Origin of the sequence: Streptomyces sp. NPDC006463 (assembly GCF_042870715.1) — a bacterium.
In the GTDB taxonomy this organism is placed as follows: Bacteria; Actinomycetota; Actinomycetes; order Streptomycetales; family Streptomycetaceae; genus Streptomyces.
Map to the genome: position 1 here is coordinate 318,956 of NZ_JBIAHP010000002.1, position 112,713 is coordinate 431,668.

The 112,713-nt window shown below is 71.8% G+C and carries 104 protein-coding genes and 2 riboswitches (2 of these 106 only partly in view); of the genes, 44 read left to right on the top strand and 60 right to left on the bottom strand.

The features are described from left to right. The 4 genes from ACFYOB_RS05245 to rsmH all read right to left on the bottom strand — a co-directional run. Positions 1-151, bottom strand: partial view of a UDP-N-acetylmuramoyl-L-alanyl-D-glutamate--2,6-diaminopimelate ligase gene (locus tag ACFYOB_RS05245; RefSeq protein ID WP_388554739.1) — the beginning only. The gene continues 1,544 nt to the left of window position 1, outside the view; the window shows 151 of its 1,695 coding nt (coding positions 1-151); it begins with the start codon at positions 149-151; its stop codon lies off the left edge, out of view. Positions 152-197: 46 nt separating this feature from the next. Continuing rightward, positions 198-2,219, bottom strand: coding sequence for a peptidoglycan D,D-transpeptidase FtsI family protein (locus tag ACFYOB_RS05250; RefSeq protein WP_388554743.1), 2,022 nt, complete (start codon positions 2,217-2,219; stop codon positions 198-200). A gap of 159 nt (positions 2,220-2,378) precedes the next feature. Beyond that, entirely contained in the window at positions 2,379-2,885 is a 507-nt protein-coding gene (locus ACFYOB_RS05255; RefSeq protein WP_388554746.1) for a hypothetical protein, read from the bottom strand. After that, positions 2,882-3,811 (bottom strand): 16S rRNA (cytosine(1402)-N(4))-methyltransferase RsmH, encoded by a 930-nt coding sequence (rsmH, locus tag ACFYOB_RS05260; RefSeq protein WP_388555577.1) that lies wholly within the window; start codon positions 3,809-3,811, stop codon positions 2,882-2,884. Before rsmH ends, ACFYOB_RS05255 begins: the two co-directional genes overlap by 4 nt. A 341-nt stretch (positions 3,812-4,152) precedes the next feature. Between rsmH and ACFYOB_RS05265 the strand changes: the two genes are divergently transcribed. From ACFYOB_RS05265 to ACFYOB_RS05280, 4 genes are all read left to right on the top strand, one after another. After that, positions 4,153-4,704 carry a beta-class carbonic anhydrase gene (locus ACFYOB_RS05265; RefSeq protein WP_388554749.1) on the top strand — a complete coding sequence of 184 codons (552 nt, stop codon included), beginning with the start codon at positions 4,153-4,155 and terminating at the stop codon, positions 4,702-4,704. A 137-nt stretch (positions 4,705-4,841) separates the two neighbouring features. After that, positions 4,842-5,852: an AAA family ATPase gene (locus ACFYOB_RS05270; protein ID WP_376682048.1), complete on the top strand. Its 1,011-nt coding sequence runs from the start codon at positions 4,842-4,844 to the stop codon at positions 5,850-5,852. Further along, a complete protein-coding gene (locus ACFYOB_RS05275) occupies positions 5,852-7,207 on the top strand; it encodes a DUF58 domain-containing protein (protein ID WP_388554753.1) in 1,356 nt (451 codons plus the stop codon). The genes ACFYOB_RS05270 and ACFYOB_RS05275 overlap by 1 nt, the downstream gene beginning before the upstream one ends. Then, positions 7,204-9,621 (top strand): transglutaminaseTgpA domain-containing protein, encoded by a 2,418-nt coding sequence (locus ACFYOB_RS05280; RefSeq protein ID WP_388554756.1) that lies wholly within the window; start codon positions 7,204-7,206, stop codon positions 9,619-9,621. The genes ACFYOB_RS05275 and ACFYOB_RS05280 overlap by 4 nt, the downstream gene beginning before the upstream one ends. A 332-nt stretch (positions 9,622-9,953) precedes the next feature. Here ACFYOB_RS05280 and ACFYOB_RS05285 read toward each other — a convergent pair whose 3' ends face one another. From ACFYOB_RS05285 to ACFYOB_RS05295, 3 genes are read right to left on the bottom strand one after another with little or no spacing between them, the layout of a single operon-like run. After that, complete coding sequence (locus ACFYOB_RS05285) at positions 9,954-10,583, bottom strand: TetR/AcrR family transcriptional regulator (RefSeq protein ID WP_328925244.1); 630 nt, start codon at positions 10,581-10,583, stop codon at positions 9,954-9,956. Between the two features lie 29 nt (positions 10,584-10,612). Continuing rightward, complete coding sequence (locus ACFYOB_RS05290) at positions 10,613-12,706, bottom strand: YhgE/Pip family protein (protein WP_388554759.1); 2,094 nt, start codon at positions 12,704-12,706, stop codon at positions 10,613-10,615. Then, positions 12,678-13,511 (bottom strand): ATP-binding cassette domain-containing protein, encoded by an 834-nt coding sequence (locus ACFYOB_RS05295; protein WP_388554761.1) that lies wholly within the window; start codon positions 13,509-13,511, stop codon positions 12,678-12,680. The genes ACFYOB_RS05290 and ACFYOB_RS05295 overlap by 29 nt, the downstream gene beginning before the upstream one ends. A 171-nt stretch (positions 13,512-13,682) precedes the next feature. Between ACFYOB_RS05295 and ACFYOB_RS05300 the strand changes: the two genes are divergently transcribed. The 5 genes from ACFYOB_RS05300 (at position 13,683) to ACFYOB_RS05320 (ending at position 17,947) form a co-directional block, all read left to right on the top strand. Next, complete coding sequence (locus ACFYOB_RS05300) at positions 13,683-14,177, top strand: SAV_6107 family HEPN domain-containing protein (protein WP_388554764.1); 495 nt, start codon at positions 13,683-13,685, stop codon at positions 14,175-14,177. 88 nt (positions 14,178-14,265) lie between these two features. Then, a complete protein-coding gene (locus ACFYOB_RS05305; RefSeq protein ID WP_388554767.1) occupies positions 14,266-15,024 on the top strand; it encodes a class I SAM-dependent methyltransferase in 759 nt (252 codons plus the stop codon). Between the two features lie 266 nt (positions 15,025-15,290). Continuing rightward, positions 15,291-15,692 carry a DUF3040 domain-containing protein gene (locus ACFYOB_RS05310; protein WP_328925249.1) on the top strand — a complete coding sequence of 134 codons (402 nt, stop codon included), beginning with the start codon at positions 15,291-15,293 and terminating at the stop codon, positions 15,690-15,692. A 121-nt stretch (positions 15,693-15,813) separates the two neighbouring features. Next, on the top strand, positions 15,814-16,440 hold the full coding sequence (locus ACFYOB_RS05315) for a DUF4126 domain-containing protein (protein ID WP_388554770.1): 627 nt from the start codon (positions 15,814-15,816) through the stop codon (positions 16,438-16,440). 79 nt (positions 16,441-16,519) lie between these two features. Beyond that, on the top strand, positions 16,520-17,947 hold the full coding sequence (locus tag ACFYOB_RS05320; protein ID WP_388554772.1) for a phytoene desaturase family protein: 1,428 nt from the start codon (positions 16,520-16,522) through the stop codon (positions 17,945-17,947). Positions 17,948-17,960: 13 nt separating this feature from the next. Here the strand turns inward: ACFYOB_RS05320 and ACFYOB_RS05325 are convergent, their stop codons facing one another. The 5 genes from ACFYOB_RS05325 to ACFYOB_RS05345 form a co-directional block, all read right to left on the bottom strand. Further along, on the bottom strand, positions 17,961-18,845 hold the full coding sequence (locus tag ACFYOB_RS05325) for a hypothetical protein (protein ID WP_388554774.1): 885 nt from the start codon (positions 18,843-18,845) through the stop codon (positions 17,961-17,963). A 51-nt stretch (positions 18,846-18,896) separates the two neighbouring features. Then, complete coding sequence (metF, locus tag ACFYOB_RS05330) at positions 18,897-19,811, bottom strand: methylenetetrahydrofolate reductase [NAD(P)H] (protein ID WP_388554776.1); 915 nt, start codon at positions 19,809-19,811, stop codon at positions 18,897-18,899. Between the two features lie 102 nt (positions 19,812-19,913). Next, on the bottom strand, positions 19,914-20,549 hold the full coding sequence (thiE, locus tag ACFYOB_RS05335; RefSeq protein ID WP_388554778.1) for a thiamine phosphate synthase: 636 nt from the start codon (positions 20,547-20,549) through the stop codon (positions 19,914-19,916). A 78-nt stretch (positions 20,550-20,627) separates the two neighbouring features. Next, the gene (locus tag ACFYOB_RS05340; protein WP_328925255.1) at positions 20,628-20,993 is read right to left on the bottom strand and encodes an Rv2175c family DNA-binding protein; all 366 of its coding nucleotides are present in this window, start codon (positions 20,991-20,993) and stop codon (positions 20,628-20,630) included. Between the two features lie 66 nt (positions 20,994-21,059). Then, positions 21,060-22,280: an NAD(P)/FAD-dependent oxidoreductase gene (locus ACFYOB_RS05345; protein WP_388554780.1), complete on the bottom strand. Its 1,221-nt coding sequence runs from the start codon at positions 22,278-22,280 to the stop codon at positions 21,060-21,062. A gap of 81 nt (positions 22,281-22,361) precedes the next feature. Beyond that, a riboswitch (TPP riboswitch) is annotated at positions 22,362-22,474 on the top strand. Between ACFYOB_RS05345 and thiO the strand changes: the two genes are divergently transcribed. The 6 genes from thiO to ACFYOB_RS05375 all read left to right on the top strand — a co-directional run bounded on the left by thiO (position 22,472) and on the right by ACFYOB_RS05375 (position 28,384). Further along, a complete protein-coding gene (gene thiO / locus ACFYOB_RS05350) occupies positions 22,472-23,668 on the top strand; it encodes a glycine oxidase ThiO (RefSeq protein WP_388554782.1) in 1,197 nt (398 codons plus the stop codon). (Overlaps the previous riboswitch by 3 nt.) After that, the gene (gene thiS / locus ACFYOB_RS05355; RefSeq protein ID WP_328925258.1) at positions 23,665-23,865 is read left to right on the top strand and encodes a sulfur carrier protein ThiS; all 201 of its coding nucleotides are present in this window, start codon (positions 23,665-23,667) and stop codon (positions 23,863-23,865) included. Before thiO ends, thiS begins: the two co-directional genes overlap by 4 nt. Before the next feature lie 5 nt (positions 23,866-23,870). Further along, on the top strand, positions 23,871-24,665 hold the full coding sequence (locus tag ACFYOB_RS05360; RefSeq protein WP_388554785.1) for a thiazole synthase: 795 nt from the start codon (positions 23,871-23,873) through the stop codon (positions 24,663-24,665). A gap of 315 nt (positions 24,666-24,980) precedes the next feature. Further along, the gene (gene pknB / locus ACFYOB_RS05365) at positions 24,981-26,885 is read left to right on the top strand and encodes a Stk1 family PASTA domain-containing Ser/Thr kinase (RefSeq protein ID WP_388554787.1); all 1,905 of its coding nucleotides are present in this window, start codon (positions 24,981-24,983) and stop codon (positions 26,883-26,885) included. Between the two features lie 22 nt (positions 26,886-26,907). Continuing rightward, the gene (locus ACFYOB_RS05370; protein WP_388555580.1) at positions 26,908-27,786 is read left to right on the top strand and encodes a deoxyribonuclease IV; all 879 of its coding nucleotides are present in this window, start codon (positions 26,908-26,910) and stop codon (positions 27,784-27,786) included. 76 nt (positions 27,787-27,862) lie between these two features. Further along, positions 27,863-28,384: a DUF4396 domain-containing protein gene (locus tag ACFYOB_RS05375; RefSeq protein ID WP_388554789.1), complete on the top strand. Its 522-nt coding sequence runs from the start codon at positions 27,863-27,865 to the stop codon at positions 28,382-28,384. Positions 28,385-28,408: 24 nt separating this feature from the next. Here the strand turns inward: ACFYOB_RS05375 and ACFYOB_RS05380 are convergent, their stop codons facing one another. Further along, a complete protein-coding gene (locus tag ACFYOB_RS05380; protein ID WP_388554792.1) occupies positions 28,409-29,041 on the bottom strand; it encodes a sulfite oxidase-like oxidoreductase in 633 nt (210 codons plus the stop codon). Between the two features lie 173 nt (positions 29,042-29,214). Between ACFYOB_RS05380 and bfr the strand changes: the two genes are divergently transcribed. After that, positions 29,215-29,694, top strand: coding sequence for a bacterioferritin (gene bfr, locus ACFYOB_RS05385; RefSeq protein ID WP_388554795.1), 480 nt, complete (start codon positions 29,215-29,217; stop codon positions 29,692-29,694). Between the two features lie 2 nt (positions 29,695-29,696). Here the strand turns inward: bfr and ACFYOB_RS05390 are convergent, their stop codons facing one another. Both ACFYOB_RS05390 and ACFYOB_RS05395 read right to left on the bottom strand, forming a co-directional pair. Next, positions 29,697-29,990 (bottom strand): bacterioferritin-associated ferredoxin, encoded by a 294-nt coding sequence (locus ACFYOB_RS05390; RefSeq protein ID WP_388554797.1) that lies wholly within the window; start codon positions 29,988-29,990, stop codon positions 29,697-29,699. A gap of 117 nt (positions 29,991-30,107) precedes the next feature. Next, positions 30,108-31,472 (bottom strand): class II 3-deoxy-7-phosphoheptulonate synthase, encoded by a 1,365-nt coding sequence (locus ACFYOB_RS05395; protein ID WP_388554799.1) that lies wholly within the window; start codon positions 31,470-31,472, stop codon positions 30,108-30,110. A 290-nt stretch (positions 31,473-31,762) separates the two neighbouring features. On the opposite strand from ACFYOB_RS05395, the gene ACFYOB_RS05400 reads away from it, so the two are divergent. Continuing rightward, on the top strand, positions 31,763-33,646 hold the full coding sequence (locus ACFYOB_RS05400) for an anthranilate synthase family protein (protein WP_388554801.1): 1,884 nt from the start codon (positions 31,763-31,765) through the stop codon (positions 33,644-33,646). A 55-nt stretch (positions 33,647-33,701) separates the two neighbouring features. On the opposite strand, the gene ACFYOB_RS05405 is transcribed toward ACFYOB_RS05400, so the two are convergent. From ACFYOB_RS05405 to ACFYOB_RS05425, 5 genes are all read right to left on the bottom strand, one after another. After that, entirely contained in the window at positions 33,702-33,899 is a 198-nt protein-coding gene (locus ACFYOB_RS05405; protein WP_388554803.1) for a hypothetical protein, read from the bottom strand. A gap of 70 nt (positions 33,900-33,969) precedes the next feature. Continuing rightward, positions 33,970-34,998 carry a 6-phosphofructokinase gene (locus ACFYOB_RS05410; RefSeq protein WP_388554805.1) on the bottom strand — a complete coding sequence of 343 codons (1,029 nt, stop codon included), beginning with the start codon at positions 34,996-34,998 and terminating at the stop codon, positions 33,970-33,972. Between the two features lie 155 nt (positions 34,999-35,153). Further along, positions 35,154-35,798 carry a response regulator gene (locus ACFYOB_RS05415; RefSeq protein ID WP_388555583.1) on the bottom strand — a complete coding sequence of 215 codons (645 nt, stop codon included), beginning with the start codon at positions 35,796-35,798 and terminating at the stop codon, positions 35,154-35,156. Positions 35,799-35,821: 23 nt separating this feature from the next. Beyond that, on the bottom strand, positions 35,822-37,033 hold the full coding sequence (gene macS / locus ACFYOB_RS05420; protein WP_388554807.1) for a MacS family sensor histidine kinase: 1,212 nt from the start codon (positions 37,031-37,033) through the stop codon (positions 35,822-35,824). Between the two features lie 31 nt (positions 37,034-37,064). Beyond that, positions 37,065-37,832 (bottom strand): lysophospholipid acyltransferase family protein, encoded by a 768-nt coding sequence (locus ACFYOB_RS05425; protein WP_388555586.1) that lies wholly within the window; start codon positions 37,830-37,832, stop codon positions 37,065-37,067. 170 nt (positions 37,833-38,002) lie between these two features. On the opposite strand from ACFYOB_RS05425, the gene ACFYOB_RS05430 reads away from it, so the two are divergent. Continuing rightward, the gene (locus ACFYOB_RS05430) at positions 38,003-38,782 is read left to right on the top strand and encodes an alpha/beta hydrolase (RefSeq protein WP_388554809.1); all 780 of its coding nucleotides are present in this window, start codon (positions 38,003-38,005) and stop codon (positions 38,780-38,782) included. Then, on the top strand, positions 38,775-39,353 hold the full coding sequence (locus ACFYOB_RS05435; protein WP_388554812.1) for a hypothetical protein: 579 nt from the start codon (positions 38,775-38,777) through the stop codon (positions 39,351-39,353). Before ACFYOB_RS05430 ends, ACFYOB_RS05435 begins: the two co-directional genes overlap by 8 nt. Before the next feature lie 126 nt (positions 39,354-39,479). Here ACFYOB_RS05435 and ACFYOB_RS05440 read toward each other — a convergent pair whose 3' ends face one another. The 6 genes from ACFYOB_RS05440 to ACFYOB_RS05465 form a co-directional block, all read right to left on the bottom strand. After that, positions 39,480-40,241 carry an endonuclease/exonuclease/phosphatase family protein gene (locus ACFYOB_RS05440; protein WP_388554814.1) on the bottom strand — a complete coding sequence of 254 codons (762 nt, stop codon included), beginning with the start codon at positions 40,239-40,241 and terminating at the stop codon, positions 39,480-39,482. Positions 40,242-40,320: 79 nt separating this feature from the next. Further along, positions 40,321-41,262 (bottom strand): ROK family glucokinase, encoded by a 942-nt coding sequence (locus ACFYOB_RS05445; protein ID WP_328925274.1) that lies wholly within the window; start codon positions 41,260-41,262, stop codon positions 40,321-40,323. 61 nt (positions 41,263-41,323) lie between these two features. Further along, a complete protein-coding gene (locus ACFYOB_RS05450) occupies positions 41,324-41,785 on the bottom strand; it encodes a DUF5304 domain-containing protein (RefSeq protein ID WP_388554817.1) in 462 nt (153 codons plus the stop codon). 111 nt (positions 41,786-41,896) lie between these two features. After that, positions 41,897-43,096, bottom strand: coding sequence for an ArsA-related P-loop ATPase (locus tag ACFYOB_RS05455; RefSeq protein ID WP_388554820.1), 1,200 nt, complete (start codon positions 43,094-43,096; stop codon positions 41,897-41,899). 5 nt (positions 43,097-43,101) lie between these two features. Continuing rightward, a complete protein-coding gene (locus ACFYOB_RS05460; RefSeq protein WP_388554823.1) occupies positions 43,102-43,545 on the bottom strand; it encodes an SRPBCC family protein in 444 nt (147 codons plus the stop codon). A gap of 81 nt (positions 43,546-43,626) precedes the next feature. Continuing rightward, complete coding sequence (locus ACFYOB_RS05465; protein ID WP_388554826.1) at positions 43,627-44,442, bottom strand: metallophosphoesterase; 816 nt, start codon at positions 44,440-44,442, stop codon at positions 43,627-43,629. Positions 44,443-44,672: 230 nt separating this feature from the next. Here ACFYOB_RS05465 and ACFYOB_RS05470 point away from each other — a divergent pair, with 230 nt between their 5' ends. Beyond that, the gene (locus ACFYOB_RS05470) at positions 44,673-46,469 is read left to right on the top strand and encodes an AMP-dependent synthetase/ligase (RefSeq protein WP_388554829.1); all 1,797 of its coding nucleotides are present in this window, start codon (positions 44,673-44,675) and stop codon (positions 46,467-46,469) included. Positions 46,470-46,505: 36 nt separating this feature from the next. Here the strand turns inward: ACFYOB_RS05470 and ACFYOB_RS05475 are convergent, their stop codons facing one another. The 7 genes from ACFYOB_RS05475 to ACFYOB_RS05505 form a co-directional block, all read right to left on the bottom strand. Beyond that, positions 46,506-48,122 carry a GMC oxidoreductase gene (locus tag ACFYOB_RS05475; protein ID WP_388554832.1) on the bottom strand — a complete coding sequence of 539 codons (1,617 nt, stop codon included), beginning with the start codon at positions 48,120-48,122 and terminating at the stop codon, positions 46,506-46,508. Positions 48,123-48,232: 110 nt separating this feature from the next. Continuing rightward, complete coding sequence (locus ACFYOB_RS05480; RefSeq protein ID WP_388554835.1) at positions 48,233-49,375, bottom strand: glycosyltransferase family 4 protein; 1,143 nt, start codon at positions 49,373-49,375, stop codon at positions 48,233-48,235. A 24-nt stretch (positions 49,376-49,399) separates the two neighbouring features. Beyond that, complete coding sequence (locus tag ACFYOB_RS05485) at positions 49,400-50,509, bottom strand: hypothetical protein (protein ID WP_388554838.1); 1,110 nt, start codon at positions 50,507-50,509, stop codon at positions 49,400-49,402. Between the two features lie 25 nt (positions 50,510-50,534). Then, positions 50,535-51,578 carry an NlpC/P60 family protein gene (locus ACFYOB_RS05490; protein WP_388554841.1) on the bottom strand — a complete coding sequence of 348 codons (1,044 nt, stop codon included), beginning with the start codon at positions 51,576-51,578 and terminating at the stop codon, positions 50,535-50,537. Positions 51,579-51,799: 221 nt separating this feature from the next. Further along, the gene (locus ACFYOB_RS05495; protein WP_388554843.1) at positions 51,800-52,828 is read right to left on the bottom strand and encodes an NlpC/P60 family protein; all 1,029 of its coding nucleotides are present in this window, start codon (positions 52,826-52,828) and stop codon (positions 51,800-51,802) included. Positions 52,829-53,080: 252 nt separating this feature from the next. Beyond that, positions 53,081-54,445 carry an NYN domain-containing protein gene (locus ACFYOB_RS05500; protein WP_388555589.1) on the bottom strand — a complete coding sequence of 455 codons (1,365 nt, stop codon included), beginning with the start codon at positions 54,443-54,445 and terminating at the stop codon, positions 53,081-53,083. 40 nt (positions 54,446-54,485) lie between these two features. Continuing rightward, positions 54,486-54,725 carry a hypothetical protein gene (locus tag ACFYOB_RS05505; protein WP_053676058.1) on the bottom strand — a complete coding sequence of 80 codons (240 nt, stop codon included), beginning with the start codon at positions 54,723-54,725 and terminating at the stop codon, positions 54,486-54,488. Between the two features lie 134 nt (positions 54,726-54,859). Here ACFYOB_RS05505 and ACFYOB_RS05510 point away from each other — a divergent pair, with 134 nt between their 5' ends. After that, complete coding sequence (locus ACFYOB_RS05510; RefSeq protein ID WP_388554846.1) at positions 54,860-55,594, top strand: rhomboid family intramembrane serine protease; 735 nt, start codon at positions 54,860-54,862, stop codon at positions 55,592-55,594. Next, positions 55,591-55,872 carry an Lrp/AsnC family transcriptional regulator gene (locus ACFYOB_RS05515; protein WP_008738815.1) on the top strand — a complete coding sequence of 94 codons (282 nt, stop codon included), beginning with the start codon at positions 55,591-55,593 and terminating at the stop codon, positions 55,870-55,872. Before ACFYOB_RS05510 ends, ACFYOB_RS05515 begins: the two co-directional genes overlap by 4 nt. A gap of 273 nt (positions 55,873-56,145) precedes the next feature. On the opposite strand, the gene ACFYOB_RS05520 is transcribed toward ACFYOB_RS05515, so the two are convergent. From ACFYOB_RS05520 to ACFYOB_RS05550, 7 genes are all read right to left on the bottom strand, one after another. After that, complete coding sequence (locus ACFYOB_RS05520; RefSeq protein ID WP_388554849.1) at positions 56,146-56,703, bottom strand: ferredoxin; 558 nt, start codon at positions 56,701-56,703, stop codon at positions 56,146-56,148. Positions 56,704-56,716: 13 nt separating this feature from the next. Beyond that, complete coding sequence (locus ACFYOB_RS05525) at positions 56,717-58,141, bottom strand: aminotransferase class V-fold PLP-dependent enzyme (protein WP_388554851.1); 1,425 nt, start codon at positions 58,139-58,141, stop codon at positions 56,717-56,719. Positions 58,142-58,382: 241 nt separating this feature from the next. Further along, positions 58,383-58,499, bottom strand: a riboswitch (SAM riboswitch). 89 nt (positions 58,500-58,588) lie between these two features. Further along, entirely contained in the window at positions 58,589-59,653 is a 1,065-nt protein-coding gene (gene trpD / locus ACFYOB_RS05530; protein ID WP_388554853.1) for an anthranilate phosphoribosyltransferase, read from the bottom strand. A gap of 173 nt (positions 59,654-59,826) precedes the next feature. Beyond that, the gene (locus ACFYOB_RS05535; RefSeq protein WP_388554856.1) at positions 59,827-61,458 is read right to left on the bottom strand and encodes a cytochrome bc complex cytochrome b subunit; all 1,632 of its coding nucleotides are present in this window, start codon (positions 61,456-61,458) and stop codon (positions 59,827-59,829) included. Beyond that, positions 61,455-62,513, bottom strand: a complete 1,059-nt coding sequence (locus ACFYOB_RS05540; RefSeq protein WP_388554858.1) for a Rieske 2Fe-2S domain-containing protein — start codon at positions 62,511-62,513, stop codon at positions 61,455-61,457. Before ACFYOB_RS05540 ends, ACFYOB_RS05535 begins: the two co-directional genes overlap by 4 nt. Continuing rightward, on the bottom strand, positions 62,510-63,319 hold the full coding sequence (locus tag ACFYOB_RS05545) for a c-type cytochrome (protein WP_388554860.1): 810 nt from the start codon (positions 63,317-63,319) through the stop codon (positions 62,510-62,512). The genes ACFYOB_RS05540 and ACFYOB_RS05545 overlap by 4 nt, the downstream gene beginning before the upstream one ends. 76 nt (positions 63,320-63,395) lie before the next feature. Further along, positions 63,396-64,016 (bottom strand): heme-copper oxidase subunit III, encoded by a 621-nt coding sequence (locus ACFYOB_RS05550; protein WP_376681161.1) that lies wholly within the window; start codon positions 64,014-64,016, stop codon positions 63,396-63,398. Positions 64,017-64,215: 199 nt separating this feature from the next. On the opposite strand from ACFYOB_RS05550, the gene ACFYOB_RS05555 reads away from it, so the two are divergent. Continuing rightward, on the top strand, positions 64,216-64,620 hold the full coding sequence (locus tag ACFYOB_RS05555; protein WP_388554863.1) for a hypothetical protein: 405 nt from the start codon (positions 64,216-64,218) through the stop codon (positions 64,618-64,620). A gap of 95 nt (positions 64,621-64,715) precedes the next feature. Here ACFYOB_RS05555 and ACFYOB_RS05560 read toward each other — a convergent pair whose 3' ends face one another. From ACFYOB_RS05560 to coxB, 4 genes are all read right to left on the bottom strand, one after another. Continuing rightward, entirely contained in the window at positions 64,716-65,960 is a 1,245-nt protein-coding gene (locus tag ACFYOB_RS05560; RefSeq protein WP_388554866.1) for an Ig-like domain-containing protein, read from the bottom strand. Positions 65,961-66,094: 134 nt separating this feature from the next. Next, on the bottom strand, positions 66,095-66,493 hold the full coding sequence (locus ACFYOB_RS05565; protein WP_328925293.1) for a cytochrome c oxidase subunit 4: 399 nt from the start codon (positions 66,491-66,493) through the stop codon (positions 66,095-66,097). After that, positions 66,490-68,220 (bottom strand): cytochrome c oxidase subunit I, encoded by a 1,731-nt coding sequence (ctaD, locus tag ACFYOB_RS05570; protein ID WP_388554870.1) that lies wholly within the window; start codon positions 68,218-68,220, stop codon positions 66,490-66,492. Before ctaD ends, ACFYOB_RS05565 begins: the two co-directional genes overlap by 4 nt. Next, entirely contained in the window at positions 68,217-69,188 is a 972-nt protein-coding gene (gene coxB / locus ACFYOB_RS05575; protein WP_388554873.1) for a cytochrome c oxidase subunit II, read from the bottom strand. Before coxB ends, ctaD begins: the two co-directional genes overlap by 4 nt. 363 nt (positions 69,189-69,551) lie before the next feature. On the opposite strand from coxB, the gene ACFYOB_RS05580 reads away from it, so the two are divergent. Then, positions 69,552-70,931 (top strand): cysteine desulfurase/sulfurtransferase TusA family protein, encoded by a 1,380-nt coding sequence (locus tag ACFYOB_RS05580; protein WP_388554876.1) that lies wholly within the window; start codon positions 69,552-69,554, stop codon positions 70,929-70,931. 126 nt (positions 70,932-71,057) lie between these two features. On the opposite strand, the gene ACFYOB_RS05585 is transcribed toward ACFYOB_RS05580, so the two are convergent. Next, positions 71,058-72,035, bottom strand: a complete 978-nt coding sequence (locus ACFYOB_RS05585; protein ID WP_388554878.1) for a carbohydrate kinase family protein — start codon at positions 72,033-72,035, stop codon at positions 71,058-71,060. 132 nt (positions 72,036-72,167) lie between these two features. On the opposite strand from ACFYOB_RS05585, the gene ACFYOB_RS05590 reads away from it, so the two are divergent. Then, positions 72,168-72,407, top strand: a complete 240-nt coding sequence (locus ACFYOB_RS05590; protein ID WP_388554881.1) for a hypothetical protein — start codon at positions 72,168-72,170, stop codon at positions 72,405-72,407. Between the two features lie 83 nt (positions 72,408-72,490). Further along, positions 72,491-73,918, top strand: a complete 1,428-nt coding sequence (locus ACFYOB_RS05595) for a hypothetical protein (protein ID WP_388554884.1) — start codon at positions 72,491-72,493, stop codon at positions 73,916-73,918. Positions 73,919-73,996: 78 nt separating this feature from the next. Here the strand turns inward: ACFYOB_RS05595 and erpA are convergent, their stop codons facing one another. Beyond that, positions 73,997-74,353 (bottom strand): iron-sulfur cluster insertion protein ErpA, encoded by a 357-nt coding sequence (erpA, locus tag ACFYOB_RS05600; RefSeq protein WP_030010511.1) that lies wholly within the window; start codon positions 74,351-74,353, stop codon positions 73,997-73,999. A gap of 293 nt (positions 74,354-74,646) precedes the next feature. Here erpA and nadA point away from each other — a divergent pair, with 293 nt between their 5' ends. Further along, positions 74,647-75,834, top strand: a complete 1,188-nt coding sequence (gene nadA / locus ACFYOB_RS05605; RefSeq protein ID WP_388554887.1) for a quinolinate synthase NadA — start codon at positions 74,647-74,649, stop codon at positions 75,832-75,834. Between the two features lie 118 nt (positions 75,835-75,952). Here nadA and ACFYOB_RS05610 read toward each other — a convergent pair whose 3' ends face one another. The 3 genes from ACFYOB_RS05610 to cobS form a co-directional block, all read right to left on the bottom strand. Then, entirely contained in the window at positions 75,953-79,096 is a 3,144-nt protein-coding gene (locus tag ACFYOB_RS05610) for an efflux RND transporter permease subunit (protein WP_388554890.1), read from the bottom strand. A gap of 166 nt (positions 79,097-79,262) precedes the next feature. After that, a complete protein-coding gene (locus ACFYOB_RS05615) occupies positions 79,263-80,000 on the bottom strand; it encodes a response regulator (RefSeq protein ID WP_388554892.1) in 738 nt (245 codons plus the stop codon). Between the two features lie 37 nt (positions 80,001-80,037). Continuing rightward, on the bottom strand, positions 80,038-80,859 hold the full coding sequence (cobS, locus tag ACFYOB_RS05620; protein WP_388554894.1) for an adenosylcobinamide-GDP ribazoletransferase: 822 nt from the start codon (positions 80,857-80,859) through the stop codon (positions 80,038-80,040). Between the two features lie 70 nt (positions 80,860-80,929). On the opposite strand from cobS, the gene ACFYOB_RS05625 reads away from it, so the two are divergent. Continuing rightward, entirely contained in the window at positions 80,930-81,703 is a 774-nt protein-coding gene (locus ACFYOB_RS05625) for a hypothetical protein (RefSeq protein WP_388554896.1), read from the top strand. 84 nt (positions 81,704-81,787) lie between these two features. Here ACFYOB_RS05625 and ACFYOB_RS05630 read toward each other — a convergent pair whose 3' ends face one another. After that, positions 81,788-82,066 carry a hypothetical protein gene (locus ACFYOB_RS05630; protein WP_388554899.1) on the bottom strand — a complete coding sequence of 93 codons (279 nt, stop codon included), beginning with the start codon at positions 82,064-82,066 and terminating at the stop codon, positions 81,788-81,790. Positions 82,067-82,079: 13 nt separating this feature from the next. Then, entirely contained in the window at positions 82,080-82,871 is a 792-nt protein-coding gene (locus ACFYOB_RS05635) for a PspA/IM30 family protein (RefSeq protein WP_388554901.1), read from the bottom strand. 281 nt (positions 82,872-83,152) lie between these two features. On the opposite strand from ACFYOB_RS05635, the gene ACFYOB_RS05640 reads away from it, so the two are divergent. Together ACFYOB_RS05640 and ACFYOB_RS05645 are read left to right on the top strand one after the other, a co-directional pair. Next, complete coding sequence (locus ACFYOB_RS05640; protein ID WP_388554903.1) at positions 83,153-83,761, top strand: DUF3043 domain-containing protein; 609 nt, start codon at positions 83,153-83,155, stop codon at positions 83,759-83,761. 134 nt (positions 83,762-83,895) lie between these two features. Beyond that, the gene (locus ACFYOB_RS05645) at positions 83,896-84,603 is read left to right on the top strand and encodes a class I SAM-dependent methyltransferase (RefSeq protein ID WP_388554906.1); all 708 of its coding nucleotides are present in this window, start codon (positions 83,896-83,898) and stop codon (positions 84,601-84,603) included. A gap of 46 nt (positions 84,604-84,649) precedes the next feature. Here ACFYOB_RS05645 and ACFYOB_RS05650 read toward each other — a convergent pair whose 3' ends face one another. Next, entirely contained in the window at positions 84,650-84,862 is a 213-nt protein-coding gene (locus ACFYOB_RS05650; protein ID WP_388554909.1) for a hypothetical protein, read from the bottom strand. A 103-nt stretch (positions 84,863-84,965) separates the two neighbouring features. On the opposite strand from ACFYOB_RS05650, the gene ACFYOB_RS05655 reads away from it, so the two are divergent. The 6 genes from ACFYOB_RS05655 (at position 84,966) to ACFYOB_RS05680 (ending at position 92,179) form a co-directional block, all read left to right on the top strand. Continuing rightward, positions 84,966-86,180, top strand: a complete 1,215-nt coding sequence (locus ACFYOB_RS05655; protein WP_388554912.1) for a bifunctional adenosylcobinamide kinase/adenosylcobinamide-phosphate guanylyltransferase — start codon at positions 84,966-84,968, stop codon at positions 86,178-86,180. Between the two features lie 4 nt (positions 86,181-86,184). Then, positions 86,185-87,081, top strand: a complete 897-nt coding sequence (locus ACFYOB_RS05660; protein WP_388554915.1) for a DMT family transporter — start codon at positions 86,185-86,187, stop codon at positions 87,079-87,081. Between the two features lie 33 nt (positions 87,082-87,114). Continuing rightward, positions 87,115-88,179, top strand: coding sequence for a nicotinate-nucleotide--dimethylbenzimidazole phosphoribosyltransferase (gene cobT / locus ACFYOB_RS05665; protein WP_388554919.1), 1,065 nt, complete (start codon positions 87,115-87,117; stop codon positions 88,177-88,179). Positions 88,180-88,262: 83 nt separating this feature from the next. Then, positions 88,263-90,158 carry a phosphatidylglycerol lysyltransferase domain-containing protein gene (locus tag ACFYOB_RS05670; RefSeq protein ID WP_388554922.1) on the top strand — a complete coding sequence of 632 codons (1,896 nt, stop codon included), beginning with the start codon at positions 88,263-88,265 and terminating at the stop codon, positions 90,156-90,158. Positions 90,159-90,178: 20 nt separating this feature from the next. Continuing rightward, positions 90,179-90,901, top strand: a complete 723-nt coding sequence (locus tag ACFYOB_RS05675) for a hypothetical protein (protein ID WP_388555592.1) — start codon at positions 90,179-90,181, stop codon at positions 90,899-90,901. Positions 90,902-90,949: 48 nt separating this feature from the next. Continuing rightward, on the top strand, positions 90,950-92,179 hold the full coding sequence (locus ACFYOB_RS05680) for a sensor histidine kinase (protein ID WP_388554925.1): 1,230 nt from the start codon (positions 90,950-90,952) through the stop codon (positions 92,177-92,179). A 15-nt stretch (positions 92,180-92,194) separates the two neighbouring features. Here ACFYOB_RS05680 and ACFYOB_RS05685 read toward each other — a convergent pair whose 3' ends face one another. The 5 genes from ACFYOB_RS05685 to ACFYOB_RS05705 all read right to left on the bottom strand — a co-directional run bounded on the left by ACFYOB_RS05685 (position 92,195) and on the right by ACFYOB_RS05705 (position 98,887). Further along, entirely contained in the window at positions 92,195-93,016 is an 822-nt protein-coding gene (locus ACFYOB_RS05685) for an endo alpha-1,4 polygalactosaminidase (protein WP_388554928.1), read from the bottom strand. Then, complete coding sequence (locus ACFYOB_RS05690) at positions 93,013-93,663, bottom strand: spherulation-specific family 4 protein (protein WP_388555595.1); 651 nt, start codon at positions 93,661-93,663, stop codon at positions 93,013-93,015. Before ACFYOB_RS05690 ends, ACFYOB_RS05685 begins: the two co-directional genes overlap by 4 nt. Before the next feature lie 26 nt (positions 93,664-93,689). Then, the gene (locus ACFYOB_RS05695) at positions 93,690-95,216 is read right to left on the bottom strand and encodes a hypothetical protein (protein WP_388554930.1); all 1,527 of its coding nucleotides are present in this window, start codon (positions 95,214-95,216) and stop codon (positions 93,690-93,692) included. Next, positions 95,213-96,754: a GT4 family glycosyltransferase PelF gene (gene pelF, locus ACFYOB_RS05700; protein WP_388554932.1), complete on the bottom strand. Its 1,542-nt coding sequence runs from the start codon at positions 96,752-96,754 to the stop codon at positions 95,213-95,215. Before pelF ends, ACFYOB_RS05695 begins: the two co-directional genes overlap by 4 nt. Before the next feature lie 105 nt (positions 96,755-96,859). Beyond that, positions 96,860-98,887 carry a hypothetical protein gene (locus ACFYOB_RS05705; protein ID WP_388554934.1) on the bottom strand — a complete coding sequence of 676 codons (2,028 nt, stop codon included), beginning with the start codon at positions 98,885-98,887 and terminating at the stop codon, positions 96,860-96,862. 346 nt (positions 98,888-99,233) lie between these two features. On the opposite strand from ACFYOB_RS05705, the gene ACFYOB_RS05710 reads away from it, so the two are divergent. From ACFYOB_RS05710 to ACFYOB_RS05735, 6 genes are all read left to right on the top strand, one after another. Further along, the gene (locus ACFYOB_RS05710; RefSeq protein ID WP_388554937.1) at positions 99,234-100,769 is read left to right on the top strand and encodes a leucyl aminopeptidase; all 1,536 of its coding nucleotides are present in this window, start codon (positions 99,234-99,236) and stop codon (positions 100,767-100,769) included. 286 nt (positions 100,770-101,055) lie between these two features. Continuing rightward, positions 101,056-102,444, top strand: coding sequence for a dihydrolipoyl dehydrogenase (gene lpdA, locus ACFYOB_RS05715; protein ID WP_328925317.1), 1,389 nt, complete (start codon positions 101,056-101,058; stop codon positions 102,442-102,444). Positions 102,445-102,498: 54 nt separating this feature from the next. Further along, entirely contained in the window at positions 102,499-104,274 is a 1,776-nt protein-coding gene (gene sucB / locus ACFYOB_RS05720) for a 2-oxoglutarate dehydrogenase, E2 component, dihydrolipoamide succinyltransferase (protein WP_388554940.1), read from the top strand. Positions 104,275-104,407: 133 nt separating this feature from the next. Next, a complete protein-coding gene (locus ACFYOB_RS05725; protein WP_328930247.1) occupies positions 104,408-105,031 on the top strand; it encodes a GntR family transcriptional regulator in 624 nt (207 codons plus the stop codon). A 231-nt stretch (positions 105,032-105,262) separates the two neighbouring features. Continuing rightward, positions 105,263-107,947, top strand: coding sequence for a pyruvate dehydrogenase (acetyl-transferring), homodimeric type (gene aceE, locus ACFYOB_RS05730; protein WP_388554943.1), 2,685 nt, complete (start codon positions 105,263-105,265; stop codon positions 107,945-107,947). Between the two features lie 110 nt (positions 107,948-108,057). After that, positions 108,058-108,579 (top strand): DUF4240 domain-containing protein, encoded by a 522-nt coding sequence (locus tag ACFYOB_RS05735; protein ID WP_388554945.1) that lies wholly within the window; start codon positions 108,058-108,060, stop codon positions 108,577-108,579. A gap of 49 nt (positions 108,580-108,628) precedes the next feature. On the opposite strand, the gene ACFYOB_RS05740 is transcribed toward ACFYOB_RS05735, so the two are convergent. After that, positions 108,629-109,399, bottom strand: a complete 771-nt coding sequence (locus ACFYOB_RS05740) for an SDR family NAD(P)-dependent oxidoreductase (protein WP_388554948.1) — start codon at positions 109,397-109,399, stop codon at positions 108,629-108,631. A gap of 87 nt (positions 109,400-109,486) precedes the next feature. Here ACFYOB_RS05740 and ACFYOB_RS05745 point away from each other — a divergent pair, with 87 nt between their 5' ends. Further along, positions 109,487-110,140: a TetR family transcriptional regulator gene (locus tag ACFYOB_RS05745; protein ID WP_388554951.1), complete on the top strand. Its 654-nt coding sequence runs from the start codon at positions 109,487-109,489 to the stop codon at positions 110,138-110,140. A gap of 58 nt (positions 110,141-110,198) precedes the next feature. On the opposite strand, the gene ACFYOB_RS05750 is transcribed toward ACFYOB_RS05745, so the two are convergent. Together ACFYOB_RS05750 and glnA are read right to left on the bottom strand one after the other, a co-directional pair. Next, positions 110,199-110,726, bottom strand: a complete 528-nt coding sequence (locus ACFYOB_RS05750) for a hypothetical protein (RefSeq protein WP_388554954.1) — start codon at positions 110,724-110,726, stop codon at positions 110,199-110,201. Positions 110,727-110,867: 141 nt separating this feature from the next. Next, positions 110,868-112,277 (bottom strand): type I glutamate--ammonia ligase, encoded by a 1,410-nt coding sequence (glnA, locus tag ACFYOB_RS05755; protein WP_319725644.1) that lies wholly within the window; start codon positions 112,275-112,277, stop codon positions 110,868-110,870. Positions 112,278-112,462: 185 nt separating this feature from the next. On the opposite strand from glnA, the gene ACFYOB_RS05760 reads away from it, so the two are divergent. Continuing rightward, on the top strand, positions 112,463-112,713 hold the 5' portion of the coding sequence (locus ACFYOB_RS05760; RefSeq protein ID WP_388554957.1) for an RDD family protein. 217 nt of this gene lie beyond the right edge of the window; the window shows 251 of its 468 coding nt (coding positions 1-251); the start codon lies at positions 112,463-112,465; its stop codon lies off the right edge, out of view.

The window sequence follows — 112,713 nt, forward strand, 5'->3', positions numbered from 1 at the left end:
CTGCCGGGGCGTCTTTCTGGGCGGTTCTGGGCTGATCAGCGTGGGGCACGGCGGTGAGCGTACCGGGCGCGGCGGGCCGCCCGCGAAGTGAGGGCCCGGCCTCGGTGCCGGTGGCCGTTCGGTTCCCGGATTTCGGGGTGATCGTTGTCACTGTGATGGTGCCTCACGCGTTTCTGGCGGGCAGGCCGGTCTGTGGGTCACTGACCGGGCTGCGGACTGGGCTGCGTACTCGGCTGCGGGGCGGCCGGCTGGGCGGCCTGCGGGCCGGATTCGTAGGTGACGGGAAGCCCGGCGGGGGCGGTCCCGGTGGGGGCGATCTGGAGGGTCTTCAGGGCGAACTCCATGACCTTCTTGTAGATCGGGCCGCAGATCTGGCCGCCGAAGTAGCTGCCCTTCGTGGGGTTCTGGATGGCGCAGTAGACGGTGATGCGCGGGTTGTCGGCGGGCGCGAACCCGGCGAAGGAGGCCGTGTAGCCCTTGTAGCGGCCGGTGGCCGGATCCACCCGGTTGGAGGTACCTGTCTTGCCGCCGACGCGGTAGCCGGGGATGCGGGCCTTGGTGCCGGTGCCCTCCTGGTCGTCGACCACGGACTCCAGCATCTCGGCGAGGGTCCTGGCGGTCTCCTGGCTGACCACGCGGCTGCGTTCGGGTGCCGGGGCCGGGGTGAAGCGGCCGTCGGGGCCCTTGGAGCCGCGGACCAGGGTGGGTTCGATGCGGACCCCGCCGTTGGCGATGGTCGAGTACACGGAGGCCGCCTGCATGGCGTTGAGGGACAGGCCCTGGCCGAAAGGAATCGTGTACTGCTGGGAGGTGGACCAGGCCTCGGGCCTGGCGAGGATGCCGCGGGACTCGCCCGGGTACTTCAGGCCGGTGGGCTGTCCGATGCCGAACTTGGTCAGGTAGGAGTGCAGGACCCTGTTGGCCTCGGGCTGGGTGGAACCGAGCTGGCCGGTGGCCAGGATGGTGCCGATGTTGGAGGACTTGGCGAGGACCCCGTTGAGGGTCAGGTACCAGGTCGGGTGGTCGATGTCGTCCTTGAACAGCCGGTCGCCCCGGTGCAGCCGGTTGGGGACCTCGACGTGGGTCTCCGGGGTGGCCTTCTTCTCCTCCAGTACGGCGGCCATCGACATCACCTTGGCGGTGGAGCCGGGCTCGTACACGTCCTGGAGTGCGGCGTTGCCCATGGCGGCGGAGCGGGCCCGGGTCAGGTCGTTGGGGTCGAAGCCGGGGGCGTTGGCCATGGCCAGCACCTCGCCGGTGCGGGTGTCCTGGACGATGACGTAGCCGCGGTCGGCCTCGGACTTCTGGACCTGCTCGGTGATGGCGCTCTGCGCCGCCCACTGGATGTCGCGGTCGATGGTCAGCTCGATGTCCTCGCCGGGCACGGCGGGCTTCTCGCTGGACCCGGCGGTGGGTACCCGGCGGCCGCCGGACTGGGCGTAGGTGACCTCGCCGTCCTTGCCGGACAGCTTCTTGTCGAGGGAGGACTCCAGACCGCCGGCGCCCTTGCCCTCGGCGTTGACGTAGCCCAGTATCCCGGCGGCCAGGTCGCCGCCCGGGTACACGCGCTTGCTGCTGTCCTCGTTGAACACGCCGGCGAGGACGTTGGCGCCGGGGCCGTTGTTCTTCTTGTCGGCCGCCGCCTTCTCCGCGAAGACCCGCTTGAGGTCCTTGATCTGGTTCCAGACCTGGGGGGTCTGGCGCTGGGCGAGGACGACGTACCGGGTGTTCCTGGTCTTCAGCCGCCCGGTGAGCTCCTTGGCGTCCTTGCCGAGGATGGGGGCGAGGAGGGCCGCGGCCTGCTCGGGGGCGTCGGGGGCCTTGCTGTCCTGCGGGGTGAACATCTTCGGGTCGGCGGTGATGTCGTACGCGTCGACGCTGGTGGCCAGGGCCACGCCCTTGCGGTCGGTGATCTCCCCGCGCTCGGCGGCCAGCTTGACGCTGGTGTAGCGGTTCTTGGAGGCCTCGGCGGAGAAGGCGGAGGCGTCGACGGCCTGGACCTGGAGCAGGCGCACGACGAAGGCGAGCATGACGAGGGTCAGGCCGACGCCGACGAGGCGCAGCCGGGGGCGGGGGCTGCCGAGCCTGATGGTGTGGGGCCGTCTGGGCGTCGCGGGCCGCCGGGTCGCCGGGCGCGAGGCCGCCGGGCGGGCCGTGGCTCCGCCGCGGGGCCTCCCCGGCCCGGGCACCCGCCGCCGCGGCGGCTCCTGCGGGCTCATGCGCCCGCCGCCGTCGGCCGCACCGCGTTCGAGGGCCGGGTCCGGGCACGGCCCGGGTGGGGGTCCCTCCCGGACGGAGTCTGGGGGAGGGGGAAGGGCGGGGTGGGGGAAAGCCCCGCGGGGCTGCGCAACGGCACCGCGGCCATCGGCGTCACGACGTCACCTGCCTGGGTTGGGGTTGGGCTGCTGCGAAGGCTGGGATTGGGGGGCGCCCCCAGGGCTCGCCGTGGCCGAAGGAGTGGCCGAGGGCGGCGGTTCGGCCGCCTCCGCGGTGCCGGCGACCTTGCCGTCCGGGCCGATGAAGACCGGGCTGCCGCCCGGGACCAGGCCCAGCTCCTGTGCCCGCCGCTGCAGCGCTTCGGGGGCCGAGTAGCCGTCCACGTCGCGCTGCAGCGCCTGCTCCTCGTCCGTGAGGGCGGTCGTCTCCTTCTTCAGCTTGCTGAGCTGGAAGGAGCCCTCGTTCAGGGCCGAGTTCAGCAGCAGCAGGCTGATCAGGCCGCCGGCGAGCAGCGCCACGACCAGCAGGACGAACGGCATCCTCGCCGCCTGCCCGCCGGACCCCGGCCGGGCTGGGCGGGACGGGCGTACGGGGCGGCCGCCGAGTGCCCGGCCGAGGCGGGCCGCCTGCCCGCGGGTCAGCGTGGCGACCTTCCCGGCCTTGGTCACAGCCGCGCCTCCCGGATGCGTTCGACCCCGCGGAACCTCGCCGGGGCGGCCCGCCGGTTCTCGGCGATCTCCTCCTCGGTGGGCAGCTCCGCGCCGCGTGTCAGCAGCTTCAGCTTCGGCTGGTACTTCTCCGGGACCACCGGCAGCCCGGGCGGGGCAGTGGAGGCCGCGCCCGCCGCGAAGACCTGCTTCACGAGGCGGTCCTCCAGCGAGTGGTACGAGAGCACCGCGATCCGGCCGCCGACCGCGATCCGGTCCACGGCCGCCGGAATGGCCTTCTCCAGCCCCGACAGCTCGCCGTTGACCTCGATCCGCAGTGCCTGGAAGGTCCGCTTGGCGGGGTTGCCGCCGGTCCGCTTGGCGGCCTGCGGCAGGGAGTCGCGGATCAGTTCGACCAGGCGGGAGCTGTTGGTGAAGGGCTCCTTCTCCCGCTCCCGGACGATCGCGGACACGATGCGCTTGGCCTGCTTCTCCTCGCCGTACTGGCGCAGGATCCGGACGAGCTCGCCCGGCGCGTAGGTGTTGAGCACCTCGGCGGCGCTGATCCCCGTCGTCTGGTCCATGCGCATGTCCAGCGGCGCGTCCTGCGCGTACGCGAACCCGCGGTCGGCCTCGTCCAGCTGCATGGAGGAGACGCCCAGGTCGAAGAGGATGCCCTGGACGGCCGGGAGCCGCAGTCCGTCGAGGACCTCGGCGAGGTCGGCGTAGATCGCGTGGACGAGGGTGGCCCGGTCGCCGAAGGGCGCGAGGCGCTCGCCGGAGAGCCGCAGGGCCTCCTTGTCGCGGTCGAGGCCGATGAGGCGGACCTCGGGGAACCGGGTCAGCAGGGCCTCGCTGTGGCCGCCGAGGCCGAGGGTGCAGTCGACGACGACGGCCCCCGGCCTCTCCAGCGCCGGGGCCAACAGGTCCAGGCACCGCTGGAGCATCACCGGGACATGTCGGGACTCGCTAGTCAAAGCGCCCTCTCAGATAACGGCGCGGTCGGCATACGCCGCGCCGCGCACGCGGAGTGTTACCAAGGGGCCGGGCGGCCGGTGAGGGCCGGGCTCCGGCCGGTTCGCGTCACTTTAGTGCAACGGTCGCCGCGGTCAACGAATCGCCTCGCGCGCCGTGCCCGTCTCTCCCTGTGAACCGGCAAAAGCCGCGAATCACCCGGACGGCCGCCCTCGTCTCACCTCTGTGGGTTAGCTCACAACAAGGCTGGTTGACCTTCTTTGTCCCTCCTCACTCAATGCCCGCGCAAGCTGTGACCACTAACGTCGTATGCATGAAGACTTCCGCATCCCTGCCCGCCGACTCCGCGCCCCAGGCTTCCGGCGTCCGTTCCGTCACCGACCGGCTGGTCGAGGCGAACCGGCGGTACGCCACGGATTTCACCGATCCCGGCATGGACGCCCACCCCGTCCTCCAGGTCGCCGTCGTGGCCTGCATGGACGCCCGCCTCGACCTGCACAAGGCCCTCGGTCTTGAGCTCGGCGACTGCCACACCATCCGCAACGCGGGCGGCGTGGTCACCGACGACACCATCCGCTCGCTCACCATCAGCCAGCGGGCGCTGGGCACCCGCGCGGTGATACTCATCCACCACACCGGCTGCGGCCTCGAAAGCCTGACCGAGGACTTCCGGCACGAGCTGGAGGACGAGGTCGGCCAGCGCCCCGCCTGGGCCGTGGAGGCCTTCCGCGACGTCGACCAGGACGTCCGCCAGTCCATGCAGCGGGTCCGGACGAACCCCTTCCTGCCCCACCGGGACGATGTGCGAGGCTTCGTCTTCGATGTGCACACCGGTCTCCTGCGGGAGATCGATCCCAGCTCTTGAGTGACACAAGGCCGTAACGCCGTCAACAATGCGGGGAGACACCCCCCGGGAACCTCCGGACCCGGTGTCCGTGTTTTCGGGGTGGGCCGGTCATGCGCCAAGGGCGTCGGCCCCGGAATTGGGCCGAGGAGAATTAGGTGACGACGTATGACGACCGAGCGAGCCTCGCGGATCTGACCAGCACGGCGGAGCGGGTGCGCCAGTCGGTCGAGAGCGTGATCGAGGGCAAGCCCGAGGTCGTACGCCTCGCGCTGACCGTGCTGCTCGCCGAGGGGCACCTGCTGATCGAGGACGTCCCCGGCGTCGGCAAGACCATGCTCGCCAAGACGCTCGCCAAGTCCATCGACTGCTCGGTACAGCGCATCCAGTTCACTCCGGACCTGCTGCCCTCCGACATCACCGGCGTCAGCATCTACGACCAGCAGCGCCGCGAGTTCGAGTTCAAGCCGGGCGCGATCTTCGCGCAGATCGTCATCGGCGACGAGATCAACCGCGCCTCGCCGAAGACCCAGTCCGCGCTGCTGGAGTCGATGGAGGAGCGCCAGGTCACCATCGACGGCACGACGTACACGCTGCCCAGCCCCTTCATGGTCGTCGCCACCCAGAACCCCGTGGAGATGGAGGGCACCTACCCGCTGCCCGAGGCCCAGCGGGACCGCTTCATGGCCCGGGTCTCCGTCGGCTACCCCGGCCCCGAGGCCGAGCTCCAGATGCTCGACGTGCACGGCGGGCTCTCCCCGCTCGACGACCTCACGGCCGTCGCGCACGCCCACGAGATCGTCAAGCTCATAGAGGCCGTCCGCGAGGTGTACGTGGCCGAGCCCGTCAAGCGTTACGTCGTCGACCTGGTGTCCGCCACCCGCAGCCACCCGGACCTGCGCCTGGGCGCCTCGCCCCGGGCCACCCTGCACCTGCTGCGCGCCGTGAAGGCCTCCGCCGCGCTGGCCGGCCGCGACTACGTCCTGCCCGACGACGTCCAGGCGCTGGCCGGACCGGTCCTCGCGCACCGTCTGCTGCCCACCGCCCAGGCCCAGCTGAACCGGCGCACCGCCGAGCAGGTCGTCGGCGAGATCCTGCAGCGCACCCCCGTCCCCGCGGCGCACGCCCGCGGCGAGATGCCGCCCGGCGCCGGCATCCGGGGCTTCTGATGAGCGCCGGTGCCCCGCGCGGCGCCGGCGGGCTGCGGACGTCGCTGTCCGGTCTGACGACCCGCGGCCGGTCCTTCCTGGCCGCCGGGGTCGCCGCCGCGGCGTGCGCGTACGTCCTGGGCCAGGGCGAGCTGCTCCGGGTCGGCCTGCTGCTCGCCGTACTGCCGCTGATCTGCGTCTACGCCCTGCACCGCACCCGTCACCGGGTCACCGGCAGCCGTCGGCTCACCCCGGGGCGGGTCCCCGCGGGCGCCGAGGCGCGGGTGCAGCTGCGCATGGACAACGTCTCCCGGCTGCCCACCGGCCTCCTGATGCTCCAGGACCGCGTGCCGTACGTCCTCGGCCCGCGCCCCCGGTTCGTGCTGGACCGGGTCGAGCCGGGCGGGCGCCGCGAGGTGTCCTACCGGGTCCGCTCCGACCTCCGCGGCCGCTACCCGCTGGGCCCGCTCCAGCTGCGGCTGACCGACCCCTTCGGGCTGGTCGAGCTGACCCGCTCCTTCAGCACCTACGACACCCTCACCGTCATCCCGCGCACCGAGCCGCTGCCGCCGGTGCGCCTGACCGGCGAGTCCTCCGGCTACGGCGACGGCAGCCGCCGCTCGCTGGCCCTGGCCGGCGACGACGACGTCATCCCGCGCACCTACCGGCGCGGCGACGACCTGCGCCGGGTCCACTGGCGCTCCACGGCCCGCTACGGCGAGCTGATGGTCCGCCGCGAGGAGCAGCCGCAGCGCAGCCGGGCCACCGTCCTGCTGGACACCCGGCGGATCGCCTTCGACGGCGCCGGTCCCGACTCCGCCTTCGAGTGGGCCGTCTCGGGGGCCGCGTCGGCCCTGGTGCACCTCCTGGAGCAGGGCTTCTCGGTCCGGCTGCTCACGGACACCGGCGACTCGGTGCCCGGTGAGGGCGGCGGTGGCTTCTCCTCCGGACGGGACGAGTCCGCGGAGGCCGCCGGGCTGATGATGGACACCCTCGCGGTGGTCGGGCACTCGGACGGTGCCGGGCTCTCCCGGGCCTACGACGCGGTGCGCGGCGGCGGTGGCGGCTTCGGCGGAGCCGGCGGTGACGGGCTCCTCATCGCCTTCTTCGGCGACCTGGACGACGTACAGACGGAGCTGGCGGCCAAGATGCGCCAGCGTGCCTCGGGTGCGGTGGCCTTCGTACTGGACTGCGCGACCTGGGGCGGGCAGCCCGCGCCGGGGCTGGCCGTGCCTCCTGTGGAGGAGCGGCTGCGCAGGCTCCGCGACGCGGGCTGGACCGCGCTGGCCGCCCCGCCCGGGGTGGCCTTCGCCGACCTGTGGCGGCACGCCGGGACCGCCGCGTTCACCACGGGAACCTCCGGAGGCCGGGCATGAGCGGGCGGGCGAGAGTGACGCTGTTCGCGGCGCTGGCGACGCTGCTCACCTCCTGGTCGCTGGTTCCGCTGGTCGAAACGGCGGGCTGGCTGCTCCAGGCGGCGCTGCTGCTGGGCGTGCAGTGCGCCGTGGGTGCCGGGGCCCGGCGGGTGCCGCTGGCGCGGTCGCTGACCGTGTCCGCGCAGCTGCTGGTGTCGCTGCTGCTGCTCGCGATCCTCTTCGGCGGCAAGGGCGCGTCCACCGGGACCGGGCCGATGGCCTACCTGGTGACGGACTTCGGCGCGCTGTTCCAGCAGGGTGTGCGGGACGTGAGCACGTTCGCGATACCGGCCCCGCTGACGGACGGCATCCGGCTGCTGCTGGTGACCGGGGTGCTGCTGATCGGGCTGCTGGTGGACGTGCTGGCGGTGACCGTACGGACGGCCGCCGCGGCGGGGCTGCCGCTGCTCGCGCTGTACTCGGTGGCCGCGGGCCTGTCGGGCGGCGGGGACGCCTCCTGGATCTCCTTCCTGCTGGCGGGCTGCGGGTACCTGATGCTGCTGCTGGCCGAGGGCCGTGACCGGCTCGCCCAGTGGGGCCGGGTCTTCGGCGGCGGCGCGCGCGACCGGACCACGGCCGCCTCCGGCCTGGGGGCCGGTGCGGGCGGCCAGGTGACGGCTCCGGTACGGACCGGCCGGCGGATCGGCGCGGTGGCCCTGGGCCTGGCGCTGGTGGTGCCGGCGGCGCTGCCCGCGCTCGGCGGCGGGATGCTGGGCGCGGCGGGCGACGGCGACGGGCCGGGCAGCGGGGCGGGCGGGACGATCTCGGCGGTGAACCCGCTGGTCTCCCTGCAGAGCAGCCTGAACGCGCCGGACAACCGGGTGGTGCTGAAGTACCGGACCGACAGCCCGCAGCAGAGCGATCAGTACCTGCGGATCCTGGCCCTGGACGAGTTCAACGGGGTCAAGTGGGAGGCCTCCGGGCGGACCCTGACCGATGTTCCGGAGCGGATGCCGAATCCGCCCGGGCTCGGCGAGAAGGTCCTGCAGTCCGCGACCGAGGTGCGGACCAGTATTTCTGCGGCGGACAGCTACACCCAGCGCTACCTGCCCATGCCGTACCCGGCGACCTCCGTGGACATCGGCGGGAAGTGGCGGTTCGAGCCGGCCGGCCGGACCCTGGTCGGGGACCAGCTGGGCAAGGACAGGTTCCAGAACGTCCAGGGCGCGATGTACACGGTGCGCAGCCTGCTGCTGAAGCCGACGGCGCAGCAGCTGCAGAAGGCCCCGGCGCCGGACCCGGTCATCCGGGCCGAGTACACGAAGCTTCCGGACAACCTGCCGGCGGTGGTCGCCGACACGGCCCGCTCGGTGACGCAGGGGGCGAAGGACGATTACACGCGGGCGGTGAAGCTCCAGGACTTCTTCGCCGTGAACGGCGGATTCCGCTACAACACGAGGACGGCATCGGGCACGGGTCCGCAGGCGGTCGCCCGCTTCCTGGCCGACAAGGAGGGCTTCTGCATCCACTTCGCGTTCTCGATGGCGGCCATGTCCCGGTCGCTGGGTATCCCGGCACGGGTGGCGGTGGGCTTCACCCCGGGTGAGGCGCAGTCGGACGGCAGCGTCAACGTGTCCATGCGGGACGCGCACGCCTGGCCGGAGCTGTACTTCGAGGGTGTGGGCTGGACGCGGTTCGAGCCGACGCCCCGGTCGGGCATCACGGTGCCGGACTACTCCAGGCCGCAGGTGCCGACGGCCCAGCCGTCCGCGCCGGCGCCGCTGCCCTCGACGAGTGCGGTGGCACCGTCCGCAGCCCCGTCGAAGTCGGACGACTGCCCGCCGGAGGCGAGGAAGCTCGGCGAGTGCGGTGCGGCCGCGCCGACGCCGAGCGCGTCCGGTGGCGGCGGGCCGTCGGTGACGGCCGTACTGGGCTGGACGGCGGGCGTGGTGGCGCTGCTCGGCCTGCCGCTGCTGCCCCTGCTGTGGCGGAGCCGGCTGCGGGCCCGCCGGCTGGGTACCGGCGAAGTACCGGCGGCCTGGCGGGAGCTGGGTGACGCCGCGTGGGACGTGGGCGTGGTCCCGGACGAGGCCCTGTCGCCGCGCCGGGCGGCGGGCCGCGTCGTGGAGCTCGGCCGTCTGGAGCCGCAGGCCGCGGGCGCGGTCCAGCGGGTCGCGGGTGCGCTGGAGCGGGTCCTGTACGCGCCGCCGGGCACAGAGGTCTCGTATCCGGGGCTCGCGGACGACGTCCTGCTGGCCCGTGCGGGCCTGCTGGCCGGCGTCGGCCGGCCCGCCCGGCTGCGGGCGCTGCTGCTGCCGCGCTCGGCGGCCCGGGTCGGCTGGGCCCTGACCCGGCGCTGGTCGGCGCTGGCCTCGTCGGTCTCCGCCCGCCTGGCCGCACTGCGGCTGCGCCTGCCGCTACGCGGCCGAGGCTGACGGGGCGGGGCCCCGCCGCAGGCACACGGCCGGGGCCCGACACGCGCGAACGCGCGAACGCGGCGAGGCTCGATCCCCCCGAGCCCCGCCGCGTCCGCGTACCGCGTCACGGAGGAGGTACCCGGTCCGCTCCGCAGCCCCGTGCCGGCGGTGCGGACCGGGCCTCCTGTCCGTTGCCCCCAGTCTGGCGTCCGCGCAGGTGGGAACCCATCCGCGCGCGTACTCATCTCCGTGCCTAGGTACGGATACTCAGTCGCCGCTGCGGGCCCCACCAGTTGTACGGGCTGCGCCGCCCCGGCGGCACCGCCGACTGGGGGGTCGGCCGCCCGGCTTCAGCGGTTTCCGCTGACCCGGCCCCGCAGCAGCAGGGACAGCGCCGAGTGCACGTCGTCGAGGGACCGCTCGCTCTGGAAGGACTGCCAGTCCAGGGCCGCCACCAGCACCATTCCGACCATCGCGGCGGCGGTCAGCGGCACGTCGATCTCCGCGCTCAGCTCCCCCCGCTCGACGCCCTCCCGCAGCACGGTCTCCACCACGGCCACCGCCTCCTGCCGGACGACCATCAGCGTGGACTGCCACGCCCGGTTGGTCCGCCACAGCTCGGCGACGTAGAGCTGGGTGAAGGCCGGGTACCGGTCGATGAAGACGAGACCGGCCCGGATCATCGCGTCGAGCGCCTCCACGCGACTGCCGCCCCGCGCCTCGGTCTCCTCCGCCGCCGTCCGCAGCGAGGCGGTCAGCAGCCCGACCCCGTGCCGCAGCAGCTCCTCGAAGAGCTCGTTCTTGCTGGCGAAGTTGTAGTAGACGGTGCCCTTCGCGACGCCCGCGCGCTCGGCGATCTCCTCGACCGTGGTCGCGGAGAACCCCTGCTCGGCGATGAGGGTCACGGCCGCCTCGTAGAGCTTCTGGCGGGTGGCCTGGCGGCGGCCGCCGCTGGTGCCCGTCCCGGGCTTGTGTTCCATGGCGCTGATTCTCACAGGTCAACGGGTCCTTACAGACTCAGTTCCGGGTGGAGCCGGTCCATCGTCCACACCTGCTTGCCGCGGGCGGCCAGCGCGGTGAGGGCGAGGGCGCCCGCGGTGAAGGCCACCAGGACCGCGCAGCCCCGCCAGACGGAGGTCAGGTCGCCGCCCGTGATGAGGTGGCGCAGGCTCTCGACGACGTACGACATCGGCAGGTACGGGTGGATGGCGTTGAAGAAGCCCGGGCTGGTCTGCACGGGGTACGTGCCGCCCGCCGAGGTGAGCTGGAGCATCAGGACGGCGAGGACCAGGATCCGCCCGGCGGCGCCGAACTTGGCGTTGAGCCACTGGACGATCGCCGCGAAGCAGCCGGTGACCAGCAGCAGGAAGCCGATGGTGCGGGCCGGGTGGGCCATCTGCAGGCCGAGGCCCGGGGCCCAGTGGAGGACGGCCATGAGCAGGCCGACCTGCGCGACGCCGATCCCCGCCACGGGCAGCCAGCCCGCGAGGGCGATCCGCCAGGGCGAGGCGCCCGCTGCCAGGGCCCGCTTGTTGAGCGGGGCGATGAGCATGTAGGCGACCATCGCGCCGACCCAGAGGGAGAGCGGGATGAAGTAAGGGGCGAAGCCGGTGCCGTAGTTGGGCGCCTTGTGCAGGGACTGGTTGGCGAGCCGGACCGGGTCGGCCATGACCTCGGTACGGGCGTCGCGCTGCTGCTGGTCGTAGTCGGGGATCTGGCCGGCGCCCTTGTGGAGGCCGTCGGCGAGGTCTCGGTTGCCGTCGACCAGCTTGTACATGCCGCCGTCGAGGGTGTGGGCGCCGTCACCGAGCTTGCCGACGCCCTCGTTGATGGCGCCGGAGCCTTCGGTGGCGGTGCCGAGGCCGGTGTGCAGCTGGGCCATGCCGGTGGCGACCTGGTGGGCGCCGGTGTTGAGGGCGTTGACCTGGGCGACGGCCGCGTCGAGGTCGGAGGCGAGGCCGGGGGCCCTGTCGACGAGCTTGCGGGCCTTGTTCTCCAGGTCGGTCAGCTGGGTGCGGAGCTTGGCGACGTCGCCGTTGGCGTTCTTGACGAGGGTGCTGACGTCGCCGGTGAGTTCGGCGGCCTCGGCGGCGTCGTCCTTGACCTTCTTCAGGTCGGGGCAGGAGGCCAGGTGCGGCTCCTTGCCCGGGGTGACGCAGTGCTTGGTGTAGTACGCGTCCGCGCCGGTGGAGGCCTTCTTGGCGGCGGAGGCGGCGGCCGGGGCCTTGTCGGCGAAGGTGTCGAGGTGGTTCTTGACCACCTTGGCGGTGTCGGCCACCAGCTCGGCGGTGTCCGCCAGGTTCTTGGGGTCCTGGACGAACGGGCGGGCCTTGTCGGCGGCGCCGTTGACCTTGTCGGCGAGCCGCTGGGTACCGTTCGCGACGTCCTTGGAGCCGGTTTCCAGCTTCGCCGCGCCCGAGTTGAGCTTCTTCAGGCCGCTGTTGAGCTCGCCGGTCTTCTCCTCGGCCGTGTCGAGGCCGTCGGCGAGTTCCTTGGCGCCCTGCTGGGCCTTGCCCGCGCCGTCCTTGAGCTTGTCGGCGCCGTCGGCGGCCTCGGCGGTCTTGTCGTGCAGGTCGGAGAAGCTGACGAAGATCTTGTCGAGGAATCCGCGCGAGGCGTTGGTGGACGCCGCCGAGCGGACCTCGGAGAAGACGGTGCGCGAGATCGAGCCGACGATGTAGTTGTTGGCGTCGTTGGTGCGCACCTGGAGGGCCCCGGTGGTGGGGTCCTCGCCGGAGCTGGAGGCGATCTTCTCGCTGAAGTCGGCAGGCATGGTGAGGGACAGGTAGTACGTCCCGTTCTCCAGCCCCTTCGCGGCCTCCTCGGCACTGACCTCGCGCCAGTCGAAGGTCTTGCTGTCATGGAGCTTCTTGGTGATCGCGCCGCCCGCGTCGAGGCGCTCGCCGCCCACGGTCGTGCCCTTGTCGGCGTTGACGAGCGCGACGGGCACCTTGTCGAGGCGGCTGTACGGGTCCCAGAAGGACCAGAGGTACAGGGCTCCGTAGAGCAGCGGCAGCAGGAGCAGCGCCACGAGAGCGGCCCGGGGCAGCTTCCCCCGTCCGAACCGCTTCAGCTCAAGCGCGGCCAGCTTCGGCGAGCGCATCGTCCGCCCCCTTCGTTTCTTCGGTGTCGTTCTCGGTGTCGTTCTCGGTGTCCGCGTCCGGGGCCGCGTCCGGGGCCGGGGCTGCGCCCGCGTCCGGCGCGGCCGGTTCCTGCGGGCCGGTCCGCACGACGACGGCGTCGTCGGGGGCCTCGCTGCACACCGCGAGGACGGTGGTCCCGGCGGCGGCGATCGAGCGCAGCAGCGCCCAGGCCTCCGTGCGCTCGGTGTCGGAGAGCTTCAGGTCGAGGTCGTCCAGGGCCAGCAGCCGCGGCGAGCCCAGCAGCGCGATGGCCACGGACAGCCGTACGGACTCCAGGCGTTCCAGGTCCCGTACGGAAGTGCGCGGCCCCTTGGGCAGCGTGGCGAGGTCCAGCCCGGCGGCGTCCAGGGCGGCCTCGATCCGGGCCCGGGCGTCGGCCCGGCGCTCGGCCGGGGAACGCAGCAGGGCGCGGACCGGGCCGTCGTAGTGGCGGTGGAGCAGGGCGCCCTCGCGCAGCTGTTCGGCGACGGTGAGGGCCTGGTCGAGGTCGGTGACCCCGGCGACCGGGCCGAGGGCGGCGATCCGGCGGACGGCCGTCATGTGCTTCGGCAGCCGGTGGCCGCCGACCTCGGCGTGGCCCGCGGTGGGCTTCATCCGTCCGGTGAGGGCCAGGAGCAGACAGGTCCGGCCGGTGCCGGAGGGGCCTTCGACCGCGATGAGCGAGCCGGGCGCCGCGTCGATACCGACTCCGCGGAAGGCCCAGCCGCGCGGGCCCTTGAGTCCGAAGTCCTCGGCTTTGACGGCCGCGCCGTGCGGGCTGTCCACGCCGTCCTCCTTCTTTTGAACTGACCAGTCAGTTCAAAAACTACCACCTTCCTGCCCACCGGGTGCGCAGTCGGCGGCAGTTGTCCCGGGAATGACCGAAAAGCCGCAGGTCAGGGTGATTGTCAGTGGCGCCCGTCACGATGGTTGGAACGCATCGACAGGAGGTTCGTCATGGCCACACCGTCCCCGTCCCCTGTCCACCCCGTCCTGCGGCGATCGACAGCTCCCCCGGCCGCCGTCGACCTGCTCGCCAAGGCCCGCGCCGGCCTGGCCGAGGCCGCCCGGCTGACCCGGCCCCACGAGCGGTACGCCACCGCCCACCTCGCCGCGCTGCGCACCGCCGCGGCCGTGCTCGCCGCGCGCGGGCGGCCCGAGCCGGTCCACCCGCGGCGGCGGCCGCGGATCCGCAGCGCGTGGGAGGTGCTGCCGGAGATAGCGCCGGAGCTGACCGAGTGGAGCGCGCTCTTCGCCTCCGGCGCCGCCCGCCGGGCCCGGGCCGAGGCGGGCATAGCGGACGCGGCGACCGGCCGGGACGCGGACGATCTGGTGCGCGCCGTCGCGATGTTCCTGCGCCTGGTGGAGCGGATGCTCGCGATCCAGCCACCGCAGCAGACGCTGCCGCAGGCCGCGGCGATCCCGCGTCCGGAGCGTCCGGACGCGGGATGAGCTGCCCGGCGGCGGGAGGCAATAGGGTGGGGCGGGGTGGGGCACTGACCGCTCCGCCATCCCAAGCCGCGCCGAGGAGCCATCAGCCGTGTCGGACACTTCCCGCCCCCGCGCCTCCCTTCGCACCGCAGTGGTGTGGGAGGTCCTCAAGGAGGCGCTCGACCGCCGGGTGAAGGCGACCGCGCGGGATGTGCTGGACGTGCTGGACACCGGTGGCGGCACCGGCAAGTTCGCCGTGCCGGTGGCCCGCCTGGGCCACCGGGTCACCGTCGTCGACCCCAGCCCGAACGCGCTGTTCGGGCTGGAGCGCCGGGTGGCGGAGGCCGGCGTCGCCGACCTGGTGCGCGGCGTACAGGGCGACGCCCAGGGCCTGTTGGAAGTCGTCGAGCGGGGCGCGTACGACGCGGTGCTCTGCCACGGCGTGCTGGAGTACGTGGACGACCCGGCCGAGGGCGTGGCCAACGCGGTGGCGGCGCTACGCCCCGGCGGCACGCTCAGCCTGCTGGCCGCCGGCCTCGGCGGGGCCGTGCTCGCGCGGGCCCTGGCCGGGCACTTCACGGAGGCCCGTACCGCCCTCACCGACCCGGCCGGGCGCTGGGGTTCCGGCGACCCGGTGCCGCGCCGCTTCACCGCCGAGCAGCTCTCCGAGCTGGTCGGCGGGGCCGGGCTCGCGGTCGGCGCCGTACACGGCGTGCGGATCTTCGCCGACCTCGTCCCGGGGGTCCTGGTGGACACCGAGCCGGGCGCGGTGGAGGCGCTGCTGCGTCTGGAGGAGGCCGCCGCGGAGCTGCCCGCCTTCCACGCCGTGGCCACTCAGCTGCACGTGCTGGGCGAGAAGCAGTCCTGATCTGCGATCTTCCGTGCACGGAGTTTCCACACACCCTCCGAACCTGCGGTCGGCCCCGTATGATCGGGGCAGTGACCGGCATGGTGGACGGGCCATTGGGGAATGAACGCCTCAATAACCGCCCCCGCGGCGGTACGGGTTTTCGGGCTGTGGGCCTTATTCACAGCCCGGCATAGTGGGCGGGTATCACGGGGGCGATTCCCCGCCTATCCTGAAGGGGACCCCTGGTCGCTACCCCCCGCGACCGACGGATGAGGAGGACTCCCGTGCCGCTCTCGGAGCACGAGCAGCGAATGCTCGAGCAGATGGAGCGAGCGCTGTACGCCGAAGATCCCAAGTTCGCGACAGCGCTTGAGGGCAGCGGACTGCGCACGTACACCCGGCGACGGGTCTACCAGGCAGTCGTAGGCATTCTGGTGGGCATCGCGCTCCTCATGACCGGTGTGATCGTGCCGAACGTACTGTGGATCAGCGTGGTGGGTTTCCTCGTCATGCTGGGCTGTACGGTCCTCGTGGTCACCGGTTGGCGCAAGGCACCCAAGCCTGGCGAACAGCCCGTCTCCGGAAGTGCAGGCGGTTCGGCCCGTGGCCGCAACCGGCAGCGTCGGTCGATGATGACCCGCATCGAGGAACGGTGGCAGCGCCGCCGTGACGAACAGGGGCAGTAGCCCCACGACATCGTGAGTGAGGGGACGGCCGTGCGCGGTCGTCCCCTCACTGTTGTGCTCTGTTGCGCGCCTGTTGCGCATTCCGACCGTCCCGTCACCCTTTCTGCGGCATCATGATCAGGTGAGTGTGCTCCCCCTGGTCTTCACCAGCGGCTGGGCCAGTGGGATCAACGCCTACGCCGTGGTCCTCCTGCTCGGCATCTTCGGCGCGACCGGCCTGTCCGACGAGGTCCCCGCGTCGCTGCAACGCACCGACGTGCTGATCGTCGCGGCGGTCCTGTTCCTCTGCGAGGCGGTCGCCGACAAGATCCCGTACGTGGACTCGGTGTGGGATTCCGTCCACACCGTGATCCGCCCGGTGGCCGGTGGCGTGGTCGGCGCGCTGCTGGCCGGCCAGAGCGGTTCGCTGTCCGACATCACCGCCGGCGTGATCGGCGGCTCCACCGCGCTGGCCAGTCATTTCGTCAAGGCCGGCACCCGGATGGCGATCAACACCTCGCCCGAGCCGCTCAGCAACGTCGCGATGAGCATGGCCGAGGACCTCGGAGTGGCCGCGATCATAACCTTCGCGATGTTCCACCCCGTGGCCGCGGCGGTCATCGCAGCCGTCCTGCTGGCCGCCGGGCTGGCCATACTGATCTTCCTCTGGACCCGGATCCGCCGTTTCCTGCGCCGCCGTGCCCAGCGCCGCGAGGAGAAGCGGCTGGCCACCGAGGCCCGCGAGGCCACCGGAGCGCCACCCCGCTGACCACCCGCCCCGCCACCCCGCCCGTCCCCCGGCGACCACCCCGCCGACCGCCGCCCGCGGCCTCGGTAGGCTCACCCGCATGGCACGAATTGCGGTGATCGGCGCCGGGATGGGCGCGATGGCGACGGCGGCCCGGCTGGCCGTGGCAGGGCACCAGGTGACGGTGTACGAGCGCGCGGCGACGTACGGGGGCGCGGTCGGCCGGTACGAGCGCGACGGCTTCGCCTTCGACACCGGGCCGGGCCTGCTGCACCTGCCCGCCGTCTACCGCGACCTCTTCGTGAAGACCGGCAAGCGGCCCCTGGAGACCTGCGTCGACATGGTCCAGGCCGACCCCGCCGTCCGGCACGTCCTCCCCCGTCACGACGTCGACGTCACCCTCCCCGGCGCCTCGCACGGCGGTGTCGCCGCCGCCCTCGACCAGGCCTTCGGCCAGGGCGCGGGCGAACGCTGGAACGCCGTGCTGGGCCGCGCCCGGGACGCCTGGGACGCCACCCGCCGCCCGCTGCTGGAGGAGCCCCTGCGCGACGGTGCCCGGCAGACGCTGGGCGGCGACCCGTATCCGGCCCTGCGGCGCAGCGGCCTGCTCCGCCGCCGCCCGCCCACCCTCGCCGAGGTGGCCGACCGCGAGTTGGGCGGCGGCCTCGGCGAGCTGCTGACCGGCCTGGTGGGCGCGTACGGGATCGACCCCGCCCGGGCCCCCGGATCGGCCGCCGTGCTGCCGTACATGGAGCAGACCTTCGGCAGCTGGTACGTCCGCGGCGGGATGCGGGCGCTGGCAACCGCCGTCCACGAGCGCTGCCGGGAACGGAAGGTGGAGTTCGTCTTCGGGGCGGAGGTCCGGGAGGTCCTCGCGCCGCAGGGCCGGGCCGCCGGTCTGCTGCTGGCCGACGGCACTGAGGTGGCCGCCGACTCCGTCGTCTGCGGGATCGACCCGCGGCTGCTGCCGGCCGCCTCCCTGCCGTGGCCGCCGGAGGCGGTTCCCGCCCGCGGGGAGGGCCTGCCCAGCCGGCTCACGCTCTTCCTCGCGCTGCGCGGCGCCCGCCCCGCACATGCCGTCCACCGCACCCTGGTGCACTCCTCGGGCCCGGTCGTCACCGTCCTGCGCCCCGACGACCCCACCACCCGCCCCGACGCGGACCACGAGGCCGTCACGGTCAGCGCCGTCCGCGGGCCCGGGAGCTCGGGGCCCCAGGAGCCCGAGGAGCTGCTGGAGCTCGCCGGGAAGGCCGTACCGGGGCTGCGGGAGCGGCTGCTGTGGCACGAGGCGCGCACCCCGGCCGACGTCGAGGCGGCGACCGGCGCGGTGGGCGGCGCGGTGCCCCCGCCCGCGCTCGCGGGGGCCGGGGGCCGGCTGCTGTACCCCGCCAACACCACGGCCGTGCCGGGGCTGTACCTGGCGGGCGGCTGGGCGCACCCGGGCGGCGGGCTGGCGCACGCCGGGATGACCGGGGCCCTGGTGGCCGGGCTGATCGTGGAGGGCGCGGAGTTCCGCGGCTCCCGGTGACCCGCCCGCCCGCTCAGTAGCGGTACTGCTCGTACTCGCCCTGCTGGGGGTACGGGTACTGCTGCGGCTGCGGCTGCGCGACCTGCTCCTCCGCCGGATACGGCTGGGCGGCCCCGTCGGTGGCCCGCTGCTGCGGGACCCAGACCCCGCCGGGCGGGGTGTCCATGGCGTACTGCTGCTGCCCGTAGTCGGGGTACTGGGTGTAGGCCGAGTAGTCGTAGGCGGGGGGCGGTCCGACACCGCCGCCGGTGCCGATGTACGGGTCCGAGTAGGCGGCGTAGACCTGCTGCTGATCGCCCGTCGGATAGCCGGCGGAGTAGTCGTACCCGCCGCCGCCCTGGTTCTGCTGGTCGTAGTACGCCGCGTACTGGTGGGCGTCCTGCTCGGCCGTGGTGAACGGCGAGGCGAAGCCCGCGTTCTGGTCCGCGCCGGGGGCGGGCGCGAAGCTCTGTATGCCGTAGGAGCCGGTGTCCTCGGGCATCGGCTGCGGGCTGTAGACCTCGTCGGCCTCGGCCTCGGCCGGGAACTGCCGCTCCTGCGCGGCCCCGTCGGCGTCCTCGTACTCCAGCGCGGTGACTTCGAGCGCCGGTTCCGGACGCGGACCGCCGGACCGGCGCCGCCGCGACTGCCGTACGGGTTCCCCGCCGCGGCGCAGCGCCCAGCCGGCCACGAAGCCCTTGCGGAAGGACAACGTCACCAGGGTCTGGCCCAGGGCGAACGCGGCCGCGCCGGCGCCGATGACAGGCACCGACGGCAGGAGCACCCCGGCGACCACGCCGAGGAAGCCGGCGAAGGCGAGCAGGCGCCAGCGGAGCCGGGCCTTGTTCTGCATCAGGACCTCGGCAAGCAGCCACAGCGCGACGAAGCCGAACGCGATGTAGAGGACCGTCATACCCATGCATGGCCCCTCTCGGTACGGCCGACCGCGTGGGAGACGGGGGCCAGCCGGTCAGGCCCGCTGGTGCAGGCCCAGATTCTCGTAGATCTCGAGAGTCGCCGTGGAATTGTTCAGCGTGATGAAGTGCAGCCCTGGGACACCCTCGGACAGCAGCCGCGCGCAGAACTCCGTGGCGAACTCGATGCCAATGGAGCGTACAGCGGCCGGGTCGTCCTTGACGGCGAGCATGCGCTCTTTCACAGCCTCGGGGAAGACCGCGTTGCTGAGTTGGGGCAGTCGGTCGAGCTGCTTGATGCCCACAACAGGCATGACCTCGGGGATGATCGGGGTCTCGCAGCCCGCCTTCTCGACGCTGTCGCGCAGCCGCAGATAATTCTCCGGGTGGAAGAACATCTGGGTGATCGCGTAGTCGGCGCCCGCGCGGCACTTGTCCACGAAGTGCCGGATGTCCGTGTCCCATTCCGTCGAACGCGGGTGCATCTCCGGGAAGGCCGCGACGCCGACGCAGAAGTCGCCGGACTCCTTGACCAGCCGGACCAGGTCGGCGGCGTAGTGCACGCCCTCGGGGTGCGGCACCCAGTCGCCCATCGGGTCGCCCGGCGGGTCTCCGCGCACGACGAGCATGTTCCGGATGCCCGCGTCGGCGAACTGCCCGATGACGTTGCGCAGCTCGGCCACCGAGTGGTCCACGGCGGTGAGGTGGGCGACGGGGGTCAGCGTGGTGTCCGAGGCGATCTGCTCGGTGGCCCGGACGGTGCCGCCGCGGGTCGAGCCGCCGGCTCCGTAGGTCACGGAGACGAAGCTCGGGGACACGGCTTCCACCCGGCGCAGCGCGTTCCAGAGGTTGCGTTCGCCCTTCTCGGTCTTCGGGGCCCAGAACTCGAAGGAGTACGAGCTCCCGGACGCGAGGAGGTCGCGGACCGTGTGCGCACGATCCGACCAGGTGGAAGCGGTACCAGAGGCCATACGGGCAGGTTAGACGGGGCCCGCCGGACACCGAAGCACTGTCCGCCTTTTGGACACGTTTTTGGACAGTCCGACAGACCCGGCCCGGGCGCTCTGGTCCTTCTAGCCGAGGCGGGCCCGGACGCGCTTGGCGAGGTCCGCGGCGGCCGCACCCGGGTCGGCGGCCTCGGTGAGGGCGCGGACGACCACGACGCGGGTGGCCCCGGCGTCCAGCACCTCGTCCAGATTCGCGCTGTCGATGCCGCCGATGGCGAACCAGGGCCGGTCCTGCTCCAGGGAGGCCGCGTACCGGACGAGTCCGAGGCCGGGGGCGAAGCGGCCGGGCTTGGTGGGGGTGGGCCAGCAGGGGCCGGTGCAGAAGTAGTCCACGCCGGGCTCGGCGACGGCCGCGTCGACCTCGGCCTCGGCGTGGCAGGAGCGGCCGATGAGCACCTGGTCGCCGAGGATGGCGCGGGCCGCGGGGACGGGGATGTCGCCCTGGCCGAGGTGCAGGACGTCGGAGCCGATGGCGTGCGCGACGTCGGCCCGGTCGTTCACGGCGAGGAGCTTGCCGTGGCGCCGTGCGGCCTCGGCGAAGACCTGCAGGTGTTCGAGTTCCTCCCCGGCCTCCATGCCCTTGTCGCGGAGCTGGACGATGTCCACGCCGCCGGACAGCACGGCGTCCAGGAACTCGGGGAGGTCGCCCTGGCGCTTCCGGGCGTCCGTGCAGAGGTAGAGCCGGGCGTCGGAAAGCTGCATGGGTGTACCCCCCGGGATGGATGCGGTGTACGGACCCCGCGGGGCCCGTACACCGCGGTGGAGCGGATGCGGATCAGGTCAGAGGGCGAGCGCCTGAGCGCGGCGCTTCACCTCCGTGCCGCGATTCTCGCTCAGCGCCTGCACGGGGGTGCCGGGCAGGGTCGGATCCTCGGTGAAGAGCCACTCAAGGATCTCCTCCTCGGTGAAGCGGTCGTCGCGCAGGACGGTCAGCAGACCGACCAGGCCCTTGACGACCTTGTCGCCGTCGATGAAGGGGGCCGGCACCTGCAGGGCGCGGTTCTCGCCCCGGCGTACGGCGATCAGCTGCCCTTCCTTGACCATCTGGCGGACCCGGGTCACCTCGATGTCGAGCATCTCCGCGATGTCGGGGAGGTACAGCCACGAGGGGACAAGGGCATCGATCTTTGCGTCAATCTCGGTCACGGGTACAAGCCTGCCATCTCGGGCTGACACCCGGTACCGGAGCGGCCCGTCCGTGGTCCGGCCCGGCTACACGGGGGTCGACTTCAGGGCGACCGCCGGATCGCGGACCTTGGCCGGGTCCACCGCGGCCCCCGTCTCGATGAGCCTGCGGCCCTGCGCCAGGTCGCGGGGGCGGCCCACGGCCAGCACCGCGACCAGGACGCCCTCGCGCAGCCAGCACACCGACCAGGTGGGGTCGGCCGGGTCGCCGCGCCAGAGCAGGGTGTCGGCCGTGCCGTGGTGGCCGGCGTACTGGACGAAGCGCCCGAACTGCTCCGACCAGAAGTACGGCACCGGGTCGTAGACCTGGGCGGGTTCCCCGGCCAGGATGTTCGCCGCGACCGTCCGCGGGCCCTGGAGCGCGTTGTCCCAGTGGTGCACGAGCAGCCGCGTCCCGTAGCGGGCCGACGGGAAGGAGGCGCAGTCGCCGACCGCGTACACCCCGGGCACGGAGGTGCGCAGGTACGCGTCGGCGGTGACCGAGCCGTCGGGGCCGAGGACCACGCCGCTCCCGGCCAGCCATCCGGTGGCGGGGCGGGCTCCGATGCCCACCACGACCGCGCCCGCCGGAAGGGTGCGCCCGTCCGCGAGCAGCACCCGGCCCTCCTCGATCCCGGCGACCTTCACGCCGGTGATCAGCCCGGCGCCGGCCTCCTCGTACCAGCGGGCCATCGGGGCGGCCACCTCCGACGGCAGCGCCCCCGCCAGGACCCGGTCCGCAGCCTCGACCACGGTCACCTCGCAGCCCGCCTCACGGGCCGCGGTGGCGAACTCCGCGCCGATCCAGCCCGCGCCGACGACCACCGCCCGGGGCGCCTCGGCCAGGACCGGGCGCAGCCGCGCCGCGTCGTCCAGCGTGCGCAGCAGGTGCACGCCGGGGACCCCCTCCGTCCCGGGCAGGGTCAGCGGCTGCGCGCCTGTGGCCAGCACGAGGACCTCGTACGGGACCGGTCCCGCCTCGGTGTCCAGCTCGCGCTCGGCGGCCCGCAGCCCGGTGACCTCCGTGCCGAGCCTGAGCTCGATGCCGAGCCCCTCGAAGTCCACGTCGAAGGCGGAGTCCTCGGCCTTGCCGAGCAGCACCGCCTTGGACAGCGGAGGCCGGTCGTAGGGCTGGTGGGGCTCGGCGCCCAGCAGGGTCACGGCTCCGGTGAAGCCCTGCTCGCGCAGGGCGACCGCGGTCTGCACGCCGGCCATTCCGGCGCCCACGATCACGACGCCGCTCGGGTTCTGCTCCGTCTGCTCACTCACCCGGCCACCCTAATCACCTGACGGGCCGCCAGGAATAGGTGTCGCCTTACCGGCTGTCCGCACCGGGGTTAGTCTGGCCACCGTACCTATCGCGGGAGTCCGGACGCACCGGGCTGAGAGGGAGGCTGGCCGGCCTCCGACCGTACGAACCTGATCCGGGTCATGCCGGCGAAGGGAGGGGCTGGACGCCCATGCACTCATCTCGAACGTCCCGACCATCTCGGACGTCCCGCAAGGGGTCCGACGTCCTCGTCATCGGGGGCGGGATCATCGGACTCGTCACCGCTTGGCGGGCGGCCCGGCGGGGCCTGCGCACCGTACTGGCCGACCCGGCCCCCGGCGGCGGCGCCGCCCAGGTCGCGGCCGGGATGCTCGCGCCCGTCACCGAGCTGCACTACGGCGAGGAGGCCCTGCTGGGCCTGGGTCTCGCCTCCGCCGCCCGCTATCCGGAGTTCGCCGCCGAGCTCGCCGACGCGAGCGGCGGCCTGGACATCGGCTACCGCGCCTGCGGCACGCTCGCCGTCGCCCTCGACGCCGACGACCGCCTCCACCTGCGGGAGCTGCACGCCCTGCAGCGCCGGTGCGGCCTGGAGTCGGAGTGGCTCACCGGCCGCGACTGCCGCCGGCTGGAGCCGATGCTGGCTCCGGGCGTCCGGGGCGGTCTGCGGGTGGACGGTGATCACCAGGTCGACCCGCGGCGGCTCGCGGCCGCCCTGCTGGCCGCCTGCGGGGGGGCCGGCGTGACCGTCCACCGGGCGGCGGCGGAGCAGCTGCTGGTCACCGCCGACCGGGCGGCCGGGGCGCTGCTCGACGACGGTACGGAGCTGCGCGCGGACCAGGTGGTGCTGGCGGCGGGCTCGCTGAGCGGCCGGCTGGCCGGCGTACCGCCGGAGCTGGTGGCCCCCGTACGGCCGGTGAAGGGTCAGGTGCTGCGCCTCGCGGTGCCCGCCGCCTACGCGCCGTTCCTGTCGCGGACCGTACGGGCGGTCGTGCGCGGCAGCCACGTCTACCTGGTCCCGCGCGAGAACGGCGAGCTCGTCGTCGGCGCCACCAGCGAGGAGCTCGGCTGGGACACCACGGTCACCGCGGGCGGGGTCTACGAACTCCTGCGCGACGCCCACGAACTGGTGCCCGGCATCACCGAACTCCCGCTCGTCGAGACCCGCGCGGGGCTGCGGCCGGGCTCCCCCGACAACGCCCCGATGCTCGGCCCGACCGACCTCCCGGGCCTGCACCTGGCCACCGGGCACTACCGCAACGGGGTGCTGCTGACCCCGCTCACCGGCGACGTGATGGCGCAGCTGCTGACCACCGGCGAACTGCCGCCGATCGCACGCCCCTTCACCCCCCGCCGGTTCTCCGCCGCACGTCAGGAGTCGCACGCATGACCATCTCCGTCAACGGCGAGCCGCGCGAGGTCGCGGCCGGCACCACGCTCGACGCGGTGGTCGCCACCCTGACCACGGCCCCCGCCGGAGTCGCCGCCGCGCTCAACGAGACCGTGGTCCCGCGCGGGCAGTGGCCGCTCACGCCGGTGGGCGAGGGCGACCGGGTCGAGATCCTCACCGCGGTCCAGGGAGGCTGAGGGGCATGGCTGACGACCTCTTCACACTGGGCGGCCGCGGTTTCTCCTCCCGCCTGATCATGGGTACGGGCGGCGCCCCGAGCCTGGACGTCCTGGAACGGGCCCTGGTCGCGTCCGGCACCGAACTCACCACGGTGGCCATGCGCCGCCTGGACCCGACGGTCCAGGGCTCGGTCCTGTCCGTGCTGGCGAAGCTGGACATCGCGGTCCTGCCGAACACCGCGGGCTGCTTCACGGCGGGCGAGGCCGTGCTGACGGCCCGGCTCGCCCGGGAGGCACTGGGCACCGACTGGATCAAGCTGGAGGTGGTCGCGGACGAGCGGACCCTCCTGCCCGACGGCGTCGAGCTGCTGGACGCCGCCGAGACCCTCGTGGACGAGGGCTTCACGGTCCTCCCGTACACGAACGACGATCCGGTGCTCGCCCGGAAGCTGGAGGACGTGGGCTGTGCGGCGATCATGCCGCTCGGGTCCCCGATCGGGTCGGGCATGGGGATCCGCAATCCGCACAACTTCGAACTGATCGCGGAGCGGGCGTCCGTCCCCGTCATCCTGGACGCGGGTGCCGGTACCGCGTCCGACGTCGCCCTGGCGATGGAGCTCGGCTGCGCGGCGGTGATGCTCGCGTCCGCGGTGACGCGGGCGCAGGAGCCCGTGCTGATGGCCGCCGCCATGCGGGACGCCGTGTCGGCGGGCCGCCTCGCGCACCGTGCGGGGCGCATCCCGCAGCGCCGCTTCGCGCACGCCTCGTCTCCTGCGGAGGGCCGCGCCACCCTCGACCCGGAACGCCCGGCGTTCTGACCTGCGGCGCCCCTGGGGCTCCGCCCCGGACCCGGGGGGGGGGGGGGGGCCCCCCCCCCCCCGCGCGCCCCCCCCCCCCCCCCCCCCCCCCCCCCCCCCCCCCCCCCCCCCCCCCCCCCCCCCGCGCCCCCCCCCCCCCCCCCTGCCGCGGGGTTGGTGTTGCGCCTGGGGCGGCGGGCGCCGCCGCTGGGCGGGGGGCGCCCCCCCCCGCCGGGCCCGGGGCCCCCCCCCCCCCCCCCGCCGGTCACGTCACAGCTGCGCTGCAAGCCGACCCACCCAGGGCTGGGGCAGCACACCGGCTCGTAGAATCGCGGCGTGGATACGACCCTGGATGACCCCCTCGTCGGGCGCGTGCTCGACGGCCGCTACCGCATAGACGCCCGTATCGCGGCCGGCGGCATGGCCACGGTCTACCGGGCCGTCGACACCCGCCTCGACCGCGTCCTGGCCCTGAAGGTGATGCACCCGGCCCTCGCGGCGGACGCCGCCTTCGTCGACCGGTTCATCCGGGAGGCGAAGTCCGTGGCCCGGCTCGCCCACCCCAATGTCGTCGCCGTCTTCGACCAGGGCACGGACGGGCCGTACGTCTACCTCGCCATGGAGTACGTCTCCGGCTGCACCCTGCGCGACGTGCTCCGCGAGCGCGGCGCCCTCCAGCCCAGGGCCGCCCTCGACATCCTGGAGCCCGTGCTCGCCGCCCTCGGCGCCGCCCACCGGGCCGGCTTCGTGCACCGCGACATGAAGCCCGAGAACGTCCTGATCGGCGACGACGGCCGGGTCAAGGTCGCCGACTTCGGGCTGGTCCGGTCAGTGGACTCGGTCACCAACACCACCGGGTCCGTCCTCGGCACCGTCTCCTACCTGGCCCCGGAGCAGATCGAGAACGGCGTCACCGACACACGCGTGGACGTCTACGCCTGCGGGGTCGTCCTCTACGAGATGCTCACCGGGTCCAAGCCCCACACCGGCGGCACCCCCGCCCAGGTGCTCTTCCAGCACCTCCACGAGGACGTGCCGCCGCCGTCGGCCACCGTCCCGGGGCTCCCCGTCGGTCTCGACGAACTCGTCGCGCACGCCGCCGCGCGCAATCCGGAGCTGCGCCCCTCCGACGCCGCCGCACTGCTCGGCCTCACCCGTGAGGCCCGTCTGCGGCTCAGCGACGCCGAGCTGGACGCCGCACCGCCGCAGGCCCGGGCCGCAGAGCGGTCGGCCGCCGAGGACCGCACCGGCGTGATCCCGCGCCCGGTGGGCGCGCAGCAGGCCGTGCACCACACCTCCCGGCTGGAGATGCCGCCTCCGCCGCCCCCGGCCCCGGACCGGGCTCCGCGCCGGCCGCGCCGCGGCACGCTCCTCACCGTCGTCGGCGTCCTGCTGGCCCTCGGCCTCGGCACGGGCGTCTGGTACATCAGCTCCGGCCAGTTCACCCAGGTGCCCAACCTCCTGGGCAAGACCGAGGAGCAGGCCAAGTCCCAGCTGTCCGCGGCCGGACTCGGCGTGAAGCGGATCGACCGGAAGTTCAGCGACGCCTTCGACCGCGGGACCGTGATGAACACCGATCCCGCCGGCGGCCGACGGATCCGCGGCAACGGCGCGGTGACGCTCACGATCTCCCGCGGCCCCCAGGTCGTGGCCGTGCCCAACCTGAAGGGCAGGCCGCTGGAGGCGGCCAAGGCCGAGCTGACGAAGGCCGGGCTGGCCCCCGGCATGGTCACGCAGGCCTTCAGCCAGGACGTCGCCCAGGGCTCCGTGATCGGCTCCGACCCGGTCGGCGGCGAGAAGCGGGCCCCCGACACGGCGGTCGCGCTGATCGTGAGCAAGGGCCGGCCGGTGCCGGTGCCGGGCGTGGAGGGGATTCCGTTCGAGCAGGCGCGCTCCACCCTGGAGGGCCTCGGCCTCAAGGTGGCGACGGCTCCCGAGCAGGTCAGCGCCCCCTCGCCGGCCGGTACGGTCGCCAACCAGTCGGTCGCCGCCGGGACCCAGGCCGCGGCCGGGGACACCGTCACGCTGACCCTCTCCAAGGGCCCCCGCCAGCTCCCGGTCCCGGACGTGACCGGCCAGGACGTGGACGCGGCGCGCAAGGCGCTGGAAGTCGCGGGCTTCAAGGTGAAGGTGGAGCGGCCGTTCCTGTCCTTCAGCAAGACCGTGGAGTCCCAGTCGGTGCCCGGCGGCCAGAACGTCCCCGAGGGCAGCACGATCATCATCAAGACCAAGGGACTGTAAGTACGTGGAGCACGCCGAGCACATGGAGCAGGACCGCTCGGCTCAGGCCGTGCGCAATCCCGTGGGCGGGCACGTCCCCGTCGCGGGCGGGCTCGCCTCGGTCGGGCTGACGTACGCCCGGGAGATGGGCGCGGAGGCGGTCCAGGTCTTCGTGGCCAATCCGCGCGGCTGGGCCACCCCGGTGGGCAATCGGGCGCAGGACGAGCTCTTCCGGGCGCAGTGCGCGGACGAGTCCCTGCCCGCCTACGTACACGCCCCGTACTTGATCAACTTCGGCTCGCACACCGAGGCGACCGTCGAGAAGTCGGTGGAGTCCCTGCGCCACTCGCTGCGCCGGGGCCGGGAGATCGGCGCGCTCGGGGTGGTCGTACACACCGGTTCAGCCACCGGAGGCCGCCCGCGCGAGGTGGCGTACGCGCAGGTCAGGCAGTACATGCTGCCGCTGCTGGACGAGCTGACGCATGACGACGACCCCCTCCTGCTGCTGGAGTCCACGGCCGGGCAGGGCTCTTCGCTGTGCTCCAGGGCCGAGGACTTCGGACCGTACTTCGACGCGCTCGACCACCACCCGAAGCTGGGCATCTGCCTGGACACCTGCCACGTCTTCGCGGCCGGACACGATCTGGCGGAGCCGGGCGGTACGAAGCAGACGCTGGACCTGCTGGTGGACACGGTGGGCGAGGGCCGGCTGAAGCTGGTCCACGCGAACGACTCCAAGGAGGGCGTCGGCGCCCACAAGGACCGGCACGCCAACATCGGCCAGGGCCACATCGGCCAGGAGGCCTTCGCGGAGCTGTTCACGCATCCGGCGATGGCGGGCGTACCGCTGATCACCGAAACGCCCGGCGGCAAGGAAGGGCATGCGGCGGACGTGGCGCTGCTGAAGCGGCTGCGCCCTTGAGGGAATACCCCTAGGGGGTATACGGTTCCTGCCATATCGGCGGAACCGTTACTCGGCGTTTTCCCAGGGGGTTTCCATGGACCACACGCACGAGCACCACGAGCACCACGAGCACCAGCACGACGAGCACCAGCAGCACCACGGGCACGCCCACGGCGGCGGCAAGGCCAGCTGGGCCATGGCCGCGGCGGCCACCCTCCACTGCCTCACCGGATGCGCCATCGGCGAGGTGCTCGGCATGGTCATCGGCACCGCGCTGGGCTGGGGGAACGTCGGGACGATGATCACGGCGATCGTCCTCGCCTTCTTCTTCGGCTACGCGCTCACGCTGCGCGGGCTCCTCGCGGCCGGCATCGACCTCCGTACGGCCATCCGGGTGGCACTCGCCGCGGACACCCTTTCGATCGCCGTCATGGAGCTGATCGACAACAGCGTGATCGCCTTGTGGCCGGGCGCGATGGACGCCCACCTGTCCGAGCCGCTGTTCTGGATCGTCCTGGCGATCTCGCTGGCGGCCGCCTTCGTGATCACGACCCCGGTCAACAAGTGGATGATCGGCCGCGGCAAGGGTCACGCGGTCGTCCACCAGTACCACTGAGGCAGTGGCCGGCGGGGACCGGCCTCAGAGCTCGGGGCCGTCCCCGGGCTCCTCCTGGTACGAGTAGCGCTGCTCGCGCCAGGGGTCGCCGATGTTGTGGTAGCCCCGCTCCTCCCAGAAGCCCCGGCGGTCGGCGGTCATGTACTCGACGCCGCGGACCCACTTGGGGCCCTTCCAGGCGTACAGGTGCGGGACGACGAGGCGCAGCGGGAAACCGTGCTCGGCGGTGAGCAGTTCACCGCCTTGGTGGGTGGCGAAGACGGTCCGCTCGGAGGCGAAGTCGGCCAGCCGCATGTTGGAGCTGAAGCCGTACTCGGCCCACACCATCACGTGCGTGACCTGCGGCGCCGGCGGCGCCAGGGCGAGGATCGTACGGGCGAGCACACCGCCCCATTCGGCGCCCACCATGCTGAACTTCGTGACGCAGTGCAGGTCGGCCACGACCGACTCGAACGGCAGGGCCGTGAATTCCTCGTGGTTCCAGCAGTGCTTCTCACCATCGGCCGTCGCACCGAAGACGCGGAACTCCCAGCGGTCCGGCTTGAACTTGGGCACGGGACCGTAGTGGGTGACCGGCCAGCCCCGCTGCAACCGCTGCCCCGGTGGAAGCTCCAGCTGCTCTGCTCCCGGAGATTCCCGGCTTTCCGGCTGACCCATGACTCCATGGTGACAGACGCGGCGGGATGGTCATGACCAGCTTCTGGCCGATTCGGGCAAGTCGCCGTAACTCCCACTAAGGAGGCACTTACTGGACTGCCCCCGACCGCGGTGCGAGGATGCGCCCACCTACCCCGTCACACGGCTGACATTGCCTGGAAGGAGCCTCTGCGATGCAGGGCGACCCCGAGGTCCTTGAGTTTCTGAACGAGCAGCTGACCGGTGAGCTGACGGCCATCAACCAGTACTGGCTGCACTACCGCATCCAGGACAACAAGGGCTGGACCAAGCTCGCCAAGTACACGCGTGAAGAGTCCATCGACGAGATGAAGCACGCGGACAAGATCACCGAGCGCATCCTGATGCTCGACGGTCTGCCGAACTACCAGCGCCTCTTCCACGTGCGCGTCGGCCAGACGATCACGGAGATGTTCCAGGCGGACCGGCAGGTCGAGGTGGAGGCGATCGACCGGCTCAAGCGCGGCATCGAGGTCATGCGGGGCAAGGGCGACATCACCTCGGCCCGGCTCTTCGAGGAGATCCTGGAGGACGAGGAGCACCACATCGACTACCTCGACACCCAGCTGGAGCTCATCGAGAGCATCGGGGAGCCGCTCTACATCGCACAGCTGATCGAGCAGCCGGAGAGCTAGGGTTAGGCCGCTTCGGCCAGCGCGGGCTCGGGGACCAGCCGCGAACCGGCGGCGAGCACGGCCGTCGCGTTTGTCTTCTCCAGCAGTTCCCGGCGCGGGCAGGCCCCGCGGCCGAGGAGGCCCTGGATGGCGCGCACGCAGGAGCCGCATTCGGTGCCGGCCTTGGTGGCCGAGGCGATCTGGCGGGGGGTGCAGGCCCCGGCGGCCGCGTGTTCCTTGACCTGCTTGTCGGTGATGCCGAAGCAAGAGCAGACGTACACGCGGTTCACCTCCTGAGCGGATGGTTCTGCAGCCATCCCCGGTGCGGTGAGGCTTACCTAACCGTACCCAAAGTTAGGGTCGCCTAAAAGACCCCGATACGACAGTGGGGCGCGGATCACATCGATCCGCGCCCCACTGTCGTACTTTTCTACTTACTGATCGCGGTACATCTCGGCGACCAGGAACGCCAGGTCCAGGGACTGGCTGCGGTTGAGCCGCGGGTCGCAGGCCGTCTCGTAGCGCTGGTGCAGGTCGTCGACGAAGATCTCGTCGCCGCCGCCCACGCACTCGGTGACGTCGTCACCGGTGAGCTCGACGTGGATGCCGCCCGGGTGGGTGCCCAGCTCCTTGTGGACCTCGAAGAAGCCCTTGACCTCGTCGAGCACGTCGTCGAAACGGCGCGTCTTGTGGCCGGAGGCCGCCTCGAAGGTGTTGCCGTGCATCGGGTCGGTGACCCAGGCGACGGTCGCGCCGGAGGCCGTGACCTTCTCGACCAGCTCGGGGAGCTTGTCGCGGACCTTGTCGGCGCCCATGCGGACGACGAAGGTCAGCCGGCCCGGCTCGCGCTCGGGGTCCAGGCGGTCGATGTACGTCAGCGCCTCGTCCACCGTGGTGGTGGGGCCGAGCTTGATGCCGATCGGGTTGGCGATCTGCGAGCAGAACTCGATGTGCGCGTGGTCCAGCTGGCGGGTGCGCTCGCCGATCCAGACCATGTGGCCCGAGGTGTCGTACAGCTTGCCGGTCCGCGAGTCGGTGCGGGTCAGCGCGCCCTCGTAGTCGAGCAGCAGCGCCTCGTGGGAGGCGTAGAACTCGACGGCCTTGAACTCGGCCGGGTCGGTGCCACAGGCCTTCATGAAGTTCAGCGCGTTGTCGATCTCCCGCGCGAGCTGCTCGTAGCGCTGCCCGGACGGGGAGGACTTCACGAAGTCCTGGTTCCAGGCGTGCACCTGGCGCAGGTCGGCGTAACCACCGGTGGTGAAGGCGCGCACCAGGTTCAGCGTGGAGGCCGACGCGTGGTACATGCGCTTCAGCCGCTCGGGGTCCGGGATCCGGGCCTCTTCGGTGAAGGCGAAGCCGTTGACGGAGTCGCCGCGGTAGGTCGGCAGGGTGACGCCGTCGCGGGTCTCGGTGTCCTTGGAGCGCGGCTTGGAGTACTGGCCCGCGATGCGGCCGACCTTGACGACGGGCACGGAGGCCGCGTACGTCAGGACGGCGCTCATCTGGAGCAGCGTCTTCAGCTTGGCGCGGATGTGGTCGGCGGACACGGCGTCGAAGGCCTCGGCGCAGTCGCCGCCCTGCAGCAGGAACGCCTCGCCCTTGGCGACGGCTCCCAGGCGGGCGCGCAGCTGGTCGCACTCGCCCGCGAACACGAGCGGAGGATACGACTCGAGGTCCGCGACGACAGCGCGCAGAGCCTCGGCATCGGGGTACGAAGGCTGCTGCGCCGCGGGAAGGTCTCGCCAGGTCGCCTTGGCGGCGGGGGCTTGGGTTTCAGCGTTCACGGTCACCTCGTACACATTACGGCGTCTTGCGCCACGTCCAGCCCTGTGCCCACTGGGTGAGACAGGTGTCTCTCCGGATCGTTTCCGGCGGCGCGGAAGCTTCGGCTCCGGCAGGGGGTGGGCTATGGTCGGCGGCATGTACGCGCTCTCGAACCAGAACTGGTGGTGGCCCGCTCCCGGCGGCCCACTTCTCGCGCGTACCCACTGACACGCACGACGCGAAGGCCGCCCGAGGGGCGGCCTTCGGTGCTTTCCGGGCCCGGCCGTTCCTCTTCACCACGACCACGGAGAAGGACGCCCGCCCCATGGAACCCAGCCGACTGCTCGACCTCCTCGACGACTCCTGCCCGCCGTTCGCCCTGCTGCGCCGTCGGACCCCCGGCCGCGACCACGACACCGTCGAGGTGCTGATCGGCGCGGTCCACGAGGCCGAGCACCTCGCCGACCTGCCCGTCGGGGAGCTGCCCACCCTCGCGCTCGTCCCCTTCCGGCAGATCCGGGAGCGCGGGTTCGACGTACGCGACGACGGCACGCCGCTGAGCGTGCTCGTCGCCGAGGAGGCGTACGAGATCCCGCTCGCCGAGGCGCTGGCCGTGCTGCCCGCGCACGAGGTACGGGTCGAGGGCGGCGGCTTCGACGTCCCCGACACCGAGTACGCGGCCACCGTGGAGCGCGTCATCCGGGACGAGATCGGGCGCGGGGAGGGCGCGAACTTCGTCATCCGGCGCACCTACGAGGGCCGGATCGACGGCTTCGGCCGGGCCGACGCCCTCGCGTTGTTCCGGCGGCTGCTGCTGGGTGAGCGGGGCGCGTACTGGACGTACGTCGTCCACACCGGGCAACGCACGCTGGTCGGGGCCAGCCCCGAGGTGCACGTGCGGATGTCGGGCGGGACGGTCGTGATGAACCCGATCAGCGGGACGTACCGCTACCCGGCCGGGGGGCCGACGGCGGAGTCGCTCCTCGCGTTCCTCGGCGACCGCAAGGAGACCGAGGAATTGTCGATGGTGGTCGACGAGGAGCTCAAGATGATGTGCACCGTCGGCGACATGGGCGGTGTCGTGGTCGGGCCGCGGCTGAAGGAGATGTCCCACCTCGCGCACACCGAGTACGAGCTGCGCGGGCGCTCCTCGCTGGACGTGCGGGAGGTGCTGCGGGAGACGATGTTCGCGGCGACGGTCACCGGCTCGCCGGTGCAGAACGCCTGCCGGGTGATCGAGCGGTACGAGAGCGGGGGGCGCGGCTACTACGCGGGCGCGCTGGCCCTGCTGGGCCGGGACGGCTCCGGGGCGCAGACCCTGGACTCCCCCATCCTGATCCGCACCGCCGACATCGCGGCGGACGGCGTGCTGCGGGTGCCGGTCGGTGCCACGCTCGTGCGGCACTCCGACCCGGCGGGCGAGGTGGCGGAGACCCACGCGAAGGCGGCGGGGGTGCTGGCGGCCCTCGGGGTCCGGGCGGCGGCGCCGCGGCCCGCCTTCGAGGGGGCGCGGCTGGCGGACGACCCCCGGGTGCAGGCGGCGCTGGCGGCCCGGCGGGCGGACCTGGCCCCCTTCTGGCTCCGGATGCAGGAGCAGCCCTCCACCCTGACCGGCCACGCGCTGGTGGTGGACGGCGAGGACACCTTCACGGCGATGCTGGCGCACGTGCTGCGGGTGGCCGGGCTGGAGGTGACCGTACGCCGCTACGACGATCCGGGGCTGCGGGCGGCGGCCCTGGCGTGGGAGGGCCCGGTCGTGCTGGGTCCCGGGCCGGGGAACCCGGCGGAGTCCTCGGACCCCAAGATGCGGATGCTGCGCGAGCTGGCCTCGGAACTGCTGGCCGGGCACCGGTACGGGCTGGTCGGGGTCTGCCTGGGGCATGAGCTGCTGGCGGCCGAGCTGGGGCTTGCGCTGATCCGCAAGGCGGAGCCGGCGCAGGGGGCGCAGACGCGGATCGACCTGTTCGGGACGCAGGAGGTGGTCGGCTTCTACAACACGTACACCGCACACTGCTCCGACGAGCGGGCGGCCGAGCTGGGCGCGCGCGGCATCGAGGTCTCCCGCGACCCGTCGACCGGCGAGGTCCACGCCGTCCGCTCCGCCTCGGGCGGCTTCGCAGGGGTCCAGTTCCACCCGGAGTCGGTCCTCACCCTGCGCGGCGCCGACCTGCTGCGCGACCTCCTGACGGGCGTCATGGCGCCGGTCTGACCGCTGCGCGGAGCCTCCTCCCCGCCCCGCCGGGGCGGGGAGCGGGCCGGACCGGTCAGCGCGGTCCGGCCCGCTGCGCCGTCAGGGGTTCCCTGAGACTGCGGACCCAGTCGCCCGAGTGGGTGCGGACTTCCTGGACGGACGGATTCGCGCGCACTGCCGCCCGCTTCCGCTCGCCGTGGTTCAGGACGTACATGAGCTGCCGGAACAGCTGCGCACGGACGGCCGGTGCGCAGCGCTTCCAGTCCCTCACCAGAGCCGGGGCTTTCCGTTTGCACGGCCCTATGCGGGCGATCAGTGCGGGCACCCCGCTGCTGCGCCGCTCAGCCGAAGAACACGCCGACCTCCTTGTACAGCGCCGGGTCCACGGTCTTCAGCTTCGACGTCGCATCGGCGATCGGCACCCGCACGATGTCCGTCCCCTTGAGCGCGACCATCTTGCCGAAGTCCCCGTCGCGTACCGCGTCGATCGCGTGCAGCCCGAACCGCGTCGCCAGCCACCGGTCGAACGCGCTCGGCGTGCCACCGCGCTGGATGTGCCCGAGCACCGTGGTCCGGGCCTCCTTCCCGGTCCGCGCCTCGATCTCCTTGGCCAGCCACTCACCCACGCCCGACAGCCGGACGTGGCCGAAGGAGTCCTTGGTGGCGTCCTTGAGCACCATCTCCCCGTCCTTGGGCATCGCACCCTCCGCGACCACCACGATCGGCGCGTAACTCGCCTTGAACCGGGAGGTCACCCAGGCGCAGACCTGGTCCACGTCGAAGCGCTGCTCGGGGATGAGGATGACGTTGGCGCCGCCCGCGAGCCCCGAGTGCAGGGCGATCCAGCCGGCGTGGCGGCCCATCACCTCGACGACCAGCACCCGCATGTGCGACTCGGCCGTGGTGTGCAGCCGGTCGATGGCCTCGGTCGCGATGCCTACGGCGGTGTCGAAGCCGAAGGTGTAGTCCGTCGCGGACAGGTCGTTGTCGATGGTCTTCGGCACGCCGACGCAGGGGATGCCGTAGTCCTGGTACAGCTTGGCCGCGACCCCGAGGGTGTCCTCGCCGCCGATCGCGATGAGCGCGTCGACCTCGTACTTGGCCAGGTTCTCCTTGATCCGCCGCACCCCGTCCTCCACCTTGAACGGGTTGGTGCGGGAGGAGCCGAGGATGGTGCCGCCCCGGGGCAGGATGCCGCGGACGGCGGGGATGTCGAGGGGGAGGGTGGCCCCCTGGACCGCGCCCCGCCAGCCGTCCTTGAATCCGGTGAACCCGTATCCGTACTCCTGCTCGCCCTTGCGGACGACGGCCCGGATCACCGCGTTGAGCCCGGGGCAGTCGCCGCCGCCGGTCAGCACTCCGACCTTCATCTCAATCTCCCTTCGCCATGACGGCCACGCTAGTGGTGACCCAGGTCACAGCAAGGGGCCTGGAAGGGCAATTCAGGTGGAATCGCGGGGCGTTGCGTACGCCCGTTCACTCGTACGAGGACGTAAGTACGATCGACGGCGCCGACGAGGGCCGGCTACGCGTCGTCGAGGCCCCGCTCTATGGCGTACCGGACGAGCTCGACCCGGTTGTGCAGCTGGAGTTTGCCCAGCGTGTTCTGGACGTGGTTCTGCACCGTGCGGTGGGAGATGACCAGCCGTTCCGCGATCTGCTTGTACGAGAGCCCCTTGGCCACCAGCCGCAGCACCTCGGTCTCCCGGTCGGTCAGCTGCGGCGCCTTCGGCTCGTCGGAGGCGGCCGGCGCCGGCTCGGTGGCCAGCCGCCGGTACTCGCCGAGCACCAGTCCGGCCAGGCCCGGAGTGAACACCGGGTCGCCGGCCGCCGTGCGGCGGACCGCGTCGATCAGCTCCTGGGCACCCGCGGACTTGAGCAGGTAGCCGGTCGCGCCGGACTTCACGGCCTCCAGGACGTCCGCGTGCTCGCCGCTGGCCGACAGGACCAGGACCCGCAGCGCAGGGTGGGCGCCGACGAGTTCCTTGCAGACCTGCACGCCCGGCATGCCGGGCAGGTTGAGGTCGAGGACCAGGACGTGCGGGGTGACCGCGCGGGCCCGGCGGACCGCCTCGGGGCCGTCGCCGGCGGTGGCCACCACGTCGAAGCCCGCGGCGGCCAGGTCGCGGGCGACCGCGTCCCGCCACATCGGATGGTCGTCGACGACCATGACCTTGATCTCGTGCGGCTCGCTCACTGGGTCCTCCCCCTCGGTACTTTCAGTTCCACTTCGGTGCCCTGCCCGGGGACGGACACCAGCTCGGCGCTTCCGCCGAGGTCACGCAGCCGGCCGCGGATGGACAGGGCCACCCCCATCCGCCCCTCGCCCTCCGCCTGGTCGAGCCGGCCCGCGGGAATGCCCGGGCCGTCGTCCCGGACCGTGACGATCACCTCGTCGCCCCAGTCCTCGACCAGGATCCAGGCACTGGCCCCCTCTCCGGCGTGCTTGCGCACGTTGTCGAGGGCGGCGCCGACCGCGGCGGCCAGCTCCTTCGCCGCGGGCAACGGCAGCGGCACCGGGGTGCCCGGCTCGGCGAAGCTCACCCTGCTCCCCGCGTGCGGGGCGAGGAGCGTCCGCAGATCCAGCTCGCCGTCCTCGTCCGCACCCTCGTCCACCTCGTACGCGTCCACCAGCGCGCCGCGCGACTCGTCGCGGGAGATCCGGGAGGGGTGCACCAGGCCGCTGGACACCAGCGTGCGCAGTGCCACCTCCTGCTCCCCGGCCATCCGGCCCAGCTCGGCGGCCTCGCCGCCCAGCTCGGTGCCGCGCCGCTGGACCATGGCGAGGACCTGGAGGACCCCGTCGTGGATGTCGCGGGCGAGGCGCTCGCGCTCGCGGGTGGCCGCCTCGATCTCCAGGGCGCGGGCGAGGGTCGCCTCACTGGCCCGGGCGACCTCGACGACGTAGCCGATGGCGATGGAGGCGACCCAGACCAGCAGGACGTTGTGCAGGGTGTCGCGCGTGGGGTTGCCGCCGTGGACGGCGATGTTGGCCGCGGCCACGAAGGTGGAGGCGAATCCGGCCCAGCGCCAGCCGCCCTTGAGGGCGAAGGCGAGGACCGATCCGCCGGTCCAGATGGAGGGGAGGGTGGGGCCGCCGGTGGCGATCCGCTCGGCGGTGTCGGCGAGCGGGGTGAGCAGGATCCCGGCGAGGGCGACGGTGAGGTCGGCGCCCAGGAAGCGCTTGGTGCAGCTGGCCGCGTTCGCCACCTTGCGGTGGGTGGCGAGGGTCCAGACCGCCAGGACGGCGAGGTAGCCGGCCGCGATCCAGGGGTGGTCGAACCTCTTGTACGCGGAGACGAACAGCCCGACCGCGTAGAGCATGGTCAGCAGCCGGTAGCCGGTCAGGGCGCGCCACAGCGGCAGCTCCACCGACATGCGCACGACGCGTTCGCGCTTCGCCATCTCCCCCACCCCCGCGGGCGCTGCGCCCGTCCTACTCCGCCTTGCCCTCGGCCTTCTCGGCCTGCACGGCCTTCTCAGCCGCGGCCTTCTCCGCCTTCTCCGCCTTCTCGGCGTCCTTCTCCGCCTTCTCGGCGTCGGCGATCTGGCGCTTGGCCGCCGTCGCGTAGATGTCGACGTACTCCTGGCCGGACAGCTTCATGATCTCGTACATGACCTCGTCGGTCACCGAGCGGAGGATGAAGCGGTCGCTGTCCATGCCGTGGTAGCGGCTGAAGTCGAGCGGCTTGCCGATCCGGATGCCCGGGCGCATCAGCTTGGGGACCACTTTGCCGGGCGGCTGGATCTTCTCGGTGTCGATCATGGCCACGGGGATCACGGGCGCGCCGGTGGCCAGCGCCACGCGGGCCAGGCCGCCGGGCTTGCCGCGGTAGAGGCGCCCGTCGGGTGAACGCGTGCCCTCGGGGTAGATACCGAACAGCTCTCCGCGCTCGATGACCTCGATACCGCTCTTGATCGCGGCCTCACCGGCCCCGCGCGCGCCGGAACGGTCCACCGGGAGCTGGCCGACGCCCTTGAAGAAGGCGGCCGTCAGCTTGCCCTTGACCCCGGGGGAGGTGAAGTACTCCGCCTTCGCGATGAAGGTGACCTTGCGGTCCAGCACCGCGGGCAGGAAGAAGGAGTCGGAGAAGGACAGGTGGTTGCTCGCGAGGATCGCCGGCCCCTCCGCGGGAATGTTCTCGAGGCCCTCCACCCACGGCCTGAAGGCGAGCTTCAGTGAACCGCCGATGGAGAACTTCATTGCGCCGTAGATCAACTCGAAAGCCTTCCTGTGTCTGTCGAACAGACCTTAACGCCTGGCCGCGCCGGTAGCGGCCCGACGGCCCTGGTCGGTGTCACCCCGGTCGCGTACGGTGAAGTCACACAGAGCAACGCACCCACCCGACGTACATCATGATCAAGGAGACCCTGGTGCCCGTCCTCCCTGGAGCCGAGCCGTTCCGCCACGAGGGTGGAGAGGTCGGCGTCCTCCTCTGCCACGGCTTCACCGGTTCCCCGCAGTCGCTGCGCCCCTGGGCCGACTATCTGGCCGCGCAGGGGCTCACGGTGTCGCTGCCGCTGCTGCCCGGACACGGCACGCGCTGGCAGGACATGCAGCTCACGGGCTGGCAGGACTGGTACGCCGAGGTGGACCGCGCGCTGCGCGAGCTGCTGGACCGCTGCGAGCAGGTGTTCGTCTTCGGTCTGTCGATGGGTGGCGCGCTGACCCTGCGGCTGGCGGCCAAGCACGGGGACGCCATCCGCGGCATCGTCCTCGTCAACCCGGCCAACAAGGTGCACGACCCGCTCGCCGTCGCCCTGCCGGTGGCCAAGCACTTCATCCGGTCGACGGCGGGCATCGCCAGCGACATCGCCAAGAAGGGCTCGGAGGAGGTCGGCTACGACCGCGTACCGACCCGGGCCGCGCATTCGCTGCGCAAGTTCCTGCAGCTCGTGGACGCCGAGCTGCCGCAGGTGACGCAGCCCGTGCTGCTGCTGCACAGCCCGCAGGACCACGTCGTCCCGCCGGCCGACTCCGCCCGGGTGCTGGCGCGGATCTCGTCCACCGATGTCACCGAGACCCTCCTGGAACAGAGCTACCACGTCGCGACGTTGGACCATGACGCGGAGCGGATCTTCGCGGACAGCTATGCGTTCATCGGCCGACTGGTGGAGAGCGTGGGCAGGGAGGGGGCGCAGGCGAGTGGCTGAGCACGAGGAGCAGTCGGGCGGGGTTCCGCCGCTGGACGAGGAAGCGGCGTGGGCGGCGATCGTCGCCGGGTACGGGCAGGAGCCGCCGGACCCGCCGGGGTCGCGGCCGTTCAAGCCGATCGAGAACCTCATGCTGCCGGAGGAGGACGTCAAGCCGCTGCCGCCGGAGCCGAAGCCGGATGCGGAGCCCGGGCCGGAGCCTCCTGCCGCGCTGGGCAGCTCGGTGGTCTTCGCCCCGGGAGTGGGCATCTCGGGCCCGCGCGACCACTCGCTCGCGGAGCCGCAGGACGACGACGTGACCGCGGCCGACCGGGCCGACGAGGGCCATTTCGTCCCGCCGGAGCCGGAGCTCCCGCCGGCGGACACGACGGCGAAGTTCGCGTGGCTCGCGGTGGTCGGCGGGCCGGTGCTGTTGCTGCTGGCGGTGCTCCTGCAGTGGGAGATGACGTGGTGGCTGACGACGCTGGGCATCGGCGGCTTCCTGGGCGGGTTCGCGACGCTCGTGGCACGCATGTCGCCGCAGGACGACGACGATGACGACGACTACCCGGGCCGCGGCGCGGTGGTCTGACCGGGGCCCCGTCGGGCCCCGCCCGGACCCGTGCCTCAAGCGCCGGGCCGAATCAGGCCCCGCCGGGTTCGAGGCACGGGGTCCGGAGGCGGAGCCCCCGGCAGCGGCGCACTTGGGGCGGATGGGCTAAGGGACAGCCGGCAGGTGCAGGGCCGCCAGGACCGGGAGGTGGTCGGTGGCCGAGCGGAGATCGGCGGGCGAGACGCCTTCCAGCCCCGCCGGGACACCGCAGCCCAGCACCCGCACACCCCCGGTCGCGAACACCGCGTCGATCCGCCGGTCCGGCGCCTGCGCCGGGAACGTGGGTCCACCGCCCCACGGCGCCACCTCCCGGCAGTCCTGGAGCTCCGCGGTCAGCCGCTCGAACGCCGGGCCGCCCGGGCCCTCGTTCACGTCCAGCGCCGCGATCCCGTACGGCGCGTCCAGCCGGGCCAGCCGCTCCAGCAGCAGCCCGGCCTGGGCCCGGCGCTCCTCCCGCTGGAGCGACAGGTGCGCGGAGACCAGGCCCACGCGCGCACCCCCGATCCTGACCACCGCCGTGGCGAAGCCCCTGCGGTGCTGGCCGGGCGTGCGCGGCAGCAGCACGTCCTGCGTACGTTCCACGAAGACCCGTAGCGAGCACATCAGCAGCGGACCGGCTGCCGTCGCGCCCCCGCCCAGCACCACCAGGTCGGATTTCGCGGCCAGTCTCGCCGCGTGCTTGCGCCACCGGAAGAACCGCGGCGCCTCCTGCACGAACACGAGGTCCGGCGCGCACGCCCGGATGACCCGGGCCAGCGCCTCCTCGTCGTCGCGCAGTGAGCGGATGTTGTAGCTGAGCACCCGGATCACGGCCGAACCGTCCGGCTCCGTACGAGACTTCGGCAGCGAAGGCAGCAACTGGTCCATACCCGCAACATACGCAGCTGCCCGCCGCTCCCCCAAGGGGCGCGGCGGGCAGTCACGTACGAAGGAAGCGAAGGAAGGGTCAGCCCTGGCGGGCCAGGTCCGCCGCGCCCACGAGTCCGGCCTTCCCGCCCAGCTGGGCGGCGAGGACCTGCGCGTGCGGACGCCACGCGCCGCCGATCAGCCAGCGCTTGAAGGACTTGCGGATCGGGTCGAGGACCAGGTCGCCCTCGTCCGAGACCCCGCCGCCGACGATGAACGCCGACGGGTCGAACAGCGAGGCCAGGTCGGCCAGGCCCGCACCGGCCCAGCGGGCCAGCTCGCGGAAGGAGTCGATGGCGACCAGGTCACCGGCCCGGGCGGCCTCGCTGATGTGCTTGCCCTCGATGCCGTCGGGGGTGCCGTCGCCGAGGGAGAGGAGGATCGCCGCGTTCTCGGGGGTGGCGTTCGCGCGCTGCTTCGCGTACCGGACGAGCGCGCGCCCGGAGGCGTACTGCTCCCAGCAGCCCTGGCTGCCGCAGCCGCACAGCAGACCGTCCGGGACGACCCGGATGTGGCCGAACTCGGCGGCGACGCCGAAGCGTCCGCGGCGCAGCTTGTTGCCGATGATGATGCCGCCGCCCAGGCCGGTGCCGAGCGTGATGCAGATGACGTCCTCGTGGCCCTGGCCCGCGCCGAAGCGGTACTCGCCCCAGGCCGCGCAGTTCGCGTCGTTCTCGACGACGACGGGCAGGCCGATGCGCTGCTCGACCTTGTCCTTCAGCGGCTCGTGGCGCCAGTTGATGTTCGGCGCGAAGAGCACGGTGGCGCGCTTGTCGTCCACGTAGCCGGCGGCGCCGATGCCGACGGCGTCGATGGTGTGGTTGCTGCTGACTGCGGAGACGGCGGTGCAGATCGCCTCCGTCACTCCGTCCGCGGTCGGCGGGGTGGGCACCTTGTACGTCTCAAGGATGGTGCCCTCTTCGTCGACCACGCCGGCCGCGATCTTCGTGCCGCCGATGTCGACGCCGATGGTGAGTCCCATTAGTCCCTCGGTTTCCGGTCAAACCCCGCCACGGCCAACGGTACCCGAGGGCGGCCGGGGTTCAGTCGAGATCGATCCGCTCGGTGGGGCCTTCACCGGGACCTTCTTCGCGGGGCTCGCGCTCCTGGGACCGGCGGGGAGCCGGGGGCTCGCCGCGCGTCCAGCGGCGCTCGTGGCCCTCGACGGCCGAGCGGTAGGCGGCGAGCAGCTCGGAGCCCGCGGCCGCGAGGTGGTCGAAGACCTCGGGGTTGCGCTCGATGACGGGTTTGGCGGCGGTCTTCGCCTGGTTGACGAACTGGCGTACGGCGCCCTGGGCAGCGCCGCTGACGAGCGGGTTGTTCATCCCGGCGACCTTGTCGGCGACGGCTTCGAAGAGCTTGAACAGCTCCTCGGCCGCGGTCCCGGTGGTCCCGCCGCCCCTGCCGCCCTGCCCGCGCAGGCGCTCCTTCTCGGCGGCGAGGTCCTCCGCGCAGGCCTTGGCCCAGGCGTCGTCGTCGGTGGGGCGGTCGGTGGCCTCGCTCATGGCGGACTCTCCTGCGGCAGCTGCTGTGCGTGCGGTACGGGCTACCTTCGACGGTACCCGAACGGGGGTACGCGGATCGGGGCGTGCGGGCTCAGGGCGTGCGGGTGTTCATCACGTACGGGGCCACAGGCCCGGGTCCGGGGTGAAGCGGATGCGGAGCACGTCCTCGGTCAGGGCGGCGCCGGAGACGGTGCAGCGGCGCAGTGCCGCCGGAAGCGGAACGATCCTCCGGTACGGTCCCGCCGTGAGCAGCAGCTCGTCACCCCGGCGGATCAGGTCGAGGTCGCGCTTGCGGGCGCCGGGCAGCGGTACCGCCCAGACGAGCACCCCGTCCTCGGCGAGCCGGTCCTCGACCGCCCAGGCCCGGCGGGGCGCGGGCGGCCCGGGGACGAGTCCGTCGGCGGCGGCGAGCAGCTCCAGGTCCTGCGGGCCGCGCGGGTCCCGGCCGAGGTGGGCGAGCCGCGTCACCGGGACCTCCCCGGACCATGCGGCGGTGCACTTCTCCTGCTGGGCGGCGAGCCCGGCGAGCCAGGGGTCGACGGAGCCCTGCGGGAGGAGCCGGTTGGCGACGACGGCGGAGACGGGCAGCTGCTGCAGGGCGAGCCCGAGCCGGCCCAGCCGGATCGCGTCGGCCGCGGCCGGTCCCGGCTCGGCGACCAGCCGCACCTCGGTGGTGTCGGCCTCGATGACGGCCTGGACCGCGGCGAGCTCCTCGTCCCAGCGGGCGGCGGCCTCGTAGAGCCACTGCGCGGGCATGGGCACACCGGCCAGCTGGGCCAGTACGGGCCGCAGGGCGCGGGCGGCCTGCCGCTCGGCGGGGAGCAGCCGGGCGAGGTAGCGGCGCAGCTGGGCGGGGAGGGCGAGGGCGGCCAGGGCCTGGTGGAGCGGGGGCATGTCGACGACGACGAGGTCGCACCCCGGCGCCGCGGCGGCCCGCCGCAGGGCGCGCAGCAGCGCGAACTGCTCGGCGCCGGGCAGCTCGGTGAGCTCCTCGGCCCCCAGCGGCCGGGCTCCGACCATGCCGAGGAGGGTGGACCCGCGCTCCTGGAGGGCGACGAGTTCGTCGCGGAACTCCTCGCCGGAGTCCACCCGGGCCACCCGGACCCCGTCGGCCACCGTGGCGGCCCGCAGGCCGGGTACGACCTCGGCGGACTCGCCCACCGGTTCCCCGGTCAGGGCGGCGAGCGGGTCCGCGACGTCTCCGGACAGCAGCAGCACCCGGCGGCCCTGCCGGGCCGCCGCGAGGGCGGTGGCCGCGGCCACCGTGGTCCGCCCGGCGCCGCCGGGGCCGGTGATCAACAGGGTGTGCACGGTGTTCAGCCGGTCGATTCCACGCGCTTCTTCAGGCCCGCGAGCGCCCGGTCGATGATGACCTTCTCGGCCTTGCGCTTGATCATGCCGAGCATGGGGATCTTGACGTCGACGGTCAGCTGGTAGGTGACCTCGGTGCGCTTGCCGTCGCCCAGCGGGGCCAGCCGGTACGAGCCGTCCAGCTGGCGCAGCATCTGCGACTTGTCCAGGGTCCAGCTGACCTCGTCCGAACCCTTCCAGGTGTAGGCGAGGGTGTGGTCGTCCTTGATCGCGCCCGCGTCGAGCAGCAGCCGGACCTTTTCGGCCCGGCCTTCGGCGTCGGAGGCCAGCACCTCGGCCTCCTTCACCTCGCCGGTCCACTCGGGGTAACGGGCGAAGTCGGCGATCACGGCCATCACGTCAGCCGGTGAGGCGTCGATCGTGATGCTTGAGCTGGTGTGTTCCGCCATCGCGGTCGCTCCTCCGGAGAGTCAAGTCGAGGAAGTGTGCGGCCTCCGGCCGCCGCTCGAAGGCTACCGTGCGTGCGGAGCTCACCACTCCAGGGCCCAGGGTCTCCCGGTCGCCGCGAAGTGCCCGACGTTCACGCACTCCGTGCTCCCGACGCGCATCCGCCGCGCGAGCGGCTGGTGGACGTGCCCGAAGAGGGCGTACCGGGGGCGGGTGCGCCGGATGGCGGCGAGCAGGGCCTCGCTTCCCCGTTCGAACCGGCGCGCGACCGTGTCGTAGCAGAGTTCCGGCACCTCCGGCGGGATGTGCGAGCACAGTACGTCCACCTCGCCCAGCGCCTCCACCTTGGCGGCGTACTCTTCCACGTCCACCTCGTACGGGGTCCTCATCGGCGAGGGCAGCCCGCCTCCCACGAAGCCGAAGACCCTGCCGCCGATCTCCACGCGCTGCCCGTCGAGCACGGTGATCCCGGGGCGGTCGGCGTACTCCGGCCACAGGGCCGGGATGTCGACGTTGCCGTAGGTGGCGTACGTCGGCACGGGGAAGGCGGCGAACATCTGCTCGTACTGACGGCGTACCGCGCCCTCGATCAGCCGCTCCCGGTCCAGCCCGGCCCACAGCTCGCGTCCGAAGGCCTGGGCCTCGGCGAAGCGGCGCGCGGTGCGCAGCTCCACGATCCGGTCGGCGTTCTCGACGCCGAACAGGTCGGGGAAGATCCCGCGCGAGTGGTCGGCGTAGTCGAGGAAGAGGACCAGGTCACCGAGGCAGATCAGCGCGTCGGCGCCGTCTCCGGCCCGGGCCAGGGCCTCGGCGTTGCCGTGCACGTCGCTCACGACGTGGACCCGAGTACGGCTCGATCCGCTCGTGCCCGTCTTCCCGTTCCGCATGCTGCCACCCATGCGGCAACCCTAGGGCGGCCGGGCGACGGCGGGTAGACAGGGGTGGCAGAGGCGGTCGGACCTGCGGTTACTTCCGGGTCTCGGACGGGGTCGACTACTGTCGCCGTGTTAGTGCCGCGTTTTGTGACGCACGGAACATCTGGCCGGTTCCCTCTATCGGGAACCCACTACCGGTGGGTAACGTCCGGTCGGTCCACACGGTGGCGATGGCGCCCAGAGGAGCAGCAGTCTTGCGCGAGTTCAGCCTTCCGGCCCTGTACGAGGTCCCGTCGGACGGGAACCTGACGGATCTCATCCGCCGCAATGCCGCTCAGCATCCCGACACGGCCGTCATGAGCCGCAAGGTCGACGGCCGGTGGCAGGACGTGACCGCGACCGAGTTCCTCGCCGAGGTCCGGGCCACGGCCAAGGGCCTGATCGCGGCCGGTGTCCGTCCGGGCGACCGGGTCGCCCTGATCTCCCGTACCCGCTACGAGTGGGTGCTGATCGACTTCGCGATCTGGACCGCGGGCGGCGTCACCGTCCCCGTGTACGAGACCAGCTCCCCCGAGCAGATCCAGTGGATCCTCGGTGACTCCGGCGCCGTCGCCGCGGTCGTCGAGAGCCCCGGGCACGGTGCGGCCGTGGCCTCCCTGCGCGACCGGCTGCCGGAACTGCGCGAGGTCTGGGAGATCGAGCAGGGCGCCCTCGAAGCGCTGAAGAGCGCGGGCGCCGCGATCACCGACGAAGAGGTCGACGAGCGCAGCAGCCTCGCGGGCGCCGACGACCCGGCCACCATCGTCTACACCTCGGGCACCACCGGCCGCCCCAAGGGCTGCGTGCTGAGCCACCGCAACTTCTTCGCGGAGTGCGGGAACGCGGTGGAGCGCCTGAAGCCGCTGTTCAAGACCGGCGAGTGCTCGGTCCTGCTGTTCCTCCCGGCGGCCCACGTCTTCGGCCGCCTGGTCGAGGTGGCCGCGGTGCTGGCGCCGATCCGGCTGGGCTGCGTACCGGACATCAAGAACCTCACCGACGAGCTGCAGTCCTTCCGGCCCACCCTGATCCTCGGTGTGCCGCGCGTCTTCGAGAAGGTCTACAACTCGGCGCGCGCCAAGGCGCAGGCCGAGGGCAAGGGCAAGATCTTCGACGCGGCGGCCGAGACGGCGATCGCGTACAGCCGGGCGCTGGACACCCCCCGCGGCCCGTCCTTCGGACTGAAGCTCAAGCACAAGGTCTTCACCAAGCTGGTCTACAGCAAGCTGCACGCGGTCCTCGGCGGGCGCGGCGAGTACGCGATCTCCGGCGGCGCACCGCTCGGCGAGCGGCTCGGGCACTTCTTCCGCGGCATCGGCTTCACGGTGCTGGAGGGCTACGGCCTGACGGAATCCTGCGCGGCCACGACCTTCAACCCGTGGGACAAGCAGAAGATCGGTACGGTCGGCCAGCCCATGCCGGGCTCCGTGGTGCGCATCGCGGACGACGGCGAGGTGCTGCTGCACGGCGAGCAGATCTTCACCGGGTACTGGAAGAACGAGGCGGCGACCGCCGAGGCACTGACGGACGGCTGGTTCCACACCGGTGACGTCGGCACCCTCGACGAGGACGGTTACCTCACGATCACCGGGCGCAAGAAGGAACTCATCGTCACCGCCGGCGGCAAGAACGTCGCCCCGGCCGTGATCGAGGACCGGATCCGCGCGCACGCGCTGGTCGCGGAGTGCATGGTCGTGGGCGACGGGCGGCCGTTCGTGGCCGCGCTGGTCACCATCGACGAGGAGTTCCTCGGCCGCTGGGCCGCGGAGCACGGCAAGCCGGCCGGTGTGACGGCGGCGGAACTGCGCGAGGACGCGGAGCTCATCGCCGCCGTCCAGAAGGCCGTCGACGACGGCAACGCGGCGGTTTCCAAGGCGGAATCGGTGCGGAAGTTTCGAATCCTTGGCTCCCAGTTCACGGAGGAGTCGGGCCACATCACGCCGTCGCTGAAGCTGAAGCGCAACGTGGTGGCGAAGGACTTCGCGGACGAGATCGAGGCCCTCTACCGCGGCTAGCCCGGGTTGTTCGGGTTTGCTCGGAGCTGTCCGGGGCTAGCGCGGATCCTCGGCGAGGATCCGCGCCATGTTCCGCTCGGCGAGGGCCGTGATCGTCACGAACGGGTTCACGCCGAGCGAGCCGGGGATCAGGGAACCGTCCACCACGTACAGCCCCTGGTAGCCCTTGGCCCGGCCGTAGAGGTCGGTCGCGTCGCCGAGGACGCAGCCGCCGAGCGGGTGGTACGTGAAGTTGTCGGCGAAGGCCTTGTTGTCGCCGAAGAGGTCGTACCGGTAGATGGTCACGTTCCGCCGGTTGATGCGGTCGAAGAGGTTCTTCGCCGCGTTGACCGAGGGCGTGTTCTGGTCCCGCCGCCAGACGAGCTTGGCCGAGTCGGTGGCCGCGTCGTAGGTGAAGCGGCCGCGCTCGGGGTTCTTGGTGATGGCCAGGTACATCGAGATCCAGTGCTCGAAGCCCATGGGGAGCGGGGCGATCTCGGCGAAGACTGGGTTCGGGGCGTTGTCCCAGTCGTCGATGCCCAGGGCGGGCATGGTGGCCTGGTTGCAGCCGACGGTGTCCCAGAGGTGGTTGGCGCGGGCGGTCATGACGTTGCCGTTGTGGCCCCAGCCGAGCCCGACCTTGTCGCTGAGCGCGGGCAGCGTGCCCCTCTCGCGGGCCCGCAGCAGGATCTCGGTGGTCCCCAGACTCCCCGCCCCCAGGAACAGCTGCCTGCAGCCGAGCTCGCGGGTCTGGGTGACCCGCCCGGTGAGGTCGCTGGTCCGCACGGTCAGCACGTACCCCCCGGCCGGGTCCTGGCGTACGCCGACCACGCGCTGCATGGTCTCGATGGTGACGTTGCCGGTGCCGAGGGCGGCGGCGAGGTAGGTCTTGTCGACGCTCTTCTTCCCGTGGTTGTTGCCGTAGATGACCTCGCCCGCGAGCGCGGACCTGGTGGCGGTACCGGCCGCCTCGCGCTGCATGTAGCCGAAGTCGTAGACGTTGGGGACGAAGACGGTCCTCAGGCCGGTGTTCTGGGCGTGCTTGCGGGAGATCCGGGCGAAGCGGTACCACTCGGTGGACTCGAACCAGCCCGGGTCGATGTCGTTCACGCCGAGCATGGCCCGGGCGCGGGGGAAGTAGGTGCCGTACATCTCGTCGGCGTCCACGCCGGGCAGCACCTCGGTGAAGTACGAGCGCCTGGGCGTGGGCGCCATCCCGCCGTTCACCAGCGATCCGCCGCCCACCCCGCGTCCCACGTACACGGACATGTCGCCGTAGTTCACGCGGTCCAGGACACCGGGGTAGGGGCTGATGTCGCGGTTGACCACGTCGAGCCAGAGGAACTGGGCGAGCGGCGCCTCGGTGCGGGTGCGGAACCACATGGACCGTTGGTCGGGGGCGGAGGTGGACGGGAAGACCTTGCCGTCGGGTCCGGGGGTGTCCCAGAGCCGGCCCATTTCGAGGACGACGGTCCGTACGCCGGCCTGCCCGAGGCGCAGCGCCGCGACGGCTGAGCCGTAGCCGGAGCCGACGACGATGGCGGGCGCGTACTGCGCGGCCTGCGGCTCGGCCGCGGCTGCGGAGGACAGCCCGATCCGCGTGAACCCGAGGGCGGCGGCGGTCTGGAGAGCGGCCAGTCCGAGGACATGACGGCGCGTCAGATTTGGTGTCATGGCCGCATGATGGGCGGAATCCGGCCCTCCACCCATACGCGGTGCTGCCAGACATCTGAGAGACAGTCAGGCATGGCTGCGGCGCCGTGCCGGCCGGCGCGGCCGCAGGACTACAGCAGCTCGCGCAGGCGGTCCGCCAGGAGGTCCCAGCGCCACTTCTCCTCGACCCAGGCACGGCCCGCCTCGCCCATGCGCGCCCGCAGGGCCGGGTCCTGCAGCAGGGCGACGACACGGTCCGCCGCCTCGGACGGCTCGCCGCCCCGGACAACCCAGCCCGTCTCCCCGTCCAGCACCGCGTCAGGGGCGCCGCCGGAGTCGCCCGCGACCACGGGCAGGCCCGTCGCCGAAGCCTCCAGGTAGACGATCCCGAGCCCCTCGACGTCCAGCCCGCCCCGCCGGGTCCGGCACGGCATGGCGAAGACGTCCCCGGCCCCGAAGTGCGCGGGCAGTTCGGCCCACGGGACCGCTCCCGTGAAGAGCACCGAGTCCTCGACGCCCACGGACACCGCCAGTTCCCGCAGGTCCGCCTCGTACGGCCCGCCGCCCACGATCAGCAGCACCGCGTCCGGCACCGCCGCCAGGATCCTCGGCATCGCCTCGATCATGGTGTCCTGTCCCTTCCGGGGGACCAGCCGGGACACGCACACCACGACCGGGCGGTCGGTCAGCCCCAGCCGGGCCCGGACCTGCGCACCACCCGATTCCGGGTGGAAGGTCTTCTCGTCCACCCCCGGCGGGAGTTGCACCATCCGGGCCGCCGCCCGGTCCGTCACCGCCGAGGCGATCCGCGAGCGCGTGTACTCCCCCAGGTACGTCAGCGTGTCCGTGCCCTCGCCGATCCGCCGCAGCAGCTGCCGCGCCGCCGGCAGCTGGGCCCAGCCCGCCTCGTGCCCGTGGGTGGTCGCCACGATCCGCCGGGCCCCGGCCCGCCGCAGCGCCGGGCCCATCAGACCGAGGGGGGCCGCCGCCCCGAACCACACCGACTCGCAGCCGTGTTCGCGCAGCAGGCCCACGGCCCGTCGCGTCACGCGCGGTGTCGGCAGCAGCATCGTCGTGCGGTCGCGCACGACCTGGAACGGCTGCTCGGCGTCGAAGGCCGCGGTGGCCTCGCGGCCCTCCGCGCTGTGCTTCCACGTGGAGGCGTAGACGACGACCCGGTCGGGATCCAGCCGTAGCGCCATGTTGTGCAGGAAGGCCTGGATACCGCCCGGTCGCGGCGGGAAGTCGTTGGTCACGATCAGCGTCTTGTGCATCGCCTGCCAACGTACCGGACGTCCTCAGCGGAGCTCCTCCCGCAGTGCCTCCTGCCAGGCCCGCGTCAGCCCGGGCAGGTCCACGCCCAGCGCCTCGTCCAGCGCCACCGGCAGCGGCTCGCGCCCCGCCCGCTCGTAGAGCCCCACGAGCGCCGCCTCCCCCCACCGGTCCGCGATCAGCCTGCAGGCCAGCCACGCGCCCTCGTACGCCCGGGCCACCGCTTCCGGGTCGGCGCCGAAGGCGAAGGCCTCCGCAGGGGGCAGCGCGCCGGGCACCTCGCCCCGCCGTACGGCCCGGCCGAGCGCGGGGGCGCCCTGCTGCGGCGTGGTGGACCCGCCCCGGTACGCCGCCCAGTCCGCGAAGCCCTCGGAGAGCCACAGCGGGGTCGAGGCGGTGGTCGACGCCCGGGTGGCCACGTGGGTGACCTCGTGGGTCAGCACGATCCGCCGACCCGCCTCGCCCAGCTCGGCCCACCCCTGCGGGTTGACCACGACCCGGTCCGCCGGAGCGGGTCCCGCGCCCACCCGGCCGGTGGTGACGGCGCCCAGCCCCCGGTACGCCTCGGCCGTCCCGCCCAGCAGCTGCGCCATCCGCTCCAGGGATCCGGGAACCAGCACCACCACCCGCCCCGCCCACGGCTTCGGCCACGCCGAGCTCGCCGCGGGCACCGCCCGGTCGGCCTCGGCTGCGATCCCGGCCAGGTCGGGGGCGCCCGCACCGCCCAGGACCAGGGAGCGCTCGCCCCGGACCACCTTCACCGGGCCCTGGTCCCACAGCTGCGGCAGCGCCCCGGGGGCGGGCCGGTCCGCGCGGACCCGCCAGCTCCCGCCGTCCATGACCAGGTCGAGCTCGCGCGCCGATCCCGCCGGGGCCGCGTCGTAGCCGGTCAGGCGGTAGCGCAGCTCCGCCCGTACGAGGGCCCGTACGCCGTCGCGCCGCACCGAGGTCACCTCGTACGCCTGGTCCTCGACGGGGATCCCCGCCGGCTGCCCGGCCACGGACCGCGACCAGTCGGCGACGGCCCGGCGGATGTCCCGCTCGGCCGTGCCGGCCGGCCGCAGCGCGCCGCACCCGGCCAGCAGGACGCACAGCAGGAGCGGCAGCACGCGCAGGAGACGACGAACCGGGAACATCAGCCGATCGTACGCACGGCCTGGATCAGGGGCGCGTCACCGAGGACACCGGCATCATCCCGACCGGGTCGTAGCGGACCCTGGCGCCGGGATAGGGGGCGTGCACCACCTGGCCGTTGCCGACGTACATGCCCACGTGGCTGGCGTCCGAGCGGTACGTCACCAGGTCGCCGGGGCGCGCCTGCGACAGCGGGACCTGGCGTCCCGCGTACCGCTGTGCCTGCGAGGTGCGCGGCAGCGAGACGCCCGCCTGGCGGTAGGACCAGACCATCAGCCCGGAGCAGTCGAAGCCGGAGGGGCCGGTGGAACCCCACACGTACGGGCGGCCGACCGCCGACCGGGCCGCCATCACGGCGGCCCCGGCGCGGCCGGAGGAGGGTCCGAGGGAGGAGAAGTCGGGCAGGGCGCCGGGGCGGCCGCCCGCGCGCGAGGCCCGCTCGAAGTCGGCCCGCTCCTCGGAGTTCATGGCGCCCAGCAGCCGCCGGGCGGCCGCGAGCTTCGCCGTGACGGAGCGCTTGTGCCGGGCCACGTCGGCGCGCAGCGCGTCGAGTTCTGCGAGCTTGCCGGCGGCCTCTCGGCGCTCCTGGCCGAGCCGGCGCTGCTCCTCGCGGAGTTCGTCGAGCTGGTGGGCCTGGCGGCCGGTCAGCCGTTCCAGGGCGGCGGCCTGCTCCAGGTAGGCGTCGGGGTCGTCGGACAGCAGCAGGGCGACGGTTGGGTCGATGCCGCCGCTGCGGTACTGGGCCCCGGCGAAGGTGCCGAGGACGCCCCGCATCGTGTTGATGCGGTCCTGGCTGCGGGCGACGGCGTCCTGGGCCCGGTCGGCCTCGGCGCGGAGCCGGCCGGCCTTCTCGCCCGCCTCGTTGAAGCGCTCGGTGGCCTGTTCGGCTTCCTCGAAGAGCCGGTCGACCTGGGCGCGGACACCGCCCGAGGGCTCCTGCGGCAGCCCCGGGGCCGCGCCCGCGGGTGCTCCCGTCATGACGACCGCGGCGCCGGCCGCGGCGGCGGTGAGGACGGCGGCCGTCGTGTTCCGGTCGAGGCCACCGGGCCCGGGCCGGCGATGGGATGCCACGTGGAACCGCTCCCTTCCGCTGTGCGGGGCCCGGGTCCGCCCTCCGTGGACGGCCGTGTGCCGGGTTCCGCGCTGGCAGACAGTAGCGGCGCGATCGCGCACCGGCCAACGACCGCCGGCGGGCACAGACAGCGACGCCCCGCCGGAGACGCAGGTCACCGGCGGGGCGTGTGGTCAGAGCAGGTCCGCTCGATTCGCCCGGATGGGCGGTGTGCGGCGCGTCATCCGACACGGACGCCGAACTGGAACGGCATGTTGTCCATCGACTCGTACTTGATGCCGCTGCGCGGGTTGGAGGCGTGCAGCGTCATGTTGTTGCCGGCGTAGAGGCCGACGTGGTGCAGGTCGTCGTAGAAGAAGACCAGGTCACCGGGCTGGAGCTGGCTGCGGCTGATGCGCGTGCCGTCGTTGACCTGGGTGTAGGTGACGCGGCTGATGTTGACGCCGGCCTGCTTGTAGGCCCACTGGGTCAGACCCGAGCAGTCGAAGACGGTGGGGCCGGTGCCGCCGGACTGGTAGGTGTAACCCAGCTTGGTCTTGGCGGCCGCCAGGGCGGCTCCGGCGCGGCCGGAGGCGCTCACGTTGCCGAGGTCGACCCGCTGGCTGTCGCTGCGGCTGGCGCGGGCCTCGTCGTCCTTGATCGCCGCGCGCTCCTGCGCGGTCAGGGTGTTGAGCAGGGCCTGGGCCTCGGCGAGCTTCTCCTGCGAGACCTTCTTCTTCTCGCCGAGCTCCTTGCGGGTGGCGTCGAGGTCGGCGAGCTTGCCGGCGGCCTCCTGGCGCTGCTGCGCGAGGGTGCGCTGCTTGGCCTGGATCTTCTGGACCGCCTCGACCTGCTTGCCGCTCAGGTGCTCCAGCGTGGAGGCCTTGTCGAGGTAGCTGTCGGGGTCCTCGGAGAGGAGGAGGGCGAGCGAGGGGTCGATGCCGCCGTTGCGGTACTGGGCGCTCGCCATCGAACCGAGCGTGCTGCGCAGCTCGTTGAGGTCACCCTGGCCGCGCGCGACCTGGTCCTGGAGCTGCCCGATCTCCTTTTCGAGCTTCTCCTGGCGTTCCTTGGCCCCGTTGAACTTCTCGGTGGCCTGCTCCGCCTCTTCGTAGAGCGCGTCGACCTGGGACTTGACCTCGTCCTTGCTCGGCTTCCCCGGAGCGGCGGAGGCGCTCTGGGCGGAGAGGGCCACGACTGCGGCGGCGGCGGCGCCGAGTACGGTCACACGAGTGCGGTTCGGCTGCTTGGGTCGACGGTGGGACGCCACGGAGGCGAGCTCCTTCTTCCTAGAGCCGCCGAAGAACGCAACTCGGCAGCACCTCCGCCGCCACCCCGAATGAGTGATCCACCGCACGAAGGTTTGAGCAGACCCTAGTGACCCATCTGTGATCAGTTCAAATCCTGCCGGGAAAAAACTTCCTCCCCGACCAGCTTCTTTACCCGCAGCGCACGCTCTGTGCCGGGCACTTGACGGTGCGTCCCCTGCGAGCCCTGCCAATTCCGGCATTAGGGCGAGGAGTTACGAAACGCGCGAAAGCCGCTTTAGCAGCAAAGCGGACGTCACGGGCCGCGCACCCGCGGCGGCCACCCCGTCGGCGACCTCCCGGTCCGTGGAGACCACGACCACCGGCCGGCCGGCCGGCTCCGCGCGCACCAGCTGGCGGATCAGCTCGTCCGCCGTCACCCCGGCCTTGGAGAACAGCACCCGTACCCCGCGCGGCGGCGCGAGCAGCACCGGAGCCGCCAGTTCCGCCCCGTCGAAGACACAGGTCATCTCCGCGCCCGTCTGCGCGGCCAGCATCGACAGCCCGCCCAGCAGCCGCAGCCGCTGCTTCTCCAGCGGCATCGTCGGATAGCCCGTCTTGGTCACGTTGTAGCCGTCGACCACCAGATGGGCCTGGGGCAGCGCCAACAGCTGGTCCAGCAGCGCCGGATCGGTCTCCGACAGGGCACGCGCCGCGATGTCCTTGGGCGTCATCCGGCCCGGCTCCACCGCGTCCACGGTGTCCGCCGGGCGGGTGTTGACCGGCGGCAGCGCCAGCTCGCGGCGCAGCCCGGCCGCCGCGTCCAGCACGGTGTCCAGCAGCAGCCGCAGCCGCATGTCCTCGATGCTGCGTCCCTCGCGGGTGGCCCGGCGCGAGGTCTCCAGCGCCGACTCGACCTCCGCCAGCCGGGACTTGAGCCGCCGGGTCTCGCTCTCGGCTGCGGCCACGCGCGCGGCCGCCTCGCCGCGGATCCCGTCGATCTCGGCGGTCAGCTTGCGCAGGGCCGCGTCGCCGCGCTTGACGTCGCTGAGGGCGCTGCGCAGCTTGCGGTGAAGCGATTCCGCTTCCTTGCGGGAGGCCTCCAGCTCGGCCCGCACCTGCTCGCCGCCGGTGCGCTGCATTTCCCGTACCTGGGCCAGCTCCTCGCGGAGCCGGTCCAGCTCGCGCCGGGTCTCCTCGCCGACCCGCTCGGCGTCGGCGCGCTGCGCCTCCTCGCCCGCGGCGGCCACCAGCTTGACCCAGCCGACCGGCCGCAGGACGTACGCGGCGGCCGCCACGTCCAGCGGATCGGCGGCGGCGGGCGGGGCACCGGACTCCAGCGCGCCGGTCAGCTCCGCCTGCGCCTCGCGCAGCTTCTCGGCCACCCGGCCGCGGAACACCGCGTCGGTCTCGACCGCCGCGGCCATGGCGTTGCCCGCGAACTTGGCCCGCCGGGTCGGGGTGAACCGGGCGTACTGACGCAGCTGCGCGGGAAGGTCCGCGACGGTCAGTCCGCCGAAGGCGTCCGAGACGAGCGCGACGACCCGGCGCCGCACGCCTTCCGGCAGCGGGCGGTCGAGCACCTCGGCGGCGTCGCCGGCCGCGTCGGCCGGCTCAGCGCCGCTTGCTGGCTCCACAATCCGTCACCCCTACCGTGATCTACCTGTGGGCGCGGCTCCCTCAGGAGTCCGCGCCCGGCCTGTCCACGAGCTCGATCTGGTCCACCGCGTTGCACCAGCGACAGCGGACCGACTCGATGGTCTCATTGACCACCTCGCGCTCCTCGACCTTCGGTTCCCCGGCGAGGTCCAGGTGGATGTACTCCACGACCTTCGACGAGCGGGTGACATCGAAACGCGTGAGGTTGCCGCACAGGGTGCAGCGCCACCGGGTGGTGTCGGTCGGCTGGGGAACCGTCATCAGGCCGCTCTCTCCTTCGTAACGTTCGTAGCTGTTTCAATTAAAGCGGTCTGCTGAGCCGTCTGCGCCGATTGGGCAGACCGCGGCTCGTAACCCTACGGCCTGCCACCGCTTCAGGTGGGCCCGGTTGCGTCATGCTCTGTCACATGATCGTAAGGTGGCAGGCCGTTCGCGAGGCCGCCCGGGGACCGGTGGTCACCCACGCGCTGATCGCCGGCTGCGCGGTGGTGTTCGTACTGGGCCCGGCCTCGGGGCTGAACCCCGGCTACGGGACGGGCGACGGGCTGCTGACCGCCGGGACCGACTACTTCCGCCGCTGGGGCGTGGTCCCGGACGAGCTCTTCACGGGCACCCCGCGGGCCTGGCTGACCCCGCTGACCGCACTGTTCGTGCACGGCAGTTGGCTGCACCTGCTCGGGAACATGCTCTTCCTCCACGTCTTCGGCGCGATGGCGGAGGAGCGGATGGGCCGCCCGGCGTTCCTCGTCTTCTACGTCTGTACGGGTTACGTGGCCCTGGCGGCGTACGCGGCGGCCAACGCGGGGTCCTCACAGACCCTGGTCGGGGCGTCCGGGGCCATCTCGGCGGTGCTGGGCGCCTTCCTGTACCTGCTGCCGCGGGCCAGGGTGACGAGCCTGTTCCCGTTCCTGTTCTTCCTGCCGCTGCGCTTCCCGGCGTGGATCGTGCTGCTGTTCTGGTTCGCCCTCCAGTGGGTGGCCGCGCACCGGGCGGGCAGCGGGCCGGGCGTCGCCTATCTGGCCCACCTGGTGGGCTTCTCCGTCGGCTTCCTGTACGCGTGGGCGCGCTATCGGCGTGCGACTACAGTGGGGCGACCAGCGACGGCCACCGAGGGAGACAGCCAGCCGTGATCACCGCGATCGTGCTCATCAAGACCAGCGTGGACCGCATCCCCGAGATCGCCGAGTCCATCGCCGCGCTGGACAGCGTCAGTGAGGTCTACTCCGTCACGGGGACGTACGACCTGATCGCGCTGGTCCGCGTGGCCCGCCACGAGAACCTGGCGGACATCATCCCGGGCCGCATCAGCAAGATCCCGGGCGTCGAGGCGACGGACACGCACGTGGCGTTCCGTACGTACTCCCAGCACGACCTGGAAGCCGCCTTCGCGATCGGTCTCGACGCCTAGGGGGGTGTCTGACGGATCAGGGCCGGGCCCGGGTCGCCCGGCACCGCGGCTCGCCGCGTTGTCGTCGGTCGCCGACGTCCCCCAGCTACCGCTGGGAGGTGCCCCCACCGCGTCGACTCCCTCCTCCGCCTTGCAATCCACGGCACCAGCCGACCCGGGCTATCCGACCCTGATCCGTCAGACACCCCCTACCACCGTCTCCGGAGGACCTACGGCCGCTCGGCCCTGGGGGGCGCGCACGAGGGTCCCCAGGACCCGTGCGCAGCCCGGTCCTCACCCCGCGCCGAGCACCGGCAAGCTCTCCCCCGGCCGGGACGGGCGGCGTTCGACCAGCCAGAAGAGGTAGTCGCGCAGGTAGGCGCCGATGCCGTCGTCGATATACGCGACGTAGGCGCGCGCTCCGGCCGCCGCGTCCCGGAGCTCCTCGCGATCGGACGTGACCCAGTCGCCCCACCCGAGGGAGAACGCCCACTCCCGCACCCGGCCCCGGTCGCGCCACCACTCCCGGACCGATTCCGGGGTCCAGTGCAGGTCCCCGTCGCGGCCGTACCCCGCGTAAGCCTCCTCGCAGGCGGCCTCGCGGAGGTCTGCGACCTCGCCCGGGCCGCGGGGCTGGCGGTAGACGAACTCCTGACCGTACGCGTCGTCGTACAGCACCAGGTCGGGTGCGTGCACCCGGCCGGTCCAGCAGGTGTCGGTCTGCGCCCCGTAGAACGGGCCCGGTACGTTGCGCCAGTTGCGCTCCTCCCACCGGCCGTCCCAGCGGGCTCCTGCATACGGGGAGTCGGCGGGCAGCGCGACGAGCGCCGGTATCGGGTCCCAGTACGTCACGGGGCGAAGCCTGTCAGACGGCGGGGACGCAGCGGCCCTCCTCCGTGCGGTACTGCCACTTCGCACCGTCCGCGACGAGTTCCTTCACCGCGCGGACGAAGCGCTCCACGTGCTCGTCGGGGGTGCCGGCGCCGAAGCTGACGCGGATGGCGTTGAGGGACCGCTCCCCCGGGGCCGCCTCCGGCGCGCCGCATTCTCCCTGGGCCTGCGGCTCACTGCCCAGCAGGGTGCGGACCAGCGGGTGGGCGCAGAAGAGACCGTCGCGGACGCCGATGCCGTACTCGGCGGAGAGGGCGGCCGCGAAGTGGGAGCTGTTCCAGCCGTCCACCACGAAGGAGATGACGCCGACGCGCGGCGCGTCGTCCCCGAAGAGGGACAGGACGCGGACCGCGGGGACGCCGGCCAGACCCTCCCGGACCTTGGCGATGAGGTGGCGCTCGCGGGCGACCAGGTTCTCGAAGCCCGCCTCGGTCAGGGCCCTGCAGGCCGAGGCGATGGAGTAGACGCCGATGACGTTCGGGGAGCCGGCCTCGTGGCGGGCGGCGGTGGTGTGCCACTCGACGTCCACGCCGCCGTCCTCGCGCCGGGCGACCTTGCGCGAGGCGCCGCCGCCCGCGAGGTACGGCTCGGCCTCCCGCAGCCAGTCCGCGCGCCCGGCGAGGACGCCCGAGCCGAAGGGGGCGTACAGCTTGTGCCCGGAGAAGGCGACCCAGTCCACGTCGAGGTCCTGCACGGAGACGGGGTGGTGCGGGGCGAGCTGGGCGGCGTCCAGGACGATCCGCGCGCCGTGGGCGTGCGCGGCGGCCGCGAGCTCCTTCACCGGCCACAGCTCACCGGTGACGTTGGACGCGCCGGTGACGCAGACCAGGGCCGGACCGTAGGGCTCCCGGTCGGCCAGGGCCCGCTCCAGGGTGGCGACGGCCTCGTCCGGGGTGCGGGGGGCGTTGAGGTAGGTGACCTGCGCGTCCACCCACGGCAGCAGCGAGGCGTGGTGCTCGGTCTCGAAGACGAAGACCTGGCAGCCGGCCGGGAGCACGGCGGCGAGCAGGTTCAGGGAGTCGGTGGTGGACCGGGTGAAGATCACCTGGTCGGAGGGGCGGCAGTCGAGGAACCCGGCGACCGTGACGCGGCTCTGCTCGAAGAGGTCCGTGGAGAGCTGCGAGAGGTAGCCGGCGCCGCGGTGCACGCTGCCGTAGTACGGGGCGTACGCGGCCACGTCGTCCCAGACCCGCTGGAGCGCCGGGGCGCTGGCCGCGTAGTCGAGGGCCGCGTAGGTGACCTCGCCACCGGTGACGAGCGGGACGGTGACGTCCCGGCCGAGGACCTGCAGCGGCTCGGCACAGGCGGGGTCGGTCGCGGCGGTGGCGGTGGCGGTGGCGGTGGCGGTGGCGGTGGCGGCAACAGCGACGGCGGTGGCGGCGTTCAGGGATGCGGACATGGCGAATCTCCCGGCAGGCAGGGGTGAATGGCTTCGGTGTGCCCGTACTCGGGTACGGCTCGGCGGCCGACCTGGGGGTCCCCCGGACGGAGTCTGGGGGAGGTACGGGAAGTTCCCGGACGGAGGCGGGTACACGGAAGTGACCCTGATCCGAGGGTGAAGAAGGGGCGGAGTCGCCCTATCGCATTCGCTTGCTCACGAAAAAACGCTCCTCGAGAGACCAGGACCCCTGGTGTCGAGGGATCCGCGCTTGCCGTAGACCTTTCTGCCTACGGCCTGGTCATCACCCGGGGCACCCCGCCACGGAAGGAGGGTTGCCGGACAGCAAGCCGGGGCCTAAACGCTGTCACTCGTGACCTGTTCAGCATCCTGCCACATGATCCCCCGTGCGCAAGACCCCGGTCCGAATGGCGGACCGGGGCCTTGGCCGAAAACGATCAATCGGAATCAGGCGTTACTGGCCGTCACCCAGCGCTCCAGCGCGGCCCGGGCCGCACCCGAGTCGATCGACTCCGCCGCACGGGTGATACCGGCCGCGAGCTGCTCCTCCAGCGAGCCCGTGCCCGGGTCCAGGGCCACCAGGGCCGCCGCCGAGTTCAGCAGGACGGCGTCGCGGACCGGGCCCGTCTCGCCGGAGAACAGGCGGCGGGCGACGTCCGCGTTGTACGAGGCGTCCGCGCCGCGCAGCTCCGACACGTCGACGAGGGCGATGCCGACGTCCCGCGGGTCGAAGGGCTGCTCCGAGACCTTGCCGTCCCGGACCCACCACACCCGCGAGGTCGCGGTCGTGGTCAGCTCGTCCAGGCCGTCGTCGCCCCGGAAGACCAGGGCGGAGGAGCCCCGCTCGGCCAGCACGCCCGCCACGATCGGGGCCATCCGGGCGTCGGCCACGCCCGTCGCCTGGGCCCTCACCTTCGCCGGATTGGTCAGCGGGCCGAGGAAGTTGAAGGTCGTCCGGATGCCCAGCTCCTTGCGGGCCGCGGCCACGTGCCGCAGCGCCGGGTGGAACTTCACCGCGAAGCAGAAGGTGATGCCGGCCTCCTCCGCGACCTCGGCGACCCGCGCCGGGGTCAGGTCGAGGTTGACGCCGAGCTTCTCCAGGACGTCGGAGGCCCCGCTCGCGGAGGACGCGGCCCGGTTGCCGTGCTTGACCACCTTGGCGCCCGTACCGGCCACCACGACCGCCGACATCGTCGAGATGTTTACCGTCTTCGCGCCGTCGCCGCCCGTGCCGACGATGTCCACCGTGCGGCCGGGCACCTCGATCAGGTTGGCGTGCTCGTACATCGTCCGTACGAGGCCGTTGATCTCCGCGACCGTCTCCCCCTTGGCCCGCAGCGCGACCGCGAAACCGGCGATCTGGGCGTCGGTGGCCTCCCCGCGCATGATCTTGTCCATGGCCCAGGCGGTGTCGTCGGCACGCAGGTCCTGGCCGGTCAGCAGGGCGTCGAGAACGCCCGGCCAGCCACGGGCCGCCACGCTGTCGCCGCCTGCCGGGGTCACAACGTTCATGGTCCGCTCCTGCTTGCTCGTCGGGGTTCCATATCGAATGCGAAGGCCTTCAGCCTATCCAGCCACGGAGACGGCAAAGAGCCCCGTCCAGACACTGGACGGGGCTCTCGCCGTGGCGACACCAGGACTGACCGAAATCAGTCCCTCATGCGGTCATACGGTCGTACGGGAGATCAGTGGTGGCCGTGGCCGCTCTGGATCTCCTTGTACTCCTCCACCGTGGGCTTCGGAATCTGGTTGCCCTCGGCGTAGAAGCCCTTGCTGAGCTTCGCGCGCAGCTTCTCGCCGAGCTTCACCTTGCGCTCGACACCGTTCTCGTCGACCGTCGGGCCGATCTCGATCGGCTCGTACGTGGTGTACGAGGTGAGCGTGTGCAGCTTGCCCTGCGGGAGCGGCTCGTGGACCTCGACGAACTCACCGTGCGGCAGGCGCTTGATGATGCCGGTCTCGCGACCGTGCAGCACCTTGTCCCGGTCCCGGCGCTGGAGGCCGAGGCAGATCCGCTTGGTGGCGATGAAGACGAGGACCGGGACGACGAAGAAGCCGATCCGGACGAACCAGGTGAGCGCGTTGAGCGACAGGTGGAAGTACTGCGCGAACATGTCGTTGCCACCGCCGATGAGGAGCACGATGTACTCCGCGATCCAGGCGGCACCGAAGGCCGTGCGGGACGGGACGTTGCGCGGGCGGTCCAGGATGTGGTGCTCGCGCTTGTCCCCGGTGACCCAGGACTCGATGAACGGCCACACCGCGATCGCGCCGAGGACCAGCGGGAAGAGCAGCAGCGGGATAAACACGCCCAGGACGAGCGTGTGGCCCCACAGGTTGATCTCCCAGCCGGGCATGGCTCGGATCAGGCCTTCCGGCATACCCATGTACCAGTCGGGCTGCGCACCGGTGGACACGTGGTCCGGGCGGTACGGGCCGAGCGCCCAGATCGGGTTGATCGAGGCGATGGCCGCGATGGCCGCGATGACACCGAAGACCAGGAAGAAGAAGCCTCCGGCCTTGGCCATGTAGACCGGCAGCAGCGGCATGCCGACGACGTTGTCGTTCGTCTTGCCGGGACCCGCGAACTGGGTGTGCTTGTGGTAGAAGACCAGGATCAGGTGGGCCACCAGCAGGCCCATCATGATGCCGGGCAGCAGCAGGATGTGGATCGAGTAGAACCGCGCGACGAAGTCGCCGCCCGGGAACTCTCCGCCGAAGAGGAAGAACGACAGGTACGTGCCGATGACCGGCACGGACAGGATGGCGCCCTCCATGAAGCGGACACCCGTACCCGACAGCAGGTCGTCCGGCAGCGAGTAACCGGTGAAACCGGTGAACATGCCGAGGACCAGCAGCAGGAAGCCGAAGATCCAGTTGACCTCACGCGGCTTGCGGAACGCGCCGGTGAAGAAGACGCGCATCATGTGCACGACCATGCCCGCGACGAAGATCAGCGCGGACCAGTGGTGGATCTGCCGGATGAGCAGACCACCGCGGACGTCGAAGCTGATGTCCAGCGTCGAGGCGAAGGCCTCGGACATCAGGACGCCCTGCATCGGCACGTACGAGCCGTGGTACACGACCTCGTTCATGCTCGGGTGGAAGAACAGCGTCAGGTACACACCCGTGAGGATGATGATGATGAAGCTGTAGAGGCAGATCTCACCCAGCATGAAGGACCAGTGGTCCGGGAAGATCTTGCGCATGTTGGACTTGGCCAGGCTGTAGATGCCCAGGCGGCCGTCCGCCCAGTCCGCTACGCGCTCGCCGGCGGGCGCTTTGCGCCCCGTCTTGGACTCAGTGGCAGTGCTCATCCGCGCTCCCAGAAGGCAGGACCGACGGGCTCTTCGAAGTCGCCGAGCGCTTCGAGGAAGCCTTCGTCATTCACACCGATCCGCAGCTGCGGAAGCGCGTGACCGGCCGGGCCGAAGATGACTCGGGCGCCGTCGGAGAGGTCGAAGGTGGACTGGTGGCACGGGCAGAGCACGTGGTGCGTCTGCTGCTCGTACAGGCTGATCGGGCAGCCGACGTGGGTGCAGATCTTGGAGTAGGCCACGATGCCCTCGTGGGACCACTCCAGCTCCTGCTTGTCCTTGATGTCCTCCGGCTTGATGCGGACGATCATCAGGGCGGCCTTGGCGATCTGGACCTGGAAGTCGTGCTGCTCCTCCTCCAGGCCTTCCGGCATGGCGAAGGTCAGCGAACCGACGGCCACGTCCTCGGGACGCAGCGGCTCCATCGTGTTCTGGTTGATGAGCAGCTTGCCCTTGGCCCACAGCGTCTTGCGCAGCTTGTCCTCGGGCAGCGGACCGGTGTCACGCATGAGCATGACGGCGGACAGCGGCAGCAGGGCCAGTGCGCCCAGCAGGGTGTTGCGGATCAGCGGACGCCGGGCGATGCCGGACTCGTTCGCGCCGTCGGCGAAGTCCTGCATGACCTTCGCCTTGACCTCCGGCGAAGCGGCGATCGGGTGGCGGTCGTCGGCGACCTCGACGTCGGACATCAGGGTGCGGGCCCAGTGGACCGCGCCCGCGCCGATGCAGAAGAGGGCCGTGCCCAGGGTCATGCCCAGGGCGAAGTTGAGCGCGCTCACCTTCCCGATGGGGAAGATGTACACGATCTTGCTGACCGGGATGACCACGTAGGAGGCGATGAACGCGACCGTGGCCAGCATCGACACCGTGAACAGCATCGCGACGGTGCGCTCGGAGCGCCTCGCCGCCCGCTCGTCGATGTCCTGGATGCGCGGCTTGTGGACCGGAAGGCCCGGGTCGGCGAACGGATCGTCCGCGACCGCTACGGCACCGTGGTGCGCGTCGCCCTGCTCGCTCGGCAGGTGCTTCTCTTCGGGAATCTCTTGGCTACTCATGACTTCTTGGCCTTAGCGGTGTGGGCCGCGACCCAGACGGCGACAGCGATCAGCGCACCCAGACCGAAGATCCAGCCGAACAGACCCTCGGAGACGGGGCCGAGGCCACCGAGCTTCAGGCCGCCAGGGCTGACCGACTTCTCGCCGTTCACGTTCTGGATGTACGCGATGATGTCCTTCTTCTGCTTCTCCGGCATGGTGCTGTCCGGGAAGGAGGGCATGTTCTGCGGGCCGGTGAGCATGGCCTCGTAGATGTGCTTCGGCTCGACGCCCTCAAGGTTGGGGGCGTACTTGCCGTTCGTCAGCGCGCCGCCCTCGCCGGTGAAGTTGTGGCACTGCGCGCAGTTGTTGCGGAACAGTTCGCCACCGTTGGCGATGTCGGCGCCCGCCGGGTCGTACTGCTTCTCGGTCGGCACGATCGGGCCGGCACCGAGGGACGCGATGTACGCGGCCAGCTGGTCGATCTGCGCCTGGGTGTAGATGACCGGCTTCTTCGGCACCTGGGCGCCGGGCTGCTGGGCGGGCATGCGGCCCGTGCTCACCTGGAAGTCGACGGCTGCGGAGCCGACGCCGACCAGGCTGGGGCCGTCAGTTGTACCCTGACCGCCGGTTCCGTGGCAGCTTGCGCAACCCACGGCGTAGAGCTTGGCGCCCTCCTCGATGGCGAGGGACTGGGCGGTTTCATCGGCCTGCGCCTTGCCCGCGGGGGCGAAGGCGGCGTACAGCCCCCCAGTGGCCGCCAGCGCGAGGAGTAGAACGACGACCGCCGCCAGCGGATGGCGTCGTCGTGCGGAGAGCTTTTTCACGGATTACCCCGGTGTCAGGATCTTCTGCGTCGGTGTTTCTGGATGGAGTGCCGGGTCGGGCCCGGTGACGTGTTCGCTACTTGATCAGGTAGATCGTCGCGAAGAGGCCGATCCAGACGACATCGACGAAGTGCCAGTAGTAGGACACGACGATGGCCGACGTGGCCTGTTCGTGGGTGAACCTCTTGGCCGCGTACGTCCGGCCGAGGACCAGCAGGAAGGCGATGAGACCGCCCGTCACGTGCAGACCGTGGAAGCCGGTGGTCAGGTAGAACACCGAGCCGTACGGTCCGGACGAGAGGCTCAGGCCCTCGTGCTTGACCAGCTCGGTGTACTCGAACACCTGGCCGCCAATGAAGATCGCACCCATGACGAACGTGATGATGAACCACGTCCTGAGCTTCTTCACGTCACCGCGCTCGGCGGCGAATACGCCGAGCTGGCAGGTGAGCGAGGAGAGCACCAGGATCGTCGTGTTCGTCGCCGAGAAGGGCAGATTCAGGAAGTCAGCCTGTTCTGTCCAGTACTCGGTACCTGTCACGGATCGCAGGGTGAAGTACATCGCGAAGAGGGCCGCGAAGAACATCAGCTCGGAACTCAACCAGATGATGGTTCCGACGCTGACGAGGTTCGGCCGGTTGACCGTCGGGTGCGCGTGCCCGGTATCTACTGTCGTTGCTGTCGCCACGACCGACATTATGTCGGTCGCTTATCCCGCCCTCACCCCGGGGGGTGCCGTTCGGAGTGTCCGGGGCGTGTGCAAGGCCCGAACGGCCCATCAGATGTCCCCATGAACGTCTCGCACGAGGCCGTGCGAACCGATGTTGACAACGCATCGGGAGGAGTAGCATCCCGCGCAACATCAACGTGGTTCACGTGACGTGTGGAGGAACGAAATGCGGGCGACTGCGCGGGTTCTGGTCTACAGCGACGACGCGGGCACCCGGGAGCAGGTGCTGCTGGCGGCCGGGCGCAGGCCGGCCGCGGACCTGCCGCCGGTGGAGTTCCTGGAGTGCGCGACGCTGCCGGCGGTGCTGACGGAGCTGGACGCGGGCGGCATCGACGTGTGCGTGCTCGACGGCGAGGCGGTTCCGGCCGGCGGCATGGGCGTGTGCCGGCAGATCAAGGACGAGATCTTCCGGTGTCCTCCGGTGCTGGTGCTTATGGGGCGCCCCCAGGACGCCTGGCTTGCCACCTGGAGCCGCGCGGACGCCGCCGTGACCCTTCCCGTGGACCCGGTGGAGTTCCCGGACGCCCTGGCGGCCCTCCTGCGCTCCCGCCTGTCCTCCTCGGCCGCCTGACAGCCGCCCGGCAGTCGCCTCCAGCCGCTCACGGCCGCCTGACAGGGCGTTCGCGGGCCTCCGGGGTTTCCCGCAGGCCCGCGGCAGGCCTCGGCTCAGACGGTGGGGCGCAGGCGGGCCTGGTCGACGGTGCTGCGGCCTTCCTGGGTGCCCTTGAGGAGGGCGCTGCCCTCGCGCCATTCCTTCCAGTCCATGTTCCAGTCGCCGTAGCCGTTGCCGAAGGTGTCCATGTCGTCGCCGATGCTGTTGATCACCTTGACGATGTCGCCCTCGGTGATGTTCTCGTAGAACCAGGCGGCGTTGCCGGTGCTCATGCCGGTGCAGCCGTGGCTGACGTTCTCGTAGCCCTGGGAGCCGACGGACCACGGCGCGGCGTGGACGTATTCACCACTCCAGGTGACGCGAGTGGCGTAGTAGACGGGCAGGTTGTAGTACTCGCTGCCGCCGATGCCGACGGTGTCGCCGCGCATCTGGACGAAGTACTGCTTGCCGAGTACCACCTTGACCCCGTTGCGGGTGGAGAAGCCGGGCTTTCCGGTGGTCACCGGAATGGTGTTGATCACTTCTCCGTTGCGCTTGAACGTGAGGTAGTGCGCGGAGGCATCCGTGGTGACCTCGACGCGGTCGCCGATCTCCAGCTTCAGCGGCTTGGCCGCGGCCCCGTAGAGGTGGTCGGAGATCCTGACGCCCTCCAGGTTGCTCCGTACGGAGACCTCGGTGTGGGCGGGCCAGTACTCCTTGGGCCGGTAGTGGAGCGTCTTGTCGTCGACCCAGTACCAGGCGCCCTCGACGCCCGCGGGGGCGCTGACGAGCAGGCCCCGCTCGACGATCGCGCGGGCGGCCTTGTCCTTGACGGGTTCGCTGAGTTCGGCCGTGAGGGGCTGCCCGACGCCGTACTTGCCCGCGTCCGGACCGAATTCGACCTGCAGGACACCTTTGGCCGGGGTGGTGTCGAAGGAGATCGTGCGCTGCCCCGGGGCACCCTTCGCGTTCTCGGTGCTGACGGTGACCGTGTAGCGCACGCCGGCGGACATCGGGACCGTGTTGTGCCAGCGGTCGCCCTTGGCGGAGAGTTCGCCCGCCAGGCGGCGGCCGTGGGTGTCCACGACCGTGACGTCGGTGATGCGTGCCTCACCCCCCTTCATAGTGACTTCGAGAGGCTTGTCGGGGTCCACGGGGCGACCGCCGGCTGCCTGGTTGAAGGCGACTTGATCGCCCGCGTCGTACGGGCGGGCGGACAGCGGGTTGTCGCCGGACCCGCATGCGGTGGCGCCGGCCCCGAGGGACGCGACCAGCAGGGAGCAGCTGAGTACCGTCCAAAGACGCGGTGAGTGCTTCATGGGGCCAACGCTATGAAGATATGACAAATACGGCGCGCGGGGTGACTGCAAACGAGGGGCCCGGACTCCTCCGAAGAGGTGTCCGGGCCCCAGGTTCAGCTCTGATGCCGGTGTTGCGGCCGGCGCTTTCGGTACTACTGGTTCTGGTTCTCACCGCGGTAGTACTCGTACACCCAGCCCCACAGGCCGATCACGATGATCGGGGCCGAGAAGTACATGAGCCACCAGCCGAAGATGACGCCCATGAACGCGAGCGCACCGCCGATGCCCAGCGAGAGCGGCTGCCAGCTGTGCGGGGCGAAGAACCCCAGCTCGCCCGCCTCGTCGGCGACGTCGGCCTCCAGGTTGTCCTGGGCCATCTCGTCCACGCGCTTGGCCGTGAAGGCCAGGTAGTAGCCGATCATGACGCTCAGGCCGAAGGCCAGGAAGAGCGCGGTGGTTCCGACGGGCTCCTTCGACCACACGCCGTACACGACGGCCATGATCAGGATGAAGGCCGAGAGCCAAAGGAACAGCTTGCCCTGGATCTTCACTTGCCGGCCTCCTTGCCACCGGTGACGGCCTGGGCGGCCACGCTGTGGTCCTCGAGGTGGTCGAGGGCCGCGATCTCCGGGTGGTGCAGGTCGAACGCCGGGGACTCGGAGCGGATCCGCGGCAGGGTGAGGAAGTTGTGCCGCGGCGGCGGGCAGGACGTCGCCCACTCGAGCGAACGGCCGTAGCCCCACGGGTCGTCGACCTCGATCTTCTTGCCGTACTTCGCCGTCTTCCAGACGTTGTACATGAACGGCAGGATCGACAGGCCCAGCAGGAACGAGCTGATCGTCGAGATCGTGTTCAGGGTGGTGAAGCCGTCGGCGGCGAGGTAGTCCGCGTAACGACGCGGCATGCCCTCGGCACCCAGCCAGTGCTGCACCAGGAACGTGCCGTGGAAGCCGATGAACAGCGTCCAGAAGGTGACCTTGCCGAGGCGCTCGTCCAGCATCTTGCCCGTGAACTTCGGCCACCAGAAGTGGAAGCCGGCGAACATCGCGAACACCACGGTGCCGAAGACGACGTAGTGGAAGTGCGCGACGACGAAGTACGAGTCGGAGACGTGGAAGTCCATCGGGGGCGAGGCCAGGATGACGCCGGTCAGACCACCGAAGGTGAAGGTGACCAGGAAGCCGATCGTCCAGAGCATCGGGGTCTCGAAGGACAGCGAGCCCTTCCACATGGTGCCGATCCAGTTGAAGAACTTCACACCGGTCGGTACCGCGATCAGGAAGGTCATGAAGGAGAAGAACGGCAGCAGCACACCGCCCGTGACGTACATGTGGTGAGCCCACACGGTCACGGAGAGACCGGCGATCGCGATCGTCGCGGCGATCAGACCGATGTAACCGAACATCGGCTTGCGCGAGAAGACCGGGATGATCTCGGAAACGATTCCGAAGAACGGCAGCGCGATGATGTACACCTCTGGGTGTCCGAAGAACCAGAAGAGGTGTTGCCACAGCAATGCGCCGCCGTTGGAGGCGTCGAACACGTGCGCACCGAACTTGCGGTCGGCCTCCAGCGCGAAGAGCGCGGCGGCCAGCACCGGGAAGGCGAGCAGGACCAGGACACCGGTCAGCAGCACGTTCCAGGTGAAGATCGGCATGCGGAACATCGTCATGCCGGGCGCGCGCATGCAGATGATCGTGGTGATGAAGTTGACCGAGCCGAGGATCGTGCCGAAGCCGGAGAAGGCCAGACCCATGATCCACATGTCGGCGCCGATGCCCGGCGAGCGGACCGCGTCGGACAGCGGGGAGTAGGCGAACCAGCCGAAGTCGGCGGCGCCGTTCGGCGTGATGAAGCCGGCCACCGCGATGGTCGAGCCGAAGAGGTACAGCCAGTACGCGAACATGTTCAGCCGCGGGAACGCCACGTCGGGCGCGCCGATCTGCAGCGGCATGATCCAGTTCGCGAATCCGGCGAAGAGCGGCGTCGCGAACATCAGCAGCATGATCGTGCCGTGCATCGTGAACGCCTGGTTGAACTGCTCGTTCGACATGATCTGCGTGCCCGGACGGGCCAGCTCGGCGCGCATGAAGAGCGCCAGGATGCCGCCGATGAGGAAGAACACGAACGAAGTGACCAGGTACATCGTGCCGATGGTCTTGTGGTCGGTAGTGGTAAGCCACTTCACGACGACATTGCCCGGCTGCTTGCGCCGTACCGGCAGCTCGTTCTCATACGAGTCGGCGGCGGCACCCTGAGATTCGTTGAGGATGCTCACAGTTTGTTCGTCTCCGCATTCCGGGCCGGGTCAGTCTGCTTGATGCCGGCCGGCAGGAAGCCGGTCTGCCCCTTCTCGGCCAGTTCCTTGAGGTGTGCCCGGTAGGCCTCGGGCGAGACGACCTCCACGTTGAAGAGCATCCGGGAGTGGTCGACACCGCAGAGCTCGGCGCACTTGCCCATGAAGACACCCTCTTGCGAAGGAATGACCTCGAAGACGTTGGTGTGGCCCGGGATGACGTCCTGCTTGAAGAGGAACGGGACCACCCAGAAGGAGTGGATGACGTCGTTCGACGACAGGATGAAGCGGACCTTCTCGCCCTTGGGCAGGTAGAGGGTCGGCCCCGGGTTGCCCGTCTTCGGGTTCCGGTCGCCAGGGGTGCCCTTCTCGTAGACGCCCTCGGCGCCCAGCGGGAAGTCCTTGGTGAAGCGGTCCGGGATGTTGGCGAGCTCCTTGGGAACCTCGCCCGCCTTCGGGGTCGCGCCGTCGCCGTCGACGTTCTCGACGTAGTTGAAGCCCCAGCTCCACTGGAAGCCGACCACGTTGATCGTGTGAGCCGGCTTGGAGAGCGCGAGCAGCTTCGACTCGTCACGCGCGGTGAAGTAGAACAGCACCGAGACGATGATGAGCGGGACCACGGTGTACAGCGCCTCGATGGGCATGTTGTACCGGGTCTGCGGGGGAACCTCCACCTTCGTCCGGCTGCGCCGGTGGAAGATGATGCTCCAGATGATCAGGCCCCAGACCAGGATGCCCGTGATGAGAGCAGCTGCCCACGACCCCTGCCACAGGGACAGGATGCGAGGCGCCTCCTCCGTGACCGGATAGGGCATTCCGAGGCGGGGGAAGTCTTGCCAGTTGTACGAGCAACCAGTGGCGGTCGCCAGGACCGCGCCCGCAGTCAGCGCCTGGAGCAGCTTCCGCCGCATCGGGCGCCGCGGCGAGCGGTCGGAGCCGTAGGGACTCACGTAGCGCCTTCCCGAGAGTCTCGGCCCGCGCGGCCGGCCGCGGCCGTGTTCGGGTCGGTCGCCGGCCCTGACGCAGGCAGGGGTTTGGATGTTTATGCGGACCAAACCCTACTGGACGCTATTTGGGGTCGCGCGGGGAGGGTGCCCAACGCGCCGCTACTGCCCCCGAAGGGATGGATCCGCCGTACGGGGGACGGCTCGAATGGCCCTGAATGGTGGGCTCCGGGGCAGATCTGACGCCCCCTGACCTCGTACGCGGCCGGGTTCCGCCGCGCCCGCCTCCCGGCCCTCACCCCTGGGCGGCGTTCCCCCCGGACTCCGTCCGGGGGACCCCCGGCGCGGCCCCTGCCTTACCGTGACCGGATGCCGTACTTCGACAGCGCGTCCGCCGCTCCCCTGCACCCCGTGGCCCGGCAGGCGTTGCAGGCCTCCCTGGACGAGGGCTGGGCCGACCCGGCCCGGCTGTACCGGGAGGGCAGGAGGGCCCGGCTACTGCTGGACGCGGCGCGGGAGGCGGCCGCGGAGGCGGTGGGATGCCGCGCCGACGAGCTGGTGTTCACTCCTTCGGGGACGCACGCGGTTCACACGGGGGTGGCGGGGGTCCTCGCGGGCCGCCGGCGGATCGGCGGGCACCTGGTCGTATCCGCGGTCGAACACAGTTCTGTACTCCACGCGGCGGAGGTGCACGAGGCGCACGGCGGGACGGTGACCGAGGTTCCGGTGGACCGTACGGGCGCCGTGACCGCGGCGGGATACCGCGAGGCCGTGGGGGCGTCCACCGCGCTGGCCTGCCTCCAGTCCGCCAACCACGAGGTGGGCACGGTCCAGCCGGTGGCGGAGGTCGCCGAGGTCTGCGCGGAAGCCGGGGTGCCGCTGCTGGTGGACGCGGCGCAATCGCTGGGCTGGGGGCCGGTGGAAGGTGCCTGGTCCGTCCTGGCCGCGAGCGCGCACAAGTGGGGCGGCCCTCCGGGGGTCGGCCTGCTGGCGGTGCGCAAGGGCGTCCGCTTCTCCCCCCAAGGCCCCACGGACGAACGGGAGTCGGGCCGCTCCCCCGGCTTCGCGAACCTCCCCGCGATCGTTGCGGCCGCGGCGTCCTTGCGGGCCGTACTGGCCGAGGCAGACGCGGAGGCGGCCCGGCTGCGGATCCTGGTCGACCGGATCCGGCGCCGGGTGGTCCGGCTGGTCCCGGACGTGGAGGTGGTGGGCGACCCGGACCGCAGGCTTCCGCATCTGGTCACCTTCTCCTGCCTGTACGTCGACGGGGAGATCCTGCTCCACGAACTGGACCGGGCGGGCTTCTCGGTCAATTCGGGCTCGTCCTGCACCAGCTCCACCCTGACCCCGAGTCATGTGCTGCGGGCGATGGGGGTGCTGTCGGAGGGAAACGTACGGGTCTCGCTGCCGCCGGGTACCTCCGCGGAAGAGGTGAACGCGTTCCTGGAGGTGCTGCCGGGTGCGGTGGCGGGGGTACGGGACCGGCTGGGAGTGGCGGCTCCCGAGCCGGCGGCCCCGGAGGCCGACGAGGTCGAGGTCGACGCGCTCGGGCTGCGCTGCCCGCAGCCGGTGATCGAGCTGGCCCGCGCCATCGGGCGGGTGCCGGTGGGCGGCACGGTGACCGTCCTGTCGGACGACGAGGTGGCCCGGCTGGACATCCCAGCGTGGTGCTCGATGCGCGGGCACGTCTACCTGGGCGAAGCCCCTGTTCCGGGAGGCGTGGCGTACCGGGTCCGGCGAACCGTCTGACCCCGTCGGCCGCCGGGCGCCGCTGCCGGCTGCGGCGGCGCGGGGTCCGGGGCGGGGCCCCGGTCTTCGGCCCGCACCCGGACACCCGACCCCGCACGGAACGGCGGGGCCGGGGCCGAGCGGCGGTTACGCCGCGAGGTGGGCGCGGACCTCGGCGGCGGCCTCGTCCCCGTACGCCTTCGTGAAGCGCTCCATGAAGTGGGCCCGGGCCAGGGTGTACTCCTGGGTGCCGAGCGTCTCGATGACCAGCGTCGCCAGCATGCAGCCCAGCTGGGCGGCGCGCTCCAGGCCGACGCCCCAGCTCAGCCCGGTCAGGAACCCGGCGCGGAACGCGTCGCCGACACCCGTCGGGTCGACCTTCGCGTTCTCCTCGGGGCAGCCGACCACGATCGGGTCCTCGCCCGCGCGCTCGATCCGCACGCCCTGCGATCCCAGCGTGGTCACCCGCGTGCCGACCTTCGCCAGGATCTCCGCGTCCGTCCAGCCCGACTTCGACTCGATGAGGCCCTTCTCGTACTCGTTCGAGAAGAGGTACGTCGCGCCCTCCATCAGGGTGCGGATGTTGTCGCCGTCCATCCGGGCGATCTGCTGCGAGAAGTCGGCGGCGAAGGGGATCGCGCGCGTGCGGCACTCTTCCGTGTGGCGCAGCATCGCCTCGGGGTCGTCCGCACCGATCAGGACCAGGTCCAGCCCGCCCACCCGGTCGGCGACGGACTTCAGCTCGATCAGGCGGGCCTCGCTCATCGCGCCCGTGTAGAAGGAGCCGATCTGGTTGTGGTCGGAGTCCGTGGTGCACACGAAGCGCGCGGTGTGCAGGACCTCGGAGATCCGGACGGACTCGGTGTCGACGCCGTGCCGGTCCAGCCAGGCGCGGTACTCGTCGAAGTCGGAGCCGGCGGCTCCGACCAGGACCGGGCGGCTGCCGAGCTGCCCCATTCCGAAGCAGATGTTCGGGCCGACACCGCCCCGCCGGACGTCGAGGTTGTCGACGAGGAAGGAGAGGGAGACCGTGTGCAGCTGGTCCGCGACCAGCTGGTCGGCGAATCGGCCGGGGAAGGTCATGAGGTGGTCGGTGGCGATGGAGCCGGTGACTGCGATGCGCACGGCGTGGACGCTCCTGCGGAGGACGGCAAGGGGACAGTCAAAACTACCCGGTCGAGGGCCCCGGGCCGAACGGCCGAAACTACCCCGTAGTAGCTCTTTCTTCACGAGAGGCACGGTGCCTACGGTGCCTCCATGACCTATACCGACGACTTCGGCTACTCCGAGTACACCCCCGACGCGCGCGTGGCGGAAGGCGCTCGGCGGCCCGGCTTCGCACGTCTGCTGGGCGACTGCGCCCGGATGGCCCCGCACTGGGCGGTCCCGGCGGGCCCGCGCCCGGTCCGCGTGGCGCCCTCGCAGATCCACGGGATCAGCGTCCCGCCGGCCTCGGCACGGCTGATCGCCGCCACCGCCGCGTACGGGGACCAGTAAGGGACGGGAATACGGGAACCGGTTGCGCGTCTGTTCCGTCACACCCGCATCAGGCAGGACGGAACAGGTAAAGGAGCGATGCGGTGACCAGCGAAGAACCCGGCACATCACGCGGCACACGACGGCGGCCGTCCTGGGCCATCGGCTCGATCGCGGCCGCCGTCCTGCTGACCGGCGGCGGTACCGCGTACTGGGCGTCCACCGCCTACGGGGACGCGTCGGGCGACCGTACGAAGAGCAGCGCGGCCTCGGCGCCCCGCGACGCGGGCAGTCCCACGGGGCCCGGCATCGCGCCCGGGGAGCCCGACCCGTCCGGGAACGGTGTGGTCTACCGGGCCGACGTCCCGCTTCCGGAGGCGCCGGCGTCCGCACCCGGCTACACCGCGTCCGGGGAGGTCTCCTCGGCCGAGGTGGCCCGCCTCGCGGCGGCCCTCGGGATCCCGGGCGAGCCGCGGCTGAACGGGGACGTCTGGGTGGCCGGGGAGGCCGCCGACGGCTCCGGGCCCCGGCTCACGGTGACCCGTACGGCCCCGGGGACCTGGAACTTCAACCGCTTCCAGGTTCAGGGCAACGGCGCCGGGGACAACTGCGTGCGCGGCAAGGACACCTGCGGCCCCGCCACCCTGCCCAAGGACGCGGGGAACGCGGGTTCCGGCAAGCCGGTGTCCGAGGAGGCCGCCAAGGCGGCCGCGAGCCCGGTGCTGGCCGCCGTCGGCCAGGAGGGGGCGAAGCTCGACGCCCGGCTCACCCAGGACGCGGTGCGGGTGGTGACCGCGGACCCGGTGATCGGCGGGCTCCCCACCCAGGGGTGGTCCACCAAGGTGAGCGTGGCCGGCGACGCGTCGGTGGTGGCGGGCAGCGGCGAGCTGAAGGCCCCGGTACGGGCGGCCGACCAGCAGGTGGTCGGCGCCGTGGAGGCGCTGGCCCGGCTGAACGCGAAGTCGGGCGGTTCGGACGGAACCGGCACCGGCCCCAGCGGCTGCGCGACCTCGGTCCCGCTGGATCCGGACAACCCGGTGGGGCCCACGGACACGCCGCCGTGCAACCCGGAGCCGCGGCCGATGAAGCCGCCGCGCACGGAGACGGTCAAGGGCGCCGTGCTCGGCCTGGTCCCCGGGACGGTGGACGGGGCGCGCGGTCTGGTCCCGGCCTGGCTCTTCGAGGTGGCGGGTCAGGGCGGCGCCCCCGGCCACACGGTGGCCCAGCCGGCCGCCGCGCAGGAGACCACCCCCGGCCCGAAGAACGGCCGTACGGTGCCCGGATTCTCGTACGCGCAGGCCGACCGGAAGCTGACGGTGAACTTCTGGGGCAGCGTGTGCAGCACTTACGCGCTGGAGGCCCGTGAGGAGGCTTCATCGGTCCTGGTGAAGATCACGGACACCCCGAACCAGCCCGGCCAGGCGTGCATCATGCTCGCCCAGGAGATGTCTGCGACGGCCACGCTCCAGCAGCCGCTGGGCGACCGGAAGGTGATCGACGCCACCACGGGCAAGCCGCTCCCCCGGCAGTAGTTCCGCGCAGATGCGGCGAGGGCCCGCTTCCGGTCGGATGTGACCGGAGGCGGGCCCTCGTCGTGCGGCTTGGCCGGCTTAGCTGAACGAGTCGCCGCAGGCGCAGGAGCCGGTGGCGTTCGGGTTGTCGATCGTGAAGCCCTGCTTCTCGATGGTGTCGACGAAGTCGATCGAGGCGCCGTGCAGGTACGGGGAGCTCATCCGGTCGGTGACGACCTTCACACCGTCGAAGTCCTTCACGACGTCGCCGTCGAGCGAGCGCTCGTCGAAGAAGAGCTGGTAGCGCAGGCCGGAGCAGCCACCGGGCTGGACGGCGACGCGCAGCGCCAGGTCATCGCGGCCTTCCTGCTCCAGCAGGGTCCTGACCTTCTCGGCGGCGGCGTCGGACAGGAGGATGCCGTCGCTCACAGTGGTCTTGTCGTCCTGTACGGACATCTGCATTCACTCCCGAAGTGGGCGGCTCCCCGCCGGAGGCAGGGAAACGTCGGACTCTTGCCGTCGGTGGCAACGAGCGGGACCGCGGATTCATTCCGGGACCCGACGCTTGTTTCAGATATTCATGCTCGCACACCGCGGGACGGGCGGGCCGGCGCATCGACGGGCTGATGCGTCACATTGACACTATCGGCATCGTCAAACTGACGTGAAGAGGTTATGATAGATAGCGTCAAATAGACGAGAAGTCGTAGCGATACCTCCAGAAGTCCCCTTGTCGCAGAACAGAAAGGGTGCGTGTCGTGACCACCGCCCAGCCTTTGGACGTCCAGCCGACGCCCCTTGCCCTGCTGCTGCTCGGCCGCGAGGCCGACCCCAAGAGCGAGCGCGGGGTGGAGTGCCCCGGCGACCTTCCCTCGCCGTCGGACCCGGACCTCGTGGCGCGTGCCCGCGCGGCCAAGGAGAAGCTCGGGGACAAGGTCTTCATCCTGGGCCACCACTACCAGCGTGACGAGGTCATCGAGTTCGCCGACGTCACCGGCGACTCCTTCAAGCTGGCCAAGGACGCGGCCGCCAAGCCGGAGGCCGAGTACATCGTCTTCTGCGGCGTGCACTTCATGGCCGAGTCCGCGGACATCCTGACCTCGGACGACCAGAAGGTCGTCCTGCCGGACCTGGCCGCCGGCTGCTCGATGGCCGACATGGCCACCGCCGAGCAGGTCGCGGAGTGCTGGGACGTGCTGACCGAGGCCGGTGTCGCCGGTGCGACGGTCCCCGTCTCGTACATGAACTCCTCCGCCGACATCAAGGCCTTCACCGGCAAGCACGGCGGCACGATCTGTACGTCGTCCAACGCGAAGAAGGCCCTGGAGTGGGCCTTCGAGCAGGGCGAGAAGGTGCTGTTCCTCCCGGACCAGCACCTGGGCCGCAACACCGCCGTCCGCGACATGGGCATGTCCCTGGACGACTGCGTGCTCTACAACCCGCACAAGCCGAACGGCGGCCTGACCGTCGAGCAGCTGCGGAACGCCAAGATGATCCTGTGGCGCGGGCACTGCTCGGTCCACGGCCGGTTCTCGGTCGACTCGGTCAACGACGTCCGCGCCCGCATCCCCGGCGTGAACGTCCTGGTGCACCCCGAGTGCAAGCACGAGGTCGTCGCGGCCGCGGACTACGTCGGCTCGACGGAGTACATCATCAAGGCGCTGGAGGCGGCCCCGGCCGGCTCCAAGTGGGCCATCGGCACCGAGCTGAACCTGGTCCGCCGCCTGGCGAACCGTTTCGCCGCGGAGGACAAGGAGGTCGTCTTCCTCGACAAGACGGTCTGCTTCTGCTCGACGATGAACCGCATCGACCTCCCCCACCTGGTGTGGACCCTGGAGTCCCTGGCCGAGGGCAACCTCGTCAACCAGATCCAGGTCGACAAGGAGACCGAGAGCTTCGCGAAGCTCGCGCTGGAGCGGATGCTCGCGCTGCCGTAGTCCGCGGCGCCGCTTCCCCCTCCGTGTGACGCCCGAAGGGCCGCCCTCCGAACAGGAGGGCGGCCCTTCGGCCTTGGTGCACGCGGTCCTGCGGTCCTGCAGTCCCGCGGTTACGCCGTCAGACGCCGGCCGGCGTCTCCGCGTCCGAGGACTCCTGCGGGGCCGGGGCCACCGTCAGGCGGGCCTGGCGCTTGGCCGCCTTCTTCGCGCGGCGTCGCTCCTTGCGGAGTTCCACCATCGTGTAGAGGGTCGGCACCAGCAGGAGCGTCAGCAGGGTCGAGCTGACCAGGCCGCCGATCACCACGACCGCGAGCGGCTGGGAGATGAAGCCGCCCTCCCCGGTGACGCCCAGCGCCATCGGGAGCAGCGCGAAGATCGTCGCCAGGGCCGTCATCAGGATCGGGCGGAGGCGGTGCCGGCCGCCCTCGATGACCGCTTCGACGACGCCCAGCCCCTGGGCGCGGTACTGGTTGACCAGGTCGATCAGGACGATCGCGTTGGTCACGACGATGCCGATGAGCATCAGCATGCCGATCATCGCCGGGACGCCCATCGGGGTGCCGGTGGCGATCAGCAGGCCGAGCGCGCCGGTCGCCGCGAACGGGATGGAGACCAGCAGGATCAGCGGCTGGATCAGCGAGCGGAACGTCGCGACCAGCAGCATGAACACGATCGCGATGGCCGCGAGCATGGCCAGGCCGAGCGAGCCGAAGGCCTCGTCCTGGTCCTCCGAGACGCCGCCGATGGAGGCCGTGGCGCCCTCCGGCAGGTCAAGGGCCTTCAGCTTCGTCTGGAGCTCGGAGCTGACCGCGCCCGTGTTGTCGCCGACCGGCTTCGCGGTGACGGTGGCGGCGCGGGCGCCGTCGATCCGGGTCATCGCGACCGGTCCGGGGACCACCTTGACCTCGGCGACGTCGCCGAGCTTGAGCGGGCCGACGGGCAGGGCCTGCAGCTGCGCCAGGGTGGTGGCCGGCTGCGCGGACTTGATGACGATGTCCCGTTCGGTGTTGTCCAGGACGGCCTTGCCCGCCGGGTTGCCCCGTACGGCCTGCGCGACGATTGCGCCGAGCGCGGCCTGGTTCAGGCCGGCGTCCGCCGCCTTGGGGGTGGCGGTCACCGAGATCCGGGGCACGGACTGGGAGAGGTCGCTCTGGACGTCGGTGACGTTCTTCAGCGTGGCCACCTCGGCCCGCACCTGCTCGGCGGCCTTGGCGAGGACCTCGCCGTCACCGGCCTTGACGACCACGCTGAGGTTCTGGTTGCCGAAGCCGTCGCCCGCCGCGATGCGGGTCTCGCCGATGCCGTCGAGCGCGGCCAGCTTGCCCTCGATCTGCTTCTTCACGGTCGAAGCCTTGCCGGAGTCCTTCAGGGTGACCTGGTACGAGGCCTGGTTGGAGCCCGTACCGCCGCCGAAGGCCGCGAGGAAGCCGGAGGAGCCGACGGTGACCTGGTAGCTCTTGACGCCCTCGACCTGGGCCAGCGCTGCCTCGACCTTGCGGCTCGCCTCGTCGGAGGCGGCCAGCGAGGTGCCGGGGGCCAGCTCCTGCTTGACGGTCAGGACTTCCTGCTCGCCCTGGTCGAAGAAGTTGGTCTTCAGCAGCGGGGTCATCCCGAAGGTGCCGACGAGGACGGCGACCGCGATCGCCACACTGGTCAGACGACGCCGCGTGGCGAAGCCCAGGACGCGGACGTAGAGCTTCTGCAGGCGGCTGCGCGCCTCCTTCTCCTCCGCCTCGCGCCGCGCCCGGGCGGCGCTCTCGGCGTCCCCGGCGCTCACGCCCTTCGGGGTGCTCATGAACCAGTACGAGAGCACCGGCACGACGGTGAGGGAGACGAGCAGCGAGGCCAGCAGGGAGGCGGTGACGGTGAGCGAGAAGGAGCCGAAGAGCTCACCGATCATGCCGCCGGTGAGGCCGATCGGCAAGAAGACGGCGACGGTGGTGAGCGTGGACGAGGTGACCGCGCCCGCCACCTCCTTGACGGCGGTGAGGATGGCCTGTTCGCGCTCCTCGCCGTAGCCGAGGTGGCGCTTGATGTTCTCCAGGACCACGATCGAGTCGTCGACGACACGGCCGATGGCGATGGTGAGCGCACCCAGCGTCAGCATGTTGAGCGACAGGTCGCGGGTCCAGAGCACGATGAGCGCGAGGACGACGGACAGCGGGATGGAGACCGCGGTGACCAGCGTCGAGCGCAGCGAGCCCAGGAAGACCAGGATCACGATCACCGCGAAGAGCAGGCCGAGCAGGCCCTCGGTGGTGAGGCTGGAGATGGACTTGGCGACGGCCGGGCCCTGGTCGCTGACGACGGTCAGGTCGGCGCCGGAGCCGAGGGTGGAACGCAGCTCGGGGAGCTTGTCCTTGACGGCGTCCGAGATGGCGACGGCGCTGCCGTCCTTGTCCATGGTGAGGACGAGGGCGAGGCTGGGCTTGCCGTTGGTCCGGGTGATGGAGACGGCCTTGGCGGCCTCCTGCTTCACGGTGGCGACGTCGCCGAGCCGGACCGCCGGCTTGCCCGGTGCGGGGCTCAGGCGCAGGTCCTCCACCTGGGCGAGGGAGGTGTAGCCGGCGCCGACGCGGACGGTCCGGTTCTTGCCCTCCTCGTCGAAGGAGCCGGCCGGCACGGTCGCGCCGCCCGCCTGGAGGCCCTGGGCGAGGGCGGCGCCGTCGAGGCCTGCGGCCGCGAGCTTGGCGTTGTCGGGGGTGACGGTGACCTGGAGGTCCTGGACGCCGTCGACGGTGACCTGGCCGACGCCCTCGATGTCCGAGAGGACGGGGACGACGGAGCGCTCCAGCTGGTCGGCGAGGGCCTGCTGGTCCTTGCCGGAGGTGACGGCGAGGATGACGGTCGGGATGTCGTCGGTTGAACCGGCCACCACCTGCGGGTCCACCTCGGCGGGCAGCCGGACGCGGGCCCGGTTGACGGCCTGCTGGACGTCGGCGACGAGCTGCTTGGTGCCGCTGTCGCCGTAGTCGAAGGTGGCCATGATGAGGGCGTTGCCCTCGCTGGCGGTGGAGGTGACGCCGGTGATGCCGTCGACGCCCTTGAGCATGGCCTCGATCGGTTCGACGACCTGCTTCTCCACCACGTCGGGCGAGGCGCCCTGGTACGGCGCGAGCACGGAGACCATCGGGAGTTCGATGGAGGGCAGCAGCTGCTGCTTGAGCTGCGGGATGGCTATGGCGCCGAAGAGGAGCGCGACGATCGACACGAGGCCGATCAACGCCCTTTGGGCAAGGCTGAAGCGGGACAGCCAGGACATGGGTATGAGATCTCTCTGCAGTGGCGAACGCGAGGGCCGTTTCAGCCTTTCGTACGCCGCGGCGCGATTGCGTCGCTCGCAGGTCCCGTCCTTATCTGCGGCATACCGCGTCCGCAGTACGCAGCACTACTCCGTACTGATCCGTATCGCTCCCTACCTTCGCCCGCTACTCCGCGCGCGGCCGGACCAGTCCCGATTCGTAGGCGATGACCACCAATTGGGCACGGTCGCGGGCACCGAGCTTGGCCATGGCCCGGTTCACGTGGGTCTTGACGGTGAGGGGGCTGACTTCCAGCCGTCCGGCGATCCCGTCGTTGGACAGCCCCGCGGCGACGTGTACGAGGACCTCTCGCTCCCGGACGGTCAGCGCGGCGAGCCGCTGCGCGTGCGAGCCGGCGCCGGCCCCGGCGGCGGCCGGGTCCGCGCCGCCGCCCTGGGCGAGGAAGGTGGCGATGAGCCCCTTGGTGGCGGCCGGGGAGAGCAGGGCCTCACCGGCGTGCGCGACTCGGATGGCATTGAGGAGGTCCTCCGGCTCGGCGCCCTTGCCGAGGAAGCCGGAGGCACCGGCCCGCAGGGCGGCGGCGACGTACTCGTCGACCTCGAAGGTCGTCAGCATCACCACGCGCACGGCGGCGAGTTCCGGATCGCGGCTGATCATGCGGGTGGCGGCGAGCCCGTCGGTGCCGGGCATCCGGATGTCCATGAGTACGACGTCGGCGCGCGTCCGCCGGGCGAGCTCGTAGGCCTGCGCCCCGTCGGAGGCCTCCCCGACGACTTCCATGTCGGGCTCGGAGTCCACGAGCACCTTGAAGGCGCTGCGCAGCAGAGCCTGGTCGTCTGCGAGCAGGACCTTGATCGGTGCGCCGGGCGCCGCGGGGGTCTGGTCCGTCGGAGTGTGGTCCACGGGGTGAGGGTACGCGGGCCCGTGCGGCCGGGCCGGGTCAGCCCAGGGCGAGGACGATCAGCGCGGTGGTCGCGGAGACCTCGGCCAGGGCTCCGAAGACGTCGCCGGTGACCCCGTCGAAGCGCCGGACGCAGCGGCGCAGCAGCAGTTCTGCGGCGAGCAGGGCGGCCAGGACGGCGGCCGCGTGCCGGCCGGCGGCCGGCAGGCCCAGCGGGAGGGCGGCCGTGGCGGCCAGCGCCACGGTCAGGGCCGCGATCGCGGCGGCCGCGGCGCGCGGGACCACCCCGGCGACCGCCGCGCCGAGTCCCTCGGGGCGGGCGGGCGGGACCCCTTCGCGGGAGGCGAGGGTCATGGCGAGGCGGGCGGTCACGGCGGCGGTCACGGCGGCGAGGGCGCCGCGGATCCAGCTGTCGGCGTACACCTCGGACAGGGCGGCCACCTGCACCAGCATCGTGATCACCAGGGCCACGACGCCGAAGGGGCCGATGTCGGACTGCTTCATGATGCGCAGCGCGTCCTCGGCCGGTTTGGCGCTGCCCAGGCCGTCCGCCGTGTCGGCGAGTCCGTCCAGGTGCAGACCGCGGGTCAGCGCGGCCGGTACGGCGACGGTGACGGCGGCGGCGAGCAGCGGTCCCGCGCCGAGGGCGAGCAGGAGCACCCCGGGCACGGTGGCGAGCACGCCTACGACCAGCCCGGCGAGCGGGGCGCAGGCCATGCCGGTGCGTGCGGCGGGGCGGTCCCACCGGGTGATGCGGGCGGGCAGCACGGTCAGGGTGCCGAACGCGAAGCGGACGCCGTCGGGGAACGAGGCGCGTTCCGGGGGCGGCGTCAGGATCGGATCATCGAACGAATCTGTCATCGGCGCGAACGCTACCCGCTCACCACTGGCGGTAAATTACCCATTACGTTCCAAACAGGGAGTCAGTGGGATGGGTCACTGGTGGTATCGGAACATCGTCGAACCGGGGAAGCTGCCCATGCTGCTCGCCCTGCTCTCGTTCGTGACGTCGTTCCTGGTCACCCGCGTGATCACCCGCCTGATCCGGGCCGGGCGGGGGCCGTTCAAGAACGTCACCCCCGGCGGCGTGCACATCCACCACGTGGTGCCCGGGGTGATCCTGGTGATCATCGGCGGTTTCGGGGCGATCGGCACCGGCGGGTACGGCTTCGGCGCGATGGTCTCCGCCGTGATCTTCGGGCTGGGGGCGGGCCTGGTGCTGGACGAGTTCGCGCTGATCCTGCACCTCGACGACGTCTACTGGAGCGAGCAGGGCCGCAAGAGCGTGGAGATCGTGGTCCTGACGGCCGCGCTGGTGGCCCTGGTCCTGGGCGGCTTCCTGCCCTTCGGGGTGAACGAGCTGACGCCCGACGAGCGGCAGAGCCGCGGGCTGGTCGTCATGAACACCGCCACCAACTTCTTCCTCGCCCTGATCGCCCTGTGGAAGGGCAAGGCGCGGACCGCGATCTTCGGCACGGTGGTCCCCCTGGTGGCGCTGGTCGGCGCGATCCGGCTGGCCAGGCCCGGGTCCCCGTACGCCAAGAGGTTCTACGCGAATCGCCCGCACGCCCGGGCCAAGGCCGGTCTGCGCGCCTTCCACCACGACCGGCGCTGGGCCGGGCCGCGCCGCAGGTTCGAGAACTTCATCGGCGGTACCCCCGACCCGGAGCGGGCGGCGGCCGTGGAGAAGCCGCCCGGGCAGTGAGGACGCGGTACGACGGCGGGCCCGCCCCCGGAAAGGGGCGGGCCCGCCGTCGTACCGCACTCGGCCGCTCGCCGAGGCAGCCGGTCAGCCCGGGATCAGGCCGTCGTCGCTGAGCATCTCCCTGACCTCGTCGAGGCTCGCGTCCGGGGCGGGCAGGATCAGCTCGGAGGGCTCCAGCGCGTCGTCGGGCAGCGGCACTCCGAGCCGCCGTACGGCTTCGAGCAGCGCGCCAAGCGTGCGCCGGAAGGCCTCCTCGTCGCCGCTCTCCATCTCCGCGAGCAGGTCGTCGTCCAGCTTGTTGAGCTCGGCGAAGTGACTGTCGGCCAGCTTCACCTGGCCTTCCCCCATGATGCGGACAATCATGACGGACCCCGTCCTACTGCTTGTCGAAGCGGTGCTGGGTCTGGGGCTGCTGGCCGGAGCCCTGGGCGCCACCCTCGATGGCCTGCTGCTGCGCGGACGGGCCGCCCGCCAGCTCGGCCTTCATCCGCTGGAGCTCCAGCTCCACGTCCGTACCGCCCGACAGGCGGTCCAGCTCGGTCTGGATGTCGTCCCTCGCCAGACCGGACTGGTCGTCCAGGGCCCCGGAGGCCAGCAGTTCGTCGATCGCGCCGGCGCGGGCCTGGAGCTGGGCGGTCTTGTCCTCGGCGCGCTGGATGGCCAGGCCGACGTCGCTCATCTCCTCGGAGATGCCGGAGAAGGACTCCGCGATGCGGGTCTGCGCCTGCGCCGCGGTGTAGGTGGCCTTGATGGTCTCCTTCTTTGTCCGGAAAGCATCCACCTTGGCCTGCAGGCGCTGGGCGGCGAGGGTGAGCTTCTCCTCCTCGCCCTGCAGGGTCTGGTGCTGCACCTCCAGGTCGCTGACCTGCTGCTGGAGCGAGGCACGACGGGAGAGGGCCTCGCGGGCCAGGTCCTCGCGGCCCAGGGCGAGCGCCTTGCGGCCCTGGTCCTCCAGCTTGGCGGACTGCCCCTGGAGCTGGTTCAGCTGCAGTTCCAGACGCTTGCGGGACGTCGCCACGTCGGCGACTCCGCGGCGCACCTTCTGAAGCAGTTCGAGCTGCTTCTGGTACGAGTAGTCGAGGGTCTCGCGCGGGTCCTCGGCCCGGTCCAGGGCCTTGTTCGCCTTCGCGCGGAAGATCATCCCCATACGCTTCATGACACCGCTCATGGGCTTCGCGCGCCCCCTTCTAGACGGACTGTGCTCCAGGTCACCAACAGAACCCACAGTACGGGCCCTGTCTCCATTACCGCACTGTTCGAGTACGGATGCGCTCCTCCTCCAGGACGACTGCGTCCCCGCCGTATCAGGCGTGAGGAGTAGGTGAGCCCCCGACCGGTCGGCCCGGCACCGGGAGCGCGCCCGCGGCACGAACCTTGCAATGGGAAGACGCCCGCCGTTGCCGGATCGTTCCCCGCCGGGGTGGGGCCCATGCCCGCAACCACGTAGGCTTGGGTTTTGTGTTTGGTAGCCGCTCCTCCAAGGAAGAGAAGGCCGCCGCCACCGACAAGGTGAGCGCCGACCTCTCGCAGCCCCGTCATCCGCAGGCCCCGAAGGGCCGCCCTACGCCGAAGCGTGCTGTGGCCCAGTCGCAGCGCAAGGCCGTGGTGGCCTCGACCGGCAACCGCAAGGAGGATGCCAAGCGAGCCCGCGAGCGCCGTCGCGAAGAAATGGCCAAGCAGCGCGAAGCGCTGGCCAACGGCGACGAGCGTTACCTGCCCGCCCGTGACAAGGGCCCCGTCCGCAGGTTCGTCCGCGACTACGTGGACTCCCGCTTCTCGGTCGCTGAGATGTTCCTGCCGCTGGCAGTGATCATCCTGGTGCTGAGCATGGTTCGGGTGCCGTCGATCCAGAACATCGCACTGACCCTGTGGCTCGGCGTGATCGCGCTGATCATCCTCGACTCCATCGGCCTCGTGTTCCGCCTCCGCAAGGCGCTGAACGAGCGCTTCCCGAACGAGCCCCGCCGCGGCGCCGTCGCGTACGGCCTCATGCGCACCCTTCAGATGCGCCGGCTGCGCCTGCCGAAGCCGCAGGTCAAGCGCGGGGAACGACCCTGAGCGGAGGGACGCCCGGAGCGTCGGGGGCGGCGTCGGAGGCGTCGGGGGAAGGTTTTTCCTGGGGAGGCCCGGGGGGAGCCCGTCTGTGGCTGGAGGGCCTGGGCGGACTGCGCAACGCCGTCCGCCAGGAACTCGTGGGCCGGCAGGTCGACGAGCAGATCGCGCACCGCTTCCCCGTGGGGCAGCGGCTGCGCGTGCTCGACGTCGGCATGGGCCAGGGCACCCAGGCGCTGCGCCTCGCCCGCGCCGGGCACAAGGTGACGGGTCTGGAGAAGGACCCGGGGATGCTGGAAGTCGCCCGTGAGGCGCTGGACGCGGAACCCGCCGGGATCCGCGACCGGGTCCGGCTCATGGAGGGCGACGGCCGCGAGACCGGCGCCCACTTCCTGCCGGGCAGCTTCGACGTCGTGCTGTGCCACGGGGTGCTGATGTATGTGCCCGAGCCTGACGCCATGCTCGCCGGGCTCGCCCGGATGCTGGCGCCCGGCGGACTGCTGTCCCTGCTCGTGCGCAACGGCGACGCTCTCGCCATGCGGCCCGGGCTGGGCGGTGACTGGGACGGCACGCTGGCCGCCTTCGACAGCGTCGACTACACGAACCGGCTGGGCCTGGACGTACGGGCCGACCGGCTGGCCGGGCTGACGGCCACGCTGAACGGCATCGGCGCTCCACTGGGCGCCTGGTACGGCGTACGCGTCTTCACGGACGGCACCGAGGCCGGCGAGAGCCTCCCGCCCGAGGACGAGCTGGAGCGGCTGCTGGCCGCCGAGGAACGCGCCGGGCGCACCGACCCCTACCGGAGCGTGGCCGCACTGCTCCACCTGTGCGGCGTACGGGGCTGACCCGCCACCGGCCGCCGGGCACGAACCCGGCGGCCCAGGCCGCGGCTCAGGCCTCCAGGGCCCCGCGCAGGCTCATCGTGTAGAGCTCGGTCCCGGCGTCGTCGGACAGCTTGACCTGCTCGACGCCGCCTTCCAGCAGGTCCTTCCAGTACTCACCGATCCAGGACTCCGCGTCGCCCTGCGTGGTGAACTCCTCCGGTACCACCGACGGGCTCGTCTCGGTGCCTTCGGCCGTCTCGAACCGCCACGTCCACGCCATGTCCGCCTCCGTTGCTCGTCCGCTGCTCGCACGCTTCTCACCTGAGTCTGCCCGCAGAGTAACCGGGCGCGCAGCAGTCTCGGCGACGCGGGAGGATCATCCTGTGGAACTCACTCTGCTCGGCACCGGCACACCCGAAGGCCTGCCCCGCCCCGGCTGTCCCTGTGCGGCCTGCGCGGTCTCCGTCGGCACGCGGGCGCGCGCCGCCACGGCCGTCCTCGTCGACGGGGCCCTGCTGCTCGACCTGACACCCGGGGCGCTGCTGGCCGGCGCCCGGGCCGGGCATTCGCTGGCCGGCGTACGGCAGGTCCTGCTGACCCACCCGCACAACGGGCCCGCCGTGGAGCTGCCGCCCGGGCTGCCGGCCGCGGGGCGGGTGCCGGACGGACGGGAGCTGTCGGTGATCTCCGGGCACCGGGTGCGGGCCGTGCCCATGGACGCGCCGGGCACCGGGTACGAGGTGACCGGCCCGGACGGCGGCCGGCTGCTGTACCTGCCGCCCCGCGGGGCACCCTCGGGAACCGACGGGACCACGGGGCTGCGTCCGTACGACGTGGTCCTCGCCGACGTGCTGGGACGGCCCGAGGCCCTCGCCCGGCTGCGGGCGACCGGCGCGGTGGGCCCGGCCACGGACGTGATCGCCGTCCACATCGACCACGACACCCCGCCGGGCGGGGAGCTGGAACGCCGGTGCGCGGCCGCCGGGGCCCGGGCGGTGCCGGACGCAGCCACCGTGATCGTCGGGGAGCACCACGCGTCGGCGGACCTGCCGCGCCGGACGCTGGTGCTGGGCGGGGCCCGCTCCGGCAAGTCCTTCGAGGCGGAGCGGCGGCTGGAGTCCTTCCCGCAGGTCGTCTACGTGGCGACCGGCGGCACCCGTGACGGTGACTCGGAGTGGGCCCAGCGGGTGGGCCTGCACCGGGAGCGCCGGCCGTCGAGCTGGCGGACGCTGGAGACCTGCGAACTGGTCCCGCTGCTCGCGGAGGAAGGACCGCCGCTGCTGATCGACTGTCTCGCCCTGTGGCTGACGGACGCGATGGACCGGGCCGGAGCCTGGGACGACGCGGAGTGGGCCAGGCACGGGCAGCAGCAGCTGCGCGACCGGGCCGCCGAGCTGGTGGCGGCGCTGCGCGCGACCCGTCGCCGGGTGGTGCTGGTCAGCAACGAGGTGGGCGCGGGGATCGTCCCGGCGACGTCTTCGGGCCGCCGCTTCCGCGACGAGCTGGGCCGCCTCAACAACGCGGTGGCCGGGGAGTGCGAGCACGTGCTCCTCGTCGTCGCGGGGCAGCCGCTCGTACTCAAGGGACAGCCGGGGTGATCCCGTGCCGCCCTCAGGACCCACCGGAGAGCGGACCGGCCTCGCCGCCTTCGCCGGGTGCTGCCTGCTGGGCGGCGGCAACGCGGTGGGGGTCCGGTTCAGCAACCGTGAACTCGACCCGCTGTGGGGCGCGTCGGTGCGGTTCGGGGCGGCCGCGCTCGTGCTGCTGGCGGTCATGGCCGTCATGCGCCTCGCGCTGCCGCGCGGACGCGCGCTGGCCGGCGCCGCGCTGTACGGGGTCCTCAACTTCGGGGTGACCTTGGCGCTGATCTACTACGCGCTGGTCCACGTCCACGCGGGTCTGGGGCAGACGCTGCTGGCCCTGGTTCCGCTGGTGGCGCTGCTGCTGGCGGTGGCGCAGCGTCAGGAACCCTTCCGGAGGTCCGCGCTGCTGGGCACGCTCGTCGCGGTCGCGGGGGTGGCGCTGGCCTCGCGGGCTCCACTGCAGGGCGACGTGCCGGTGCTGTCCCTGCTGGCGCTCCTGGGAGCCGTGGTGTCCTTCGCCGAGGCGACCGTGCTCGTGCACCGCCTGCCGCCGGTCCACCCGGTGACGATGAACGCGGTGGGCATGAGCACCGCGACGGTGCTGCTGCTCGCCGGCTCCCTCGCCGCGGGTGACACCTGGCGGCTGCCGGAGCGGGCGGCCACCTGGTGGGCGCTGGCCTACATGGCCGTGGCGGGCTCGGTGTTGACGTTCGTCTTCTATCTGGTGGTGGTGCGCCGCTGGGGCGCGTCCCGCGCCGCCTACGTCTTCGTCGTCATCCCCGTGGTCACGATCGTGCTCTCGGCCTGGCTCGACGACGAGGAGCTGACGGTGGGTCTGCTGCTGGGCGCGCCCCTCGTGATGGCGGGCGTCCACCTCGGTGCCCTGAGGCCCGGCCGGCGCCGGAACGCCCCCTGAGGGGAGGGCCTCACCGGCTGTACTCTCTGGCAGATGAGCACGCTGAATCTCGACGACTTCTCCGATCTGATCGAGCGCCCCGACGGGGGCGTCCGGCGTGATGCCGAGGAACGCCGTGAGCGGCTGGCCGTACCGCCCGGCGCGCTGGGCCGGCTCGACGATCTCGCCGAGTGGCTCGCCGCCGCGCAGGGGCAGGTGCCGGTCAAGCCGATCGAGCGGCCCCGCGTGGTGCTGTTCGCCGCCGACCACGGGATCGCCGCCGAGGGCGTCTCCGCCCGGACCGCCGGCGCCGCCCACGAGCTGGTGCGGGCCGTGCTCGACGGGGTCAGCCCCGTCTCGATCCTGGCCGGGCGGCTCGGCGCCACCGTGAGGATCGTCGACGCCGGGCTCGACTGCGACCCCGAGCTGCTGCCCGAGGACGTGGTCAGGCACCGCGTCCGGCGCGGCAGCGGCCGGATCGACGTGGAGGACGCGCTCACCGTCGAGGAGGCCCGGGCCGCCCTGGAGCTCGGGATCCGCATCGCCGACGAGGAGGCCGACTCCGGTACGGACCTGGTCGTGCTCGGCGATCTCAGCGTCGGCGGCACCACGGTGGCCGCCACCCTCGTCGCCGCCCTGTGCGGCACCGACGCCTCCGTGGTCACCGGCCGCGGCGGCCTGCCCATCGACGACCTGGCGTGGATGCGCAAGTGCGCGGCGATCCGCGACGCGCTCCGCCGGGCCCGGCCGGTCCTCGGCGACCAGGTCGCGCTGCTGGCCGCGGTCGGCGGCGCCGACCTGGCCGCCATCACCGGTTTCCTGCTCCAGTGCGCGGTGCGCCGTACGCCGGTCATCCTCGACGGCGTCGTCTCGGCGGCCTGCGGTCTGGTGGCCCAGCGGGCCGCGTTCCGTGCTCCCGACTGGTGGCTGGCCGGTCAGGCGAGCGGCGAGCCCGGCCAGGCGAAGGCCTTGGACCGGATGGCACTCAACCCTGTACTCGACCACGGCGTCACAGTGGGCGAAGGTACCGGGGCGTTGCTGGCACTCCCCCTGGTCCAGGCGGCCGCCGCGCTCGCGGCGGAACTCCCGGAACTGGCGGCGCAGGAGCCCGCGGAGTGAGCCACCGGGGTCCGCGGTCCTGACCAGTCCGCGAACCCCGACCAGCCCACTCTGGACAGCGACGCCCCATATGATCGCTTTTTATGGGAGAGGTCCGTTTGACCAGCGCAGAGACCGACTGCGGCACCGTACCGGTGCCCGGACCGGCATCCGGCAGGAAAGAGACCGGCGGCGACCCCGCCGGCAAGGCGGCGGGGGGCGGCCGGGAGACCGGCCGGGGGAGCACCCGCTCGCGGCGCGGGGCCGCGTTCGCGGTGTGGTACCTGCGCGCCGTCACCTTCGTCAACTTCCTCAGCGCGGTGTGGGTTTCGCTCGGGCAGGATCTGCGTAGGCACAACACCGAGAACTTCTACACGCCGTACCTGCTCACGGCCGGCTTCGCCTCCGGGCTGTTCTGCCTGCTGCTGGCGGTCACCATGGGCCGCCGCAAGCGGGCCGCCTGGATCCTGAACCTGGTCCTGGGCGGGATGATGCTGCTCGACTTCGCCCGCGCGGCCTTCGTCCCGTGCGCCGACTGGTCCCCGGGTGACTGCTACCCCGAGTTCCGCGAGCACGCGCAGAACTGGGTCTCCCTGGGCCTGACCGCCGCCTTCGTCGCCGCCCTGCTGCTGGGGCGCCGGGAGTTCTACGCCAAGGGCGACCGCTCCAACCCCGCGCTCGCCACCGTCGTCGCGGCCGTCGGCCTGCTGTTCACCTCCCTGGTCGCGGCGCTGCTCGTCGGCGCCACCAACACCGCCCCCGCCGCCGCCGAGGCCACCTTCCTGACCCGCTGGCGGTACGGCGCGATGCGGCTCATCACCTTGGACCCGGACGCCAAGACCTACGGCAACATCACCACGCCCGGCTGGGTGGACGTGTTCATCAACGTGGTGTCGATGCTGCTGCTGCTCGCCGTGCTGTTCGCCGCCTTCCGTTCGCGCCGCGCCGTCGACCCCCTCTCCGAGGGCGACGAGGAGCGGCTGCGGGCGCTGCTCGCCAGGCAGGGCGACCGCGACTCGCTCGGCTACTTCGCGCTGCGCCGCGAGAAGTCCGTGATCTGGTCCCCCACGGGCAAGGCCGCCGTCACCTACCGCGTCGTCGGCGGGGTCTCGCTGGCCTCCGGCGACCCGATCGGCGACCCCGAGGCCTGGCCCGGCGCCATCGAGCCGTGGCTGGCCGAGGCGCGCGAACACGGCTGGGTGCCCGCCGTGATGGGCGCGAGCGAGGAGGCCGGGCAGATCTACGCCCGGCACGGCCTGGACGCGCTGGAGCTCGGTGACGAGGCGATCGTGGAGACCGCCGAGTTCACTCTGGAGGGCCGCGCCATGCGGACCGTCCGGCAGGCGTACAACCGCGTCAAGCGGGCCGGGTACACCGTCCGCATCCGCCGCCACGCCGACATCCCGGCCGAGGAGATGGACGTCCTCCTCACCCGCGCCGACGACTGGCGCGACGGCGCGACCGAGCGCGGCTTCTCGATGGCACTGGGCCGGCTGGGCGACCCCGGCGACGGCCAGTGCGTGATGCTGGAGTGCACCGACGGCAACGGCGATCTGCGGGCCGTGCTGTCCTTCGTGCCGTGGGGGCCCAAGGGCCTGTCGCTGGACCTGATGCGCCGTGACCGGGACTCCGAGAACGGCTTGATGGAGTTCATGGTCATCGAACTCCTGGAACGCTCCAAGGAGATCGGCGTCACCCAGGTCTCGCTGAACTTCGCGATGTTCCGCTCCGTCTTCGAGCGCGGGTCCCGGCTCGGCGCGGGTCCCGTGCTGCGGATGTGGCGCTCGCTGCTGAGCTTCTTCTCCCGCTGGTGGCAGATCGAGTCCCTCTACCGGGCCAACGCCAAATACCGGCCGATCTGGGAACCGCGGTTCATGCTCTTCGAGAAGAGTTCGGACCTGCTGCGGATCGGAATCGCGGCGGGCCGGGCCGAGGGCTTCCTGGAAGCTCCCGGTCTGCCGAAGTGGCTGCACCGCAGACACCTGGAGACCCGCCGTTGACAGCGTGGCACACCTCCTCGATGCGGCGGTTCGCACGCCGCGAGTGGGGGCCCCTGTTCCGGACCGTCCGGGACGCGCTCGTCCACGAGAAATGGCGCGCGATCCCGATGACCCTCGGTGCGGTCTGCCTGACCTCGGTCTTCCAGATCGTGCAGAACACCCCCTGGGGGTTCCAGCCGGTCCAGAACCTCGGGTCGGTCAAGGCCGTCGACCCGCTGTGGCTGGCCGTGCTGCGGACCCCCCTGTCGCTGTTCGTGCCCGCCCTGGACCTGCCGGTGTGGGGCGCGCTCGCGCAGATCCTGCTCGTCTTCGGCATCTCGGAGATCTGCATCGGCTGGTGGCGCACTCTGGTGATCGGCTACGTCGCCACGCTCGCCGGGACCACCTACGCGCGGATCGGGCTCTCGCTGGGCCCCGACCACCCCTTCGGCCTGCCCGTGTCCGACCGGATCGTCAATGACACCGGGCCCTCGGCGGCGGTGGTCGGCCTCGCCATCTACGTCTGCTGGCGCTACCGGGCGTACGCGACCGGCACCGCGGTGGTCCTGGTGATGATCGGCGAGGTGCTCGTCAAGGACAACCTGGCGGGCAAGGAGCACCTGGCGGCGATCGCCGCCGTGATGGCCGTCTGCGTGGTCCGGACGAAATGGGGGCCGGAGCGCTCCCGGCTGCCGCTGGGCGGCCGCCCGCCGACGCCGCTGGGCACGCGGCCGGGGCGGCGGGGCCGGGGCGGGGCGGTCTGAGCCGGGCGGCCCGAACGGTCCGGCCGGGGCAGGTCGTACGGTATCGGGGTGACGACAGACCTCGGGCGGTTCGCGCCCACCCGGCAGTGGATGCGGGCCCACCCGCTCGCCACCGATGCCGTGCTCGCGTTCGGGGCGTTCGTCTCCATGGTCGTCGGGTCCTTCGCCGATCCGCACGGGCCGCACGGGCCCACCTTCGGGACGCGGACCCCCGAGCCGTTCTCGCTGCTGCTGATGCTGCTCGGCGCGGCCGCCCTGGTGTTCCGGCGCCGACGGCCGCGCACCGTGCTCGCCGTGACCTGCGGGCTCTCGCTGCTGGAGCTGACCACCGGGGAGCCCCGGGCGCCCGTCGCCATGTGCACGGTGATCTCCCTGTACACGGTGGCCGCGTGCACCGACCGGCCCACGACCTGGCGGATCGGGCTGCTCACCATGGCCGGGCTGACGGGCGTGGCGATGCTCGCCGGGCCCCTGCCCTGGTACGCGCAGGAGAACATCGGGATCTTCGCCTGGACCGGGATGGCCGCGGCCGCCGGTGACGCCGTACGCAGCCGGCGGGCCTTCGTCGACGCCATCCGGGAGCGGGCCGAGCGCGCCGAGCGCACCCGGGACGAGGAGGCGCGGCGCCGGGTCGCCGAGGAGCGGCTGCGGATCGCCCGGGACCTGCACGACGTGGTGGCCCACCACATCGCGCTGGTGAACGTTCAGGCGGGGGTGGCCGCGCACGTCATGGACAAACGCCCGGACCAGGCCAAGGAGGCCCTGGCCCACGTACGGGACGCCAGCCGCTCGGCGCTGAACGAGCTGCGGGCGACGGTCGGGCTGCTGCGCCAGTCCGGCGACCCGGAGGCGCCGACCGAGCCCGCGCCCGGACTGGCCGTCCTGGACGAGCTGGTGGACACCTTCCGGCACGCCGGGCTGCCGGTGGAGGTCATCGTCCAGCTGGGGCGCGCGGACGGCCCGCTGCCCGCCGCCGTGGACCTCGCCGCGTACCGGGTGGTCCAGGAGGCGCTGACCAACGTACGCAAGCACGCCGGGCCGGGGGCGCGCGCCGAGGTGAGCGTGGTCCGGGTCGGAACCTCGGTGGAGGTGACGGTGCTGGACGACGGAGGCGCTCCGGCCGCCGACGCGGCGGACTCCGCACCGGAGGCCGACGACAGCGGCGGCCACGGCCTGCTCGGCATGCGCGAGCGCACCGGCGCCCTGGGCGGCTCCTGCTTCGCGGGGCCCCGCTACGGGGGCGGCTACCGGGTGCACGCGATCCTTCCGGTGGGCTAGGTCCTGTCCGCAGGCCTAGGGGCAGGCCTTGCGCCAGGGGCCGAGCTCCGGCTTCTTCTCCATCGAGCTGAACTTCAGCTTGCGCGTGGCGGCGCAGAAGCGGCTCGCCCTGAGCTCGTACTCGACGTGGAAGACCGGCTTCCCGGCCTGGATGAACGGGGTCAGCCGCTCGCACTCCTCGTACTGGACGCACTGCTCGTTGACCGCGAAGTCGAACTCCCCCACCAGCTGGGGGATCTGGTCGAGGTCGTTCTTCAGGCCGACCGCCAGGCCCCGGTCGTGGGCGAGCTTGGCGATCAGCCGGTTGTAGCGCAGCTGGTCTTCGGCGGTCAGCGGGAAGCCCGACTCGTTGGCGTAGCCGTCCATGTTGTCCGGCTCCACCGCGTCGAAGCCCTTGTCCCGGCACATGTCGAACCGCTTGGCCATCAGCTGCTCCAGCTCGGCGAGCCGCCGGACGTCCAGCCAGCGCTCGCCATCCCAGCCGTTGCCCTCGCCGAGCATCGACTCGGGGAACGCGGCGGCGTCCGGGCGGAAGTCCTCCCAGGCGCCGGTGGAGAGGTAGCAGATGGTCCGGCGGCCGACCCGCTTCAGCGTGGCGACCTGCTCCTTGGTCGTGTTGAACCCGTCGACGTCGTACACCGCCGCCCGCACCGAGGTGTCGAGCTTCCCGGTCAGCTGCCATTGCCAGCTGACGCCGGGCGCCGGCTGCCAGCGCTCCCCCGGCGCCGGGGCCGGCGACACGTCGTCGGGCCCCTCGTCGGGCCCCTCGACGGTGCAGGCGGCGAGGAGCAGGAGCGGTACGAGGAACAGCAGCCGCAATCGCGTCCCGGGCTTCATGCCGTGGCCTCCAGGGCGTACGGGAGGGTCCCCCACGGGTGGGCGCCCGTCCCGGGGACCGCGCAGTGCACCGCGGCCCGCCGCTGCTCGGCGAGTTCGGCGGCGGGCGCGCCCGGCGGGACGGCGTAGACGAGGTGGCAGAACCGCTGGGCGGGGTGGTCGGCGGTCCAGGGCGGTACGGGGGCCGCGTCCTTGTACGCGTCCCAGGGGCCCTCGAAGGTGACGAGGAGGTCGGCGAGGCCGGCGTAGCCGGGGTGCGGGTGGACTCCGTGGTTGAGGACGAGGGTACGGGCGCCCGCGGCCCGGGCGGCCACGGCGAGCCGCCCGTAGTGCGCCAGCAGTTCGGGGCCGGCGGCGGCCTGGTCGAGGAAGGCCCCGTCGGTGCCGTACCAGTCGCGGTGGCGCAGCAGGTCGCGCACCACGGCGGCGTGCGGGCGGCGCCCGTAGTCGGTGTCGGTGTAGCCGAGGACGGCCACCCCGGCTGCCCGCAGCCGTTCGGAGACGAGCGCGAACCGCTCGTCGGGGGCGTCGCCCGGCCCGCTGTCGGGGTTGAGCACCACCGAGTGGAGCCGGCCCGCGCAGCGGATGAGCCGCTCCCACTCCTCGGGCCGGTCGGCGGGGTGCTCGTAGAGGGGCACCAGCAGCATGGGGTCCTTCTTCGCGTTCACGTCGTTCACCGGTGGGCCGTCGCACGGCCGAGGCGCAGGCAGACCAGGACGGCGAGGGTGGCCGCCGCGGCGGCCGCCACCACCAGCTGGACCGCCCGGGGCGCTCCCAGCCCGGTCAGCAGGGCCAGGCTCTGGGCAACGGCGGCCGAGGCGCAGACGGCGGCCGCGGGCCGGACCGCCCCGAACGACTGGAGCAGCAGCCCGGTCCACATCACGGCGCCGAGCAGGAGCAGGGTCAGGGCGCGGACCCCGGTCAGGGCCGGGGCGCCAGGCCAGAGCAGGGTGCCGGCCAGCCCCAGGGCCAGCAGCACCGCCAGGTACGCGGCGAGGCACTGGGTAAGCGTGGAGAGCATCCGGCGCCGGAAGGCCTCGGGCGAGCGGGCCGCCCGGAGTCCGGCGAGGCTGCCGCTGCGGAACCGGTGCAGGAGCCATTCCGCGGGGCCCATGCTGAGGGTGAGCGCCACCGCCGAGGGGGCGGCGACGGCCTCGGCGGGACCCCCGGCGAGCACCTCCCCGAGGGCGGCGTACAGCACGAGCAGGCCGGTCCCGAGGCCGAAGACGCCGTACGGGACGGAGTCCCCCAGCCGCGGCCCGCGCGGGGCGTACTCCTCATCGGGGCCGCGCAGCATCCGCCAGAGCACGGGACCCGTTCCGGGGCGGCGCGCCGCCCAGCCGCGTACGCGCGCGGCGGCGGCCCGCACGCCCTCGGCCAGCGGGAGTTCCCGTACGGCCAGGGCGCAGGCCGCCAGCAGGGACACCGCGAGCAGGGTCACGCGGACCGGCACGGGCAGGTCCACGAAGAGCGCGAGCAGGGCCCCGGCGGCCATCGGGCCGAGTGCGGCGAGCAGGATCCGCTCCCGGCCGAGGACGAGCAGGACGGTGGCGGCGCCGACGTAGAGGGCCTGTCCGGCAGCGAAGGCGTACGAGAAGGGCGGCCCGCCGGGCACGGCCAGTGCGGCGGCGGTGCCCAGCAGGGACCCGGCGGGGGCGCCGGCGAGCAGGGTCCGCCCGGCGGCGGCCCGGTCGCCGAGCCCGAGCCAGGAGTAGGCCCGGTGGGAAAGGGTTTGGTCCCACACCCAGCCGATGAGCGCCCCGGCGAGCAGGGTCAGGGTCCCGGCGGGCAGGCCGAGACGGTCCTTCGGCCCTTCGAGCAGGGGTGCGCCCAGCACGTAGGCCAGGCCGGGCAGGGCGAAGATCACCCCGCGCAGCAGGCAGGCGGTGAGGGAGACCTTCCAGGGGTCGGGGACGCCGTCGGGCTCCGGGAAGGAGCGCGGCACCCGGGCGAAGAGCTCCTCGGCGAGCGCGAAGGAGTCGTGACGGCCGTAGGTGAGCCTGATGTGCTCGTCGGTCATGCCGTCGGATTCGAGGACGGCGGCGATCTCGTCCGGGTGGACGGCGGCGGCGATGAACACGCCGAAGCGCTCGGCGAGTTCGTCCATGGGGTCGACGGCCGGAGGAACGGTACGCCGGGGCCTTGGGATCGCGGGCAGCGTGTCGCCGCCCGGGACCTTGAGCCAGAGGGATCCGCTCACCACAGGCTCCCGTCGGCGGCGAGTTCGCGGTACCAGGGGTCGGCGAGCCGCTGGGTCCAGTCGTCGCCCTCGCGGACGGGCAGGGCCGGCTGGCCGGCGAGTTCCCGGTAGATGTGCCGGAAGCCGTCCACGGACTGGTGGAGGGTGAATTTCTCCACCACCCGTTTGCGGGACATCCGGCCGAGCTCGGCGCGCCGTTCGTCGTCGCGGAGCAGGGCGAGGGTGGCGCGGGCCATGGTCTCGGGCTCGCGCGGCGGGACGACGAGGCCGGTGTCGCCGACGGCCTCGCGGACCCCGCCGACATCGGTGGAGACGGTGGTGCGGCCGCAGGACATGGCCTCGATGATGCTGAAGGGGAAGCCCTCGCTGATGGAGGAGAGCATCACGACGCTGCCGGCCGCGTACGCGCGGGCGACCTGCTCGATGCGGCCCTCGTACGAGACCCCGTCGGTCACCCCGAGCTCGGCGGCGAGCTTCTCCAGGCGGAGCTTGTACTCCTCGCAGCCGGCCGGCACCGGGCCGAAGAGGCGCAGCCGCAGGGCGGGCAGTTCCACGCGCATGAAGGCGTAGGCCCGGATGAGGGTTTCGAGGTCCTTGATGGGGTCGATGCGGCCGCACCAGCTGAGGGTGGGCACCTCGGGTTCGGGGCCGGCCTCGGGGAAGGCGTACGGGTCCACGCCGTTGTAGACGGTGCGGATCCGGTCGGCGGCGGCGCCCCCGCGCTCTTCCCAGCGGCGGTTGTACTGGTTGACGGGGGTGATCAGGTCTGCCTGCCGGTAGCCCTCGGTGTTGAGCTCGCGGTAGAAGCCGAGCATGAGCGCCTTGACGGGCCAGCGCTGTGCGGCGCTGCGGTAGCCGAGGTAGCGCTCGCGCAGGTAGATGCCGTGCTCGGTCAGGAGGAAGGGCACCTTGTCGAGGTAGGCGGCGGCGAGGGCCGGGAGGGTGGCGAGGCCGCTGCTGACGGCGTGCGCGACGCTGTCGGGCGGGATCCGTACGGAGAGCGGGCGCAGCGCGTGTTCCAGCAGGTCGGTGGCGGTGAGCGCGTCGTGGATGGTGGGCTCGGCGGCGGCGACGGCGAGGCCCGGGCGGGTCCATACGTCCATCAGGAGGCGCAGGACGGACTCGGAGCGCAGGGCCGGGGCGAGCTTCCCGGCCCGGGCGAGGACGGCCAGTTCGCGCAGGGCCCCGGAGAATCCCCCGTGGTTGGGGGTACCCCCAGCGGTAGCCGGGGGAGGGTCGAGCAGGGAGAGCAGGAAGGTTTCGTAGACCTCGGTGAAGCCGCGGTGGGCCTTGCCGCGCAGGGCGGACCGGCGGCCGCGCCGGGGAGTGGCCCCCCAGAGCGGTACGACGGTGTGCCGGTAGACGTTGCGCGGGAGTTCCCAGGTGACCGGCTCACGTCCGGAGCCGGTCAGGGCTATGACGTTGAAGTCGACCTCGGGCATGCCTCGGACCAGTTGGTCGCACCAGGTGCTGACGCCCCCGTGGACGTGCGGATAGGTGCCTTCGGTGAGCATGGTGACATGACGCCCATGGCTCATGCGGTGTGTCCCCCCAGGACGGAAAAGGGGCCGGCGCCCGTGGTGTCGCGGAGCGCCGGCGCTAGGTGGTTCTCGTGGCGGCTTGCTGCTGGTCGGCCCGGACGGTCAGGCGGGCAGCTTGAGCGTGACGGCGCTCTGGAGCAGCTCGGGCTGGGTCCAGGTGGAGCGGGTGCCCGCGTAGGCGGTGCCGAAGTCGGCGGTGCCGAGCAGGAGCTGCTTCTTGGTCCCGTTGGGGGCGGTCACCGGGGCGACGACCCCGGAGGGCGCCTTGACGGTGACGGCGGTGCCGATGCGGTAGGCGGTGACCTTGCCGTCGGCGAGCGCCTTGTCCCAGGCGGCGCGGCGGCCGAGCTCGACGCCGGCTTCCTTCATCGTCTGGTTGACGATCGGCGCGCTGGGCGCGTAGAGGGTCCGGTAGGTGTCGAGGACCTGGTTGAGCACGGGGTAGAGGGTGCGGTCCTCGGCGAGGTTGGACTGGTGGACGTAGTGCGGGCGGGGGTCGTTGGCCAGCACGTGGCGCAGTGCGGTCCGGGCCTCCTGCGGCACGATGTAGTTCAGGTAGCCGGTGTTGACGTCGAGCGCGGCCGGCAGGCACGTGGAGGTCGCCGGGTTGTCCTCGCAGATGCCGCTGCCGCCGTCCGCGCGGCTGGCGTAGATCCAGTTGTACTCGTCGGCCATCTCCGCGTTGGTGCCCGTGTTGTAGTACACGTTCATCGGGTGGCGGGGCACGGTCAGGGCGGCGCCGACCGCCCGCTGCGCGGGTTCGCGGGAGTTGTCGCTGCCCGCCCACTTGACGCCGTTGTCGGCGAGCGCGCCCGCCAGGTTGGGGTTGTCCTGGCCCTGCTGCGGGAGGGTCTTGAGGCCCGAGTGCTCGCCGGTGACGAGCTCGGTCCGGTCGGTGGTGATGCCCTTGGCCGCAGCCCAGTTGTTGTTGTCGCGGATCTGCGCGGAGATCTCCGCGCGGCTCATCCAGTTGACGGCGCCCGCGGCGTTCTTCGTGCACGTCCAGGGGGTGGTGGTGGTGTCCTGGACGCAGCCGAGGAAGGGGTGCGTGTAGGTGTGGTTCATCCAGCGGTACTTGGCCCGGTCGGCGACGAGCTGGGCGGTGAGGGCGTCGGTGCCGCCGTTCTCGGTCTTCCACTCCTCGCCGGCGCCCGCGTTGAAGAGCATGTCGAGCTTGAAGCCCTTGGACTGCTGCCACTGCGCCGCGTAGACGGCGTCGGCGGCGGTCATCCGGATGGTGCTCTCCTTGCCCTCGCCGCCCGCGCAGGCGTAGTCGCCGGGCGTGCAGTTGAGCTCCTTGCTCCACCGGGCGTCGGGGGCGAAGACGTCGTCGACGTGGACCGCGAAGTAGCTGCGGCTCTGGCCGAGGTGGACCCCCTGGGTGAGCCAGTCGACGATGCCCCGGGCCAGCAGCCGGAACTGCTGCTGGTACTGGTTGTAGCCGAAGGTGACGACCAGCTCGCTGCGCCCGTCGTGGGTGTACTCGCCGACGAGCGAGGCCCGGCCGGAACCGACGGGGGCGTCGAGGTAGCTGGTGTAGCCGGTGCGCGGCTTGCCCATGAAGCCGTAGCTCTCCGGCACGAGCGCCGAGTTGTCCTCGAAGGCGACCTGGCCCCCCAGGTAGGCGAAGGGGCCCGCCTTGCCGGCCGCGGTGACCGCGGCCTGGGTGCCGTCGAGCTGGCCGCTGTACCCGCCGTTGTCGGTGTACTCCAGCCCGACGCCCGGGTGGGCCCAGGTGTAGGCGTCCACCTGGCGGATGCCGTACGTCGTCTCGTACGCGGTGAGCGCGGCCATCTCGGCCGAGCCCTCGCCGAAGGGGTTCTCGTTCGGCAGGACGACGCCCTGGTACTTGGCGCGCGGACGGCCGTCGACCGTGTCGCTGAGGAAGCCCGCGTCGATGACCGGGCGGCCGCTGCTGCCCAGCTGCACACGGGTGTACGGGACTCCGGTGTCCCGGAGTTCCGCGGTGATCGCCTCGACCGAGCTGCCGCCGTCGTCGACGACGAGCACCTTCAGGTCGATGCGCGCGGCCGTGGCCGCCTGGGCGGTCGCGGCAGGTACTGCCACGGACACCAGGGCTGCCGCGGCCATGGCGGCGGCGATCCTGTTCATCCGGTTCTTGTTGACCATTTCGGCCTTTCCCCCCGCAGGCATCCCTCGACGCGGCCCTATGGCGGTCGGCCGGGCCGGGGAGGCTCTGTGGAAATCATGCAAAGGAACCCCGCGTCCCCTTGCGAGAGTGGACCGAGTCTCTCGGACCTCGTCAGGTCTACGGGGCAAACCTGGAGCAGAGTCCACAGATGGGTGAATCTGCAGGCGTCTTGATCGAACAACTTGCCAAACCTTCGAGTGACGTACGGAAGAGTGCGTGCGCGTAGGCTCATTTCTGGCGGCCCTCGGGCCCGAATACGATCGCTACGGATGGCCGTCCACCCACTCGGCCCACACATACAAACGGAAGCGAGACTTCACCACCGTGACTGCTCTGACTCTCAGCACCTCCGGCGCGGCGACGCTGCGCGCCGACGCCCTCGTCGTCGGTGTCGCGAAGGGCCCCAAGGGCCCGGTCGTGGCCGCAGGCGCCGAGGCCGTGGACAAGGCGTACGACGGTAAGCTCGCCGCCGTGCTCGACGCGGTCGGCGCCTCGGGCGCCGAAGGCGAGATCACCAAGCTGCCGGCCCCGGCGGGCCTGAAGGTCCCGATGGTGCTGGCGGTCGGACTCGGCGCCGTCCCGGAGAAGGACGAGTCGTTCGACGAGGAGGCGCTGCGCCGCGCCGCCGGCGCCGCCGCCCGCGCTCTGCACGGCTCCAAGAAGGCCGCCTTCGCCCTCCCCCTGGACGACGCCTCGGCCGTCACCGCCGTCGCCGAGGGCGCGCTGCTGGGCGCGTACGCCTTCACCGCCTACCAGGGCGGCGAGAAGAAGGCCGCCGGCGACAAGAACGGCGGCCCCAAGCAGCCGCTCGCCGAGATCGCCCTGCTGGGCGCCAAGCCGCGCGACAAGGAGCACAAGGCCGCGGCCGAGCGCGCCACCGTCGTCGCGACCGAGGTCAACATCGCGCGCGACCTGGTCAACACCCCGCCGAACGACCTCACCCCCGAGGCCTTCGCCGCGGTCGCCTCCGCGACCGCGAAGGAGCACGGCGTCAAGGTCCAGGTCCTGGACGAGAAGGCGCTGGTCAAGGGCGGCTTCGGCGGCATCATGGGCGTCGGCAAGGGCTCCGAGAACCTGCCGCGCCTGGTGAAGCTCACCTACACCCACCCCAAGGCGGAGAAGACCCTGGCCTTCGTCGGCAAGGGCATCACCTACGACTCGGGCGGCATCTCCCTGAAGCCGGCCGGCCACAACGAGACGATGAAGTGCGACATGGCCGGCGCCGCCGCCGTCTTCGCCTCCGTCGTCGCGGTCGCCAAGCTGGGCCTGCGGGTCAACGTCACCGGCTGGCTCGCGCTCGCCGAGAACATGCCGTCCGGCTCCGCCACCAAGCCCGGTGACGTGCTGCGCATGTACAGCGGCAAGACCGTCGAGGTGCTCAACACGGACGCGGAGGGCCGCCTGGTCCTCGGCGACGCGCTGACCAAGGCCTCGGAGGACAACCCGGACGCCATCGTCGACGTGGCCACCCTGACCGGCGCCATGGTGCTGGCCCTGGGCAACCGCACCTTCGGCATCATGGCCAACGACGACGCGTTCCGTACGTCGATCCACGAGATCGCCGAGGAGGTCGGCGAGTCCTCGTGGCCGATGCCGCTCCCCGCGGACCTGCGCAAGTCCATGGACTCCCCCACGGCCGACATCGCCAACATGGGCGAGCGCATGGGCAGCGGTCTGCTGGCCGGCCTCTTCCTGAAGGAGTTCGTCGGCGAGGGCATCACCTGGGCCCACCTCGACATCGCGGGCCCGGCCTTCCACGAGGGCGCGCCGTACGGCTACACCCCCAAGGGCGGCACCGGCTCGGCCGTGCGCACGCTGGTGCGGCTGGCCGAGCGTACGGCCACGGGCGACCTGGGCTGACGCACCCCATGTGAGACGCGACTCGCCCCGGGACCATGATCGGTCCCGGGGCGTGTTCAGCTCTCAACGAAATCCGTAGGTTTCTACGCTTCGGTAACCCCTGCTTCGGACAGAAGCACCTGCCACAGACCGGGCCCGCCGTCCCGCGTTCCCCCGACAAATGCGAAGATGGGTTCTCGGCAGGACAGGGCCCCCACCACAGGGCCGAAGAAACAAGCGGCCGATTACCAGCCGCCGCCCGGTCACAGAGGACCGGTGCCCGGCGCACATGCATGGAGGACGTGACGTGGCGAACGACGCCAGCACCGTTTTCGACCTAGTGATCCTCGGCGGTGGCAGTGGCGGTTACGCCGCGGCGCTGCGCGCATCCCAGCTGGGTCTGGACGTTGCCCTGATCGAGAAGAACAAGCTCGGTGGCACCTGCCTGCACAACGGCTGCATCCCCACGAAGGCTCTGCTGCACGCGGGTGAGATCGCGGACCAGGCTCGCGAGGCCGCCCAGTTCGGTGTGAAGACCACCTTCGAGGGCATCGACATCGCGGGTGTCCACAAGTACAAGGACGAGATCATCTCGGGCCTGTACAAGGGTCTGCAGGGCCTGGTCGCCTCCCGCAAGGTGACCTACATCGAGGGTGAGGGCCGCCTCTCCTCCCCGACTTCCGTCGACGTGAACGGCCAGCGCATCCAGGGCCGCCACGTCCTGCTGGCGACCGGCTCCGTGCCGAAGTCGCTGCCGGGCCTGAACATCGACGGCAACCGCATCATCTCCTCGGACCACGCGCTGGTCCTGGACCGCGTGCCCGAGTCCGCGATCGTCCTGGGCGGCGGCGTCATCGGCGTCGAGTTCGCCTCGGCGTGGAAGTCCTTCGGCTCCGACATCACCGTCATCGAGGGCCTCAAGCACCTCGTTCCGGTCGAGGACGAGAACAGCTCCAAGCTGCTGGAGCGGGCCTTCCGCAAGCGCGGCATCAAGTTCAACCTCGGCACCTTCTTCGACAAGGCCGAGTACACCGAGAACGGCGTGCGCGTCACGCTGGCCGACGGCAAGACCTTCGAGGCCGAGGTGCTGCTGGTCGCCGTCGGCCGCGGCCCGGTCTCGCAGGGCCTGGGCTACGAGGAGCAGGGCGTCGCGATGGACCGCGGCTACGTCCTGGTCGACGAGTACATGCAGACCAACGTGCCGACCATCTCGGCCGTCGGTGACCTCGTCCCGACCCTCCAGCTCGCGCACGTCGGCTTCGCCGAGGGCATCCTGGTCGCGGAGCGTCTGGCCGGCCTCAAGGCCGTCCCGATCGACTACGACGGTGTCCCGCGCGTCACCTACTGCCACCCCGAGGTCGCTTCCGTCGGCATCACCGAGGCCAAGGCCAAGGAGATCTACGGTGCGGACAAGGTCGTGGCCCTGAAGTACAACCTTGCGGGCAACGGCAAGAGCAAGATCCTGAAGACCGCGGGCGAGATCAAGCTCGTCCAGGTCAAGGACGGTGCCGTGGTCGGCGTCCACATGGTCGGTGACCGGATGGGCGAGCAGGTCGGCGAGGCCCAGCTGATCTACAACTGGGAAGCCCTGCCGGCCGAGGTCGCGCAGCTCATCCACGCGCACCCGACGCAGAACGAGGCGATGGGCGAGGCCCACCTGGCCCTCGCCGGCAAGCCGCTGCACGCACACGACTAATCGTCACTGGGCGCGACGACCACTTCCGCACTTTCGTTAGGAGCAACAGAAACCATGTCGGTTTCCGTAACCCTTCCGGCGCTCGGTGAGAGCGTCACCGAGGGCACTGTCACCCGCTGGCTGAAGGCCGAGGGCGAGCGCGTCGAGGCCGACGAGCCGCTGCTCGAGGTCTCGACCGACAAGGTCGACACCGAGATCCCCTCCCCCGTGGCGGGCATCCTGGCCTCCATCAAGGTCGCCGAGGACGAGACCGTCGAGGTCGGCGCCGAGCTGGCCGTCATCGACGACGGCTCCGGCGCGCCGGCCGCGGCTGCCGCTCCGGCCGCCGAGGCCCCCGCCGCTCCGGCTCCGGTCGCCGAGGCCCCGGCGGCCCCGGCTCCCGCGCCGGTCGCCGAGGCCCCCGCCCCCGCCGCCGCGGCCCCGGCCGCGTCCGGCACCGATGTCGTGCTCCCCGCCCTGGGCGAGTCCGTCACCGAGGGCACCGTCACCCGCTGGCTGAAGCAGGTCGGCGAGTCCGTCGAGGCCGACGAGCCGCTGCTCGAGGTCTCCACGGACAAGGTCGACACCGAGATCCCGGCGCCGGTCTCCGGCACCCTGCTGGAGATCCTGGTCGGCGAGGACGAGACCGCCGAGGTCGGCGCCCGCCTTGCCGTCATCGGTGTCGCGGGCGCGGCTCCCGCCGCCGCCCCGGCCGCCGCCGCCCCGGCTCCGGTCCAGGCTGCCGCTCCGGTCGCCGCTCCGGCTCCGGCCGTGGCCGCCCCGGCCGCTGCCGCCCCGGCCCCCGTGGCTGCCCCGGCTCCGGCCCCGGTGGCCGCTCCGGCTCCGGAGGCTGCCCCGGCCCCGGTCGCCGCTCCGGCTCCGGTCGCCCCGGCCGCTCCCGTCACCCCGGTCCAGGCCGGTGACGAGGGCGCCTACGTGACCCCGCTGGTGCGCAAGCTCGCCTCGGAGTCCGGCGTCAACCTGTCCACGGTCTCGGGCACCGGTGTCGGTGGCCGTATCCGCAAGCAGGACGTCCTCGCCGCCGCCGAGGCCGCCAAGGCCGCCGCTGCCGCCCCGGCTCCGGCCGCTGCCCCGGCCGCCAAGGCCCCGGCTGCCGCCGCGGTCTCGGAGCTGCGCGGTCAGACCGTCAAGATGACCCGCATGCGCAAGGTCATCGGCGACAACATGATGAAGGCGCTGCACTCGCAGGCTCAGCTCAGCTCCGTGGTCGAGGTGGACATCACCAAGATCATGAAGCTGCGCGAGCAGGCCAAGGCGTCCTTCCTGGCCCGTGAGGGCGTCAAGCTCTCGCCGATGCCGTTCTTCGTCAAGGCCGCCGCCCAGGCGCTGAAGGCCCACGCGGTCGTCAACGCCCGGATCAACGACGACGAGGGCACCATCACCTACTTCGACTCGGAGAACATCGGCATCGCCGTGGACTCCGAGAAGGGCCTGATGACCCCGGTCATCAAGGGTGCCGGTGACCTCAACCTGGCGGGCATCTCCAAGGCGACGGCCGACCTGGCCGGCAAGGTCCGCGGCAACAAGATCACGCCGGACGAACTGTCGGGCGCGACCTTCACCATCAGCAACACCGGCTCGCGCGGTGCGCTGTTCGACACCGTCATCGTGCCGCCGAACCAGGTCGCCATCCTGGGCATCGGTGCCACGGTCAAGCGCCCGATGGTCATCGAGACCCCCGAGGGCACCGTCATCGGCGTCCGCGACATGACGTACCTGACCCTGTCCTACGACCACCGCCTGGTGGACGGCGCGGACGCGGCCCGGTACCTCTCGGCCGTCAAGGCGATCCTCGAGGCCGGCGAGTTCGAGGTCGAGCTCGGTCTCTGAGCGAACGGCTTGTAACCAGCCTCACTGTCGGCGCCCCCGTCCGGGATACTCCCGGGCGGGGGCGCCGCCGTATTGTCTACGCATCAGGCCCCGAATCGACCCTGCACACACACCAGGAGATGAACCGCCGATGATCACCCCACCCGTCGTGCACTCGCTGCGCGAGCAGATCCGCGAGCACATCGTGGAGGGGATCGTCAGCGGGCGCTGGAAGCCCGGCGAGCGGATCGTCGAGCGCCGGATCGCCGTGGAGCTGGAGGTCAGCCAGACGCCCGTACGCGAGGCCCTGCGCGAGCTGGAGACGCTGCGGCTGATCGAGTCGGCGCCCAACAAGGGTGTGCGCGTACGGAACCTGTCGGCGGCGGACCTGGAGGAGATCTACCCGGTCCGGGCCGGCCTGGAGCAGATCGCGGCCGAGTTGGCCGCGCCCCGGCTGGCGACGGACTGCACGGCCCTGGAGCCGCACGTCGCCGCGCTGTGGGAGGCCGACCGCATCAAGGACGGCACGGCGCAGGTGCGGCACACGGTGGGCTTCCACCGCGAGATGGTGCGGGCGGCCGGGAACAGCGTGCTGCTGCACACCTGGGAGAGCCTGGGCATCGAGGTGTTCACGGCCCTGTCCATCCGGTGGCTGGGTACGGTCCAGAAGTCCTACGCGGAGGAGCACGAAGCCCTCGTCGAGGCGTTCCGCAGCCAGGATCCGGACATCGGCCTGCTGGTGAAGCGGCATGTCCTGGGGTGCGCCCCGCGCGCCTGACCGCGCCCGACCGCGTCCTATCGTCCCGATTTGACCGGCACCGCGTGCCTTGGTTCCTGGCACGCGGTGCCGACTTTCGCCAGATGGACGTTTCTTCGTCACTTTTATTTGATCGATCATCGATCAGCGATTTACAGTCAACGCGGACCTCAACCAGGTCCGACGACCCTGTCCTGCCCGTCAGGGATTTTTTTCACCACCTCTCCTTTGTCCGGAAGGCGGCGCACACCGATGTCCGACCCCGTAGGAAAGCTTCCGAGCGAGCTCGACCAGCTCCCGGACCGCGACACCGAGGAGACCGCCGAATGGGCGGCCTCCCTCGACGCCGTCGCACAGGCCGCCGGTACGCGCCGCGCCGAATACCTGCTCCGCCGCACGCTCCAGCACGCCGAGGCCGCCGGCCTCGCCCTGCCGAAGCTGCTGGAGACGGACTACGTCAACACCATCCCCACCGCCGCCGAGCCGGAGTTCCCCGGTGACGAGGCGATGGAAGCCAAGATCACCGCATGGAACCGCTGGAACGCGGCCGCCATGGTGACCCGCGGCTCCAAGTACGGCGTCGGCGGCCACATCGCCACCTTCGCCTCCGCCGCGTGGCTCTACGAGACCGGCTTCCAGCACTTCTTCCGCGGGAAGGAGGCCGACGGATCGGGCGACCAGCTCTACATCCAGGGCCACGCCTCCCCCGGCATCTACGCCCGCGCCTTCCTCGACGGGCGCATCTCCGAGCAGCAGCTCGACAACTTCCGCCAGGAGGCCGGCGGCAACGGCCTGCCGTCCTACCCGCACCCGCGGCGCCTGCCGTGGCTGTGGGAGTTCCCGACGGTGTCCATGGGCCTCGGCCCGCTCTCCGCGATCTACCAGGCGCGCTTCAACCGCTACCTGCAGAACCGGAGCATCAAGGACACCGCGAACTCGCACGTCTGGGCCTTCCTGGGCGACGGCGAGATGGACGAGCCCGAGTCGACCGCCGCCCTGGCCCTCGCCTCCCGCGAGCAGCTCGACAACCTGACCTTCGTCATCAACTGCAACCTGCAGCGCCTCGACGGTCCGGTCCGCGCCAACTTCCGCGTGGTCCAGGAGCTGGAGGCCCAGTTCCGCGGCGCCGGCTGGAACGTCATCAAGTCGCTGTGGGGCTCCGCCTGGGACGAGCTGTTCCAGCTCGACACCACGGGCGCCCTGGTACGCCGCCTGCGCGAGGTACCGGACGCGCAGTTCCAGACGTACGCGACCCGCGACGTGGCCTACATCCGCCAGCACTTCTTCGGCGCCAACGCCGAGCTCGTGCAGCTGGCGGGCGTCCTGTCCGACGCGAAGATCGCCGAGTGCTTCCACAGCTCCCGCGGCGGCCACGAGCCCCGCAAGGTGTACGCCGCGTACAAGGCCGCCCTGGAGCACAAGGGCGCGCCGACGGTCATCCTGGCGCAGACCGTCAAGGGCTACACGCTGGGTGCCGGGTTCGAGTCGAAGAACGCGAACCACCAGATGAAGAAGCTGACGATCGACGAGTTCAAGGACATGCGTGACCTCCTTGGCCTCCCGATCCCGGACAGCGCCTTCGCCGACGGCGTCGTCCCGTACGGCCACCCGGGCGCGAACAGCCCCGAGGTCCAGTACCTGAACGAGCGCCGCGCGGCCCTCGGCGGCCCGGCCCCGGCCCGCAAGGTCAAGCACGTGGCCCTGCCGGCTCCGGCCGAGCGTTCCTTCGCCCCGCTGCTCAAGGGCTCCGGCAAGCAGGAGATGGCCACCACCATGGCCTTCGTCCGGCTCGTCAAGGACCTCATGCGGGACAAGGAGACCGGCAAGCGCTGGGTGCCGATCGTCCCCGACGAGGCCCGCACCTTCGGTATGGAGTCGCTCTTCCCGTCGGCCGGCATCTACTCGCCGCTTGGCCAGACGTACGAGCCGGTCGACCGCGACCAGCTCATGTACTACAAGGAAGCCAAGGACGGCCAGATCCTCAACGAGGGGATCACCGAGGCCGGCGCCATGGCCGACTTCATCGCCGCCTGCACGTCGTACGCGACGCACGGCGAGCCGATGATCCCCTTCTACATCTTCTACTCGATGTTCGGCTGGCAGCGCACCGCCGACCAGATGTGGCAGCTCGCCGACCAGCTCGGCAAGGGCTTCATCGTCGGCGCCACCGCCGGCCGCACCACGCTGACCGGTGAGGGCCTGCAGCACGCGGACGGCCACTCGCACCTGATCGCGTCCACGAACCCGGCGTCGCTCAACTACGACCCGGCCTTCGCGTACGAGATCGCGGTGATCGTCAAGGACGGTCTGCGCCGGATGTACGGCGAGAAGCCGGAAGACGTCTTCTACTACCTGACGGTCTACAACGAGCCGAAGCCGCAGCCCGCGATGCCCGAGGGCGTCGACGAAGGCATCCTCAAGGGTCTGTACCGCTTCAACACGGCGGCGGACCTGGCGGAGGCGGCCCCGGCCGCCGACGCGCCGAAGATCCAGCTCATGGCCTCGGGTACGGCGATCCACTGGGTGCTTGAGGCGCAGCGGCTGCTCGCCGCCGACTGGAACGTGGCCGCCGACGTATGGTCCGCCACCTCCTGGGGCGAGCTGCGGCGCGACGCGCTGGAGTGCGACGAGGCGCTGCTGCGCGGCGAGCTCCGCACCCCGTACGTGACCCGCGCGCTGGAGGGCGTCACCAGCCCGGTGCTCGCGGTCTCCGACTGGATGCGTCAGGTCCCGGACCAGATCAGCCAGTGGGTGGAGCAGGACTGGACCTCGCTGGGTACGGACGGCTTCGGCCTGTCCGACACGCGTGAGGGTGCCCGCCGCCACTTCGGTGTCGACGCCCAGTCGATCGTGGTGGCCGCGCTGGCCCAGCTCGCCCGCCGCGGCGAGGTTCCGGCGTCCGCCGTCAAGGAGGCCCGGGAGCGCTACGGCCTCTGAGCCGTGCACGACCGATCGTGAAGGCCGGTGTTCGCCCCTTGGGGGGTGGACACCGGCCTTTCGTCGTGTACGAGGTGGCGGCGCGGGGTCGGACCCGTGATGCTGGAGCGGTGATGGACGAGACGGAGTTCTGGGAGATCGTCGACCGTACCCGCGAGGCCGCCGAAGGCGACCCCGAGGAGCACGCCGAGCTGCTCGTGGAGCGGCTGTCGCAGCTCGACCCGGACTCCGTCCTGGACTTCGCCCGGCATTTCGAGTCCCGGTACAACCGGGCGTACACCTGGGACCTGTGGGGCGCGGCCTGGGTGCTGCTCGACGGCGCGAGCGACGACGCGTTCGACTACTTCCGCTGCTGGCTGATCGGCCAGGGGCGGGAGGTGTTCGAGGGCGGGGTGCACGATCCGGACCATCTCGCGGAGCTGCTGGGCGACTTCGACGAGGAGATCGACGGGGACGGCGAGGAGCTGGGGTACGCGGCCGACGAGGCGTACGAGCAGCTGACCGGGGTGGTGGCGCCGGATCTGGGCGTTCCGCTGCAACCGGCAGAGCCGGAGGGCACCCCGCTGGACTTCGAGAACGAAGCCGTGCTCGCGGAGCGCTTCCCCCGGCTCTGGGACCGCTTCAGAGGCTGATGGCGCTGCTCAGTAGTGCGTACCGCCTCAGTAGGTAGTGCGTACCGCCTCAGTAGTGCGTGCCGCCGTCGATGCGGATCTCCGTACCGGTGATGAAGGCGCCGTCCTCGGACGCCAGCATGGCGACGACGCCGGCCACGGTCTGCGGGCCGGCGAAGCCCTGGCCGATGGCGGGGGCGAGCTTGGTGAAGAGGGACCAGTCGGTGTCCTCGGGCAGGCCCGGGCCGCTCCCGGTGGTCATGCCGCTCTCGATGGAGCCGGGCGCGACGGAGACGAAACGCAGGCCCTGCTTGCTGTACTCGGCGGCCAGCGCGTGGGTCATGGACTGGATGCCGCCCTTGCTGGCCGCGTAGGCGGACATGTAGGGGTGCGCGAAGGACGCCGAGGTGGAGCTGAAGTTCACGACGACCGGCCGGTCGCCCGCCAGCAGCGCCGGGAGCGACTCCCGGATCATCAGGAAGGTGCCGGTCAGGTTGACCGCGATGACCTTGTTCCAGAAGTCGAGCGTGGTCTGGTGGGTGTGGGCGGAGCGCAGGATGCCGGCCGCGTTGACCAGTACGTCGATCCCGCCGAGCGTGTCGACGGCCGCGGCCACGCCCTCCTTGACGGCGCTCTCGTCGGATATGTCCAGGACGCCGGTGGTGAGGCGGTCCGCGGCTCCGGCAGCGGCGGCCTGGCCGGCGGTCTCGCCCAGGCCGGTTTCGCTGACGTCCACCGTGTGGACGCGGCCGCCCTCGGCGAGGATGCGGTGGACGGTGGCGCGGCCGATGCCGGATCCGCCGCCGGTGATGAGGACGCGACGTCCTTCGAAACGGTTCATGGGGTGAGCGTACCCAAGCGGTGGCACGGATTGCCAGAGTGGCAATCGATGCAATGAAGCGTGGTACCGGGAGGTAGGCTTCACCCCGTGAGATCCCCTCGCCCGTACTCGCCCCAGGCCGGCTCCGGAGCCCAGTCGCTGACCGAGCGCCGCAAGGCCGCCACCCAGCTCGACATCGCCCGCGCTGCGTGCGAACTGTTCGCCGCGCAGGGCCCCGACGGCACGACCGCCGAGGACATCGCCCACCGGGCGGGGGTGGCGCTGCGCACGTTCTACCGCTACTTCCGCAACAAGCAGGAGGCGGTGGCCCCGCTGCTGGCGGGCGGCGGCGACGCCTGGCGCGCGCTGCTCGCCGAGGAGGATCCCGGCACTCCCCTCGCCGAGGCCCTGGAGCGCGCCGTCAGGCGGTCGCTGAGTGACTCCCAGACGGTCGAGGAGGGTCTGGAGGTGACGCGCGGCCTGCTGCGCGCGGCGGCGACCGACGAGGCCCTGCGGGCGGTCTGGTACCGCGTGAACCAGGACTCCGAGGAGCGCCTGGTCCCCGTGGTCGCCAGGCTGGCCGGCCCGGACGCGGACCCTCTGGGCGTCCGCCTGCTCGCCGCGGCGGCGACGGACGCGATCCGGATCTCGCTGGAGTTGTGGTCGACCACGGACGACCCGGTGTCGGGCCCGGGTTCCCCGGCCGAGCTCGCGGTCCGCTGTCTGCGCGACCTCACAGGCGCGATGCCCCTGCTGCGCTGATCGCCAGCGCGGCAGGGGCATCCGGTCCCGCCCGTGACCCTATGTGTCCTGACCGGCGTCAGCGGCCGCCGCCGCCCCAGCCGCCGTCACCGCCGCCACCGCCCCAGTCGCCGTTACCGCCGCCACCGTCGCCGCCACGGCCGTTGCCCCAGTCACCGTTGCCGCCACCGGAGTCGTTCCAGTTCCAGTTGCCGCCACCGTCACCACCGCGGCCGGAGTCGTTCCAGTTCCAGTTGCCGCCACCGTCACCACCGCGGCCGGAATCGTTCCAGTTCCAGTTGCCGTCACCGCCACGGCCGGAATCGTTCCAGTTCCAGTTCGAGTCGTTCCAGTTGCCCCAGTCGTAGCGGTTGTAACGGCCGTCGCCGCCGGTGCCGCCGACTCCGCCGTCGTCCCAGCACCAGCTGGGGCGGTCGCGCCAGTCTCGGTTGCAACACTCGTCCCAGCGCCAGTCGCTCCAGCGCCCGTCCGAGCACCTCCACGTACCGCCGCCGGTGGAAGTGGCCGAGGCGATGCCGACCGGCATCAGACCGATGGCGACTCCTGCGGCGCCCGCCATGGCAGCCGCGATGATCCTACGGCGCATGTTCACGCACCTCCGAACACGTCTCGCTTATTCGGCCTTTAGGACATTTCAACCCTCACTCGGGCTCGGCGCGCTGTCAAAGCGGAAAGGCCCCCCGCCGCACTCCGAGGAGTGCGGCGGGGGGCCTCCCACCAGCTGTTTTTAGATGTCGAAGTAGAGCTCGAACTCGTGCGGGTGCGGACGCTGCGCGATCGGGGCGATCTCGTGCGTGCGCTTGTAGTCGATCCAGGTCTCGATCAGGTCGGGGGTGAAGACACCGCCGGCCAGGAGGTACTCGTGGTCCGCCTCCAGCGCCTTGAGGACGTCCTCGAGGCTGGTCGGGACCTGCGGGACGCTCGCGTGCTCGTCGGGCGAGAGCTCGTAGAGGTCCTTGTCGATCGGCTCCATCGGCTCGATCTTGTTCTTGATGCCGTCGAGGCCCGCGAGCAGCAGCGCCGAGAAGGCGAGGTACGGGTTGGACGACGGGTCCGGGGCGCGGAACTCGACGCGCTTGGCCTTCGGGTTCGAGCCCGTGATCGGGATGCGCATGGCGGCGGAGCGGTTGCGCTGCGAGTACACCATGTTGACCGGCGCCTCGAAGCCCGGCACCAGGCGGTGGTACGAGTTCACCGTCGGGTTGGTGAAGGCGAGCAGCGACGGGGCGTGCTTGAGGATGCCGCCGATGTAGTAGCGGGCGGTGTCCGACAGGCCCGCGTAGCCGGCCTCGTCGTAGAACAGCGGGTCGCCGTTGGCCCACAGCGACTGGTGCACGTGCATGCCCGAGCCGTTGTCACCGAAGATCGGCTTCGGCATGAAGGTCGCGGTCTTGCCGTTGCGCCAGGCGACGTTCTTCACGATGTACTTGAAGAGCATCAGGTCGTCGGCCGCGGCGAGCAGCGTGTTGAACTTGTAGTTGATCTCGGCCTGGCCACCGGTGCCGACCTCGTGGTGCTGGCGCTCGACCTGGAGGCCCTGGGCGTCCAGCTCCAGGGAGATCTCGGCGCGCAGGTCGGCGAAGTGGTCGACCGGGGCTACGGGGAAGTAACCACCCTTGTAGCGGACCTTGTAACCACGGTTGTTCTCCTCGGAGCCGGTGTTCCAGGCGCCGGCCTCGGAGTCGATGTGGTAGAAGCCCTCGTTCGCGGAGGTCGCGAAGCGCACGCTGTCGAACACGTAGAACTCGGCCTCGGGGCCGAAGAACGCGGTGTCGGCGATGCCGGTGGAGGCGAGGTACGCCTCGGCCTTCTTCGCGATGTTGCGCGGGTCGCGGCTGTAGGCCTCACCCGTGATCGGGTCGTGGATGAAGAAGTTGATGTTCAGCGTCTTGTCGCGGCGGAACGGGTCCAGGCGGGCCGTGGTGATGTCGGCGCGCAGAGCCATGTCGGACTCGTGAATGGCCTGGAAGCCGCGGATCGAGGAGCCGTCGAAGGCGAGCTCCTCCGCCGGGTCGAACGCCCGCGCCGGGATGGTGAAGTGCTGCATCACACCAGGCAGGTCGCAGAAGCGGACGTCGACGAACTTGACGTCGTTCTCCTCGATGTACTGCTTCACTTCGTCGGCGTTCTGGAACATCCAACTCCTCCTACTCCCGGCCCCGGGGGAGGGACGGGTTGCATAGCTCGTGGTGCGTCAGTGCGGTGCCGCACGCTGACCCGACCATAAGCAGACGGGATTTCTCAAGCATGACCCATTTGTTTCGCACACGTTAACCAGGGTCCCGTCCGAAGCCCGTGAGGCAGCACCGGTACCGTGGTCGGGTGGACAACAGGCAAGCATTCGGATCCTGGCTCTCCGGCCCCCGCGCGGCCGCGGAGGAGATGGGCGTCGACTTCGGCCATCCGGGCCAACGGCTCGGCCTGCCCCAGCAGGGGCCCGGGTCGGTGGCGCGGTTCGGCCGCCGGCTCGCGGGTGTCGCCCTCGACTGGACCGGCTGCCTGCTGATTGCGTACGGGCTGATCACGGGCGGCGACATGGTCGCCGCGCGCAGCTGGACGCTGTGGCTCTTCCT

Bases quoted from the DNA above. Each gene is read 5' to 3' on its own strand.
- ACFYOB_RS05250 (WP_388554743.1), bottom strand. From the start codon at position 2,219: ATGAGCCCGCAGGAGCCGCCGCGGCGGCGGGTGCCCGGGCCGGGGAGG.
- rsmH (WP_388555577.1), bottom strand. From the start codon at position 3,811: ATGCTCCAGCGGTGCCTGGACCTGTTGGCCCCGGCGCTGGAGAGGCCG.
- ACFYOB_RS05265 (WP_388554749.1), top strand. From the start codon at position 4,153: ATGAAGACTTCCGCATCCCTGCCCGCCGACTCCGCGCCCCAGGCTTCC.
- ACFYOB_RS05275 (WP_388554753.1), top strand. From the start codon at position 5,852: ATGAGCGCCGGTGCCCCGCGCGGCGCCGGCGGGCTGCGGACGTCGCTG.
- ACFYOB_RS05280 (WP_388554756.1), top strand. From the start codon at position 7,204: ATGAGCGGGCGGGCGAGAGTGACGCTGTTCGCGGCGCTGGCGACGCTG.
- ACFYOB_RS05285 (WP_328925244.1), bottom strand. From the start codon at position 10,583: ATGGAACACAAGCCCGGGACGGGCACCAGCGGCGGCCGCCGCCAGGCC.
- ACFYOB_RS05290 (WP_388554759.1), bottom strand. From the start codon at position 12,706: ATGCGCTCGCCGAAGCTGGCCGCGCTTGAGCTGAAGCGGTTCGGACGG.
- ACFYOB_RS05300 (WP_388554764.1), top strand. From the start codon at position 13,683: ATGGCCACACCGTCCCCGTCCCCTGTCCACCCCGTCCTGCGGCGATCG.
- ACFYOB_RS05320 (WP_388554772.1), top strand. From the start codon at position 16,520: ATGGCACGAATTGCGGTGATCGGCGCCGGGATGGGCGCGATGGCGACG.
- ACFYOB_RS05325 (WP_388554774.1), bottom strand. From the start codon at position 18,845: ATGGGTATGACGGTCCTCTACATCGCGTTCGGCTTCGTCGCGCTGTGG.
- metF (WP_388554776.1), bottom strand. From the start codon at position 19,811: ATGGCCTCTGGTACCGCTTCCACCTGGTCGGATCGTGCGCACACGGTC.
- thiE (WP_388554778.1), bottom strand. From the start codon at position 20,549: ATGCAGCTTTCCGACGCCCGGCTCTACCTCTGCACGGACGCCCGGAAG.
- thiO (WP_388554782.1), top strand. From the start codon at position 22,472: ATGCACTCATCTCGAACGTCCCGACCATCTCGGACGTCCCGCAAGGGG.
- thiS (WP_328925258.1), top strand. From the start codon at position 23,665: ATGACCATCTCCGTCAACGGCGAGCCGCGCGAGGTCGCGGCCGGCACC.
- ACFYOB_RS05360 (WP_388554785.1), top strand. From the start codon at position 23,871: ATGGCTGACGACCTCTTCACACTGGGCGGCCGCGGTTTCTCCTCCCGC.
- ACFYOB_RS05370 (WP_388555580.1), top strand. From the start codon at position 26,908: ATGGAGCAGGACCGCTCGGCTCAGGCCGTGCGCAATCCCGTGGGCGGG.
- ACFYOB_RS05375 (WP_388554789.1), top strand. From the start codon at position 27,863: ATGGACCACACGCACGAGCACCACGAGCACCACGAGCACCAGCACGAC.
- ACFYOB_RS05380 (WP_388554792.1), bottom strand. From the start codon at position 29,041: ATGGGTCAGCCGGAAAGCCGGGAATCTCCGGGAGCAGAGCAGCTGGAG.
- bfr (WP_388554795.1), top strand. From the start codon at position 29,215: ATGCAGGGCGACCCCGAGGTCCTTGAGTTTCTGAACGAGCAGCTGACC.
- ACFYOB_RS05390 (WP_388554797.1), bottom strand. From the start codon at position 29,990: ATGGCTGCAGAACCATCCGCTCAGGAGGTGAACCGCGTGTACGTCTGC.
- ACFYOB_RS05400 (WP_388554801.1), top strand. From the start codon at position 31,763: ATGGAACCCAGCCGACTGCTCGACCTCCTCGACGACTCCTGCCCGCCG.
- ACFYOB_RS05410 (WP_388554805.1), bottom strand. From the start codon at position 34,998: ATGAAGGTCGGAGTGCTGACCGGCGGCGGCGACTGCCCCGGGCTCAAC.
- ACFYOB_RS05415 (WP_388555583.1), bottom strand. From the start codon at position 35,798: ATGGTCGTCGACGACCATCCGATGTGGCGGGACGCGGTCGCCCGCGAC.
- macS (WP_388554807.1), bottom strand. From the start codon at position 37,033: ATGGCGAAGCGCGAACGCGTCGTGCGCATGTCGGTGGAGCTGCCGCTG.
- ACFYOB_RS05425 (WP_388555586.1), bottom strand. From the start codon at position 37,832: ATGAAGTTCTCCATCGGCGGTTCACTGAAGCTCGCCTTCAGGCCGTGG.
- ACFYOB_RS05440 (WP_388554814.1), bottom strand. From the start codon at position 40,241: ATGGACCAGTTGCTGCCTTCGCTGCCGAAGTCTCGTACGGAGCCGGAC.
- ACFYOB_RS05445 (WP_328925274.1), bottom strand. From the start codon at position 41,262: ATGGGACTCACCATCGGCGTCGACATCGGCGGCACGAAGATCGCGGCC.
- ACFYOB_RS05450 (WP_388554817.1), bottom strand. From the start codon at position 41,785: ATGAGCGAGGCCACCGACCGCCCCACCGACGACGACGCCTGGGCCAAG.
- ACFYOB_RS05460 (WP_388554823.1), bottom strand. From the start codon at position 43,545: ATGGCGGAACACACCAGCTCAAGCATCACGATCGACGCCTCACCGGCT.
- ACFYOB_RS05465 (WP_388554826.1), bottom strand. From the start codon at position 44,442: ATGGGTGGCAGCATGCGGAACGGGAAGACGGGCACGAGCGGATCGAGC.
- ACFYOB_RS05475 (WP_388554832.1), bottom strand. From the start codon at position 48,122: ATGACACCAAATCTGACGCGCCGTCATGTCCTCGGACTGGCCGCTCTC.
- ACFYOB_RS05480 (WP_388554835.1), bottom strand. From the start codon at position 49,375: ATGCACAAGACGCTGATCGTGACCAACGACTTCCCGCCGCGACCGGGC.
- ACFYOB_RS05485 (WP_388554838.1), bottom strand. From the start codon at position 50,509: ATGTTCCCGGTTCGTCGTCTCCTGCGCGTGCTGCCGCTCCTGCTGTGC.
- ACFYOB_RS05505 (WP_053676058.1), bottom strand. From the start codon at position 54,725: ATGACGGTTCCCCAGCCGACCGACACCACCCGGTGGCGCTGCACCCTG.
- ACFYOB_RS05510 (WP_388554846.1), top strand. From the start codon at position 54,860: ATGCTCTGTCACATGATCGTAAGGTGGCAGGCCGTTCGCGAGGCCGCC.
- ACFYOB_RS05525 (WP_388554851.1), bottom strand. From the start codon at position 58,141: ATGTCCGCATCCCTGAACGCCGCCACCGCCGTCGCTGTTGCCGCCACC.
- trpD (WP_388554853.1), bottom strand. From the start codon at position 59,653: ATGAACGTTGTGACCCCGGCAGGCGGCGACAGCGTGGCGGCCCGTGGC.
- ACFYOB_RS05535 (WP_388554856.1), bottom strand. From the start codon at position 61,458: ATGAGCACTGCCACTGAGTCCAAGACGGGGCGCAAAGCGCCCGCCGGC.
- ACFYOB_RS05540 (WP_388554858.1), bottom strand. From the start codon at position 62,513: ATGAGTAGCCAAGAGATTCCCGAAGAGAAGCACCTGCCGAGCGAGCAG.
- ACFYOB_RS05550 (WP_376681161.1), bottom strand. From the start codon at position 64,016: ATGTCGGTCGTGGCGACAGCAACGACAGTAGATACCGGGCACGCGCAC.
- ACFYOB_RS05555 (WP_388554863.1), top strand. From the start codon at position 64,216: ATGCGGGCGACTGCGCGGGTTCTGGTCTACAGCGACGACGCGGGCACC.
- ACFYOB_RS05560 (WP_388554866.1), bottom strand. From the start codon at position 65,960: ATGAAGCACTCACCGCGTCTTTGGACGGTACTCAGCTGCTCCCTGCTG.
- ACFYOB_RS05580 (WP_388554876.1), top strand. From the start codon at position 69,552: ATGCCGTACTTCGACAGCGCGTCCGCCGCTCCCCTGCACCCCGTGGCC.
- ACFYOB_RS05590 (WP_388554881.1), top strand. From the start codon at position 72,168: ATGACCTATACCGACGACTTCGGCTACTCCGAGTACACCCCCGACGCG.
- erpA (WP_030010511.1), bottom strand. From the start codon at position 74,353: ATGTCCGTACAGGACGACAAGACCACTGTGAGCGACGGCATCCTCCTG.
- ACFYOB_RS05610 (WP_388554890.1), bottom strand. From the start codon at position 79,096: ATGTCCTGGCTGTCCCGCTTCAGCCTTGCCCAAAGGGCGTTGATCGGC.
- cobS (WP_388554894.1), bottom strand. From the start codon at position 80,859: ATGACAGATTCGTTCGATGATCCGATCCTGACGCCGCCCCCGGAACGC.
- ACFYOB_RS05625 (WP_388554896.1), top strand. From the start codon at position 80,930: ATGGGTCACTGGTGGTATCGGAACATCGTCGAACCGGGGAAGCTGCCC.
- ACFYOB_RS05630 (WP_388554899.1), bottom strand. From the start codon at position 82,066: ATGATTGTCCGCATCATGGGGGAAGGCCAGGTGAAGCTGGCCGACAGT.
- ACFYOB_RS05635 (WP_388554901.1), bottom strand. From the start codon at position 82,871: ATGAGCGGTGTCATGAAGCGTATGGGGATGATCTTCCGCGCGAAGGCG.
- ACFYOB_RS05650 (WP_388554909.1), bottom strand. From the start codon at position 84,862: ATGGCGTGGACGTGGCGGTTCGAGACGGCCGAAGGCACCGAGACGAGC.
- cobT (WP_388554919.1), top strand. From the start codon at position 87,115: ATGAGCACGCTGAATCTCGACGACTTCTCCGATCTGATCGAGCGCCCC.
- ACFYOB_RS05670 (WP_388554922.1), top strand. From the start codon at position 88,263: ATGGGAGAGGTCCGTTTGACCAGCGCAGAGACCGACTGCGGCACCGTA.
- ACFYOB_RS05675 (WP_388555592.1), top strand. From the start codon at position 90,179: ATGCGGCGGTTCGCACGCCGCGAGTGGGGGCCCCTGTTCCGGACCGTC.
- ACFYOB_RS05685 (WP_388554928.1), bottom strand. From the start codon at position 93,016: ATGAAGCCCGGGACGCGATTGCGGCTGCTGTTCCTCGTACCGCTCCTG.
- ACFYOB_RS05690 (WP_388555595.1), bottom strand. From the start codon at position 93,663: ATGCTGCTGGTGCCCCTCTACGAGCACCCCGCCGACCGGCCCGAGGAG.
- pelF (WP_388554932.1), bottom strand. From the start codon at position 96,754: ATGAGCCATGGGCGTCATGTCACCATGCTCACCGAAGGCACCTATCCG.
- ACFYOB_RS05705 (WP_388554934.1), bottom strand. From the start codon at position 98,887: ATGGTCAACAAGAACCGGATGAACAGGATCGCCGCCGCCATGGCCGCG.
- sucB (WP_388554940.1), top strand. From the start codon at position 102,499: ATGTCGGTTTCCGTAACCCTTCCGGCGCTCGGTGAGAGCGTCACCGAG.
- aceE (WP_388554943.1), top strand. From the start codon at position 105,263: ATGTCCGACCCCGTAGGAAAGCTTCCGAGCGAGCTCGACCAGCTCCCG.
- ACFYOB_RS05740 (WP_388554948.1), bottom strand. From the start codon at position 109,399: ATGAACCGTTTCGAAGGACGTCGCGTCCTCATCACCGGCGGCGGATCC.
- ACFYOB_RS05750 (WP_388554954.1), bottom strand. From the start codon at position 110,726: ATGCGCCGTAGGATCATCGCGGCTGCCATGGCGGGCGCCGCAGGAGTC.
- glnA (WP_319725644.1), bottom strand. From the start codon at position 112,277: ATGTTCCAGAACGCCGACGAAGTGAAGCAGTACATCGAGGAGAACGAC.